General features: G+C 66.5%; 77 protein-coding genes (1 of these 77 only partly in view). 22 read left to right on the forward strand and 55 right to left on the reverse strand.

What is annotated here, in order from left to right:
* Positions 1–338, reverse strand: partial view of a patatin-like phospholipase family protein gene (locus IB259_RS10245; RefSeq protein WP_054452896.1) — the 5' end (the start) only. Its footprint begins 856 nt before the window's first position; only the first 338 of its 1,194 coding nucleotides appear in the window; it begins with the start codon at positions 336–338; its stop codon lies beyond the left edge, outside the window.
* A gap of 33 nt (positions 339–371) precedes the next feature.
* Entirely contained in the window at positions 372–962 is a 591-nt protein-coding gene (locus IB259_RS10250; protein WP_054452898.1) for a DUF4136 domain-containing protein, read from the reverse strand.
* A gap of 157 nt (positions 963–1,119) precedes the next feature.
* Between IB259_RS10250 and IB259_RS10255 the strand changes: the two genes are divergently transcribed.
* On the forward strand, positions 1,120–1,914 hold the full coding sequence (locus IB259_RS10255; protein WP_054452900.1) for a TOBE domain-containing protein: 795 nt from the start codon (positions 1,120–1,122) through the stop codon (positions 1,912–1,914).
* Between the two features lie 5 nt (positions 1,915–1,919).
* Here IB259_RS10255 and IB259_RS10260 read toward each other — a convergent pair whose 3' ends face one another.
* The 8 genes from IB259_RS10260 to IB259_RS10295 form a co-directional block, all read right to left on the reverse strand.
* Positions 1,920–2,606: an ATP-binding cassette domain-containing protein gene (locus IB259_RS10260; protein WP_088153547.1), complete on the reverse strand. Its 687-nt coding sequence runs from the start codon at positions 2,604–2,606 to the stop codon at positions 1,920–1,922.
* On the reverse strand, positions 2,603–3,289 hold the full coding sequence (modB, locus tag IB259_RS10265; protein WP_054452904.1) for a molybdate ABC transporter permease subunit: 687 nt from the start codon (positions 3,287–3,289) through the stop codon (positions 2,603–2,605). The genes IB259_RS10260 and modB overlap by 4 nt, the downstream gene beginning before the upstream one ends.
* Before the next feature lie 23 nt (positions 3,290–3,312).
* Positions 3,313–4,071, reverse strand: a complete 759-nt coding sequence (modA, locus tag IB259_RS10270) for a molybdate ABC transporter substrate-binding protein (protein WP_119449991.1) — start codon at positions 4,069–4,071, stop codon at positions 3,313–3,315.
* Positions 4,072–4,188: 117 nt separating this feature from the next.
* Complete coding sequence (speD, locus tag IB259_RS10275; protein WP_054452908.1) at positions 4,189–4,539, reverse strand: adenosylmethionine decarboxylase; 351 nt, start codon at positions 4,537–4,539, stop codon at positions 4,189–4,191.
* Positions 4,536–4,697, reverse strand: a complete 162-nt coding sequence (locus IB259_RS10280) for a hypothetical protein (protein WP_166738458.1) — start codon at positions 4,695–4,697, stop codon at positions 4,536–4,538. The genes speD and IB259_RS10280 overlap by 4 nt, the downstream gene beginning before the upstream one ends.
* 4 nt (positions 4,698–4,701) lie before the next feature.
* The gene (locus IB259_RS10285) at positions 4,702–6,171 is read right to left on the reverse strand and encodes a DUF4178 domain-containing protein (protein ID WP_119449992.1); all 1,470 of its coding nucleotides are present in this window, start codon (positions 6,169–6,171) and stop codon (positions 4,702–4,704) included.
* 6 nt (positions 6,172–6,177) lie between these two features.
* Entirely contained in the window at positions 6,178–7,206 is a 1,029-nt protein-coding gene (locus IB259_RS10290; protein ID WP_054452912.1) for an SPFH domain-containing protein, read from the reverse strand.
* A gap of 41 nt (positions 7,207–7,247) precedes the next feature.
* Positions 7,248–7,634 (reverse strand): DUF350 domain-containing protein, encoded by a 387-nt coding sequence (locus IB259_RS10295; protein ID WP_054452914.1) that lies wholly within the window; start codon positions 7,632–7,634, stop codon positions 7,248–7,250.
* Positions 7,635–7,723: 89 nt separating this feature from the next.
* On the opposite strand from IB259_RS10295, the gene IB259_RS10300 reads away from it, so the two are divergent.
* The 3 genes from IB259_RS10300 to IB259_RS10310 all read left to right on the forward strand — a co-directional run bounded on the left by IB259_RS10300 (position 7,724) and on the right by IB259_RS10310 (position 12,213).
* Positions 7,724–9,235, forward strand: coding sequence for a polyamine aminopropyltransferase (locus IB259_RS10300; protein ID WP_192328750.1), 1,512 nt, complete (start codon positions 7,724–7,726; stop codon positions 9,233–9,235).
* Entirely contained in the window at positions 9,235–10,869 is a 1,635-nt protein-coding gene (locus IB259_RS10305; protein ID WP_192328752.1) for an NAD(P)/FAD-dependent oxidoreductase, read from the forward strand. The genes IB259_RS10300 and IB259_RS10305 overlap by 1 nt, the downstream gene beginning before the upstream one ends.
* A 96-nt stretch (positions 10,870–10,965) precedes the next feature.
* Positions 10,966–12,213 carry an FAD-binding oxidoreductase gene (locus IB259_RS10310; protein ID WP_192328755.1) on the forward strand — a complete coding sequence of 416 codons (1,248 nt, stop codon included), beginning with the start codon at positions 10,966–10,968 and terminating at the stop codon, positions 12,211–12,213.
* Between the two features lie 48 nt (positions 12,214–12,261).
* Here the strand turns inward: IB259_RS10310 and IB259_RS10315 are convergent, their stop codons facing one another.
* The 3 genes from IB259_RS10315 to IB259_RS10325 form a co-directional block, all read right to left on the reverse strand.
* The gene (locus IB259_RS10315; protein ID WP_013395026.1) at positions 12,262–13,056 is read right to left on the reverse strand and encodes an ABC transporter ATP-binding protein; all 795 of its coding nucleotides are present in this window, start codon (positions 13,054–13,056) and stop codon (positions 12,262–12,264) included.
* A gap of 146 nt (positions 13,057–13,202) precedes the next feature.
* Positions 13,203–14,090: an ABC transporter permease gene (locus IB259_RS10320; RefSeq protein ID WP_054452922.1), complete on the reverse strand. Its 888-nt coding sequence runs from the start codon at positions 14,088–14,090 to the stop codon at positions 13,203–13,205.
* 418 nt (positions 14,091–14,508) lie between these two features.
* Positions 14,509–15,480, reverse strand: coding sequence for an ABC transporter substrate-binding protein (locus IB259_RS10325; RefSeq protein ID WP_054452924.1), 972 nt, complete (start codon positions 15,478–15,480; stop codon positions 14,509–14,511).
* 272 nt (positions 15,481–15,752) lie between these two features.
* Between IB259_RS10325 and IB259_RS10330 the strand changes: the two genes are divergently transcribed.
* On the forward strand, positions 15,753–16,709 hold the full coding sequence (locus IB259_RS10330) for an aldo/keto reductase (RefSeq protein ID WP_054452926.1): 957 nt from the start codon (positions 15,753–15,755) through the stop codon (positions 16,707–16,709).
* A gap of 42 nt (positions 16,710–16,751) precedes the next feature.
* Here IB259_RS10330 and IB259_RS10335 read toward each other — a convergent pair whose 3' ends face one another.
* From IB259_RS10335 to IB259_RS10385, 11 genes are all read right to left on the reverse strand, one after another.
* The gene (locus tag IB259_RS10335; protein WP_119449996.1) at positions 16,752–17,723 is read right to left on the reverse strand and encodes a tripartite tricarboxylate transporter substrate binding protein; all 972 of its coding nucleotides are present in this window, start codon (positions 17,721–17,723) and stop codon (positions 16,752–16,754) included.
* A gap of 192 nt (positions 17,724–17,915) precedes the next feature.
* Entirely contained in the window at positions 17,916–19,457 is a 1,542-nt protein-coding gene (locus IB259_RS10340; RefSeq protein ID WP_054452930.1) for a malonyl-CoA synthase, read from the reverse strand.
* Positions 19,458–19,462: 5 nt separating this feature from the next.
* On the reverse strand, positions 19,463–20,254 hold the full coding sequence (locus IB259_RS10345) for an enoyl-CoA hydratase/isomerase family protein (protein ID WP_119449998.1): 792 nt from the start codon (positions 20,252–20,254) through the stop codon (positions 19,463–19,465).
* 45 nt (positions 20,255–20,299) lie between these two features.
* Positions 20,300–21,616 carry a malonyl-CoA decarboxylase domain-containing protein gene (locus IB259_RS10350; protein ID WP_054452935.1) on the reverse strand — a complete coding sequence of 439 codons (1,317 nt, stop codon included), beginning with the start codon at positions 21,614–21,616 and terminating at the stop codon, positions 20,300–20,302.
* Positions 21,567–22,319 carry a GntR family transcriptional regulator gene (locus tag IB259_RS10355; RefSeq protein WP_088141612.1) on the reverse strand — a complete coding sequence of 251 codons (753 nt, stop codon included), beginning with the start codon at positions 22,317–22,319 and terminating at the stop codon, positions 21,567–21,569. The genes IB259_RS10350 and IB259_RS10355 overlap by 50 nt, the downstream gene beginning before the upstream one ends.
* A 167-nt stretch (positions 22,320–22,486) precedes the next feature.
* A complete protein-coding gene (locus IB259_RS10360; protein ID WP_059372341.1) occupies positions 22,487–23,257 on the reverse strand; it encodes a hypothetical protein in 771 nt (256 codons plus the stop codon).
* Positions 23,258–23,290: 33 nt separating this feature from the next.
* Positions 23,291–24,322, reverse strand: a complete 1,032-nt coding sequence (locus tag IB259_RS10365) for an acyl-CoA dehydrogenase family protein (RefSeq protein WP_192328758.1) — start codon at positions 24,320–24,322, stop codon at positions 23,291–23,293.
* A 5-nt stretch (positions 24,323–24,327) separates the two neighbouring features.
* Positions 24,328–25,515 carry an acyl-CoA dehydrogenase family protein gene (locus IB259_RS10370; RefSeq protein ID WP_192328761.1) on the reverse strand — a complete coding sequence of 396 codons (1,188 nt, stop codon included), beginning with the start codon at positions 25,513–25,515 and terminating at the stop codon, positions 24,328–24,330.
* A gap of 4 nt (positions 25,516–25,519) precedes the next feature.
* Positions 25,520–26,488 carry a tripartite tricarboxylate transporter substrate binding protein gene (locus IB259_RS10375; RefSeq protein WP_125473428.1) on the reverse strand — a complete coding sequence of 323 codons (969 nt, stop codon included), beginning with the start codon at positions 26,486–26,488 and terminating at the stop codon, positions 25,520–25,522.
* A gap of 29 nt (positions 26,489–26,517) precedes the next feature.
* The gene (locus IB259_RS10380) at positions 26,518–28,602 is read right to left on the reverse strand and encodes an acetate--CoA ligase family protein (RefSeq protein WP_192328764.1); all 2,085 of its coding nucleotides are present in this window, start codon (positions 28,600–28,602) and stop codon (positions 26,518–26,520) included.
* Positions 28,599–29,477 (reverse strand): enoyl-CoA hydratase, encoded by an 879-nt coding sequence (locus IB259_RS10385; RefSeq protein WP_225589271.1) that lies wholly within the window; start codon positions 29,475–29,477, stop codon positions 28,599–28,601. The genes IB259_RS10380 and IB259_RS10385 overlap by 4 nt, the downstream gene beginning before the upstream one ends.
* Before the next feature lie 112 nt (positions 29,478–29,589).
* On the opposite strand from IB259_RS10385, the gene IB259_RS10390 reads away from it, so the two are divergent.
* A complete protein-coding gene (locus IB259_RS10390) occupies positions 29,590–30,360 on the forward strand; it encodes an IclR family transcriptional regulator (RefSeq protein WP_119450004.1) in 771 nt (256 codons plus the stop codon).
* Between the two features lie 63 nt (positions 30,361–30,423).
* On the opposite strand, the gene bktB is transcribed toward IB259_RS10390, so the two are convergent.
* On the reverse strand, positions 30,424–31,605 hold the full coding sequence (gene bktB / locus IB259_RS10395) for a beta-ketothiolase BktB (protein ID WP_192328766.1): 1,182 nt from the start codon (positions 31,603–31,605) through the stop codon (positions 30,424–30,426).
* Positions 31,606–31,760: 155 nt separating this feature from the next.
* Between bktB and IB259_RS10400 the strand changes: the two genes are divergently transcribed.
* Together IB259_RS10400 and IB259_RS10405 are read left to right on the forward strand one after the other, a co-directional pair.
* Positions 31,761–32,666, forward strand: coding sequence for a LysR family transcriptional regulator (locus IB259_RS10400; RefSeq protein ID WP_054452953.1), 906 nt, complete (start codon positions 31,761–31,763; stop codon positions 32,664–32,666).
* Positions 32,667–32,747: 81 nt separating this feature from the next.
* The gene (locus IB259_RS10405) at positions 32,748–33,188 is read left to right on the forward strand and encodes a CBS domain-containing protein (protein ID WP_054452955.1); all 441 of its coding nucleotides are present in this window, start codon (positions 32,748–32,750) and stop codon (positions 33,186–33,188) included.
* Positions 33,189–33,218: 30 nt separating this feature from the next.
* On the opposite strand, the gene IB259_RS10410 is transcribed toward IB259_RS10405, so the two are convergent.
* Positions 33,219–33,983 (reverse strand): sulfite exporter TauE/SafE family protein, encoded by a 765-nt coding sequence (locus IB259_RS10410; RefSeq protein ID WP_054452957.1) that lies wholly within the window; start codon positions 33,981–33,983, stop codon positions 33,219–33,221.
* Positions 33,984–34,268: 285 nt separating this feature from the next.
* On the opposite strand from IB259_RS10410, the gene IB259_RS30985 reads away from it, so the two are divergent.
* From IB259_RS30985 to IB259_RS10430, 3 genes are all read left to right on the forward strand, one after another.
* Entirely contained in the window at positions 34,269–35,897 is a 1,629-nt protein-coding gene (locus IB259_RS30985; RefSeq protein WP_225596793.1) for an FxLYD domain-containing protein, read from the forward strand.
* Positions 35,898–36,038: 141 nt separating this feature from the next.
* On the forward strand, positions 36,039–38,630 hold the full coding sequence (gene acnB / locus IB259_RS10425; RefSeq protein WP_192328769.1) for a bifunctional aconitate hydratase 2/2-methylisocitrate dehydratase: 2,592 nt from the start codon (positions 36,039–36,041) through the stop codon (positions 38,628–38,630).
* A gap of 201 nt (positions 38,631–38,831) precedes the next feature.
* Positions 38,832–39,431: a hypothetical protein gene (locus tag IB259_RS10430; RefSeq protein ID WP_054452962.1), complete on the forward strand. Its 600-nt coding sequence runs from the start codon at positions 38,832–38,834 to the stop codon at positions 39,429–39,431.
* Between the two features lie 16 nt (positions 39,432–39,447).
* Here the strand turns inward: IB259_RS10430 and IB259_RS10435 are convergent, their stop codons facing one another.
* The 8 genes from IB259_RS10435 to IB259_RS10470 all read right to left on the reverse strand — a co-directional run bounded on the left by IB259_RS10435 (position 39,448) and on the right by IB259_RS10470 (position 49,339).
* Positions 39,448–41,652 carry a TonB-dependent siderophore receptor gene (locus IB259_RS10435; RefSeq protein WP_054452964.1) on the reverse strand — a complete coding sequence of 735 codons (2,205 nt, stop codon included), beginning with the start codon at positions 41,650–41,652 and terminating at the stop codon, positions 39,448–39,450.
* A gap of 252 nt (positions 41,653–41,904) precedes the next feature.
* A complete protein-coding gene (locus IB259_RS10440) occupies positions 41,905–43,413 on the reverse strand; it encodes a M81 family metallopeptidase (protein ID WP_192328772.1) in 1,509 nt (502 codons plus the stop codon).
* A complete protein-coding gene (locus IB259_RS10445) occupies positions 43,410–44,693 on the reverse strand; it encodes a Zn-dependent hydrolase (RefSeq protein WP_119450006.1) in 1,284 nt (427 codons plus the stop codon). The genes IB259_RS10440 and IB259_RS10445 overlap by 4 nt, the downstream gene beginning before the upstream one ends.
* 39 nt (positions 44,694–44,732) lie before the next feature.
* The gene (locus IB259_RS10450; RefSeq protein ID WP_054452969.1) at positions 44,733–45,431 is read right to left on the reverse strand and encodes an ABC transporter ATP-binding protein; all 699 of its coding nucleotides are present in this window, start codon (positions 45,429–45,431) and stop codon (positions 44,733–44,735) included.
* Positions 45,428–46,207, reverse strand: a complete 780-nt coding sequence (locus IB259_RS10455; RefSeq protein ID WP_192328775.1) for an ABC transporter ATP-binding protein — start codon at positions 46,205–46,207, stop codon at positions 45,428–45,430. The genes IB259_RS10450 and IB259_RS10455 overlap by 4 nt, the downstream gene beginning before the upstream one ends.
* On the reverse strand, positions 46,204–47,193 hold the full coding sequence (locus IB259_RS10460) for a branched-chain amino acid ABC transporter permease (protein ID WP_054452973.1): 990 nt from the start codon (positions 47,191–47,193) through the stop codon (positions 46,204–46,206). The genes IB259_RS10455 and IB259_RS10460 overlap by 4 nt, the downstream gene beginning before the upstream one ends.
* Positions 47,193–48,050 carry a branched-chain amino acid ABC transporter permease gene (locus IB259_RS10465; protein WP_054452975.1) on the reverse strand — a complete coding sequence of 286 codons (858 nt, stop codon included), beginning with the start codon at positions 48,048–48,050 and terminating at the stop codon, positions 47,193–47,195. The genes IB259_RS10460 and IB259_RS10465 overlap by 1 nt, the downstream gene beginning before the upstream one ends.
* Positions 48,051–48,139: 89 nt before the next feature.
* A complete protein-coding gene (locus IB259_RS10470; RefSeq protein ID WP_054452977.1) occupies positions 48,140–49,339 on the reverse strand; it encodes an ABC transporter substrate-binding protein in 1,200 nt (399 codons plus the stop codon).
* Positions 49,340–49,659: 320 nt separating this feature from the next.
* On the opposite strand from IB259_RS10470, the gene IB259_RS10475 reads away from it, so the two are divergent.
* Entirely contained in the window at positions 49,660–50,493 is an 834-nt protein-coding gene (locus tag IB259_RS10475) for a FadR/GntR family transcriptional regulator (RefSeq protein ID WP_054452979.1), read from the forward strand.
* 45 nt (positions 50,494–50,538) lie between these two features.
* Here IB259_RS10475 and IB259_RS10480 read toward each other — a convergent pair whose 3' ends face one another.
* The 3 genes from IB259_RS10480 to IB259_RS10490 are packed head-to-tail and all read right to left on the reverse strand — an operon-like array spanning position 50,539 to position 53,959.
* Positions 50,539–51,525: a tripartite tricarboxylate transporter substrate binding protein gene (locus IB259_RS10480; protein WP_192328778.1), complete on the reverse strand. Its 987-nt coding sequence runs from the start codon at positions 51,523–51,525 to the stop codon at positions 50,539–50,541.
* Positions 51,526–51,572: 47 nt separating this feature from the next.
* The gene (locus IB259_RS10485) at positions 51,573–53,075 is read right to left on the reverse strand and encodes an AMP-binding protein (RefSeq protein ID WP_054452983.1); all 1,503 of its coding nucleotides are present in this window, start codon (positions 53,073–53,075) and stop codon (positions 51,573–51,575) included.
* Positions 53,072–53,959 carry an SDR family oxidoreductase gene (locus tag IB259_RS10490; RefSeq protein ID WP_054453670.1) on the reverse strand — a complete coding sequence of 296 codons (888 nt, stop codon included), beginning with the start codon at positions 53,957–53,959 and terminating at the stop codon, positions 53,072–53,074. Before IB259_RS10490 ends, IB259_RS10485 begins: the two co-directional genes overlap by 4 nt.
* A gap of 148 nt (positions 53,960–54,107) precedes the next feature.
* Here IB259_RS10490 and IB259_RS10495 point away from each other — a divergent pair, with 148 nt between their 5' ends.
* Entirely contained in the window at positions 54,108–55,037 is a 930-nt protein-coding gene (locus IB259_RS10495) for a LysR family transcriptional regulator (protein ID WP_082400873.1), read from the forward strand.
* 268 nt (positions 55,038–55,305) lie between these two features.
* On the forward strand, positions 55,306–58,011 hold the full coding sequence (acnA, locus tag IB259_RS10500; protein ID WP_054452985.1) for an aconitate hydratase AcnA: 2,706 nt from the start codon (positions 55,306–55,308) through the stop codon (positions 58,009–58,011).
* Between the two features lie 91 nt (positions 58,012–58,102).
* On the opposite strand, the gene IB259_RS10505 is transcribed toward acnA, so the two are convergent.
* Positions 58,103–58,879, reverse strand: a complete 777-nt coding sequence (locus tag IB259_RS10505) for a class III extradiol ring-cleavage dioxygenase (RefSeq protein ID WP_192328781.1) — start codon at positions 58,877–58,879, stop codon at positions 58,103–58,105.
* A 209-nt stretch (positions 58,880–59,088) separates the two neighbouring features.
* Here IB259_RS10505 and IB259_RS10510 point away from each other — a divergent pair, with 209 nt between their 5' ends.
* The 6 genes from IB259_RS10510 (at position 59,089) to IB259_RS10535 (ending at position 63,466) form a co-directional block, all read left to right on the forward strand.
* On the forward strand, positions 59,089–60,291 hold the full coding sequence (locus IB259_RS10510; RefSeq protein WP_054452990.1) for a DUF2863 family protein: 1,203 nt from the start codon (positions 59,089–59,091) through the stop codon (positions 60,289–60,291).
* A 6-nt stretch (positions 60,292–60,297) separates the two neighbouring features.
* Complete coding sequence (earP, locus tag IB259_RS10515) at positions 60,298–61,410, forward strand: elongation factor P maturation arginine rhamnosyltransferase EarP (protein ID WP_192328784.1); 1,113 nt, start codon at positions 60,298–60,300, stop codon at positions 61,408–61,410.
* Positions 61,411–61,554: 144 nt separating this feature from the next.
* A complete protein-coding gene (gene efp, locus IB259_RS10520) occupies positions 61,555–62,115 on the forward strand; it encodes an elongation factor P (RefSeq protein WP_006225610.1) in 561 nt (186 codons plus the stop codon).
* 149 nt (positions 62,116–62,264) lie between these two features.
* Positions 62,265–62,567: a type II toxin-antitoxin system HigB family toxin gene (locus IB259_RS10525; protein WP_054452994.1), complete on the forward strand. Its 303-nt coding sequence runs from the start codon at positions 62,265–62,267 to the stop codon at positions 62,565–62,567.
* 2 nt (positions 62,568–62,569) lie between these two features.
* Positions 62,570–62,941, forward strand: a complete 372-nt coding sequence (locus IB259_RS10530) for a type II toxin-antitoxin system HigA family antitoxin (protein ID WP_346546232.1) — start codon at positions 62,570–62,572, stop codon at positions 62,939–62,941.
* A 96-nt stretch (positions 62,942–63,037) separates the two neighbouring features.
* Positions 63,038–63,466 (forward strand): VOC family protein, encoded by a 429-nt coding sequence (locus IB259_RS10535; protein WP_125471892.1) that lies wholly within the window; start codon positions 63,038–63,040, stop codon positions 63,464–63,466.
* A 52-nt stretch (positions 63,467–63,518) separates the two neighbouring features.
* On the opposite strand, the gene IB259_RS10540 is transcribed toward IB259_RS10535, so the two are convergent.
* The 17 genes from IB259_RS10540 to IB259_RS10620 form a co-directional block, all read right to left on the reverse strand.
* A complete protein-coding gene (locus IB259_RS10540; RefSeq protein ID WP_054452999.1) occupies positions 63,519–63,980 on the reverse strand; it encodes a DUF1178 family protein in 462 nt (153 codons plus the stop codon).
* Positions 63,981–64,120: 140 nt separating this feature from the next.
* Positions 64,121–64,825: a DUF2968 domain-containing protein gene (locus IB259_RS10545; RefSeq protein WP_054453001.1), complete on the reverse strand. Its 705-nt coding sequence runs from the start codon at positions 64,823–64,825 to the stop codon at positions 64,121–64,123.
* Positions 64,826–64,942: 117 nt separating this feature from the next.
* Positions 64,943–66,340: a sigma 54-interacting transcriptional regulator gene (locus IB259_RS10550; RefSeq protein WP_175163168.1), complete on the reverse strand. Its 1,398-nt coding sequence runs from the start codon at positions 66,338–66,340 to the stop codon at positions 64,943–64,945.
* Between the two features lie 49 nt (positions 66,341–66,389).
* A complete protein-coding gene (locus IB259_RS10555) occupies positions 66,390–68,432 on the reverse strand; it encodes a pilus assembly protein TadG-related protein (RefSeq protein WP_192328787.1) in 2,043 nt (680 codons plus the stop codon).
* 102 nt (positions 68,433–68,534) lie between these two features.
* Positions 68,535–68,972, reverse strand: a complete 438-nt coding sequence (locus IB259_RS10560; RefSeq protein ID WP_054453004.1) for a DUF3613 domain-containing protein — start codon at positions 68,970–68,972, stop codon at positions 68,535–68,537.
* 22 nt (positions 68,973–68,994) lie between these two features.
* The gene (locus tag IB259_RS10565; RefSeq protein WP_054453006.1) at positions 68,995–69,864 is read right to left on the reverse strand and encodes a tetratricopeptide repeat protein; all 870 of its coding nucleotides are present in this window, start codon (positions 69,862–69,864) and stop codon (positions 68,995–68,997) included.
* Positions 69,864–70,859, reverse strand: coding sequence for a type II secretion system F family protein (locus tag IB259_RS10570; protein WP_192328790.1), 996 nt, complete (start codon positions 70,857–70,859; stop codon positions 69,864–69,866). The genes IB259_RS10565 and IB259_RS10570 overlap by 1 nt, the downstream gene beginning before the upstream one ends.
* A 13-nt stretch (positions 70,860–70,872) precedes the next feature.
* Positions 70,873–71,796, reverse strand: a complete 924-nt coding sequence (locus tag IB259_RS10575; protein ID WP_192328793.1) for a type II secretion system F family protein — start codon at positions 71,794–71,796, stop codon at positions 70,873–70,875.
* Entirely contained in the window at positions 71,796–73,157 is a 1,362-nt protein-coding gene (locus tag IB259_RS10580) for a CpaF family protein (RefSeq protein ID WP_054453013.1), read from the reverse strand. The genes IB259_RS10575 and IB259_RS10580 overlap by 1 nt, the downstream gene beginning before the upstream one ends.
* Before the next feature lie 33 nt (positions 73,158–73,190).
* A complete protein-coding gene (locus IB259_RS10585) occupies positions 73,191–74,519 on the reverse strand; it encodes a pilus assembly protein CpaE (RefSeq protein ID WP_175164483.1) in 1,329 nt (442 codons plus the stop codon).
* Positions 74,516–75,877, reverse strand: a complete 1,362-nt coding sequence (locus IB259_RS10590; protein WP_125471893.1) for a type II and III secretion system protein family protein — start codon at positions 75,875–75,877, stop codon at positions 74,516–74,518. The genes IB259_RS10585 and IB259_RS10590 overlap by 4 nt, the downstream gene beginning before the upstream one ends.
* Positions 75,878–75,942: 65 nt before the next feature.
* Positions 75,943–76,902 carry a Flp pilus assembly protein CpaB gene (gene cpaB, locus IB259_RS10595; protein ID WP_054453017.1) on the reverse strand — a complete coding sequence of 320 codons (960 nt, stop codon included), beginning with the start codon at positions 76,900–76,902 and terminating at the stop codon, positions 75,943–75,945.
* Positions 76,899–77,378: a TadE/TadG family type IV pilus assembly protein gene (locus IB259_RS10600; protein ID WP_244958701.1), complete on the reverse strand. Its 480-nt coding sequence runs from the start codon at positions 77,376–77,378 to the stop codon at positions 76,899–76,901. The genes cpaB and IB259_RS10600 overlap by 4 nt, the downstream gene beginning before the upstream one ends.
* A gap of 13 nt (positions 77,379–77,391) precedes the next feature.
* Positions 77,392–77,853, reverse strand: a complete 462-nt coding sequence (locus IB259_RS10605) for a TadE/TadG family type IV pilus assembly protein (protein ID WP_082400878.1) — start codon at positions 77,851–77,853, stop codon at positions 77,392–77,394.
* Positions 77,799–78,320: a prepilin peptidase gene (locus IB259_RS10610; RefSeq protein WP_082400946.1), complete on the reverse strand. Its 522-nt coding sequence runs from the start codon at positions 78,318–78,320 to the stop codon at positions 77,799–77,801. Before IB259_RS10610 ends, IB259_RS10605 begins: the two co-directional genes overlap by 55 nt.
* 142 nt (positions 78,321–78,462) lie before the next feature.
* Positions 78,463–78,663: a Flp family type IVb pilin gene (locus tag IB259_RS10615; RefSeq protein ID WP_054453678.1), complete on the reverse strand. Its 201-nt coding sequence runs from the start codon at positions 78,661–78,663 to the stop codon at positions 78,463–78,465.
* A gap of 128 nt (positions 78,664–78,791) precedes the next feature.
* Positions 78,792–79,622, reverse strand: coding sequence for an MHYT domain-containing protein (locus tag IB259_RS10620; RefSeq protein ID WP_054453023.1), 831 nt, complete (start codon positions 79,620–79,622; stop codon positions 78,792–78,794).
* 608 nt (positions 79,623–80,230) lie between these two features.
* Here IB259_RS10620 and IB259_RS10625 point away from each other — a divergent pair.
* On the forward strand, positions 80,231–81,829 hold the full coding sequence (locus IB259_RS10625) for a ShlB/FhaC/HecB family hemolysin secretion/activation protein (protein ID WP_370126546.1): 1,599 nt from the start codon (positions 80,231–80,233) through the stop codon (positions 81,827–81,829).
* Positions 81,830–82,177: 348 nt separating this feature from the next.
* Positions 82,178–83,750 (forward strand): collagen-like triple helix repeat-containing protein (locus IB259_RS10630; RefSeq protein ID WP_192328798.1); only part of this gene is annotated, 1,573 nt, incomplete at its 3' end.

Below are 83,750 nucleotides of genomic sequence, written 5' to 3' on the forward strand. Positions count from 1 at the left end.
GGCGAACCAAAGCCGAACGGCAAGCCTTCGAACATGGGGCCAAGCGTCTCGCCCCAGGGTACCGAAGCGAAACCCGCAGGCCGGCAGATGGCTTCCCAGAAGCCGCGCAGGCGCTCCACGCGCTCGTCCTCGGGCGACCCCGCGATGATGGCCGCGTTGATCGACCCGATGGAAATGCCGGAAATCCAGTTGGGCCGGATACCCGCTTCGTGCAGCCCCTGGTACACCCCGGCCTGGTAGGCCCCCAGCGCCCCGCCGCCTTGCAGCACCAGGGCGACGACTTCATAGGGCGGCGTATCGCCGGTGTCTTGCTTCGGAGCCTTGCGGCGAGTACTCATGCGGCTTCCTCTAGGCAGGGCCGGCGGACCGCCCTACTTGCTTTTGTCCGGCAACTGCGGCGCAGCCACGCCGGCGCGGAACGGATACTTGGAGAAGATCTGCGCTACCACCTTGTCCGTGTTCTCGGGCGAGGCGCTGGCATCGGGCTGGACCTCGCCCACCGCCACGCCTTCCCACACCAGCTGCCTGCGGCGCGCGTCGACGAGGTCGATGTTCAAGGTGCCCTCAGTATATTGGTAGACGTCATCGCCCCAGCCGTAGCCGGGCCAGCCGCCATAGAAGCCGGCGCGATAGCCGTAGTACGGACCCATGGGCGGCGCGGCCGGAGTGACCTGCACCTTCTGCTGCAGCTTGGCGCTGAAGTTGACCAGCAGGTCGGGATTTGCTGCGCTATAGGTATAGCCGCGCATTTCCATCTGGCCGCGCGTGGCGTTCTTCAGGCGCTCGGTCAGCAAGGTGCTGTAGCCGGCCTTGTCGGTGCCCAACGGCGTCATGTACCCGAAGGTTCGGTACTGCGCGAAATTTGCCTGATGATCGTAGTCGCTCTTGACGTCAGGGCCAGTGGCGCAGGCCGCCAACAACGCCGTCATGGAACCCGCAGCCAGCAATTTGAACGCTTTCATGTCGTTTTCTCCGTGAGCCCGATGCCTGAACATAGTGCCGCGAAGCCTGCAAAATTTCAACAGAATCTCATTCGCATCGCGTCCGCCGTGAACCACGGCACAGCCCCCGTCCATTACACTTTCAGCTATCCCATACCCTGACCACGGCACGACAAAGATGTTGGAACTCGACGGCTCGATTTGGTTTCGCTCCGGCGCCCAGACCTGGGGCGGAAAAAACCGCATAGACCTGCTGGCGCAGATCGACGCCACGGGATCCATCACGGCCGCCGCGCGCGCCGTGGGCATGAGCTACAAGGGCGCATGGGACGCCATCGACGCCATGAACAATCTGGCGGGCGAGCCTTTGGTGATCAGGGCCGCCGGCGGCAAGGGCGGCGGCGGCACGCGCCTGACGGACCGCGCGCGCGGCCTGATCGGCACCTTCCGCGCCCTGGAAGCCGAACACCGCAAGTTCATGGAAAACCTGACCCGCGCTGGCGTGAACGCCAGTGGCGACATCGATCTCATGAGGCGTTTCATGCTCAAGACCAGCGCACGCAACAAACTGCTAGGCACCGTCATCCAGATCCGCGCCGGCGCCGTCAATGACGAAATCGTGCTGCGCATCGCGGGGGGCCTGACCATCACGGCCACCATCACCCGTGAAAGCACGCAGGAATTGGGGCTGGCGACCGGCAAGGAAGCCATCGCGCTGATCAAGGCGTCGTCCGTCATCGTGGGCGCGCCCGGCCCCGGCCTGCGCCTGTCGGCGCGTAATCAGCTGCCGGGCAAGATCACGGCATTGCGCCCGGGCGCCGTCAATAGCGAGATCCTGATCGGACTGGACGGCGGCATGACGCTGGCGGCCATCGTCACCAATGAAAGCGCGCAGGACCTGGGATTGGACGCAGGCGCCGACGCGGTGGCGATCTTCAAGGCTTCCAGCGTGATTCTGGGCGTGCTGGACTGAGCCGATCAGACGCCCACGTCTTCGTCGTGGCGTCGCACCCTGCCCTCGCGCACTTCGAACACCTCGTCGGCCAGCGCATCCACATCCGCCGGGTCGTGCGTGATCAGCAGCATCGGCACGTCCAGCTGGCGCTGCAAGGCATTCAGTTCCAGCCGCATCTTGCCGCGCAACTGCGAATCCAGCGCTGAAAAGGGCTCGTCCAGCAGCAGGATGTCGGGCCGCAGCATGAGGGCTCGAGCCAACGCCACCCGCTGCTTCTGGCCGCCGGATATCTCGCTGGGATAGCTGCCCACGATGGAACCCAGTTCGAACGCGTCCACCCAGCGCTGCGCCTCGGGCCCGACCTCGCGCCGGGGCGGGTTGCGCCAGCCGCGGCGCAGCCCGAAAGCGATGTTCTGCGCCACTGTCAGGTGGGGAAACAGGGCGTAGTCCTGGAACAGGTAGGCCACCCGGCGCGATTGCGCCGGCAGGTTGACGCCGGCGTCCGTGTCGAACAGCACGCGGCCGTTGATCTCGATGCGGCCCGCGTCAGGGCGCAGCAGGCCCGCCACCGCGCGCAGGGTCAGGCTCTTGCCCGCGCCCGAGGGGCCGAACAGCGCTATACGCTTGGCTGACGAATCGAATGCGACGTCCAGCGCGAAGCGCCGGTCGCCGGACACCATCTGCTTGCGCACCTGGATGCTGACGCTCATAGCGCGCTCCCGTTGCGCCGGCCGCTGCTGACGGGCACCAGCTTGCCGGCCAGCAGCAGGACCACCACGCAGGTCACCGAGGTGACCAGCACCAGCATGTTGGCCGTGGCGTCGTCGCCCGCCTGCACCGCCTCGTAGATGGCGACCGACAGAGTCTGTGTCCGTCCCGGCAGGTTGCCGGCGATCATCAGCGTGGCGCCGAATTCGCCCAGCGCCCGCGCGAAGGCCAGCAGCACCCCGGCGGCGATGCCGCGCGCGGCCAGCGGCAAGGTGACGCGGAAGAAGACCCCCGCTTCGCACACGCCCAACACGCGCGCCGCGCTTTCCAGTTGGCTATCAACGTTCTCGAAGGCGGCCCGGGCGGATTTGAACACCAGCGGAAAAGCCACCACCGAAGCCGCGATCACCGCGCCCTGCCAGGTGAAGACCAGTTCGATGCCCCAGCCCGCCAGCGTCTCGCCGATGATGCCGCGGCGCCCCAGGAGCACCAGCAGGTAGTAGCCGAGCACCGTGGGCGGCAACACCAGCGGCAAGGTCAACAGCGCGTCCAGCAGGTCGCGCCCCGGCCAGCGCCAGCGCGACAGGCCATAAGCCGCGGCGGTGCCCGCCACGGTCGCCAACAGCGTTGCCCAGCCCGCCACTTTCAGGGAAAGCAGCAGGGGCACCCAAACCGGATCACTCATCAATGCCTACGATTCAACGGATATCAGGGCTTCTGGAAGCCGTAGCGCGACAGTATCGCCTGACCTGCGGGAGACAGCACATAGGCAACGAAGCTTTCGGCTTCCTTGGCAGCGGCTTCACGGGTGGTGACGGCGATGGGATAAGTGACCGGCGTCTGCGAAGGCACGCGTACCGCGACCTTGACCTTGTCCGCCATGATGGCCGCGTCGGTCGCGAACACGAAGCCCGCATCGACCTCGCCGCGCGCCACGTAGTCCAGGCTCTGGCGCACGTTCTGGGCCAGCACGCTCTTGGCCTGCACCGCGCTCCAGAGGCCGGCCGTCTCCAGCGCGCCCTGCGTGTAGCGGCCCACCGGCACCGATGCCGGGTTGCCATAGGCGATGCGCTTGATGTCGTCGCGGGTCAGGTCCTTGAGCGCGGTGATGTTGGCCTTGCTGTCCGTCGGGACGATCAGCACCACCTGATTGGCGGCAAAGTCCACGCGGGAGGCCGGCTTGACGGCCTTTTCCTCGACCGCCTTGTCCATGGCCTTCTGGTCCGCCGAGGCGAACACATCGGCCGGCGCGCCCTTGACGATCTGCTGCAGCAGCACGTCGGACGCGCCGAAGTTCAGGATGACCTTGGTGCCGGCATGCTCTTTTTCGTAGCCTTGCGCGACTTCCTTGAAGGCGTTGGTCAGGCTGGCGGCGGCCGACACCACCAGGTCGCCGGCAGCGGCGTTGGCGCTCCATGCGGCGGCCAGCGCCAAGGACAGCGCCACGATCGGACGTTTGCGGAACATGTTCTTCTCCCGGGGAAATCGCTAAGTCGGTAACGAAATATATATAGGTATATAACGCTCGTCAATTTGGCTGCCCAGGGAGCATTGAGCAATATCAAGGAGTGGCGGGCGCGGGCTTCAGCCGCGCGCCACCGTGGTCGCGTGCACCGCCTCGGGCGCCAGCCGCGCCTGCAGGTGCTCCAGCGCCAGCTCGGGCCGCGCCGCGCCGCACATGAAGATGTCCAGCGCCGCGAACGCATGCTCGGGCCAGGTGTGGATGCTGATGTGGGATTCGCTCAGCAGGACCACGCCGGTCACGCCCGCGCCCTCGCCGAAATGATGGAAGTGCGCGCTCAGCACGTGCGCGCCCGCCGCCTGCGCCGCGGCGATCAGGTCGCGTTCCAGCGCTTGCGCGTCGGTCAGGCGATCCGCCGGCACGCCGCGGAAATCCGCCAGCACGTGGCGGCCGGGTGTGGCGTGCGGGGTCACTTGTGGGACCCGCCCGAGGACCAGCCCGATCCGCCCGAAGAACTGCTGCCCCAGCTGCTGCCGGAGCCGCCGCTGGACATGCGCGCACCGGGGGTGTTGAAGCCGGTGGCGAAAATCACCACCACGATGGCGTAGACGGTGTAAAAGAGCTTGCCCATCCTGTTATTCGTCCTTGCCAGATAATTTGTCCGCCACCGCCGCCGGAATCCACAGGAACGCCGCGCCGATCAGGATCGGGACGATGCCGCCACTGAAAATGGTGTCGATATTCAGGAAGGCCAGCACGATCATGGCCGTCCAGGCGAACTTGCGATAGCCCCCGGGCTTGCCGCTGAGCGGCATGGCCTTCTGCTTGGCAAGTTCAGGATCGCCGAACCATTCAGCCAACTGCGCCGGCGCCACCGGCCCCGAGGCGGACCAGCCCAATTCGGACTCGCTCAGTTCGCGGGTCAGCTTGAGGTTGCCGGCCTTGTAATCCGTGATCTTGGTGCTGTCGCCGACCTTGACGCGCCAGTTGAAGGCGCCCAGGGCCAGTTCCACGCGCGAGGTGTAGTCGTACAGCTTCTGATAAAGCTTGGAGCGCCAGCGCACGCTGCTGGCGTTGTTGTGGCTGGGCCAGGTGTCGCATACCTGCACCCGCTCCCAGCCCTCGTCGGTTTCCACCAGCCAGATGAAACCCTTTGCGGGATTGAACAGCAGGTATTCGATCCAGTCGGACGGTTCCTCGGGATCCGGATCGGCGCACTTCATCAGGCCGATGAGCGTATAGGACGCGCCATCGATCTTGGCCACCGCGCCCAGCGACAAGGTGGTCTTGATGGCTTTGACCTTGCGGGCCTTTTCGATGACTTCGGCCGTGGGCCCCGAGCAGTCGACCGCGGCGGCGCACGAGGGGCAGACCACTTGCGTGGCCATCGCGGCCACGAAGCTTATCGGGCCGCCGCAGTTGGGGCAGTCCAGCGCCTTGATCTGGCCGCGGAAACGGCCGGCGGTCTCCTCGACCTGCTCGTTGGTCCGCAGCGATGCCGCCTGCATCGCGGACAGGTCGAATGCCTTGCCGATGTACAGCTCGGGCTCGGGCCCGTCGGAAAAGTCCAGCGTCAGGAACGCGTCCAGGCAGCGGTAGTCGGCCACCTTGGCCAGCCAACCTTCGCCCGGCACGAAGGGCAACTCGCCTTGCGTGCCGCCCGCCTGGCAGGCGCGCACGTCGGCGGCCGTGAAGCGCTGGCCGTCCAGCTTCAGTTCATCGCCGGGCGCGATGTCGTCGAACGCCGGCATGCCCTGCGTAGACTTGACCTTGCGCCGCCGGGTCACGGCGTACTGGCCCGACGCGTCCGACAGCCAGCCGTCGGAACCGTCCTCGAACCACAGGTACCACTCGTTCCAGAAGCCGTCGTCGTAGCGCAGCTGGACGCGGCCGATCAGGTCGAAGCGCTTGCCTTCATAAGTGCCGGCCGCGCCCAGGCACAAGGGCGAGTAGTCCTCCAGGACCTCGGCCGCCTCGCCGATGCGCTTGACCGACTCGGCGTCCTTCAGCAAGGTGCTGCGGCAGGCGCCGCAGACCGCCATGACCGATGCCGCGGACGTGAACTTGACTGGGGCGCCGCACTGCGGACACAGAACCTGCTGCATGGAGCCTTAGCTGGTGAGTTTCTTCAGCACTTCGGCCTTGGCCGAATCGTAGTCCGCGGCCGTGATCAGGCCCTTGTCCAGCAGATCCTTGAGCTGCTGCAGCCGTTGCGCCGGATCCGCGCCCGCGGCGGCGGGCGCCTGCTGGGCGGGCTGCGGCGCGGCCTGCGGCTGCCCCTGGGCGCCTGCCAAGCCCGCGGCCATGGTCTGGCCCAGCGCCGCGCCGGCCGCCAGGCCCGCGCCGATGCCGGCGATGCCGCCTTCGTTCTGCGCGGCCATCGGTATGGCCGTGGCGGTCTGGTACTGGGTGAACTTGCCCAGGTCGCCGGCCATGCCCATGGAGATCCGCGTGTCCAGCGCCTTCTGCAGCTCTTCCGGCAGCGACACGTTCTCGACCGTGAAGTTGTCCAGCTTGACGCCGTAGCGGTCGAACACCGGCGCCAGCTGTTCAGCGATGCTTTGCGACATCAGCCCCTGGTTGCCGGCCATGTCCAGGAACGGCACCTTGGAGCCGCCCAGCGCCGTCGTCATCGCCGCGACCACCATGTTGCGCAGTTGCGCTTCCAGGTCGTCGACGGTGTATTCGTCGCGCGTGCCGCTGATCTCGCGGTAGAACTTGGCGGGATCGGAGATCTGATAGGAATACACGCCGAAAGCGCGCAGCCGCACCATGCCGAATTCGCTGTCGCGCAGCGTCACCGGCTGCGCCGTGCCCCAGCGCCGGCCCAGTTGCAGGCGCGTGCTGAAGAAGATCACATCCGACTTGAAGGGGGACTCGAACAGCTTGTCCCAGTTCTTCAGGTAGGTCAGGATCGGCAGCGTCTGCGTGGTCAGCTTGTACATGCCGGGGCCGAACACGTCGGCCACCTTGCCTTCGTTGACGAACACCGCCATCTGCGATTCGCGCACGGTCAGGCTGGCGCCGTACTGGATTTCGAAATCCTGCATGGGATGACGCCAGGCGAGCACGCCGTCGCGGTCCTCGTTCCATTGCAGGATGTCGATGAACTGTTTGCGGATGAATGAACCGAGACTCATGAGTCGTTCTCCTGTCAGATCGAGTGCGGCGCGAGGCCGCGTCAGGTCAGGCTGGCGGCGTTGACGATGCCCGCGGCGATGGAAATCGAGCCGATCAGCCCGCCCATGGCGATGTTGTTTTCTTCGATGGCCTCGTTCATGCCGCGCACGGTCTGGGACACGCCCACGTACACGACCAGCTGCACCAGCATGGCCACCAGGCCCCACAGCAGGAACATGGCATAGCTGGCATGGATCGCGATGCTGGAGCACAAGGTGAAGCTGAACCCGACCAGCGCGCCGCCATACGACAGCGCGGCGGCGATATTGCCTTCGCGGATCAGCTCGAATTCCTTGTAGCGCGTGACGGCCGTGTAGACCAAGGTGAAGACACCCAGCATGGCAAGCGCAGATGCCATGTAGATAAGATAGGTCACCACCGGATGCATTGCTTCTCCCATTGCCGCCCTCCTAATTGCGCGCAGTATATACGGCGCGTTCGATATACTGCGAACGCATTTTTCGTGTCGGACACCTCATGCGCGACCGCGTTCTCATCCTTTCGGTATTGATCGTCGCCTCCTGCGGTTTGGGCTATGAGCTCATCAGCAGCGCGCTGGCCAGCTATTTGCTGGGGGATTCGATACTGCAGTTCTCTTCCGTCATCGGCTGCTATCTCTTCGCCATGGGCATAGGTTCGTGGTTGTCAAAATATGTAAGAGACGAAGACGTTTTGAATCGCTTCATCGACGTGGAGCTGCTGGTCGCCCTGTTGGGCGGCGTCTCCGCCGCGGTGCTGTTCCTGGTCTTCGCCTGGCTTTCCGCGCCCTTCCGCGCTGCCCTGTATGTCGGCGTCTTCGTCATCGGCCTGATGGTCGGGATGGAGATTCCGCTGGTGATGCGAGTGTTCAATCAGCGCAAGGCCGAGTTCCGCGAAATCGTCAGCCGCGTGCTGACCTTCGACTACCTGGGCGCGCTGGCCGTGTCGCTGGTGTTTCCCCTGCTGCTCGCACCCAAGCTCGGATTGCTGCGCACCAGTTTCCTGTTCGGCATCATGAACGCCAGCGTGGCGCTGTGGACCACCTGGCTGTTCCGCGCGGAACTGCGCAGGCCCGGCGAAAAAGCCATCCGTGCTGGGGTGGTGATCGGGTTCCTGGGGATGGGCTTCATCTATTCCGGCAGCATGACGGCCTGGGCCGAGAAAGGCCTGTACGGCGACGACGTGGTGCACGCGGAAACCACGCAGTACCAGCGCCTGGTGGTCACGCGCTGGCACGACGACCTGCGCCTGTACATCAACGGCAACCTGCAGTTCTCGTCGCGCGACGAGCACCGCTATCACGAAGCGCTGGTGCACCCCGGCCTGCAAGCCCTGCCCTGGGCGCGCAATGTGCTGGTGCTGGGCGGCGGCGACGGCCTGGCGGTGCGCGAAATCCTCAAGTACAAGAATATCGAACATGTGACGCTGGTGGATCTGGATCCGGCCATGACCGGCCTGTTCTCCCGCTCCGAACCGCTGGTCAAGCTGAACCAGGGGTCGCTGAAGGATCCCCGGGTCACGGTGATCAATGACGACGCCGGCCGCTGGCTGGAAACCCACGCCGAGGTCTATGACTACATCGTGGTGGATTTTCCGGACCCGTCCAACTTCGGCCTGGGCCGCCTCTACTCGGTACCGGTCTATCACCTGATGGCGCGCCACCTGGCCGAGAACGGCTATATGGTGGTGCAGTCCACCTCGCCCTACTTCGCGCCGCGCTCATTCTGGAGCGTGGACGCCACCTTGAAGGAAGCCGGCCTGAACACCTGGCCGTACCATACCTACGTGCCGTCCTTTGGCGACTGGGGCTTCATTCTGGCCAGCAAGCGCCGCGACTACGAGCCGCCCGCCGCGATTACCGTGCCCACGCGCTACCTGGACCCGGTCACGACGCGCGAACTGTTCCACTTCCCTGCCGACATGCCCGCGCTGGCGATGCCTCCGAACCGTCTGAACGAGCAATCGCTCGTGCGCTACTTCGACGAGGACTGGCGCAAGGTCATCCGCTGATGCGGCGGCGCAGCTTCCTCTTGGGCGCGGCCACGGCCGCCGTCGCCGGCACCGCCGGGTACTACCGTTCGCGCATCGTCGAGACCACGCCAGAAATCCATTACCCGGGCATGCAGGCAGGCCATGCCTTGCGCAACGCAGCGGCCTGGCCGCACCCCTCCGCCAGCCGCCAGCGCGACGTCGTGATCCTGGGCTCGGGCGTGGCAGGCCTGTCCTGCGCCTGGAAGCTGGCGCGCGAAGGGCACACGGATTTCCTGGTGGTGCAGGGCCCCGAACTCGAAGGCAACGCGGCCGCCGGCCAGCGCGACGGCCTGGACTACCCCTTGGGCGCGCACTACCTGCCGCTGCCCTCGATGGCCTCCACGCACATACGCGAAATGCTGGCCGATTTCGGCATCATCGAGCGCGGCGCAAGTACCCCCCGACCCTACTACGACGAGACCGCGCTGGTGCACTCGCCCCAGGAGCGCCTGCTGCGCGGCGGCCATTGGGAAGAGAACCTGCTGCCCATGAGCGGGCTGCCGGAAGCGGACCTGGCGCAGCACCGCAAATTTCTTGCGCTGATCGATCGTCTGCACACGCAGACCGGCAACGACGGCCGCAAGGTCTTCAGCATTCCGCTCACGCTGTCGTCGCAGGACCCGGCCTGGCGCGCGCTGGACGCGATTACGTTCAAGCAATGGCTGGACCGCGAGGGCTATACCTCGCCCGCGCTGCACTGGTACCTGAACTATTGCTGCCGCGACGACTACGGCGCACAGTACGACGCGATTTCGGCCTGGGCGGGCCTGCACTACTTCGCCAGCCGCGACGGCCATGCCGAAAATGCCGGCGAAGGCGCGGTGCTGACCTGGCCTGGAGGCCTGTCGACGTTGATGCAGCGCATGCGCGACGCCATCACGAACAAGCTCGGCCATGCCGACTGGCTGGCCGCCGGCACGGCGGTCCGGGTACAGGAGACGCCTGCCGGCGCGCTGGTCACCTGCCTCGCCTCGTCTTCCAGCGCCTACACGGTGCAGGCGCGCCGCGCCGTGTGCGCGATGCCCTTGTTCGTGGCCCAGCGCATCCTGCCCGACATCCGCTCCTATGGCTACGATCCGGCGGTGCACGCGCCGCCGCATGCGCCCTGGATGGTGTCGAACTTCGTCATGGAAGGCTACCCGGCCGAAGCCCCGGGCGAACCGCTGTCCTGGGACAACGTCGTCTACCAGGGCAAGGCGCTGGGCTATGTCGTCTCCACGCACCAGCTGCTGCGCGTGGCCCGCACGCCGCGCTGCGTCTTCACGGCGTATCACGCGCTCAGCGGACAGACGCCCCAGGCCGCGCGCGAGTGGCTGACCCGCGCCAGTCCGGAAGAACTGCGGGCCGAGGCCGCGTCCGACCTGGTCGCGGCCTACGGCAAGGAGTTCTGGCGCCATGCGCGCCAGCTGGAAATCACGGTGCGCGGCCACGCCATGGCCTCGCCGCTATGCGGCTACCTGTCCAATCGGGGATTGGCCGCGCTGCGCGACGTGGACGGTCCGGTGCTGTTCGCGCACTCAGACCTTTCAGGCTATTCCGTATTCGAGGAGGCCTCGTGGTGGGGCGTGGCCGCGGCAGGACGGATCATGGGCCGGAAGCCGCCGCAGGCCTGAAGTTCGCGCGCCGCATTTTCTCCGGCCGCCTGCAATACAATTCCGCGAGCTTGCCGGGCATCACGGCACCTCCTGACCGGACTCAGATAAAAAGACATGGGAAAGCACGTCGTTGTCCTAGGCGCGGGTATCGTGGGCGTCTGCTGCGCCCTGGAACTGCAGCGCCGCGGCCTGTCCGTCACGCTGGTGGACCGGCAGGAGCCGGGCCTGGAAACCTCGCTGGGCAACGCCGGCGTGATCGCGCGCAGTTCGCTGATGCCGTTCAACCACCCCGGCTTGTGGCCGCAGTTGCCGCGGCTGCTGAAGAACGACACCGTGCAGTTCCGCTACAAGCTGAGCTATCTGGCGCGGAACCTGGGCTGGGCCGCCCGCTTCCTGCTCAACGCCCGGCCGGCGGTGTTCAGGCAGACCGTGGAGGCGCTGGATGGCCTGATCCGGCTTTCGGCGCCCGAGCACCTGCGGCTGCTGAACGAATCGGGCGCGGCGCACCGGCTGCGCGATACGGGTTGGGTTTTCCTGTACCGCTCGGAACAGGGCTGGAACAGCGGCGAACTGTCGCGCAAGACCTTTGCCCAGTACCAGGTGCCGACCCAGGTCTTGCAGCCCGCGGAACTCGCGGAGATCGAACCCGCGCTTGCGCCCATCTTCCACCGCGCCCTGTGGATCCAGGGCTCCTACTCTGTCGATGACCCGCACGAAGTGGTCGCGGCCTATGCCGCCCTGTTCCGGCGCTCGGGCGGCGCGTTCCAACGCCTGACCGCCAGCGCCATCCGCCGCGAGGGCCAGGGCTGGATCGTGCAAGGCGCGCAGGGGTCCGGGTCAGTAGCGGCGGATCGATTGGTGGTGGCGATGGGTCCCTGGTCGAAGGGCCTTTTGAAAACGGCGGGCATAGACCTGCCCATGGCGTTCGAGCGCGGCTACCACATGCATTACAGCGGCGCAGACGGCGCCAGCCTGACACGCCCGGTCTACGACACCGGCGGCGGCTACGTGCTGTCGCCCATGGCACGCGGGCTGCGCCTGACCACGGGAGTGGAACTGGACGCCTGCGAAGCGCCCGCCCGGCCGCTGCAGCTGGACCTGGCGGAGGCGCGGGCCCGCGAGGCGTTTCCGCTGGACCGGCGGCTGGACGCCGAGGCGTGGCTGGGGCGGCGTCCGACGCTGCCCGACAGCCGGCCGATGATAGGCGAAGCGCCGCGCCATCCCGGCCTGTGGCTGGCGCTGGGCCACCAGCACATCGGCTTCAGCACCGCGCCTGGCACGGCCAGGATACTGGGAGAACTGATGTGTGATGGCGGCGCTGCCTCGCGCCACGAGGCCTTCCGGCCGGGTCGGTTCATCTAGGGCGGCAGGAAGCCGCCGGCTGTGGTTCACACAACCGGCGCCTGGCGCTTACCCCAGCAACAGGGCGTCGTCCGAGATCTTCTCGCCGCGCACGCGCTCGAACATGGCCAGCAGATCCGGCACGTCCATGCCGCGGCGCTCGTCGCCCGACACATCCAGCACCACCTGCCCTTGATGCAGCATGACGGTGCGGTCGCCCACGTCCAGCGCCTGGCGCATGCTGTGGGTCACCATCATCGTGGTGAGCTGGCTTTCGGCCACGATGCGCGCGGTCAGCTGCAGCACGAAGTCCGCCGTGCGCGGGTCCAGCGCCGCGGTGTGCTCGTCCAGCAGCAGGATGCGCGAGGGCTGCAAGGCCGCCATCAACAGGCTGACCGCCTGGCGCTGACCGCCAGACAGCAGGCCGATGCGGTCGGTCAGGCGGTTTTCCAGGCCCAGGCCCAGCGTGGCCAGGCGCTCGCGAAAGCCCTCCTTCATGGAGGCCTTGACCGCGCGGCTGTAGCCGCGGCGCGCGCCGCGCATCTGCGCCAGCGCCATGTTCTCTTCGATGGTCAGGTCTTCGCAGGTGCCGGCCATAGGGTCCTGGAACACGCGGGCCACACGGCCCGCCCGCGCCCACACCGGCTGGCGCGTGACGTCGACGCCATTGATGTCGATGCGGCCGGAGTCGACCGGCAGGTCGCCCGACACTGCATTCAGGAAGGTGGACTTGCCGGCGCCATTGGAGCCGATGACGGTCACGAACTGGCCCGAGGGGATCTCCAGCGACAGGCCGCGCAAGGCGCGGGTTTCGATGGGCGTACCCGCGTTGAACGTGATCTTGAGGTCTTTTGCGGACAACATATTTCAGTACTCCATTGTGCAATCGCAGCACACAGGCCACATCAATTCCATACAGCCCGATCGGGGCCGCCGCGGAGCCGGCTTTGCCGGTCCGCGCGCGGCGCCCCCTTGAGGGGGAAGCGCCGCAGGCGCTTCGGGGGTGGGCCTCATCCTTTCTTGCCGACCAGGCGGCGCTTGAGCATGGGAATGACCAGGGCAAACGTGACCAGCACCGCAGTGACGAGGTTCAGGTCTTGCGCCTTCAGGCCGATGAAATCGCTGTTCAGCGCCAGGGCGATGAAGAAGCGGTAGACAATGGCGCCGATGATGACGGCCAGCGTGGCCAGCACCAGCTTGCGCGACGGCAGGATGCTTTCGCCCACGATCACCGCGGCCAGGCCGATCACGATGGTGCCGATGCCCATCGAAATGTCCGAACCGCCCTGGGTCTGCGCGAACAGCGCGCCCGCCAGCGCGACCAGCGCGTTGGACAGCGCCATTCCGCCCAGAATCATGCGGCCGGTGTTGACGCCCTGGGCGCGGGCCATGCGGCCGTTGGAACCGGTGGCGCGCACCGCCAGGCCGGTCTGCGTGGCGAAGAACCAGTCCAGCGCCAGTTTGGCCAGGATCACGATCACGATCAGGATCAACGGGCGGGCGACGTAGTCCGACAACCACTCAGGCTGCAGGATGGTGAATACGGTGGGTTCGGTGATCAGCGGGACATTGGGCTTGCCCATGATGCGCAGGTTGACCGAGTACAACGCGATCATCATCAGGATGCTGGCCAGCAGATCCATGATCTTGAGCTTGACGTTCAACCAGCCGGTGACCAGCCCGGCTGCGGCGCCAGCGATGGTGGCGATGACGGTGGCCATGAACGGGTCGGTGCCCGAGGCGATCAGCGTGGCACAGACCGCGCCGCCCAACGGGAAGCTGCCGTCAACGGTCAGGTCCGGGAAGCGCAACAGGCGGAACGAGATATACACGCCCAGAGCCACCAGGCTGAAGATCAGGCCGATCTCCAACGCACCTAACAACGAGAACAATGACATGGGTCAAATCCAATCAGTAAGAAGCGGGCATATTAAAAACTTGCACGAAGGCAAGAAACGAGCATATTAAAGAGTTGCCGCGTCGGATATCTTGCGTTTCGGGGTCAGTTTTACCCCAGCTTTCGCAAGAAACGTTTCCCTGCGAGGGATTTTCTCCGGTTTCCTGCCAAAGCCTTCCCGTGCCGGACGGCCGGGCCGCCAGCATGAGTCTGCAGGACCATTCAGGGAGCAAAAACGCCGGGCGGGCACAACGCCGTAAGGCGGGCCGCCGGCCATTCAAGACCAGCACATTGCGCCGGGCCGCGAGCATCTTGTGAATGCTGCCGCCCTGAAGACCATGGGGTAAGGCAAGACACCAGAACATAAAACAAGCCCCGCTCACGCCGGGTAGGCATGGCGGGGCGGGTACGGCTGATTATTACTTCACAACCACCGCGGCCGACTTGATGATCGCATCGGACAGGGTCACGCCCTGCTTGGCGGCAGCGCCCGGGTTCACGTAGAGCTCGAGCTTGGAGATGGTTTCCGAGGGAATGGCGCCGGGCTTCTCGCCCTTCAGGATGCGCACCACCACCTTGCCCGTCTGTACGCCCAGGTCGCGGTAGTTGATGCCCAGGGCGGCGATGCCGCCGCGCTTGACGCTGTCGGTGTCGGAAGCGATGAGGGGGATCTTGGCGTCGTTGCCGACCTTGACCAGCGACTCATAGGCCGACACGACGTTGTTGTCGGTGTTGGTGTAGATGACGTCGACCTTGCCGATCAGGCTGCGGGCGGCGGAAGCCACGTCCACCGAGCGCGGCGCTGCCGCTTCGACCAGGCTCATGCCAGACTTCGGCAGGATTTCCTGCAGCTTCTTCACGACCACGACCGAGTTGGCCTCGCCCGGGTTGTAGACGATGCCCACGCGCTTGGCGTTAGGCACGATTTTCTTGATCAGTTCGACCTGCTTGTCCAGGGCCAGCAGATCCGACACGCCGGTCACGTTCGTGCCCGAGGCGTCCATGCTGGCGACCAGTTGGGCAGCGACCGGATCGGTCACGGCGGAATACACCACCGGCACGTCCTTGGTGGCGGCGACGACGGCCTGTGCCGACGGCGTGGCGATCGCGACGATGGCGTCGGGCTTGTCGCCGACGAACTTGCGCGCGATCTGGGCGGCGGTGCCGTTGTTGCCCTGGGCGCTCTGGTATTGCCACTTCAGGTTCTTGCCCGGCTCGTAGCCGGCCTGCTTGAGGGCATCCTGCACCCCGTCACGCACGGCGTCCAGCGCCGGATGCTCGACGATGGCGGTGACCGCCACGGATTTCTGCTGCGCGGACACAGGCGCGGCGATAGCCATCGCCAGCGCCATGGCGCCAACCGTCAGAAAATGTTTTTTTCCGATCAGCATAGATAAGCTCCTTGAACCCTTGTTTTTGCTCATTATTACGGCGCCGCTGGCGGCTCCCCGCCGGCCGGACTAGCCATAAAGCCGTATAGTCTAACTTGCCGCCCACCCAAAGCGTTTCGGGGGAATCCCTGAAATGGTGCATGCCGCAACAGCATGCCCCGCAGCGGGGCGCAGCGGCGTCAATATACTGAAAAGCCCGGAATCGCAGCGGCCGGATCCGCAGAAACCGGACTTCTTTCGCGCCGCCAACCGCAGCATCCAGAGGCCTCACCATGATCAAACGCGCATTGGGCCGTTCCGGCCTGCAGATTCCTCCCCTCACCTTCGGCGGCAACGTCTTCGGCTGGACCGTGGACGAAGCCGGCACGTACTCGCTGCTGGACGCGCTGGTGGACGCCGGCCTGAACTTCATCGACACGGCGGACGTGTATTCGCGCTGGGTTCCAGGCAATCAGGGCGGCGAATCCGAGACCCTGATCGGCAAATGGCTGAAGCGCTCCGGCAAGCGCGACCGCGTGCTGATCGCCACCAAGGTCGGCATGGAAATGGGACCCGACGCCAAGGGCCTGGCGCCCGCCTACATCCGCCGTTCGCTGGAAGCCTCGCTGGCCCGGCTGCAGACGGACCACATCGACCTCTACCAGTCGCACCAGGACGACCCCGACACACCGCTGACCGACACCCTGGCCGAATACGCCAAGCACATCGAGTCCGGCAAGGTGCGCGCCATCGGCGCCTCCAACTACACCGCGGTGCGGCTGTCCGAAGCGCTGATCGCGAGCGAACGGCACAGCCTGCCGCGCTACGAGAGCATCCAACCGGAATACAACCTGTACCGCCGCGAACCCTTCGAGTCCGGGTTGCAAAGCCTGGTGAAGACGCAGCAGATGGGCACGATCAACTATTACGCCCTGGCCAGCGGATTCCTCAGCGGCAAGTACCGCAGCCCCGCGGACGCGGGCAAAAGCCCGCGCGGACGCAAGATCGTCGACACCTATCTCAACGACCGCGGCTACCGGATCCTGAAAGCGCTGGACGAAGTGTCCGAGGACGCCAACTGCACGCCCGCCCAGGCCGCGCTGGCCTGGCAGATCGCGCAACCCGGCATCACCTCGCCCATCGTCAGCGCGACCTCGCTCGAGCAACTGGACGAACTGGTCAAGGCGGCCAGCCTGGCGCTGACGCATGATCAGTTGGCCAAGCTGAGCCAGGCGAGTGAATGGCGGTGAGGGAGGGCGCGCGCCACGTGGCGCACGCCTGACTCGCGGCCATCAATCCAGCTTCACCCCCGAGTCCTTCACCACCTTGGCCCAACGCCCAACCTCGCTATCGACGAACTTGCCGAACTCGGCGCCGGTCAGGGTGGGCACGGCCGAGCCGTTGCCGGCCCAGGTTTCCTTGATCTTCGGCGCATTCAGGGCCTTGGTGATCTCGGCGCTCATCCGGTCCACCGCTTCCTTGGGCGTGCCAGCGGGCGCCCAGATCGCGTACCAGGTCGACACCACGTAGTTCGGTACGCCGGCCTCGGCGGCGGTGGGCACGTCGGGCAGCGATTGCGAGCGTTCGGTGGCAGCCACGGCCAGGGGCTTGATCGTGCCGGAGCGTATATGGCCGGCGGACGAACCCAGGCCGTCGAACGCCAGGTCCACCTGTCCGCCGATCAGGGCCGACAGCATGGGTCCGGCGCCCTGGTAGGGCACGTCCACCAGTTTGATGCCGGTCTGCATGGCGAACAGCTCGCCGGCCAGGTGATGCGTGCTGCCCTTGCCGGCAGTGCCGAAGTTGATTTCTCCGGGACGCTTCTTGGCGTAGTCGATCAATTCCTGCACCGTCTTCACCGGCAGCTTGGACGGATTGATGACGATGACCTGCGGCGGCTGGGCGACCAGCGCGACCGGCACGAAGTCCTTCTGGATGTCGTAGTTCAGGTTCTTGTACAGCGAGGGGGCCAGCGCATGGTGCGCGCCGCCCATGAAGAAGGTGTAGCCGTCAGGCCTGGCCTTGGCCGCGACGCCCGCGCCCACGGTTCCGCCCGCCCCGCCCTTATTGTCGATGACCACGGGCTGGCCCAGCTGCGTGGTCAGTTGCTGGGCCAGCGGACGGGCAAAGGTGTCCGTGCCGCCGCCTGCGGGGAACGGGACGATCAGCGTGATCGGGCGTTCGGGCCATTGTGCGGCGGCGACGCCGCCAAAGCCCAGGGCGGCCACGGCGAATACGGCCGCGGCGGTGGTGCGATATTTCATATTGTCTCCTCTTGCTGCAGCATGGGGACGGCGCGGTTATGTGCGTCTCGTCTCTTGAAGTTTTTGTATGGAATGGGCTGCTGGGACTTGCGGTTTTTTTGGGGGCGAGCGCTCCTGAAAGATGGCCTGCGCATCACACGCCGGGCCTGAAGAAAACCCGCTCCCCAGATCGGGGAGCGGTCGGCGCGTACGTCAGAGCGCCTTGTAGGTTTCGCGCAGCACGTTCTTCTGCACCTTGCCCATGGTGTTGCGCGGCAGTTCGCCGATGATGTGCACGCGCTTGGGCACCTTGAAATTGGCGATGCGCGATTTCAGCTCGGCCTGCATCGCGTCCGCGTCCAGCGCCGCGCCGTCCTTGGGCACCACCACGGCCACCACGGCCTCGCCGAAGTCTGCGTGCGGCACGCCGATGACCGCCGATTCGGCCACGCCGGGCATGTCGTCGATCAGCGTTTCGATCTCCTTGGGGTACACGTTGAAGCCGCCGGAAATGATCAGGTCCTTGCTGCGGCCCACGATGGACAGGTAGTCGGCGGGCACGTCGCGTCCCGCGGACTCGCCGCCCCAGCGGCCCACGTCGCCCGTCTTGAACCAGCCGTCGGCGGTGAATTCCTCGGCGGTCTTTTCCGGCATGCGCCAGTAGCCCGAGAACACGTTCGGCCCGCGCACCTGCACGTTGCCGATCTCGCCCGGCGCCAGCGCGATGCCGGCATCGTCGACCACGCGCACCTGCACTTGCGGCAAGGCACGACCCACGGTACCCGCCAGGCGTTCGCCCAGCTTGGCGTCATAGGGATTGGAGGTAAGCATGACCGTCTCGCTCATACCATAGCGTTCCAGGATGGCGTGGCCGCTGCGTTTCTGGAAGTCCGAGAATGTCTCGGCCAGCAAGGGCGCCGAGCCCGAGATGAAGAGTCGCATGTTGGCGCAGACGCTGCGGTCAAAGCGCGGGTCGGCCAGCAGACGCACGTAGTACGTCGGCACGCCCATCATCACGGTGCTCTGCGGCAGGTAGTGCAAGGCCTGGTCGACGTCGAGCTTGGGCAGCCAGATCATCCTGGCCCCTGCCAGCAAGGCGCCATGCGAGGCCACGAACAGGCCGTGCACATGGAAGATCGGCAGCATGTGCAGCAGCACGTCGTCCGGGCGCCAACCCCAATAGTCGTGCAGCACGCGGGCGTTGGCGGCGAGGTTGCCGTGCGACAGCATCGCGCCCTTGCTGCGCCCGGTGGTGCCGGACGTATACAGGATGGCGGCCAGATCGTCGGGCTTGCGCGCCACGGTCTTGAAAGTCTGCGGCAGGCCGCCCGCGGCATCCAGCAGCGTGCCGCTGCGGTCTTCATCCAGCGTGTACACGTGCGCGGTGCCCGCCTTGTCTGCCGCGCGCTGCACCCAGTCCAGGTTCTTGCTGGCGCAGACCACCACGGCCGGCTCGGCATTACCCAGGAAGTACTCGATTTCCGATTCGCGGTAGGCGGTATTCAGCGGAAGGTAGACCAGGCCGGCACGCAAGGTGGCCAGGTACAGCAGCAGCGCTTCAGGCGACTTTTCGACCTGCACCGCCACGCGCGAACCGGCCGGCAGATCCAGCGAGGTCAGCAGATTGGCCAGGCACGCGGTGGCGCGATCGATGTCGTCCCAGGTGTATTGCAAGTCGGGCGTTTCCAGCGCGACTTTGCTGCGGTCTTTGGGAAAGCCGCCTTGCAGGACAGCATATAGATTAGCGTTGCTCACCTTGTCTAGTCTCCGGAAAAGGAAGGGTCCACGCCGGCCAGAAAGGCGCGCACGCCCTCCTTGTGGTCCCGGCTGTCGGCGTACGAGAAATAATCCTGGTATTCGTCTTCGGTCAAGGCGCCGCCGGCGGCGAGCCTGCGCGACAGGCGCTTGTTGATGCGGGCGGCCAGCGGCGCGCCAGCCGCGATGCGCTCGGCGCTGCGTTTGGCCGCGTCGACCACCTGGTCGTCGGGAACGACGCGCGTCAGCAGGCCCAGCTCGCGGGCCTCGGCCGCGCCGAACACGCGGCCTTCCAGTAGGATGGCCAGGGTGGCGGCGCGTCCGACCAAGGCCAGCAGGCCGCTCATTTCGTCCGGCGCCATGGGAAATCCCAGGCGGTTGATCGGCACGCCGAAACGCGCGGATTCGCCCGCGATCCGCAGATCGCACTGGCTGGCGATCTCAAGCCCCCCGCCCACGCATACGCCTTCGATCTGCGCGACGACCGGATGCGGACACAGGGCGACCGCCTGCAAGGCAGGCGCCAGCACCTGGCGGTGGTAGCGCTGCACGCCGGCCATGTCGCCGCGCTGCGCGGGGAACTCGCGAATGTCGGCGCCGGCGGCGAAGTTGCCGCCCTCGCCGCGCACGATCACGCAGCGCACGGTATCGTCCTGCGCAATGCGCGTGAATACGTCCCGCAGTTCATGCCACATGCCCACGGTGATCGCGTTCAGGCGCCCCGGGTGCGATAGCGTCACCCGCGCCAGATCGCCCTCGCGTTCCAGCAGCACGCGGCCGGCCACGTTGTCCGTCATGTCTCCTGCCCTCTTTCTTATGTAGTTGCGCCGCGGGCGCGACGCCTATGCCACCCGCCCCACGCCGCGGCTGACCTGGGGCTTGCCCTCGCCCAGCCGGGCCAGGTTGTCGTCCAGCTCGTCGAGGTCGTAGAGGTAGTTCACCATCAAGCCGCAGGACTGCTTGAGTCCCTTGGGCGAGGTATCCGCGGCCCAATTGAGCCGTTCGATGCGCGCGCCATTGCCCAGGTGGAAACGCGCCACCGCGTCCACCGGCATGCCGTTCTTCATGGACTGCAGATAATTGGCTGTCAGGCGGAAACCCGCGCGCTTGACCACGTCGGCGGCCTTGCCCTGGGCCGCCTTGGCCAGGCGCGCAACCCAGCGCCGCCCGTCGGGCACGCCCTCGCGCTTGCGCGCCTTGGCGCGCACCTTGTCCTCGCGCACGATGGCCTCCACCGCCTCGGCGTCCAGCTTGCCCAGCCAGTCGGCGAAGCCCGGGATGGGCGACAGCGTGGCGAAGGACTTCAGCTTGGGCAGTTCATGCAGCAGCTGCTCCACCACGCGCTTGAGCAGGAAGTTGCCGAAGCTGATGCCCTTCAGGCCGGGTTGCGTGTTGGAGATGGAATAGAAGATGGCCCAGCGCGCCTTGTCCAGGTCCTGCGGCGGCAGCGTGCTGTCCAAAAGCACCTGCACGTTGTCGGCCATCTGGCTGGCGAAGGCGACTTCCACGAAGATGAGCGGCACGCCCGGCATCTGCGGATGGAAATAGGCGTAGCAGCGACGGTCCGGCGAAACGCGGCGGCGCAGGTCGTCCCAGGAGGTGATCTCGTGCACGGCTTCGTAAAGGATCAACTTTTCCAGTAGCGACGCAGGCGAATCCCAGGTCAGCGGCCGCAGTTCCAGCAGGCCCACGTCGAACCAGGCGGACAGCAGACCCTCGAGGTCCTTGTCCAGCATCTGAATGCCCGCCACCTGCTTGCGCCAGCGCAGCATGTCCGCGCGCAGCTCCACCAGGAAGCGCAGGCCCTGGGGCTGCGCATTGAAGCGCTTGAAGAGGCGCGCGCCCTCGCCGCCTTCGCCAGCGTAGCTGCCGCGCGCCTGCGCCAGCGCGGTCAGCATCAGCCGGCGGTCCTTGCCGTCCGCGGCGCTGTACTGCTCGCACCAGCGGCGGGCCAGCTTGTTGGCGGCCACGTCGGTCAGGCGCGCTTCGAACAAACGCCGGACTTCGGATTCGCTGGGCAGCCGGCCGCGTTCCCACAGCTTGCCCAGGCGGGACATCAGGCCCGCGCTTTCGGCGGCGGCCGCTTCATCGATGGCATCGGCCTCGGGCTCAGGCGTGCGTGCGCCGCGCGCGGGTGCGAGATTGGCGGGTGCGGACATGGGCGGGCTCCTCGATGACGATGGGATCGGACGGCGCCGCATCGGCGGCGTCCGCATGGCTCAATGCGCGCAGCGCTTCCAGCTGGCGCATCAGGTGGTTGTGCGCGAGCGCCTGCGCGGCCTCGCTGTCGTGCGCCTTGAGCGCTTCGAATATGGCCAGGTGCTCGGCGCAGGACTGCTGGATGCGGCCGGGCTGGGACAGGCTGCGGTGGCGCGACAGGCTCAGCACCTTGCGCAGATTGCCCACCATGTCCGACAGCCATTGGTTGCCGGCCAGGGCCTGCACCGCTTCGTGGATCAGGTAGTTGGTCTTGTAGTAGGCATCGATGCGGCCAGCCTGGGCATGGCCCGCCAGCGCCGCGTGCAGGGGTTCCAGCTCGGCCAGTTGGGCATCGCTGGCCTTGCGCGCGGCCTCGAAGGCGCAGCGCCCTTCCAGCATGGCCATCAGCGGGAAGATGTCTTCCAGGTCTTGCGCCGAGAGTTCATTGACGAAGCAGCCGCGGCGCGGCTCCAGCCGCACCAGCCCTTCGGTGGCCAGCACCTTGAGCGCCTCGCGCAAGGGGGTGCGGGAGATGCCCAGCTCGCCCGCCAGGCGCAGTTCGTCTATCCATTCGCCGTTGCGCAGGGAGCGCGCGTGGATCATGCCGCGCAGGCGATCCGCGACTTCCAGGTAGAGGGCTTGCCGGACGATGGGAAGGGTCATGGGTCAGCGGCCTGGACTGCACCGTAATTCATAATTATGAATAAGGCCATGATAGTGCTGGATGCGGGAAAAAGAAAACCCCTTGCTCCTCGGTAGCTACCCTAGGAATAAAAAGGGCCTCCGGCATCCGGAGGCCCGTCGATTCATCCCGAAAAATGGGGACAAAATCAGAAGTGCAGCACCCCATCGACCGCGTGGCGGGTCAGGGAGCGGGCCCAGCGGCGCGCCGGCAGGCCGTATTTGGCCTCCACCACCTCGGCGCGGGCCAACAGCTCGGCGGGAGTGACTTCCAGGCGCGGGCCGGAGAACGCCAGCACGATCTGGTTGCCCGCCTCGACCTCGGGCAGCAGCACGATGCGGTCGTCGAAGGCCTTGGACAGATTGTCGATGTTCTTGCCGAAGCTCTCGTGGCGGCCGAACAGGTTCACGGCCAGCACGCCGACCTCGCCCAGCACGCGGCGGCAGTCGCGATAGAACTTGACGCTGTCGCGCACCGGTCCCTCGGCCATGGCGTCGTACAAGTCCACCATCAGCACCGGGCAACGCCCCGCGTTGAGCGGATCGGCCACCCAGGCGCCGGCGTCGGCGTGTTCGACTTCGAGGCGGTTCGCGCCCGGCAGGCGGAAGAACATATGGCAGGCCGCCGTCACCCGCGGATTCCATTCCACCGCCAGCAAGGGGCTGCGCGTGTGCTTCACGCAGTAGCGCGCCAGCGAGCCGGCGCCCAGGCCCAGCATGCCGATGGCTTCGTCCTTGGGCGGCTCCAGGAACAGCAGCCAGGCCATCATCTGGGCGGTGTATTCGAGCACCAGCTCCGACGGGTTCTTGATGCGCATGGCGCCCTGGACCCAGACGGTGTTGAAGTGCAGATAGCGGACGCCGTCCACCTCGGACAGGGTCGGCTGGTCCAGCTCGGAAGGAAAGTTCGATTTATGCATGGCGGCGATTGTAGGTCGGACGCCGCCTCTGCGTCAGGCGGCCAGCCGGTCGTCCCCGCTCTCCCAGATGCGTTCCAGCAGTTCCGCGCGGGACGTTTCGGCTTGCAGGCCGGCCGCCAGCCGCAGCACCCGCTTCAGGTAAAGGTGCGCATCGCACTCCCAGGTGACGCCCAACGCGCCGTGGACCTGGATGGCGTTCTGCGCCGCGCGCCGGCCCGCCTCCACCGCAAGCAATGGCGCGAACAGGCTGTCGCGTTCCGCCGAAGCCGCGTCCGCGTCATGCGCCGCAACCGCTGCCACGCCCGCCAGCCTGGCGTCGTCCAAGGCCATCCAGTCTTCCGCCAGCCGATGCTTGATCGCCTGGTTGGCGCCGATGGCGCGGTCGAATTGCCGGCGTTCGCGTGCATGGGCCGCCGCCATGTCCAGCGCGACCGAGGCAGCGCCCAGCAGCTCAGCCGAACGCAACAGGCGCAGGCGCGTCCGCAGGCGCTCCCAGGTTCCCGCCTCGACCTCCAGATCGACGCTGTCCAGCAATTGCGGGCGGGTCACACGCGCCACCGGCATGGTGGGATCGAGCCGCGCCTCGCCGGATACGGGCGCCAGCGCCTCCAGGCGCAGGGCGGTGGCGCTCAAGCGCCGCACGGCCAGTGCACGCACGCCCTCGCCCGCGCCTTCGATGAAGACCGATCCGTCGGGACGCACGGCAGCGTCAGCAAAGTAGGTGTCGCCCGCCATCACGGCGGCAGCCCATCCCGCGGCCGGCCCCGCCGCGCACAGGGTCGGCAGTATCGCCATGTTGGCCGCCAGCGGCAGGCTCAACAGGTGCCGCCCGGCGGCTTCGGCCACGATCCAGGCTTCGCGCATGCCCAGCCCCAGCCCGTCCTGCGCGGCCGGCGCCAGCAACGCCGGCCAGCCCTGGGCGGCGATCTCGCGCCATTGCGCCAGGCGCGCTTCATAGGGTTTGCCGGCCGCGGCGCGTGCCGTGGCGGGCGGATGGCGGTCGGCCAGAAAGCGCCGGGCCGCGTCGTCCAGCATGCGCTGGTCTTCGGTCGGATGCAGATCCATGAGGTTCAAGCCTTGGGCAGGCCGAGCATCTGCTCGGCGATGATATTGCGCTGGATTTCGGAAGTGCCGGCCAATATGGTTTCGGCGCGCGACCACAGATAGGCATGCGTCAGTTCGGCGGCATGCGCGTCGCTCGCGTCGTCCGCCAGGCAGGCATCCTCGCCCAGCAGTTGCAGCGACAGTTCCAGCAGCCGCTGATGCGCTTCGCTCCAATGGATCTTGGTGGAAGACCCCTCGGGCCCCGGCGGATCGCCGCGCATCGCGCCGGCCAGCGCGCGCTGCGACTTCAACGCCAGCACATGGCTGTCGGCCGCGAGCCGCGCCCACTGATGGCGCACCGCCGCCGAGGACGCCGGAACGTGGCCGTAGGCGTCGGCGCGCAACGCCAGTTCGCGCACCTGGCGCAGTTCCTGCGCGAAGCGCACCAGCCGCGGAATGAAGTAGGTGCCGCGCTCGAAGCTGGCCGCGGCCATGGCGATCCTCCAGCCCTGGTTCGGCGCACCCAGCAGGCAGTCTTCAGGCACGAACACATCCTCGAAGAACACCTCGCAGAATTCGGCCTCGCCCGTGATCTGCCGGATCGGTTCGACCCGCACGCCCGGGCTGCGCATGTCCACCAGCAGGAAGCTCAGCCCCTTGTGCCTGGGCGCCTGCGCATCGGTGCGCGCCAGCACGAAGCACCATTGCGCGCGGTCGGCGAACGAGGTCCAGATCTTGTGGCCGTTCAAGCGATAGCCGCCCGGCGCCGCCTCCGCCCGCGTGCGCACCGACGCCAGGTCGGAGCCGGCGCCCGGTTCCGAATAGCCCTGGCACCAGACCTCGCGGTTCGACAGGATGCCGGGCAAAAAGCGGCGCTTCTGCGCCTCGGTGCCGAAATGCAGCAGCGTCGGCGCCAGGATGCCGTGCCCGATCAGGTTCACGCCCAGCGGCGCGCCGCAGCGCGCGTGCTCTTCGTGGAACACTGCCTGCCGCGACAGCGGCAGGGCGCGGCCCCCGTGCTCCTTGGGCCAGCCCAAACCGGACCAGCCGTTGGCGCACAGGGTGTCTTCCCACGCCCGCCGGAAATCGAGGCTGCGCGGCTCGGCCCCGCCCGGCCAATCCTTGACGAAACCCGCGTAGGCCGATGCCAGCCAGCCGCGCAGGTCCAGGCGGAACGTCTCGTCTTCCCGCGCGGCGCTTTCCAACTGCGTCATGCCATTACTCCAGGCGGATGTTCGAATCGCGCGCGACCTTGGCCCACGTGGTCACGTCCTGGCGGATGAAAGCGGCGAAAGTCTTGGGATCGCTGCCGATGATGTCCAGCCCCAGGCCGGTGAACTGCGCCTTGACGTCAGGCTGTTGCAGGATCTGCGCCAGGTTGCTGTAGATCTTGTCCACCACCGGCTGCGGCGTGCGCGCCGGCGCCACCAGGCCCAGCCAGGGCATGGCGGAATAGCCCGGCAGGCCCGAGGCCGCGACGGTCGGCAGATCCGGCACCGAGGCCGAGGGCTGGGCGGTAGTCACCGCCAACACGCGCAGCTTGCCGTCCTTCACGAAGGGGCCGGACGAGGCCCAGGCGTCGAACATGACCTGCAGGCGGCCCGCCACCAGATCGTTGAGCGCTGGCGCGCTGCCCTTGTACGGGATGTGCGTCATCTGCACGCCCGCCATGCTGTTGAAGAGTTCAGCTTCCAGATGGGTCGAGCTGCCGGTGCCGACCGAACCGTAGCTGACCTTGCCCGGATTCGCCTTCAGGTAGGCGATCAGCTCGCCCACGTTCTTGGCCGGCACCGAGGGATGCACTTCCAGCACGTGCACCACCGAGGCCACCTGGCTGATGGGCGCGAAGTCCTTGATCGGGTCGTAGTTCACCTTGGCGTAGATGCTGGGCGCGATGCCCAGCGACGAAGCCGCCATCAGCAAGGTATAGCCGTCGGGTTCGGCGCGCGACACGTAGTCGGACGCGATCATGGTGCCGCCGCCCGGCTTGTTTTCCACGATTACCGGCTGGCCCAGCTTGCCGCTGAGCTTTTCCGCCAGCAGGCGGCTCATGATGTCGGTCGCGCCTCCTGGCGAGAACGGCACCACGATGCGTATCGGACGGTTGGGATAGCTGTCCTGGGCCATGGCCGGACCCGTGACGCCGATGCAAGCCAGCGCGACGCCGGCCAATAGTTTCTTCATCATGCTTGTCTCCTCCTGGGATGGATTGCGCGCTAGGCGCTACGGGTTGCGGGCAGGATCAGCGCGTCCAGTACCGCAACGCCCTGTCCAGCCTCTTTGATCAGCAATGGATTGACTTCGATTTCCGCCACATGCGCGGGCGCGGCAAGCAAGGCATTGCCCACGGCCACGATGCTGCGGCACGCGGCCGCCACGTCGGCCTGGGGCTTGCCGCGATAACCGTCAAGCAGCGCGTAGGCCTTGAGCTCCTGCAGCATTTGCAGCGCAATGTCCTCGTCCACCGGCAGCAGGCGATGGCTGGTGTCCTGGTACAGCTCGGTCAGCACACCGCCCAGCCCCACGGTCAGCACCGGACCGAAGACGGGATCGCGCGTGGCGCCGACAATGATCTCGGCCACGCCGCGCTCCATCTTCTGCACCATCACGCCGTCGATCCGCGCCCCTGGCTGCGCCGCGGCCGCCGCCCGCGTCACCTCGCCGTACGCGCGGCGCACGGCGTCGTCGTCGGCCAGGTTCAGCGCCACGCCGCCCGCCTCGGTCTTGTGGGCGATGTCGGCGCTCAGTATCTTCAGGGCAACCGGATATCCGGCCTCCCGCGCCTGCGCGACGGCTTCATCCGCGTTCGCGGCCACGTTGGTCCGTGCTTGCGGCAGGCCGAAAGCAGCCACGTACCCGCGCGCATCCGCTTCATTGCAGGGCACAGCCGGCACCGCTGGCGCGTCCCGTTGCGGCGCCGCCGCGATGCGCTTGGCGCCGCGCGCCTCGCACCACAGCAGGTAAGGCGCCAGGGCCGCGACCGCGAGACCCAAGTCCTCGAACACGGCCACCTCGGCGTCGCGCAAGGCCGCGCGGCTCTGGGCCAGGCCGGTATCGATGGCGACGAACAGGCGCTTGTGCCGGCGCGACACGTCCGTCAGCGCGTCGGCCATGCGGTCCAGCATGTAGCCGGGCGCATACACGACGACCGCGTCGATCGCATCGGTGGTGGCCAGCGCTTCCAGCACGGTATGCACAAAGGCTGGATCGTTGACCACGTTGCCGGTCACGTCCACCGGATTGCCGACCATGCCGTAGTCGGGAATCCCGCCGCGCAGTACCGCCTGCAGGTCCGGCGGCAGATCGGGCAACTCCAGTCCTGCGCCGATGAACTTGTCCGCCAGGATGGCGCCCAGCGCGCCCGACATGGTCAGCACCGCGACGCGCTTGCCCGCCGAGCGGTGACGCAGCGTAGCCAGGCTGGCCAGATGCGCCATCTGCGCGAAATCGGTGGCCTCGATCACATTCAATTGGCGGAAGGCCGCCCCGTACACGCGCCGGTCCCCGGCCAGCGCCGAGGTATGCGACTGCACCGCCTGCGCGCCCTTGTCCGTGGTGCCGGCCTTCAGCGCGATCAGCAGCTTGCCCTGGCGCTCCAGTTCGCGGCAGGCGCGCTTGAAGCGCTCGCCATTGCGCAACTGTTCTATGTAGCCCAGGACGATTTCCGTCTGCGGGTCGGCCGCCAGGTACTCCAGGTATTGCGAGAAATCCAGGCAGGCTTCGTTGCCGGTGTTGATGAAATGCGAGAACGGCAGGTCCAGCCGGCGCGCGATCGCGTATACCGCCGCGCACACGTTGCCGCTTTGCGTCAGCAGGCTGACCTTGCCCGGCCCCGTCTGCGCCGGCGCGGTCTTGAAGACCGAGGCGAACGCCGTGTAGGCCTGCGTGTTCAGGTTGGCGAAGCCCATGCAGTTCGGACCGGCCACGGCCATGCCGCTTTCGGCCACGAAGGCCTCCAGCTCGTCCTGCAGGCGCGCGCCCTCGCCGCCCGCTTCGGCGAAGCCCGCGGCGTAGACGATGGCGGCGCGCACGCCCTTTGCGTGGCAGCGGCGCAGCATGGGCGTGACGTCCGCGGCCGCGATGGCCAGCACCGCCAGATCCACCGGTTCAGGCACGGACTCGATGTCCGGCCAGCAGCGGCGGCCGAAGACTTCCTGGTACTTCGGATTCACGGGATAGATGCCGCCCGCATAGCCGAAGCGCGTCAGCAGATCCAGCGGCATGCCGCCGATGCGCCCTGCGTCGGCGCTGGCGCCGATCATCGCGATGGAGCGCGGGTTGAGCAAGGGGTCCAGAGTCATGCTGCCTCACCCGTTTTGCCACCGGGCCGCCCCAAGGCAAAAGGCGCCCCCTCGGGGGGCAGCGCGCTTGCGTCGCGTGGGGCCATTTGCTTGTTGCGCTGGATGGCTTGCGCCAGGCCGCGTGCACGGACGGCCTGGAACTCCTCGCTCAGATGCGACAGCTGGTGCGTATCGAAATGCGCCGACAGAGCGGTGCGGAAACCCTGTGCGTCCGCGGTGCGGTTCAGCGAACGCTTGATGAGGCGCAGGCCGAAAGGCGGCGCCTGCGCGATGCGCTGCGCCAGCGCCAGGGTCGCGGCGTCCAGCTCGGCCTCGGGCACCACGCGGTTCACCATGCCGATGCGCAGCGCTTCCTGCGCGTCCACCTTTTCGCCGGTGTAGAGCATTTCCTTGGCCTTGCGCAGCCCCATGACCCAGGGATGGATCAGCACCTCGGTGGCGGCGGCCGCCAGCGTGTGGCCGACGGGATCCGAAAAATAGGCGGTGTCGGAGCACACCACCAGATCGCACATATTGGCGATCATGAAACCGCCCGCCACGCAGGCGCCCTGCACCTGCGCCACCGTCGGTTTGGGAAAGTCCCAGATGCGCATGCAATAGCCGTAGTAGCGGCGCGACTCGTAATCCCAGCGCTCCTCCACCGTGAAGTCGGCGCGTTTGGCCTGGGCTTCCTTCAGGTCATGGCCCGCGGAAAAGTGCGCGCCGCGCCCGGCCAACACCACGACCCGCACCGAGTCGTCCTGTTCTGCGCGCGTCAACGCGTCATCCAGTTCGTCCAGCATCTGCTGGCTTTGGGCATTGCGCGCGGATTCGCGCGCGAGGCTGATGCGGCATACCGAGTCGTGCCGCTCGACGGCCAGGGTGGCGTATTCCATGGTCTCCTCGTCCTTGTTCTGCCGCGCCTTGAGAGGCGGCGCGGTCGACTGGATTGAATTAACGCACCTGGAATCCTAAAATACAAAATATTCAATCAATATTTCCCACATTATGAACAACAGTGGATCCACTGGCGGTACCCAGAGCATGCGGCGCGCCCTCGGCCTGCTACGCGTACTGGCGCAGCACCAGGAAGACGGCATAGACCTGCAAGGCGTCATGGCCGAGGCCGGACTGGAACGCTCCACCGCGCACCGGCTGCTCAGTTGCCTGCTGGAAGAGCAATTCGCCGAGCGCGACGCCACAACCCGGCGCTACCGCCTGGGCGTGGATTCCATGCAACTGGGATTCGCGGCGCTGCGGCGCACGCCGCTCCTGGACGCGCTGCGTCCGTTTGCGCAGAAGCTCGCGCGCCTGTCGGGCGACACGGTGTTCCTGGTGATACGCCAGGGCGACTACGCCCTGTGCCTGCTGCGCGAGGCTGGCTCGTTCCCCGTCAAGGTATTCACCATCGACCAGGGGGAGCGGCGTCTTCTGGGCGTGGGCGCGGGCGGCCTGGCGCTGATGGCCACCCTGCCCGACGAGGAAATCGCCGCGCTGTACGCGCGGCACTCCGCCACTTACGCGCAGATCGGCGCATCCAGCGCTGCCCTGATGAAATCGGTCAGGCAGGCGCGCGCAGCGGGCTATTCGGAAATCGTAGACACCATCACGCCCGGCGTGTCGGGCGTGGGCGTGGCGTTCCGGGTGTCGGAACTGACCTGGGTGGCATTCAGCTTCGGCGCGATCAGCAGCCGGCTGGACGCGCCGCGGCGGGCGCAGATGGGCGCGCTGCTGCGCGCCGAGTGCCAGGCGTGGGCCCAGGACTACCTGGAAAAATAAAGCCCCCTCGCGCAGCGAGGGGGCAGTCTTGCGGCCGGGCGCCCAGAGGCGCCCCTAGGCGCTTCAGATCCGCTCGAAGATGGCGGCAATGCCCTGGCCGCCGCCGATGCACATGGTCACCAGCGCGTAGCGCCCGCCCACGCGCTGCAGTTCGTGCAGCGCCTTGACGGTGATGATCGCGCCGGTGGCCCCGATGGGGTGGCCCAGGCCGATGCCGCTGCCGTTGGGGTTCACCTTGGCCGGATCCAGCTTCAGTTCGCGCGACACCGCGCAGGCTTGCGCCGCGAACGCTTCGTTGGCTTCGATCACGTCCAGCTGATCCACCGTCAGGCCGGCGCGCTTGAGCGCGGCCTGCGTGGCCGGCACAGGACCGATGCCCATGATGTTGGGGTCCACGCCCGCGTGGGCATAGGCCACCAGGCGCGCCAGCGGCTTGACGCCCCGCTTGGCTGCGACCGAGGCGTTCATCAGCACCACGGCGCCCGCGCCATCGTTCAGGCCCGAGGCGTTGCCCGCCGTCACCGTGCCGTTTTCCTTCTGGAACACCGGCTTCAGGCCCGCAAGGTTTTCGGCCGTGACGTCGCGGCGCACATGCTCATCGGTGTCGAACACCACTTCGCCCTTGCGCGACTTCATGACCACCGGCACGATCTGGTCGCGGAAGTAGCCCGCGTCGATGGCGGCCGCGGCGCGGCGATGCGATTCCGCGGCCACGGCGTCCTGGTCCTGGCGGCTGATGCCGAACTTGGCCGCCACGTTCTCGGCGGTCACGCCCATGTGCATGCGGCCGAACGGATCCGACAGCGCGCCGGTCATCATGTCCAGCATCACGCTATCGCCCATGCGCGCGCCCCAGCGCTGCGCCGGCGCGATGTACGGCGCGCGGCTCATGCTTTCGGCGCCCGCGCCGATGGCGATTTCGGCATCGCCCAGCATGATGGTCTGCGCAGCCGACACGATGGCCTGCAAGCCCGAACCGCAAAGGCGGTTGACGTTGAAGGCGGGGGTTTCCTTGGCGATGCCGGCATTCATGGCCGCCACGCGCGACAGGTACATGTCGCGAGGTTCGGTGTTGATGACGTGGCCCAGGGCGACGTGGCCGACTTCGTCGCCCTTGACGGCGGCGCGTTCCAGCGCGGCCTTGATGACGGTTGCGCCCAGGTCGCACGGCGGCACGTCTTTCAGCGCGCCCCCGAAATCGCCGATGGCGGTGCGGACGGCGGACGCGACGATGACTTCATTCATGGTGTTTCCTCCTTGTAATGCGTTCCATCATACCGCCGCCGTCTTGTGCCCGGGGCTGGCGCGGCGTGAATGCCCGATACCGAAGGGATAGCACCAATACCCCTATCGATACGAACTTCATATCATCCATGCCCAATGCCATCTGGAGCGCCCGCATGGATTTCCGTCATCTGCAGCAGTTCCTGGTCCTGGCCGAAACGCTGAATTTCCACCGCGCTGCCGAAAAACTGCACATGTCGCAGCCGCCCCTGTCCGTCTCGATACGCAAGCTCGAAGAGATGGTGGGAGTGCCGCTGTTCCTGCGCGGACGCCAGGGCGTGAAACTCACCGAAGCCGGCCTGGCCGCGCTGGACGAGGCGCGCCGCGCCCTGTTCCATGCCGAACAGTTCCGGCAGGCGGCGCGCGCCGGCGCCGCGGGCGAAGGCGGCACCGTGCGCATCGGTTTCGTGGGCTCGGCCACGCACGGCGTGCTGCCGCGCATCCTGCCGCAGTTCCGGCAACGCTATCCCGGCGTCACCGTGGTGCTGCGCGAAGCCACCTCCATACGCATCATGCAGGAACTCGAGGAAGACACGCTGGAGATCGGCATCGTGCGCGTGCCGGTGGCGATGGGATCGAACGTGCGGCTCGCGCCGCTGACGACCGAGAACTTCGCGCTGGCCGTGCCCAAGACGCATCCGCTCGCGCGGCGCGGCCGCATCCGCCTGGCGGACCTGGCCGACGAGGCCTTCATCATGTACACCGCCACCGAGGCTGCCGGCCTGCGCATGGCCGCCATCAACGCCTGCCAGCTACGCGGCTTCACGCCCCGCATCACGCAGGAGGCGGTGCAGGTGCAGACGCTGCTCAGCCTGGTGGAAAGCGGCCTGGGCGTGGCCCTGGTACCAGCCGGCGGCAGGCGCCTGCCCGGCACCAACGTCGTCTACAAGACGCTGGCCGATTTTCCCGCGGATGCAACGATCGGCATTTCGCTGGCATGGAACCCCGCGACCGAACGCAGCGCCACGCGCAACCTGCGCGAAATGGCCAGCCAGGCGTTCCGGGACAAGAACGCGAAATAAGCGCGCCGCTTGCGGCAACACGGCCGCCAGGCTTAGGATGGAGCATGGGTTTTATCCTCACCAGCGATCCGGGAGCGCATCGTGAAGACAGTTGCTGAGATACTCAGGGAAAAAGCCAATCATTCCGTCGTGACGGTTTCACCCGACGCGTCGGTTTTCGAAGCCGTCAGAATCATGGCGGAACGCAGCATCGGCGCCGTGGTGGTGGTCCAGGGCGACGCGGTGCTGGGCATGCTGACCGAGCGCGACTACGCCCGCAAGATCGTGCTGCAGGACCGCTCCTCACGTACCACGAAGGTGCGCGACATCATGACCGATTCCGTCTACTACGTCAGCCGCGCGGACACGCGCGAACACTGTATGGCGATGATGACGGAACGCCACTTCCGTCATCTGCCTGTCATCGAGGACGGCAAGCTGGTCGGCCTGCTTTCCATCGGCGACCTGGTCAAGGACGTCATGAGCGAACAGAAGTTCATCATCCACGAACTCGAACGCTACATCACCGGCGAACGCGGCTGACGCCGCGCGGTCCATGCGACGGACTCGCGGCTAGCCCGCCGCGAGCGCCTTGAATGCCGGCACGATCAAACCCATGCCGGCCGCCAGCAACAGCACGAACACCATGCGCTTGACGGTCTTCATCGAGCCCGCCGTGCTGTAGCGGCGAGCCACCCAGGTGACGCCGATCACAACCGGCAACGCCAGCAGACTCAACCAGAACGACGAGGCCATGAAGGCCCCCTGCCCGGTCACGAGCGCCAGGCGCACGACCGCGTTAAGCGAAAACAGAATCAGCAGGCTGTTGCGGATGGCGGCCAGCGGCAGGGGCTGGCGGTACAGGTGATAGACCATGGGCGGACCCGCGCTGGAAAACAATCCGCCCAGCACGCCGGAAATCGCGCCGAAGAACACGAACGAACCGCGCGAGGACACATGCGCCAGCGGCTGCGCACGCGCGATCAACAGCACCGCGCAGCCCAGGATGGTGCAGCCCAAAAGCAGTTGCAGCAGCACGCCCATGGAGCCGCTGATCCAGGCCAGCGCCGCCACGCCCGCCCCCACGCCGACCAGGCTGCTGGCCATCGCGGGCCGCATCAGCGACCAGTTCACCTGCGGCTTGGCGCGTGCCAGCGTCACGGCCGCGTTCACCAGCGACAGCACGCTGACCACGTTGGCCACTTCGGACACGGAAGCCAGCTGGAACACGCCCGACAGGCCCAACAGCACCAGCCCGAAGGCGAAGCCCGTCATGGTCTGCGCATAGGTGGCGAGCGCCACGCAGGCGAGGAACAGCAAATATTGGGAAATGCTCATGCTAATGGGAGAGCCTGACCTGCCTCGGCTCTGCCCGGAGCGGCGCGTTGCGCGGCGCGGGAGCGGATCGACGGGGAACAGCGTTAGGGGTTTGGGATCGGGTTTTTTCCGCCGGCGATCATAGCACCGGGATGCGCCGACTCACATTTTGTCACAACTGGATGCGCTCGTGCACCATGACCGGCGCGCCCTGCCGCTATCCTTGCCGCCCTGTAAATCCCTTGCGCCTTGCTCCCGCCGCGCCATCCGCCGCGCCGTCTGGATACGGCGCGCACGGCTGCGAGAATGACGCCCAAACAGACCACGATCAACACGGTGACGCTGACCTGCTCGACCTGCGGCAGCGCCCAATTCACCAAGCTGGACACCAACGAATACCGCTGCAGCCATTGCCACGCGGTCACGCTGGTCGAAGACAACGTCGCCCAACGGCTGGAGAAGATCCTGCGCGGGATGCAGCAGCCGGCTCCCAAGCCGCAGCTCGGTCCGCGCGCCATCGCGGCGGTGGCAGTCGCCGTCGCCGCCGTAATCGCCGTGCCTTTGGTCGCCTCCATGATCGGGTCCAAACCGACCGTCACACGGCAGCCGCCTGCGCCGCCTCCCATCGACGCCTCGCTGGTCAAGCTGACGGACGTGCAGGAGATCCGGGTCCGCGACCGCACGCAGCTGGTCATGATCATGCGCAACGAGACGGGCAAGAAGATCGACGTGCCGCGCGTCACGGCTTCGTTCTTCCAGGGCGACCTGTCGCTGCCGTCGAACTCCGGCTCGGCGCCGGCGCGTTCGCTGCAGCCGGGCGAGTACACGCCTGTCATCATCTCCACGCCCAGCCAGGCCTACAGCCGCTATACGCTGCAGGTCTCGCAGCCGACGCTGGCGCGGGACAGGAACAACGACGTGGCCGCCAGCAAGGTGCAGCTAGTGCGCAACGACGGCGCCTACCGCCTGGTCGGCCTCTTGAAGAACAACGGCGCCAACGAGGCCAACAGCAGCCAGATCACGGTGATGCTGTACGGCGAGGACGGCAAGCTGATCGGCACCGGCAACGGCTACGGCGCCGCCAGCCCGCTGGCGCCGAACGCGCTGACCTCCTTTGACGTGCGCTGCGAGATGCTGACCGAGGGCCGGGTCGCCACCTACGACTACATGGTGCAAAGCGAGACCCACACCGCAGCGTCTGCCGCGTCCAAGGCGGAAACGCCCGCCAGCCGCATCGTGCGCGTCAGCCCGGCCGACCCGCGAATCATCGAGCACGTGCGCCTGACGACCGCGGAACTGCTGGATCCGGACTTCGCGCTGTTCGACGCCAGCGCGCTCAAGCTGTCCGCGCCGCGCCGCCTGCTCGACGAGATCGAGCGCCCGGTCCTGTACGCCGAACTGGTCAACACCAGCGACCAGTACGTCGTCCTGTCGCCGAAAGCCAACATTACGGTGTTCGACGGTTCCAACCGGCTGGACCTGCGCCAGAGCTGGAGCCTGCCGGCGCGCCTGTACCCCGGCGAGCGGGTGCCGGTGGCGTTGACCGGCCGCGTCGACCGCTATACCGAGGTCAAGACCGACTGGCTGCCCGCCAAGCGCGCCGCCCTGCCCGGCCCGCGCCCCAAGCTAGCGGTCACGGTCGAGAACACCGAGGCCCAGGTCGGCACCGGCACCCTGAACTTCACCCACCGCTTCCGCTACAAGTACGTGACCGTGCACGGCCGCGTGCGCAATGACAGCCAGGCCGAGGTCGAGAACGTCAAGGTCTGGATCAGCCTTTACGACGCCCAGGACAAGCTGACCGGCGCGGTTTTCCAGGAATTGCGGCTGCCCAAGCTCAAGCCGGAGGAAAGCGCGCCGTTCCAGGTCGACGTCAAGCAATACGGCGGCAACTTCGCCCGGGTGGGCGTGGTGTACGACGCCGGGCCGCGCTAGGGTGCCGTCCTGCGTCGCCCTTAAGCAACAGCTATGGGCCCAAGTCTTATATAAGATATAAGACATTTGCTTGCGTCCCCCTGTTCCCTCTACAATTCGGCGAACAACCCTTCTTCCAACCCGACTTTGAGCAGGCCTCACATGCTGGATAATTACCGCCAACACGTTGCCGAACGCGCGGCTCTGGGGATCCCCCCGCTGCCCCTTACGGCCAAACAAACCGCTGAACTGATCGAACTGCTCAAGAACCCGCCCGCTGGCGAGGAGCAGAACCTGGTCGACCTGCTGACCCACCGCGTGCCCGCCGGCGTGGACGACGCCGCCAAGGTCAAGGCTTCGTACCTGGCTGCCGTGGCGCTGGGCAAGGAAGCTTGTGCGCTGATCAGCCGCGCCAAGGCGACTGAACTGCTCGGCACCATGCTGGGCGGCTACAACATTGGCCCGCTGGTCGACCTGCTGGACGACGCTGAAATCGGCACCATCGCCGCCGATGCGCTGAAGAAGACCCTGTTGATGTTCGACGCCTTCCACGACGTGAAGGAAAAGGCGGACAAGGGCAACGCCAACGCCAAGTCCGTGATGCAAAGCTGGGCCGACGCCGAATGGTTCACCAGCCGTCCGGAACTGCCGCAGAGCCTGACCATCACCGTCTTCAAGGTGCCTGGCGAAACCAACACCGACGACCTGTCGCCGGCTCCCGACGCCACCACCCGCCCCGACATCCCGATGCACGCCCTGGCGATGCTGAAGAACAAGCGCGACGGCGCCGCGTTCGAACCGGAAGAAGACGGCAAGCGCGGTCCGGTCAAGTTCATCGAATCCCTGAAGGAAAAGGGCCACCTGGTCGCCTACGTCGGCGACGTGGTGGGTACGGGGTCGTCGCGCAAGTCGGCCACCAACTCGGTGCTGTGGTTCACCGGCGAAGACATCCCCTTCGTGCCGAACAAGCGTTTCGGCGGCGTGTGCCTGGGCAACAAGATCGCCCCGATCTTCTACAACACCATGGAAGACGCCGGCGCCCTGCCGATCGAACTCGACGTTTCCAAGATGGAAATGGGCGACGTGGTCGAACTGCGCCCCTATGAAGGCAAGGCATTGAAGAACGGCGAAGTCATCGCCGAATTCGAAGTGAAGTCCGACGTGCTGTTCGACGAAGTGCGCGCCGGCGGCCGCATTCCGCTGATCATCGGCCGCGGCCTGACCGCCAAGGCTCGCGAAGCGCTGGGCCTGCCGGCCTCGACGCTGTTCCGCCTGCCCAAGGACCCGGCCGACACCGGCCGCGGTTACACGCTGGCCCAGAAGATGGTCGGCCGCGCCTGCGGCCTGGCCGAAGGCAAGGGCATCCGCCCGGGCACCTACTGCGAACCGAAGATGACCTCGGTCGGCAGCCAGGACACCACCGGCCCCATGACCCGCGACGAGCTGAAGGACCTGGCCTGCCTGGGCTTCTCGGCCGACCTGGTGATGCAGTCGTTCTGCCACACCGCCGCCTACCCGAAGCCCGTGGACGTCAAGACGCACCACACGCTGCCGGAATTCATCAGCACCCGCGGCGGCGTCTCGCTGCGTCCGGGCGACGGCGTGATCCACTCGTGGCTCAACCGCATGCTGCTGCCCGACACCGTCGGCACCGGCGGCGACTCGCACACCCGCTTCCCCATCGGCATCTCGTTCCCGGCCGGCTCGGGCCTGGTCGCCTTTGCCGCCGCCACCGGCGTGATGCCGCTGGACATGCCGGAATCGGTGCTGGTCCGCTTCAAGGGCAAGCTGCAACCCGGCGTGACCCTGCGCGACCTGGTCAACGCGATCCCGCTGTACGCCATCAAGCAAGGCCTGTTGACGGTTGCCAAGCAAGGCAAGAAGAACATCTTCTCCGGCCGCATCCTGGAAATCGAAGGCCTGCCCGACCTGAAGGTCGAACAAGCCTTTGAACTGTCGGACGCTTCCGCCGAACGTTCGGCCGCCGGCTGCTCGGTGCGCCTGAACAAGGAACCGATCATCGAGTACATCAACAGCAACATCGTGATGCTGAAGTGGATGATCGCCAACGGTTACGAAGACGAGCGCACGCTGGGCCGCCGCATCAAGGCCATGGAAGCCTGGCTGGCCGACCCCAAGCTGCTGGAGCCGGACGCCGACGCCGAGTACGCCGCCGTGATCGAGATCGACCTGGCCGACGTGCACGAGCCCATCGTGGCCTGCCCGAACGACCCTGACGACGTGAAGACGCTGTCGGAAGTCGCTGGCGCCAAGATCGACGAAGTGTTCATCGGCAGCTGCATGACCAACATCGGCCACTTCCGCGCAGCCTCCAAGCTGCTGGAAGGCAAGCGCGACATCCCGGTCAAGCTGTGGGTCGCCCCCCCGACCAAGATGGACGCCACCCAGCTGACCGAGGAAGGCCACTACGGCGTGTTCGGCACCGCCGGCGCCCGCACGGAAATGCCGGGCTGCTCGCTGTGCATGGGCAACCAGGCACAGGTGCGCGAAGGCGCGACCGTCATGTCGACCAGCACCCGCAACTTCCCGAACCGCCTGGGCAAGAACACCAACGTGTACCTGGGTTCGGCCGAACTGGCCGCCATCTGCTCGAAGCTGGGCCGCATCCCGACCAAGGACGAGTACATGGCCGACATGGGCGTCATCAACAAGAGCGGCGACCAGATCTACCAGTACCTGAACTTCGACAAGATCGCGGACTACAAGGACGTGGCTGACGTCATCGAAGTCTAAGCATCGGGCAGCGCAGCCTGGCTGCATCGCCTGCAACACGGCCCCGGAGCAATCCGGGGCCGTTTTTCTTTGCCTGGCGCATGCGGCACAGGTCGGAGAATTTCAGGGACGGAACTTTTTTCGCGATACGTTTTCATACAATCGCGGTAACTTGTGACATCCGCCCCCAACCCTGCCCCGATCTCCGGAGGAAGACCGCCAATGACCCGGCTTTTGCTGCCGCCGCTGCTATTGCTGGCGCTTGCCGGCTGCGCCACCGCGCCGCCCTCGAATCCCGAGAACATCTGCGCCATCTTTCGCGAAAAGCCGGACTGGCACGATGCCGCCCTGAAGGTGCAGAAGAAATGGGGTGCGCCCGTGCCGGTGCCCATGGCCATGATGTACCAGGAGTCCTCCTTCAAGCATGACGCCGTGCCGCCGCGCTATTACTTCCTGGGCTTCATCCCCTGGGGACGCGTCAGTTCCGCCTACGGTTACGCCCAGGTCAAGGACGAGACCTGGGACGACTACAAGAAAGATGCCGGCGGCTGGGGCTCCAGCCGCGACGACTTCGCCGACGCGCTGGATTTCATGGGCTGGTACATGAACAAGACCCAGCGCATCAACGGCGTGTCCAAGTCCGACGCCTATGGCCAATACCTGAACTACCACGAAGGCTGGACCGGCTACCGCAACCGCAGCTACGACCGCAAGGCCTGGCTCAAGACCGTGTCGCAGAAAGTGCAGGCACGGGCCCAGAAGTTCGCCGCGCAGTACAAGAGCTGCGAGAGCGACCTCACGCGCGGCGGCTGGTTCTGGTGAACGCCGCCGCCTGAACTCAGAAGTCCATGCTCGCGCTGAGCGAGAAGGTGCGCGGTCCGCCCAGCACCAGATAGCCGTTGCCCGGATAACCGCCCACCGACGACCAGTAGTTGCGGTTGGCGATGTTGTCCACGCGGGCGCGCAGGGTCACGACGTGGCCGTCCACGTCCATCATGTAGCGCAGGCCCGCATCGAAGCGGGTCCAGCCCGGCACCTTGAGCGTGTTGGCGTCGTCCGCGTAGGACGAACCGGTATAGACCACGCGGCCATCCACCGCCAGGCCCGGCACGCCGGGGATGTCCCATTCCACGCCCATGTTCGCCTGGAAGCGCGGCACGCCGATTACGCGGTTGCCGTCGATGGACGGGTTGCCGGTGGAGCGCTGCGTGGCGTCCAGCCAAGTCAGGCCGCCCAACAGGCGCACGCTCTTGACGGGCTCGCCGTACATGGTGAGCTCCACGCCCTGATGGCGGTCCTTGCCGGACGTGGTCAGTTCGTTGCTGGCGTTGTACATGGCGCGCGGCTTGTCGGTCGAGAACAGCGCGAGTCCCGCGCCCAGTCCGTCGCCTTCATACTTCGCGCCGATTTCCTTCTGCTTGGAGACGAAGGGCGGCAGGCTCTGGCCGGCGTTGGGCACCGGCTTGCCGCCGGCATTGGCCGGGGCGGTCGGTCCCGCGACCAGCGCCTCGATGTAGTTCGCGTACAGCGAAACGCTGGGCGCGACCTTGACGACCAGGCCCGCGGCGGGCGAATTATGGCTGGCGTCGTAGGCGCCGTTTTCCTTGCCCGTGTTGTACGCGTAGTCGCGTTGCGACAAGCGCTGATGGCGGATGCCCGCCGTGAGCAGCACCTTGTCGTCCAGGAACGACAGCGTGTCGCCGATGGCGTAGCTGCTCAGGCGGGTGCGGCCTTGCAGTGCCGGATCGTCCAGGTCGTTGCCACGCAGCGCGGTGGCGCTGAATGGCGGCTTGTCATACGAAATCGGGTTGTAGATATTGGTGGGATACGTGTTCTGCCAGTCCATCACATAGGCATTTTTCTTCTTCAGGTCGAAGAAGGATGCCGACACGACGAACTCGTGGCCTACCGGCCCCGTGCGCAGTTTGCCGCGCAGGCCCAGTTCGCCCGTGTTCACGCTGTCTTCGCGGGTATTGTCGAAGCGGTAGAAGGTGCCCGCCCCCGTGCTGCCGTTGGTCAGCGTGACGTTGCCCAGCGAATTCGCTTCATCGCTGCGGCGCATGCCAAAGGCCGCGTAGGCGGTCAGCTTGTCGCTGAAATCATGTTCGCCGCGCACGGTGCCGAAGACGTCGCGCTCGTTCGAATACGACCAGGGCTGCGCATAGTTGGAGCTGGCGTCGGGCGCGTCGGGCACCTTGGTGACGCCGGCGCCCAGCGTCACGTTGGGACGCGCGCGCTTGAGCTTGTTCTCCTGCCAGCCGATATCGGCAGACAAACGGGTGTCGGCCGAACGCCAATCCAGGCCCAGCGATACCAGGCTGGTACGGGAATGTTCATCGTCGATACCGGTATCGCCGCTGCGCTGTGCGGCGTTGAGCCGGATGCCGGTGCTGTCGCCCGGGCCAAAGCGGCGAGCAATGTCGGTGGACAACTGGAACTGCCCGCCGCTGGACACGCCGGTGGTAACACGGGTCAGAGGTTCGTTCGGTGCGCGCTTGGGCACCAGGTTGATCACCCCGCCGATGCCGCCGCCGCCGGGCGCCGCGCCCGTCAGGAAGGTGGACGCGCCGCGCAGAACCTCCACGCGTTCGAACAGTTCGGTGGCGATGTATTGGCGCGGCAGCAGGCTGTAGAGGCCGTTGTAGGCCACGTCGTCCGAACCCAGGATGAAGCCGCGGATGAAGTACGACTCCTGGAAGTTGCCGAAGCCGCGCGCCACGCGCACGCCCGGGTCGTTCTGCAGCACGTCGCCCACGCTGCGGGCCTGCCGGTCCTGGATCAGTTCATTGGTGTAGCTGGTGATGCTGAATGGCGTGTCCATCAGGTCCTGCGTACCCAGCAAACCGACGCGGCCGCCCCGGGCGACCTGCCCGCCGGCAAAGGGTTCGGCCAGGCCGCCGGCCGAGGCATCGGCGCTGGCTTCGACCTTGATGGCGTCCATGGAAACGACGGAGCCGGCCTGATCGGACGCGGATTGGGCGTGGACAACGGGGAGATAGCACGGCAGCGCGGCGGCCATGCAGGCAAGAGTTCGGATTTTCATGTCGGGAAGTTCGCAGGCAGAGATCAAAATCCCGATGGGGTCACGCGCGCACTAAGAATTACGGATGCGTCTGGAATGTGCCGGAAGGCCAGGGCCTTGCCGGGCCGGCTGCACCAAAGGGGACTGGAATTGCTGAGCGCCCCATTCTACGGCAAACGGAATCATTCTCATTTATGTTACTTTTTGTTTGAGAATGTTCGTTGCCCGGGCGCCACAGCTGCCGCTTGTGGCGCCCTGCTCTTTCCGGCGGGTCTATCGGCCGCCCGCGCGAGGATCGTAGTCCGCCGCCGCCATGGGTTCCAGCGGGTACAGCGGCCGCGCGCGTCTGCGGAATTCGAACAGCGACCAGTCGGAGCTGGTCACGCCGGGGCTGTCACATTCGACCAGCGCCTGGGAGATCGGCACGAACACCGGGCGGCAGTACATGCGCGACTTCACCAGCACGTAACGGGCGCGGGACGGATCCAGTCCAAGACTCTGGAACACGCCCAGATCCCAGGGTTCGTGGGTCTGCTCGGTCAGCACCAGCTGCGCGGCGCCTATGTCCAGCACCGCGCTGCGGCCCATGCAGGCCAGTTGCCCGGTATAGGTCGGCCCGGTGATCAGGTACTCGCCATTGCTCAGCGCGCGCACGGTGCCGCGCAGCGTGACGGGCTGCGCCTCCCGGCCGATTTCGCCGATGGCGCGCTTGTTGCCTACCGGCAGCTCGACCGTGGCGCCGACGCCGGCGCGGGTCAATTCGGCCACCGCCTCGGGATCGCAGTACAGCCCCGCCTGTATGCCTTCCAGGCCCGCGTCCAGCGCGGCCATCAGCACGTCCAGGGTGTCGCAAGTGCCGCCGCTCATGCAATTGTCGCCATGGTCCAGCAGCAGCACCGGCTTGCTTGCGCCTTCGGCCAGGATCTTGGCGCGCGCCAGCGACTCGGCCAGTGGCTCGCTGTCATAGAAGAATCCGTCGCGCTGCTCCCAGATCAGGGAGGCGATCTCGCCCGCCACGCGCTCCGCCTCGGCGCGGTCGCCGTCGGCCACCACGACCACGCTGACGCAGGGATGCGGGATGTCGGCCAGGCCGAAGCCCGCCAGCACCGACACGCCCAGCGCCCCCGCGGCCTCTGCCTGGCGCGCCGCTACGACGGCGGCGCGCATGGCGCCTTCGGCCGTGTTGCTCCGCAGGGAATGCGACACCAGCGGCAACCGGCGCCACGCCATGACCGGCTTGCATCGGCCGTCGATGCCCGCAAACAGCAGCCTGCCGGCGTGTTCGCCGGTTTCGTACATGTCGATGTGGGGATAGGTCTTGAAGCTGACGATGACGTCGGCGTTGTCCATCATCTTCTGCGTGACGTTGCCGTGCAGATCCAGCGCCACGGCAACCGGCACGCCAGGCGCGGCGGCGCGCAGCCGTTCAAGCAGGTCGCCCTCGCCGTCATCGGTGGTCTCCACCGCCATGGCGCCATGCAGGTCCAGCAGGATGACGTCGCAGCCCGGCGCTGCGGCCACGATGCGGTCGCATAGCTCGGCATAGGCCTGGCCATCGACGCGGCCGCTGGGATAGGCGGTGGCCGACACGGGGGTGACCAGTTCGGCGCCGCGCGCTTCGGCCAGGTCGATGAACGCAGACATCGCGGTGCGCTTGCCCTTGTTCTCTTCATAGGCCGCCGCATCGTAGGCGGGGCCGCCGTTGCCGAAGGCGGACAGCGGCGTGGGAACCGGCGAGAAGGTGTTGGTCTCGTGGTTCAACCTCGCGATCAGCGCCTTCATTGCGCGCCCCCATCGGAAAACTGGATGCGCCCGCAGCAGCGCAGCATGGCGTGCAGCAGCACATTGCAGCCCGCCTCCAGGTGCTCGGGCTGCGCGTCCTCGATCTCGTTGTGGCTGATGCCGTCCTTGCACGGCACGAAGATCATGGCGGTGGGCGCCACCCGCGCCATGTAGACGGCGTCATGGCCCGCGCCGCTGATCACGTCCAGCGAATCCAGGCCCAGCGTGGCCGCGCCGTCGCGGATCGCCTGCACCAGGCGCGGCTCGAAGGGCTGCGGCGGGAAGTACACGACCTCCTTGCTGTCGACCTGGAAGCGGCCCGGCTCGGCCAGTTCCTCGCAGACGCGCGCAAACGCCGCGGCCATGCTGTCCAACGTGGCGTCGTCGGCGGCGCGCAGGTCTACGGTAAGCGCCACGCGGCCGGGAATCACGTTGCGCGAGTTCGGGAAGCTGTCGATGCAGCCAACCGTGCCGCGGCCATGCGGCGCATGCTCCAGCGCGATCCGGTTGACCTCAAGCACCAGCCTGGACGCGGCCAGCAAGGCGTCGCGGCGCAGTTCCATGGGCGTGGGCCCCGCATGCGCCTCCTGGCCGGTGATGGCGACGTCGTACCAGCGCTGCCCCAGGGCGCCCTGCACCGAACCGATGGTGATGCCGCGGTCCTCCAGGATGGGGCCTTGCTCGATGTGTGCCTCGAAGTAGGCGCCGACATCCCCGGGCCGCGCGGGTTCCGGACCGGCGTAGCCGATGGCGCGCAGCGCTTCATCCACGCTGACGCCGTCGCGGTCGCGCGCAGCCAGCGCGTGCTCCAGCGTGAAAGCGCCGGCGTACACGCCGGAACCCATCATCACGGGTACGAAGCGCGAGCCTTCCTCGTTGGTCCACACCACCACTTCCAGCGGCGCCTCGGTGGCAATGCCGCGTTCGTGCAGCGTGCGCAGGACCTCGATGCCTGCAAGCACCCCATAGTTGCCGTCGAATTTTCCGCCGGTGGGCTGGGTGTCGATATGGCTGCCGGTCATCACGGCGGGCAAGTCATCGCGCAGGCCGGGACGACGCATGAAGATGTTGCCGATGGCGTCCACGCGCACGCTGCAGCCCAGCTCACGAGCCCAGGCGCAGACCAGGTCGCGGCCCTGCCGGTCCAGGTCGCTCAGCGCCAGCCGGCACACGCCGCCCTTGTCGGTGGCGCCGATGCGGGCCAATTCCATCAGCGAATTCCAGAGGCGGCTGCCATCGATGCGGATGCCGCTGACGGCCTCCAATGTGTTCATTTCCATGGTGTTTCCCTTGCTTCGGTTGCGCGGCGCAGGCGGTCCCTAGACGCCCACGCCCAGGTATCGGTCCTTCACGTTTTCGTCCGCCATGAAGGCCGCGTTGCTGCCTTGGTAGACGATGGATCCCTGCTCGATGATGAAATGACGGTCGGCCAGCTGCGTGCAGACTTCCAGGTTCTGCTCCACCAGCAGGATGGTGACGCCGGCCTGCTTGATGGACTTGATCTGCGCCACGATCTCCTCGACGATCACCGGCGCCAGGCCTTCGACCGGCTCGTCCAGCATCAGCACGCGCGGATGGTTCATGAGCGCGCGCCCGATGGCCAGCATCTGCTGTTCGCCGCCGGACAACTGGCCGCCGCCGTTCCTGCGCCGCTCCTTCAGGCGGGGAAAGATGCGGTAGACGTCTTCCAGCTGCCAGGGCGAATCGCGGCGCATGCCCAGCTTGAGGTTTTCCTCGACCGTCAGCAGCTTGAAGATGCCGCGGTGCTCGGGCACCAGGCAGATCCCCATGGACGCGATCTTGTGCGCCGGCAGCCCGGCGATGTCGCGTCCGCCGTAGCGCACCGCGCCGCCCTTGGGCGCGATCACGCCGGCGATGGTCTTGAGCGTGGTCGACTTGCCCGCGCCGTTGCGCCCGAGCAGCGTGATCACCTCGCCCTGCGGCAGCTCGAGCGACACGCCTTGCAGAATATGGCTCTTGCCGTAATAGCTGTGTACGGCGTCGACATGCAGCATCATGCCCGGCCTCCCGTGATCATGTTGCCCAGGTACGCGGCGCGCACCCGCTCGTCGCTGCGGATCGCAGCAGGCGTGCCTTCGACCAGCACGCGGCCCTGCTGCATCACGGTGATCGTGTCGGAGATATCCATCACGATGTTCATGTTGTGCTCGATCAGCACCACCGTGTGATCGTCGCGCAGGCTGCGGATCAAGCGCTTCATCTCATCCAGGTCGTCCACCCCCATGCCCGAGGTGGGCTCGTCCAGGAAAATCGCGCGCGGCCGGGCGGCCAGCGCCATGCCCACTTCCAGGCGCCGCTGTTGGCCGTGCGACAGCGCGCCCGCCGCCACCTTGGCCAGCCGCGACAGGCCCAGCCGTTCCAGCGCCGCGTCGACGATCTCGCGCTGCGCCCGCGGGCCGGTGGGCGGATGCCAGCAGTCGAAGGCGCCGGCGCGATGCGCGCCCTGCGCCGCCAGCCGCAGGTTCTCCTGCACCGGCAGGTTGGCGAACAGGCTGGTGACCTGGAAAGAGCGCGCGATGCCGCGCTGCACCCGTTGATAATCGGCCTCCTGCGTCACGTCATGGCCGTCGAACACGATGCTGCCCTCGCTGGTGCGCAAGGTGCCCGTCAGCGTATGGAACAGTGTGGTCTTGCCCGCGCCGTTCGGGCCGATGACGGAGTGCACCGTGCGCGGCTGCACTTGCAGATCGACCCCATGCAGGGCCACGAACTTGCCGAAGCGCTTGACGATGCCCCTGGCCTGCAGCAGCGGCGCGGAATGTTGCGGATTCATGCGCGTCCCTCCTTGGCGGCCGGCTCGCCACCGGCAGGCTTGCGCCGCAGCGCCAGCCAGATGCGTTCTCCCAGCCCCCACAGCCCCTTCTGCATGAACAGGCTGACCGCGATCAGCAGGAAGCCCAGCAGCATCAGCCAGCGCGGCCACAAGGTGGAAAGCCAGTCCGCGAACAGCACGTAGAAAGCTGCCCCCAGCACTGAAGCGAACAGGTTGCCGGTGCCGCCGATGACCGTCATGACCAGGATCATCTCGCTGCTGTGGTATTCAATGCTGGACAGCGGCGCGATGCCGGTCATCATCGCCAGGAAGGCGCCCGCCAGCGCGGTGACGGCGCCCGAGATGGCGAAAGCCGCCAACTTGAAGAGGCGCACGTTGTAGCCCACCGCCATGGCGCGCGCCTCGTTGTCGCGGATCGCCAGCAGCGTGCGGCCGAACACCGAGTTGGTCACGCGCAGCAGCAGCCAGAATATCGCCAGGAAGCACACCGCCACGAAGGCGTAGAACTGCCAGGGCGTGGCCAGCGGCATGAGCTGCAGGCCCGCCACCGACAGCGCCGGACGCGGCACGTCCAGCAGGCCATTGTCGCCGCCGGTCAGGTCAGGCAGGCTGTACGCCAGGAAGTAGAACATCTGCGCGAAGGCCAGCGTCAGCATCACGAAGTAGGTGCCGCGCTGGCGGATGGCGAACCAGCCCACCAGCGTCGCGCCCAGCGCGCCCACCGCCATCGCCGCCAGCAACGCCAGCGGCATCGGCAGGCCGGTACGCGTCAACAGGATGCCGACGGCATAGCTGCCCAGGCCGAAGAAGATGCCCTGGCCGAACGACAACAGCCCGGTGAAACCCAGCAGCAGATTGCAGCCCAGCACCGCCAGCGCGTAGATCAGCACTTCCGTGGCCAGCGAGCCCGACTGCATGCACAGCGGCAACAGCAGCACCACGGCCAGCGCCAGCAGCAATTGGGCATGAGATTTCAAGCGCGTCATCATCCTCTCCCCATCAGGCCGTGGGGACGCAGCAGCAGCACCGCCGCCATCGCCACATAGATCATCAGCCGCGCGCCTTCCGGCCAGAGCGTGCTCATCACGCTCTGCACCACGCCGATCAGGAGGCCGCCGACCAGCGCGCCGAAGAAGCTGCCCATGCCGCCCACCACCACGATGACGAAGGCGATGCCCAGGGCCTCGATGCCCATGAAGGGTTCGACGCCGCGTATGGGCGCGGCCAACACCCCGGCCAGGGCGGCGGTCGCCGCGCCCAGCGCGAAGACCAGGCTGAACATGCGGAACACATTGATGCCCAGCATCGACACCATTTCGGTCGATTCGCTGCCCGCGCGCACCGCGCTGCCCAGCCGCGTGCCTTCCAGCACATACCAGAGCAGCAACGAGAAGACAGCGGTGAAGCCGATCACGAACAGACGGTACTTGGGATAGATGAAGCTGCCCCACATGACCACGCCCTGCAGGGCCGAGGGTGCGGCGACGTTGTCGCCTATCGGCCCCCAGATCACGATGACCAGTTCCTGCAGGACCAGCGCCAGGCCGACGGTGATCAGGATGTGGAATTCATGCGCCTGCGCGTAGACGTGGCGCAGCAGCACTTTCTCCACGACCCAGGCGCCGGCGCCCACCAACAGCGGCACGATGGCCAGCGCGAGCCAGAAATTCAGGCCCCATTGGATGGCCTGGAAACAGAAGTAGGCGCCCAGCAGATAGAACGCCCCGTGGGCGAAGTTCACGAAGCGCAACAGACCGAAGACGATGGACAGGCCGACTGCCAGAAGGAAGTACAGCATGCCTACCCCGATCCCATTGATGATCTGGAGGAGATAGACGTTCATGGGTATGCCCGATGGAGGTAACGGAAGGCCGCGGGGCGCGCGGCGGCCGCGGACGCGGCGCGCCCACGGCCGCCCGCCTCAGGGGCGGGCTACAGCTTGCAGCCGGTTTCCGCGGGCGGCAGGAAGGAACGGCCGCTATGCACGATCTCGGCGTAATCGTCCTTGTCCTTCATGTCCTTCTTGGCGCGGCCCTTGAGCAGGTAGTAGTTCTTCAGGACCTGGTGGTCTTCCTTGCGGATTTCCTCCTTGCCCGTCAGGCCCTCGTAGGCCATGCCCTCCATGACGGCGATCACCTTGGCCGGGTCGGCGCTGCCGGCCCGGGCGATGGCGTCCAGCATGATGCGGGTGCAGATGTAGGAGCCCGCCAGGCTGTAATTGGGATTGGCGCGCGTCTTGTCGCGGGACAGCTGTACCAGTTCCTTGTTGAGCGGCGAGTCGATGCCGTGCCAGTACTGCGCCCCGAAGTACACGCCTTCGCACAGGTCCGCGCCCAGGCCTTCGAACTGTTCCAGGCCCGAAGCCCAGGCCACCAGGATGGTGCAGTTCTGCTTCATGCCGAAGCTGACGGCCTGGCGCAGCGTGTCGGAGGACTGCGAGCCGAAGTTCAGGATCAGCAGCACGTCCGGCTTGGCGGCCATGGCGTTGGTGAGGTAGCCGCTGAATTCCTTCTCGGTCAGCGAGTGATAGCTGTTGCCCACATGCTCGATGCCCTTTTCCTTGAAGATCGCCTTGGCCGCGCTGAGCAGGCCGTCGCCGAACACGTATTGCGGCGTGATGGTGTACCAGCGCTTGGCGTTGGGCAGCTTTTCGAGCAAGGGACGCACGGTCTGCTCGATGGCGCCAAAGGTGGGCACGGACCAGCGGAAGGTGGCCCGGTTGCAGTCCTTGCCGGTGATTTCGTCCGCGCCCGCGGTGGTGATGAAGACGCCGCCGGCGCGCTCGACTTCCTTGCCCATGGCCAGCGCTTCGGACGACAGGATGCCGCCGGCGAAGAATTTGACGCCCTTCTGTTGCGAGACTTCCTGGACCTTGCGCACCGCCGTGGCCGGCTTGCCCTCGGTATCCAGCACGGTATAGGCCAGCGGCCGGTCCAGCGCGCGGCCATACTGCTCCAGCGCCAGTTTCATGCCCAGGTCGGCGTATTTGCCGTTGGCGGCAAAGGCGCCCGACATGGGCACCGGACACCCGAACTGGATGGCGTCGGCTTGCGCCAGCGCGGACCGGGCGGTCCAGAGTGATCCGGGCACGGCGCCAAGCGCGGCCAATTTCAGCAGGTTGCGGCGATTCAAGATGGTTCTCCCTGGCTGCCGCTGGCGGTGCCGCGGCATATTGACGATGTCGAGCGCGCACCATGCGCGTCCCCATTCCGACTCTGTCTGCTCCAAGCTCCCGTGCCAGGGCTGCCGCCGCGTGGGCGTATTCGCAAGTCCCGGCGCTCATGCCTATACTGCGACTACCATCCTATTTATCATGATAAATAGGATTATTATCATGATCAGTTTGGCGAGCCGGCTCTGTCAATAGCGGGCGCATCAGGTATAACCCGGGGTCCGCGCAGAACCCGCCCGGGGCATGCCCCGCGCACACCACGCAGCAACGGAGGAACGCAATGGCGTTCAACAGTCACGACCTACAAGCCGCGGGCGCGTCGAGTCCGCCCAAGCGCAGCGACCTGGTCGCCGAAGAGATCAAGCGGCTGATCACGGCCAAGAACCTGTTGCCGGGCGACAAGCTGCCGCGCGAAAGCGAGCTGCAAAGCATGTTCTCGGTCAGCAAAAGCACCATGCGCGAAGCGCTCAAGTCGCTGGAGGTGCAGGGGCTGGTCAAGGTCAGCACCGGACCGGGCGGCGGCGGCACCGTGGTCGAGGTGCCGCTGGACCGCACCTTCCAGCTGATGCAGAACTACCTGTTCTTCAAGGAAGTGCGGATCGAGGACATCTACCAGGTGCGCAAGCTGCTGGAGCCCGAGCTCGCGGCCAGCGCGGTGCCGTTCCTGACGGACGCGCATTTCGCTGCGCTGGAGGAGAACATCGCCTGCTGCGATCCGTCGGCCGAGCACGTCGATGACCCGCTGGCGCAGCGCCAGGAAGAAATCAATTTCCACGACATCTTCGCGGCGGCCTGCCCCAACCCGTTCCTGCGCTTCAGCTGCGAGATGACCAACGAAATGATCCGGCAGCTGACCGTGTTCGACAACGAGATGCCGCTATCCGAGCAGCAGCGTTTCGGCAGCGCCAATACGGGCTTTCACCGCAAGATCCTGGCTGCGGCGCGCGAGCGCGACGTGGAAAAGGTGCGCGACTTGATGAGCGAACACATGCAGGACGCGATGCGTTCGGTCAAGCGCATGCACGGCAAGCTCGAAGGCCGGTTGATCCTGGATTCAGAGATGTCGCGGCGCAATGTCACGCGCAAGGCGCGCCGCGGCGGCAAGAAGGCCTGACGGCGCCGACGGCCAGGCGGCGTGGGCCAGGCGGCCGTTGCCGCCTCAGTCCAGCTTGATGTGATTGGCTTCGATCACCGCGCCCCAGCGCTGGCGGTCTTCCTGCACGTAGGCATCGATTTCTGCCTGGCTGCGGGGCGCCTGGATCACCAGGCCCAGGGGTTCAAAACGGCCGCGGAATCCCGGATCCTTCAGCACCTTGTCCAGCGCCGCCTGCAAGCGCTGCGCTTCGGCCTGCGGCACGGCGCGCGGCACGGCCAGACCGAACCAGGTGGCGGCGCGGAATCCCGGAAAGCCGCTTTCCGCCACGGTCGGCACCTCCGGCAGCACGGCCAGCCGCTCGCTGGTCGTGACGGCCAGCGCCTTGATCTTGCGTTCCCGCACCAGCGGCAGCGAGGTGCTGATCACGTCCACCATGAGCTGCGTGTCATTGCCCATCAGCGAGGTCAGGGCCGGCGCGCTGCCGTTATACGGGATATGCGCCACGTCCATGCCCGTGCGCGATTTCAGCAGTTCGGTCGCCAACTGCAGCGGATTGCCTATGCCCACGGAGGCGTAGTTCAGTTTGCCGGGCCGGGCCTTGGCATAAGTGACGAACTCGGCCAGCGTGCCCGCTGGGACCTCGTTGTTCGCCACGACCACCAGCGGCAGCTCGGCAGCGATGCCGAACACGCGGAAGTCGCGCGCGGCGTCATAGGCGATGCGTTGATAAAGCATGGGATTGAGCACCATGCTGGCGTTGCTGGCGAGGAAAACCGTGTATCCGTCCGGCGCCGACCTGGCCACCTGGGTCGCCGCGACCATGGTATTGGCGCCGGGTTTGTTCTCCACCACCACGGGTTGCCCAAGGTCGCGCGACATGCCTTCGGCCAGCACCCGCGACAACTGGTCCGCGGAGCCGCCCGGCGTATAGGGCACGACCAGTTTGACCGGTTTGTCCGGAAATGCCGCCAGCGCGGCGGCCGGAGCCGCGAGCGCGACGATCGCCGCGGTCGCGATGCGACGCAGCCTGAGGTTCAGCCTGATTGCCATGCCTGTCTCCCTTGTGGGTTTTGTTGTTGCGGCGATGCGCCGCCCTGCTATACCTGGCGCTGCCTGCCCGCCCAGAATTCGGCGCGCAGCCGGCGCTTGGCGATCTTCCCGTTGTCGTCGCGCGGTAGTTCCGCGCGCAGTTGCAGTTCACGCGGCACCTTGTAGCGCGCGATCCGTTCACCCAGCCATAGCCTCAGCGCCTCGGGGTCGGGCGCGGCGCCCGCCGAGGGCTGCACCAGCGCCATCAGCCGCTCGCCATATTCGTCGTCGGGCACCCCGAACACCGCGCAATCCGCCACGCCCGGATACTGCATCAGCTGGTGCTCGACCTCGGCGGGATAGATGTTCACGCCGCCCGAGATCACCAGGTCCGATTCGCGGTCGCACACATAGAGATAGCCGTCCGCGTCCAGATAGCCCAGGTCGCCCAGACCGATGAGTCCGTCCTTCTCCACGTCGGCGCGGGCCTGCGGGTTGTTGCGATAGGTGAAGTCCGCGTAGGCCGGCTGGCGCACGTAGATCCGCCCGACCTGGCCCGCCGCGCAGGGCGATCCGTCTTCGCCATAGATCCTGACCTGCGCGCCGCCGATAGGCCGGCCGGCGCTACCGGGACGGGCGAGCGCTTCGTGCGAATCGATGACGGTGACCATGCCCGCCTCGCTCGACGCATAGGTTTCATGGATGACCGGTCCCAGCCATTCGATCATGGCGCGCTTGATTTCCGGCGCGCAGGGCGCGCCGGTCGAGGCCACGAAGCGCAGCGACGACAGGTCGTGCGCCGCGCGGGTGGCGGCGTCCAGCTTCAAGAGGCGCACGTACATGATGGGCACCAGATATACCGTATCGATGCGATGCGCCTCGATCAGGCGCAGGACTTCCACGGGATCGAACCTGTCCGTCAGCACGAAGGTCTCGCAGACCCGCAGGGCGACCTGCGCGAATACGCTGGGCGCACTGTGGTAGATCGGCGCGGGCAGCAGCGCGCGCGATCCCGGGCGCAGGCCGTAGGCCGCCTCCACCACCGCTTCGACCTGTTGCAGGTGGCGCCCCAGGTGTTCCAGCGGGAACGGCGCGCGCACCACGCCCTTGGGCCGGCCGGTGGTGCCCGAGGTATAGGCCATATGGCCGCGCGGCGCCACGCGCGGGCCGTCGTAGGGCTGTTGGCGGTCGCGCCAGGCGTCGTAGTCGGCATGCCCTGATTGCGCCGCGCCGGGACCGGCCAGCAGCACCGGCAGGCCGGCGGGCAGCGCATCGCGCAGCGGAAGCCACAGGTCGTCGTGCGCGACCAGCAGGCGGGCGCCGCTGTCTTCGATGAGGAATGCCACTTCCGCCGCGGTGAAATGCCAATTGATCGGGCAGTAGTAGCAGCCCAGCCGCTTGCAGGCCTGGATGATCTCCAGATAAGGCAGGCCGTTGCGCAATAGCACGGCGATCACGTCGCCTTCCCGCACGCCCATTGCCGCCAGCCCGGCGGCAACCTGTTCGCCGCGTGCGGCCAGCGCCGCGCCCGACAGGCGGTCGCCGCCCGCGTGGATGGTGCTGCCTGTCATGCGCCCCCCGTGCTGCGCTGCGCCTTGTCCTGCGCGGTGCGCGCTTCGATGGCCTGGCGCGCGGCGGCCCAGTCCGCGTCGCTCCATTCCGCGTACTGCTTGAAGTAAGCGCCGTTGGCCAGATAGTCGCCGCCGTCCAGCGCAATGGTCTGGCCGTTGATCCAGTCATAGCCCGGACTCAGCAGGAAGGCCGCCAGCTCGCCGATGTCATGTCCGGTGCCCAGGCGCCTCATCGGATTCTGCTGCGTCTGCGCGTCCGCGCCCGAGTCCTTGGGCCGCAGCCGCGCGCTGGCCCCTTCGGTCGGAATCACGCCCGGCGCGATGGCGTTCAGCCGGATGCCGTGGCGGCCCCATTCGATGGCCAGCGACTTGGTCATGGCGTCTATGCCGGCCTTGGACATGGCCGAGGGCACCACGAACGGCGAACCGGTCCAGACCCAGGTCACCACGATGGACAGCACCGCCCCGCCCGTGCCTTGCGCGATCCAGCGCTTGCCCACGGCCTGGGTCGTGTAGAAGGTGCCGCGGAACACGGTGTCGGCAATGGCGTTGAAGCCGCGCGGCGACAGTTTTTCAGTGGGGCTGATGAAATTGCCCGCGGCGTTGTTGATGAGGCCCGTCAGCGGACCGTGCCCGGTCCAGATGGCGTCGACGGCGGCGTCCACGGCCTCGGCATCCCGGATATCCACCGCCTGAACGTGGACCTCGGCGCCGTAACGTGCGCGCAGCCCGGCGGCGGCTTCTTCCAGCACGGCGGCGCGGCGTCCCCACAGGTGCAGCGCAGCGCCCAACGACGCCAGGCGCTCGGCCATGGCGTAGCCCAGGCCGGTGCCGCCCCCGGTGACGAGGATGCGCTCGCCGCGAAATAGATCGGCGCGGAACATGGTTTGCGGGGACATCCCGCCGGATGGGTTTTGGGGCATGGTCTGGTCTCCTTTGCGATGGTGGCCAGAATATCAACCGCCGCCACGCCGCGACAATCCCGCAGCTTGCGTAAACTATGTTTCCTCACAGTCAACAATAGGACTGCGCATGCCCGCCCTGCCCGCGCTGGACCTCAACCTGATACAGCTGTTCGTCACCATCGTCGACGCCGGCACCTTGAGCGAGGCGGCGGTGCGCCACGGCGTGACCCGTTCGCACGTAAGCCGCAATCTGCAGAAGCTGGAACGCGCCTTCGGCGCCCAGCTCATCCGCCGCAGCACCCGGCGGCTGGAACTGACGCAACAAGGCTCTGTGCTGTACGAGCACGGCGCGCGCATGGCGCACGAAGTCGAATCCGCCCGCCATGCGTTGCAGAAGCTCGGATCCGAGCCCGCGGGCCACGTCCGGCTGAGCATCCCCACCGGATTGGGGGAACTGGACCAATTGCGTCCGCTGCTGGTGAGCTTCGCCCTGCGCCATCCGTCGCTGACCTTGCGCGTGCTGTTCTCAAACCGGGTGAGCGACCTGATTTCGTCGGAAATCGACGTGGCATTGCGGGTCATGACGACCCCGCCGCAGGATTACGTGGCGCGCGCGCTGGGCGACGTCAAATGGGTGCTGTGCGCGGCGCCCTCCTATCTGCAGCAGTTCGGCCCGCCGGCTCATCCGCGCGATCTCGGCCGCCTGCACTTCCTGGGCCCGCCCGACCCCAGGCCCCAGGTCACGCTGCGGCTGCGGCGCAAGGACCAGCTGCATGAGGCCAAGCTCGCGCCGCGGCTGCAATCAGAGTACTTCCCGTTCCTGGCGCAAGCCGCGCGCGCCGGCGCGGGCGTCGCGCTGCTGCCGGCCTACGTGGTGCATGAGGACCTTGCCGCGGGCCGGCTGACGCCGGTGCTGCCCGCATACCAAGCCCTGGGGCCAGGCGACAAGTTGTTCATCCTGACCACGCCCAACCCTTATCCATCGACCGCCCAGCGCGCGGTCGTCGATTTCCTGCGCAGCGAGCTGACCGTGCTGCTCCGCGAATTCCTTGCGTAGACCCGCCTTCCCTCGAAGGGCCGCAACATCCGCGTAGGACTTTCTTGATAAAAGAGGCTTGCGACCCGCGCACGCCTCGGCCAGAGTATCGGTTTGGGCCAACGGCCGCCCGCCCCTGATCGCAGTAGGGGAACTTTGGCGGTTCGCTCAAGTCTTATATAAGATATAAGACATACGGCCGCGCAGGCGCCAGTCTCACATAGAATGACAAATGCGCAAAAACGCCAGAAAATGCCGGCTTCAACCGGGCAAAACCACGGAGTCCATCATGCCGCACAACACCCTAGACACCCTCAAGAATTTCAAGATCGGCAATAAATCCTGTCAGTACTATTCGCTGCCGGCGCTGGGCAAGTCCCTCGGCATCGACGTGCAGCGGCTCCCGGTTTCGATCCGCATCGTGCTGGAATCCGTGCTGCGCAACTGCGACGGCAAGAAGGTCACCGAAGAGCACGTCAAGCAGTTGGCGAACTGGCAGGCCAATGCCAAGCGCGAAGACGAAATTCCTTTCGTGGTGGCCCGCGTGGTGCTGCAGGACTTCACCGGCGTGCCGCTGCTCGCCGACATCGCCGCCATGCGTTCCGTGGCCGACAAGATGGGCAAGAGCCCCAAGAGCATCGAGCCGCTGGTGCCGGTGGACCTGGTGGTGGACCACTCGGTCATGATCGACTACTTCGGCACCAAGAATGCGCTGGACCTGAACATGAAGCTGGAATTCAAGCGCAACCAAGAGCGCTACCAGTTCATGAAGTGGGGCATGCAGGCGTTCGACACCTTCGGCGTCGTGCCTCCGGGCTTCGGCATCGTCCACCAGGTCAACCTGGAATATCTGGCGCGCGGCGTGCACCTGGACAAGAAGAACAACGTCTACTACCCGGATTCCCTGGTGGGCACCGACAGCCACACCACCATGATCAACGGCATCGGCGTGGTGGGCTGGGGCGTGGGCGGCATCGAAGCCGAGGCCGGCATGCTGGGCCAGCCCGTGTACTTCCTGACCCCCGACGTGGTCGGCGTGGAACTCAAGGGCAAGCTGCGCGGCGGCGTCACCGCCACCGACCTGGTGCTGACCATCACCGAAATGCTGCGCCGCGAGAAGGTGGTGGGCAAGTTCGTCGAATTCTGCGGCGAAGGCACCGCCAGCCTGTCGGTGGCCGAACGCGCCACCATCGGCAACATGGCGCCGGAGTACGGCGCCACCATGGGCTTCTTCCCGGTCGACGAGCGCACCATTGACTACTTCCGCGGCACCGGCCGCACCGAAGACGAAATCGCCGCCTTCGAGGCCTATTTCAAGGCCCAGAAGATGTTCGGCGTGCCCAAGGCAAAGGACATCAATTTCACCAAGCTGCTGACGCTGGACCTGTCCACGGTCGCGCCGTCGCTGGCGGGCCCGAAGCGTCCGCAGGACCGCATCGAGATCGGCAACGTCAAGAACACCTTCATCGACCTGTACTCCAAGCCGGTCGCTGAAAACGGCTTCAATCAGCCCGCCGAAAAGCTGGGCCAGACCTTCACCACCAGCGCTGGCACCCAGGTCAAGAACGGCGACGTCCTGATCGCCGCCATCACGTCCTGCACCAACACCTCCAACCCCAGCGTGCTGCTGGCGGCCGGCCTGCTGGCCAAGAAGGCCGTGGAAGCCGGCATGACGGTGCCCAAGCACATCAAGACCTCGCTGGCCCCCGGATCGCGCGTGGTCACCGAATACCTGACCAAGACGGGTCTCCTGCCCTACCTGGAAAAGCTGGGCTTCGACGTGGCCGCCTACGGCTGCACGACCTGCATCGGCAACGCCGGCGACCTGACCCCGGACCTGAACGAAGCCATCACCGGCAACGACCTGATCTGCTCGGCCGTGCTCTCGGGCAACCGCAACTTCGAGGCCCGCATCCACCCGAACATCAAGGCCAACTTCCTGGCCTCGCCCCCGCTGGTCGTGGCCTACGCCCTGGCCGGCACCGTCACGCGCGACCTGATGACCGAGCCCGTGGGCCGCGGCAAGAACGGCGACGTGTGGCTGGGCGACATCTGGCCGACCACCGAGGAAATCGAATCGCTGCTGAAGTACGCCCTGGATCCCAAGGCCTTCGAGGCCAACTACGGCCAGGTCAAGAGCAATCCCGGCCAACTCTGGGAGAACATCAAGGGCGTGACCGGCGACACGTACAACTGGCCTGATTCCACCTACATCGCCGAGCCGCCCTTCTTTGACGGCTTCGGCATGACGCCGGGCGCGATGCCGACGGTCAAGAACGCCCGTGCGCTGGGCGTGTTCGGCGACTCGGTCACCACCGACCACATCTCGCCGGCCGGCTCCATCAAGGAGACCTCGCCCGCGGGCAAGTGGCTGAAGGAAAACGGCGTCATGAAGGCCGACTTCAACAGCTACGGCTCACGCCGCGGCAACCACGAAATCATGATGCGCGGCACCTTCGCCAACGTGCGCATCAAGAACCTCATGATTCCGGCGCTGCCGGACGGCAGCCGCTTCGAGGGCGGCGACACCCTGTTCCAGCCCACCGGCGAACAGATGTCCATCTATGACGCAGCCATGAAGTACGTCGGCGCGGGCACCCCCACCGTGGTGTTCGGCGGCGAAGAGTACGGCACCGGCTCGTCGCGCGACTGGGCGGCCAAGGGCACCCAGCTGCTGGGCGTGAAGGCCGTGATCACCCGCAGCTTCGAACGCATCCACCGCAGCAACCTGGTCGGCATGGGCGTGCTGCCCCTGCAGTTCAAGGGCGCGGACAGCGTGCAGTCGCTGGGCATCACCGGCGAGGAAACCTACGACATTTCCGGTCTGGAAAACGGCATCAAGCCGATGCAGGACGTGACGCTGACGATCACCCGCAAGGACGGATCGAAGCAGGACGTCACGGTGCTGCTGCGCATCGACACCCCGATCGAGGTGGACTACTACCAGCACGGCGGCATCCTGCCCTTCGTGCTGCGCCAGCTGCTGGCTGCCTGATCTTCTGACAGGCAAGGCAATGGCCCGGGAACCGCGAGGTTCCCGGGCCATTTTCATTGCGGCCTGCGCGGCACCGCGGCCGCGCTTGGGATCAGTCCGCGAACTCGTAGGCATCCATCGCCAGCGCGCCGTACGAGATTTCGTCGGTCAGGCGCCGGAAACCGGCTCCGCCCGCACCCAGCGCCACGTACAAGGGCATCAGGTGGTCGTCGTGCGGATGGGCCTGCGCCGCGCCCGGCGCCTGGGCCTCCCAATCCAAGAGCGCCGGCAGGTCATGGCCGCCCAGCTTGTCCGCGTACCACTGCTGGAAAGCCGGCACGTAAGGCAGCGCGGGCGCGTCTTGCGGCATGCGCACGTGGCGCAGGTTATGCGTCAGCGAACCGGAGCCGATGACCAGGATGTCTTCGTCCCGCAGCCGGGCCAGCGCGCGGCCCAGTTCCAGTTGGCCAGCCGCGTCGCGCCCCATGTCCAGGGACAGTTGCACCACCGGCACGTCCGCTTCCGGATAGAGGTAGCGCAGTGGCACCCAGGCGCCATGGTCCAGCGGCCGTCGGGGGTCCAGGTCTGCAGCGATACCCGACTCGGCCAGCAGGGCCTGCACCCGCGCCGCCAACTCCGGCGAACCGGGGGCTGTGTACTGCAATTCATAGAGTTCCGGCGGAAAGCCGCCGAAATCGTGCCAGGCCACCTGGCGGTCGCGGGTGGACAGCGCCAGGCCCTCGCCCATCCAGTGCGGCGAGACCACCAGGATGCCCTTGGGCTTGCGGCCCTGCTCGGCGCTCCAGGCGGCGAGCGCCGGGCCGGTCAGTCCGGGTTCCACGGCGAGCATGGGGGATCCATGGGATACGAAAAGCGTAGGCCAACGCATGGCGGTGCCTCCTGATATTGAGTAGATGGCTAGATTTTCCGCCGATTCTTCTCAGCAATAAACCCCTTGGCTCGGCATTATCTGTTGCTTACTTAGCATCAATCACACCGTCGCGCCGTTGTTGCGCCCCGCCGCCGGAGGTGCGCGCCGCCGTCCGCGCCGGGCGTTAAACTACACAGTTGCACACTTACTGGACGCTCCCCGAAGTTATGGCCCGATCCCGCAGCCAATCCGCTCCCCGCCTCACCCGTGACGCCGCCAAACTGGTCGCGCTTGCCCAGGCGCTCAACCGCTCGGGCAGCCGCCTCGAAGACGTGTTCTGGGAGAACCAGCTTGGCGTAGCGATTCCGAAGCTGCTGAAGGCGGGGCAGGATGCCCCCCTGGAAGCGGCCCTGGACCACCTCGCCCAGAGCGACGTGGGCGCATACGAGATCCTGATCGAACAGGCCGAAACCCTGTCCGAATCGATGAAGATCGAGAAAAATGGCGTCCACTACGACATTTTGCTGGTCGTGGCCCCCATCGTCGCCTGGACCCGCTACGCCATTCCGACCGGCCCGATCGCCGCCGGCGCGCAACAGGCCCTGATGGCGCAATTGCATGGGCATGTCCTGTCCAGCAAGGCCCGCAGCTCGCTGATGCCGGTGCTGGTCAGTGTGGACCAGATGCCGCGCACCTTCTCCGAAACCTGGCAATGGCTGCAGCGCCTGGGCACCCAGGCGCTGGGCGCAGAAACCGCCAAGCCCGCCTTGAACACCGAGACCGAAACGGCCAACATGCTGGCCGATACGCGCTACATCGTGGCGGCCGTCGCGGTGCCCGAAGGCGAGCCGATCTTCCGCTGGCAGGAACAGCTGGGCGAAGCCGACGCCAGCCGCGATGCCTGCCAGGAACAATGGGCGGCGCAGGCCCAGCCGACCCTCGCCAATCTGCTGCCGGGCTGCGGTTTCGAAGCCCTGCTGCCCGACGCCTACTATGTCAGCAACCGTGAAGCCGACCGGCGCGTGCGCCCGCTGTCGCTGCGTGCAGCAGTCAGCTGGCTCGAGGGCGCGGTCAGCCTGGAAGCCTCACAGTTGCGCGCGGTGGTGGCCGGCTGCGGCGAAAGCCGCATCGACGAGTACCGCATCGGCTTCACCGCGCGCAGCAGCAACGACGTGTACTACGGCTGCGTCTGGCCGCTGTATGGGCGCGAGGAAGACCTGCCGGCTGACGAAGGCCAGCCCGACGTGGTGGACGAGATCGCCGCGCTGCTCAAGGAATACGGCGTTACCGAAGTGCGCCGCATCCCCGGCGTGCTGCCTCCCGAGTACTGTGAAGACTGCGGCGCGCCCTACTTCCCGAATCCGCTGGGCGAACTGGTGCACGCCGAACTGCCCGAGGACGCGGAAGCCTCGCCGGCCAAGTTCCACTAGGCGGCAATGCAAGCGGACATCTTCTGCCGGGTCGTCGACAACTATGGCGACATCGGCGTCTGCTGGCGGCTGGCGCGCCGGTTGGCGCATGGCCGCGGCTGGGATGTGCGCCTGTGGGTCGACGACCTGGCCAGCTTCGCCCGCATCCAGCCCGGGATCGCCACGGATAGCCCGCGCCAGCAACTGGCGGGCATCGACATCGTGCACTGGACCGAATCCCCGGATCCGGGGCTCGCCGCGCGCGATGTGGTGATCGAGGCATTCGCCTGCGATCCCCCCGAGGCATTCCTGGAGAGCATGCGGCGTGAGCATCCGGCCTGGGTCAACCTGGAATACCTGAGCGCCGAGTCCTGGGTGGAAAGCTGCCACGGCCTGCCCTCGCAGCGGCCGGACGGGCTGGTCAAGCACTTTTTCTTTCCCGGCTTCACCAGCGCCACCGGCGGACTGCTGCGCGAGCCGGGCCTGTCGGCGGAGCGCGACGCCCTGCAGGCATCGCCGCAAGACCAGGAAGCCTTCCTGCGGTCGCTGGGCGTGCCGCAGGACCTGCTGTTGCGCCGCCGCGACGGCGCGCGCGCCGTGTCCCTGTTTTGCTATCCGACGGCGCCGGTAACGGCGCTGGCCGAGGCTCTGGCGGCGGATCCGCGGCCCACCCTGCTGCTTGCCCCCGAAGGCGTGGCCCCCGGGCTGGAAGCCGCCTGCGCGGCGCCGGGCGCGCCGGCGGTGGCCCGGCTGCCCTTCGTGGCGCAGCCGGATTTCGACCGTCTGCTGTGGTGCTGCGACCTGAATTTCGTGCGGGGCGAGGATTCCTTCGTCCGCGCCGCCTGGGCCGCGCGCCCGCTGGTCTGGCAGATCTATCCCCAGGACGAAAACGTGCATCTGGAGAAACTGGAAGCGTGGCTGGCGCGCTATCCGGCCCCGGAAACCGCCCAGACGCTGATCCGGGCCTGGAACGAGCCGGAAACGGGCGCAACCGCTGCGGCGCTGTCTGCCGCCCTGGCGCCAGCCGCCTGGGGGGACTGGGCCGCCGCCGCGCGGGCCTGGGACGCAAGCCAGGCCGCGCTACCGGATCTTGCCGAAAATCTGGCTGATTTTTGCGCAGACTTGGCCAAGAAACGTTAGAATAGAGAGTTTTCCGAGCGCCCTGTATTTGTCGGGCCTCAACTATGACGCCTCCCGGGGTGTGCACGAAGCCGCTAGACGCTATAGCTGCGGCGGCTTTTTGCAAGCACGGCGAGTGCACCCATCACCCCCGGAGTTTTATCGATGAAAACCGCTCAGGAATTGCGAGTCGGCAACGTGGTCATGGTCGGCAAGGATCCCCTCGTGGTCCAGAAAGCCGAATACAACAAGTCGGGCCGTAACGCCGCTGTTGTGAAGCTGAAGTTCAAGAACCTGTTGACCGCCTCGGCCAGCGAATCGGTCTACAAGGCCGACGAAAAGTTCGAAGTCGTCCAGCTCGACCGCAAGGAGTGCACCTACTCCTACTTCGGCGACCCGATGTACGTCTTCATGGACGAAGAGTACAACCAGTACGAAATCGAAGCCGAGAGCATGGGCGACGCCCTGAACTACCTGGAAGAAGCGATGCCCGTGGAAGTGGTCTTCTACGACGGCCGCGCCATTTCGGTTGAACTGCCCACGACGCTCGTGCGCGAAATCACCTACACCGAACCCGCCGTGCGTGGCGATACCTCGGGCAAGGTGACCAAGCCCGCCAAGATCAACACCGGCTACGAACTGAACGTGCCGCTGTTCTGCGCCATCGGCGACAAGATCGAAATCGACACCCGCACGAACGAATACCGCAGCCGCGTCAACAACTGATCCGGCAAGCAGGCAAGAAAAAGCCAGACCTTCGGGTCTGGCTTTTTTATTGCCGTCTGCCTGACCAATCTTGCGGCCCTTGCTTGAAGGCATATAGCCGGCCCACATGGGACTTGCCCCCAGTCCCAAATTGGGACTAACATTGCGCTATGCGACTCATAGCCTTAAGCGCCCTCCGCCAGTTCTGGGAAAGGTACCCAGCGGCAGAACAACCCCTCAAGGCGTGGGTGGACGAGGCCAGCAAGGCGCAATGGAAGCAGCCTGCGGATATCAAGGCCCAGTATCGCCACGCCAGCATCCTGAAGAATCGGCGTGTGGTGTTCAACATCAAAGGCAATGATTTCCGCCTGATTGTGGCAATCGCATTCAACTTGAGCATCGTCTACGTGAAGTTCATCGGCACTCACGCGGAGTACGACAAGATTGACGCCGAAACCATGGAAATGGAATGAACATGGAAATCCGCCCCGTACATACCGAGGCCGATTACAAGTCGGCGCTCAAGGAAATCTCCCGGTTGATGGAGTCTGATCCTGAACTGGGCACACCTGACGGTGACCGCCTGGACGTGCTGGCCACCTTGGTGCAAGCGTATGAAATGAAGCACTATCCGGTCGATCTGCCAGACCCTGTCGAGGCCATTAAATTCCGGATGGAGCAAGGCGGCCTGACCCCTAAGGATCTGGAGCCTATGATCGGCAAGCGCAACCGTGTATACGAAGTGCTGAACCGCAAGCGCGGTTTGACATTGCCAATGATCTGGCGTTTGCACACCGAGCTCGGCATTCCCGCAGAAAGCCTTATTCGGCCACCGGCTCACGCCTAATAACTGAAACGCGCTCATTCATCGACGACTTCCTGACGAAGCGGACTGCTTGCGCTGACCGCGGCAACACTCTGCCGAAGCTGGAGAACTGCGACTGTGGAAATTCGCCGTGCAAAGCTGGTGCCCGAGTTGCTTGTCGCAGATATCGCGGCAAGTCTGCAATTCTGGGTTGGTCTCTGTGGATTCTCGATCATGTACAGCCGCGAGGAAGACGGCTTCGTATATTTGGACCTCGACGGAGCGCAAGTCATGCTCGTCGAACGGCGCGGCGACAACGGCTGGATCACAGGTCCGTTGAGCGTGCCGCTGGGCAGGGGAATCAATTTCGAAATCGATGTGCCCTCTGTGGAGCCCTTTCTTGCCGCGCTTGCTAACGCCAAATGGCCCCTGTTCCGGAATCCGGTAGAGCAGTGGTATCGGGGCAATGACGTTGAAATCGGCGTGCGCGAGTTCCTGGTTCAGGACCCTGATGGTTATCTGCTGCGCTTCTCGGCCAAGATCGGTGAACGCAGGCATACCACCTGACATTCCGTACGCCCGTTCCCCTGTCCGAATCGGCTAGGGGCGGCGCAGCGGGTCACTGCAGGCGCTCGTCGTCCAGGAAATCCGGCACCGCCATGACGTCGATGCCGTCCTCGGCCAGCGATTCGCGTTCTTCCGGCGTTGCCGTGCCGCGGATGGGACGGTCGTCGGCATCGCCTTCGTGGATGCGGCGCGCCTCTTCGGCGAAGCGCGGCCCGACGTTTTCGGTGTTGCGCAGCAAGGCGCGCACCTGGCGCATGACGACTGCCTGCAATGCGGCCATTTTTTCCGCGTCGGACGCGTTGGCCGGCAACGCCGGCGGCTGGGCGGCTGGCGCGTGCAGGTGGGCGACGTTCAGGCGCGGCGCGGACAGCCGCTTGGTGATGCTGGCCGAACCGCAAACCGGGCACGTGACCAAGCCACGCGCCTGCTGCGCGTCATAGTCTTCGTGCGAACCGAACCAGCCCTCGAAAATGTGGCTGTGTTCGCACTGGAGGTCGAAAACTTTAAGTGCCATGGCGTCTATATGGGGTGCAACTCCCAGAATACAAGAAAGCGCCCCAGGGCAGGCGCTTAGCCCCTGCGTGCGCAATGCCTATTCACGGCCGGCCAAGACAAAGCGGGCCCGCAGGCCCGCTACTCAGCCTGCCCTGCGGGTTACTTGCCGCGGTTCTGGGCCGCCGGGTTCCCCACTTGCGCCTGCTGCGCCTGCAAGGCGTCGATCTGGCGTTGCAGATCGCGCAATTGCTGGCGCACGTCCTTCTGCTGGTCAGCCAGCGCCGTGGCTTCCTGGCGCGACTGCTCCTGGCGGGCCGCGACCTGCTCTTCCTGCTGCAGGCGCACCGCGCGATCGGCCTGCAGGGTGCTCAGTTCGGCGCTGCGGCTGGCCAGCAGCTTCTCGGCGTGCGCGTATTCAGCCTGCATCTTGATGCGCTTGATATCCACTTCGGCCAGCTCGGCGGATTGGGCGACGAAGGCGCGGTAGGTGGCTTCGGCCTGCTTGTCCGACTTGCTCTTCACCACGCGCCAGAAATCCTTCTGCTGGAACAAGGCAACGTAATAGGTCAGGTCGTCCGGCTTGAACAGCAGGCTGGCGCCATAGGTGCCGTTATAGGCAGTACGCAGCTCCGACACCTGGCGGCTTTGGATCAGGCCTTGCAGCTCCGACAGCGTGGATGCCGGACGCGCGGCGGGCGGCGGCGCGGGGGGAGTCACGGGCGTGGAGGCCGCCTGCGTGTCCTCGACCTGTTTAACCGTGGCCCGGGGCGCTTCGGATTGTGCGCTGGCGCAAGCGGCCAGGCCGGACAGGGCCGTGCCCAACAGCGCCATGCGGGCGGCGCCACGGATGAATTGGACGTTCATGCCTTCCCCAAAAAAATCGTTGCGGAACTATAGCAATTTATTTCGGCCGGGACAGACTCGCTTACATGCGCCGGCTCCGCAACTGTCGCCCACTACGGGGCATTACCTATTGCGTGCTCACATCGTCGTCTCGGCGAGACCATCGGCGGGTTCTCCCTGGCCCGTCCCGAGTTGCAGCTTGCGCATTTTTTCCCACAACACCTTGCGGCTGATGCCCAAGGTGTGGGCGGTATCCTGACGGCGCCAGCCGTTGGCGTCCAGCGCCGCCAGCACGCGCTCGCGTTCTGCGCGCTCGGCATCGGTGAAGGCGGCGGGCTCGACCCTCGCGGCTGCCGAGGCTGGAGCAGAGTGCAGCGGCTCGGCCAATTGGTCGAAGATGCGTTCGATGCGCGGCGGGTCCCAGGCCTGGAGCTGCCGCCGCACGATCGCGACGCGCTCGGCCACGTTGGACAGTTCACGCACATTGCCCTCGTAGCGCGTGCGCGAGACGCGCTCCAGCAACCACTGCGGCGGTTCCTCCTCCACGCCCAGGCGTTGCAGCAAGGCGCGGAAGATCGCCGCCTTCTCCTGCGGGCCGCGCTGCTCCAGGTTGGGTATGCGCAGTTCGATCACCGCCAGCCGGTAATACAGGTCCGCGCGGAACTCGTCCTGCCCCACCAGCACGCGCAAATCCTTGTTGGTCGCGGCGACCAGGCGGAAGTCCACCGGCACTTCCACGGTCGAGCCCAGCCGCGTCACCGTGTTCTGCTCCAGGACGCGCAAGAGCTTGACCTGCTGGTACAGCGGCAGGTCGCCGATTTCGTCCAGGAACAGCGTGCCGCCGCTGGCCTGCTCGAAATACCCCTTGTGCGCGCCGATCGCGCCGGTGAACGCGCCCTTGGCATGGCCGAAGAAATGCGCCTCGAACAGGCCTTCCGGAATGGCGCCGCAGTTGACCGCCACGAAGGGCCCGTCGAACCAGGCGGCCTGCTCATGCAGCAGGCGCGCAATGCGTTCCTTGCCCACGCCGGTTTCACCATGGATCAGCACGTTGCTGCGGCAGTCTGCATACATGTCCACTTCCGCCAGCAGGTCCCGCATGGTCGCGGAGACGGCGATCAGCGGCTGCTCGCGCCGGGGCGCGGCGCGATTGAGTTGATTCAGCGTGCCCAGCAGCTCATACAACAGCTTGCGCAGGTCCGCGGTGGTGAAGGTCAGCGGCAGCGTGTAGGAGTATTCCGGCGGGTAGTAGCGCGGGTCGCGTCCGCGCGCTTCCGCGGCGACCCAGATGACCGGCAGGCCTTGGGCCGCCAGCCAGTCGTAGCCGCTGAAGCGCTTGTCGCCCATCACCGACACCGACACCAGGGCCACCGCAGGCCGCGCCAGGTCGCGGGGCGGCGGAAACGCGGTGCCGGCGTCCGCCCGCAGCAGCGACACGTCCATGCCCGCCAGGCAACGCTCGGCGCGGCTGGCAATGTCGGAGGTGCCTTCCCAGACGTACACGTCGAATTCTTCGCGCGCGAAATTCTGGCTCATCGCTTGGACCATGCGGGGATGGAAAGGACAGGGGTCAGAGGCTTCATCATCAATACACCAGGCGGGGTTTGCCGCAATCCACGGAAATCAGCGCTACGTCGGTCTGGCCCACGCTCAGGCCCAGCACATTAAGCAGTTGCTGCAACGCCACGGACAACGAACTCAGCAAGGGATCCAGCAGCACCATGACGACCGACAGCACGCCGCCCACCTGCCCGCTGCCGTTCAAGGCCAGCGCGCCGACGGCGTTGACGCGGCACTGCCGGATCGCGTCCGGCACCAGCGCCAGCGCGCAGGTCACGTCGCTGAGGGGGGCCAACAAGAGCGAGTTCAGGATGCCGCCAACCAGTTGCAGCGTGCCGCCCAACACCCCCGTCAAGCCACCCGTGGTCAGACGCGCCCCGAGCTGGTCCATCGCCGTCTTGGACCACTGCATGTCGTTGACGACCTTGGAGATGGTCTTGCCGGCGTTGTTCTTGTCTCCGCCCACCAACTGCGTCGCCAGCTCTGTGCGTTGCGTTTCGGTCAGCGGGGTGCCGGTGTTGAACAAATCCCCCAGGATGCCCCCGATCAGCGCGTCCGTCAGGTTGGAGGCCAGCTTGGACAGGTCCACGTTGGTGGCATTGACGGTGGCGGTGGCGTTGGGCGATGGCGGCGCAGTGAGCGTCACCGACACGGGCGCCGAGGAACTGAACACCGGCAGCGTGAACCGGGCGGTAAGCGGCAATATGCCCAGTACGTTCAAGACCTGATGCCGTCCTATGGCGCCGAATGCGCTGGGCTCGCAGCGGTTCGTGAGCGACTGGAAATTCGCGGCGCTCGGGTCGGTGGCTGACGCCATGCCGGGGAAGCGGCCCAGACAGACGCTGGCCGCAGCCGACGTCACATCGATCATCGCCTGGTTCTCGGCCAGCGGCGCTTCGCACAGCTTGCGCAGCGTACCTGTGGATTGCGCCACGTCGATGATGATGGGCAGATCCACCTTGGTATTCAGGGTGTTGGCCAGCAAGGGCCCGACCAGCGGGATGTTGCTGGTGTTGACGCGCAGATACACGCGTATGCCGGCGCTGATGGCTTGCGCGCCGACACCGCCCACGCCCACGGCAGGCGGCTCGACGATGCGCACCCGGGCGTCCAGGCCCAGCAGCGGCACGCTCAGCCCCAGATTGATCAGGTTGCTGCCGTTGGCGATGGCCAGTCCGGTTTCCAGGATGTTCAGCGCGTTGACCTGGGCCTGCAAGGCAGCGGTGGGGTCGCCGCCCACCACGTTCAGATTCAGCACGCCGCCATCGCCGAACAGCTTCACAGGCAGGTTTAGCGGCATCAAGTCCAACACCGTGTTGATGGCTTCGCTCAACAATCCGACATCGGCGTTGGCGGTTCTCTGCTTGTCGATGACGCTCAGCGTGGCGCGCAAGAGCTGACCCAGGGTCAGGTTGCTCAGCGCCGTCAATTGCTCGGGCGTGCCCACGCCCGCAGCCACCGACAGCGGCAGGCCCAGCGCCTCCAGCAGGCCGGCCGGCGTAATGCCGACATTGGCCAGGCCGGCGGCGTCCAGCACGTCCAGTTGCGTGGGCGACGCCCCCACCGTGGCCAGCAGCTGCGACAGCAGGCCGCCGCGTTCCAGGCGCAATAGCCGCGACCCCACTGTGAAGGTCGCCACGGGTTGGGTGTTGGTCGCCACCGCCGCCACCGACGCCGTGACGCCGCCCACGCCAGGGATAAGATTGGCCAGTTGCTTGCGCGCCGCTACCCGCACTGCGTTATAGGCCTGCCCGCCCGCCGCGTCGAAGACGTGCATGCCGGAGGGATCGGACCGCGTCGGATCCCACACCTTGCATTCCACCGTGAAATCGGCGGCCGTGAACGCATCCAGGATGTTCGGCACATTGGCCAGGGCGGAAGCGCGGCCAGCGGCGGCGGCCCGGGCGCAATCCGCGCTGGAGCCCAGGCTCAGCACCTGGACGGCCGACAGCGCCGCCAGGTCCGCCGCCTTCTGCATTTCGCGCTTCATGTAGAAGCCGTAGCCAAGCTGCAGCACGCCGAGCAACACCACCCCCACCAGCACCGCGAAGACGACGGCGACGGTCATGCTGCCGCGTTGCCGCGACGGCGAGGAAGGATGTGGACGGCCGGCTGACATGCTCTTGCGACTCCATACCCGCATGCGGCGGGGAATACCAACGCCCGGAACCTATTGGACGTTGGGAATTTCCACATTCCGGTCGAACCACACGGGAATGGGATGCTTGAAGCTCTCCAGATAGCGGTTCCAGGCGGCGGTAGACACCGGCCCCAGCACGGGCAAGGCATTGCCAGCGCGCCGCCCGTCGGCCTGCGCCGCCAGCAGCCCGCGCGTCACGTCGCCAAAGCCTTCTTGCGCCGCAGGCGCGGCGGCGGGCGCCTGCGGCAGCGGAGTCTGCACCTGCTGCACCACGGCCCGCTCCGGCATGGCGGACACAGGTTCCGGCGCCGACACGGCGGCAGGCGCCTGAGCGGACGGCGCGCTGCCCGCGGCGCCCGACATGCTGCCCGTCAACGGCGCATTGGATTGCGCCAGGACGGCCGCGGGCGCCTGCGCCGCAAGCGCGCAGGCCACGATGAACAAGGCGTGCTGGGTCGAATGGGACATGGCAGTCTTCCTCAAAACGGGGTTAGCGCACGATGGGTCCGTTACCCAAGCCGTCCATCAAGGGGCTCATCAACGGCATGACGGCCTGTTCGCCGCTGGACACCCGGGTGGCAGGCGCATAGGAAGCGCCCGCCGCCGGGGCCAGCTGGCCCCGGATCTCGGCGGCCAGGCGCAGCACCTGTCCGCGCGCCTCTTCATTCAGTTGCGCCCGCTCCATCAGGCGCTGCGCCTTGAGCGGATCGCCCTCGACCAGCAGCAACACCGCCAGGTTCGCCAGCACCTTGCCGCTTTCCGGCGTCAATTCGGCCGCCTGCCCCAGCGGCACGCGCGCGCCCGCCGGGTCGCCCGCGCGCAGGCGCGCATAGCCCAGGTCGCCCAGGATGCGCGCGTCCATGGGAGCCAGCTTGGCTGCCCGCGAAAAATAATCGGCTGCCTGGTCGAACTGCCCGCGCGAACCGGCGATCAGACCCAGGCCGTGCCAGCCCTCGGCCGCCTGGTCGGTGGCGGTAAGCGCGCGATAGGCCTGTTCGCTCAGCGCCGCCTGCCCGGTCTGGCGCAGCGCCTCGGCGCGCAGCACGGCCACGCGCGCGTCGTTGCCGTACTTCTGCTGATAGCCGTCGATGTACGCGAGCGACGCGAAATAGCGTTCCTGGCGTTGCGCCTCGACGATCATGGACAGCATCATCTCGGGTTCCTTGGGCCGGCTCTTGCTCTGGGCCTCGTCCTCCTTCTGCCGCAACAGCGCCTGCTCCTGCTGCTGTTGCTGGATCAGTTGCCAGGCGGATTCCGCGTTGTTGGTCTTGCATCCGCTCAACCCCGCGCCCGCCGCCAACACCGTGACGACAAGCACGCAGCGCCATGCGCGCGAGCTGCTTTCCGTTGCGCCGTTCATTACATCCCCCCCATGCGCGACAAACCGCGCAACACCGCGATGAACCCAGCCCCGCCCGTCACGATCAACAGCGCGGGCAATAGCGTCACGATCATGACCCCGGTCATCTTGACCGTGGTCTTGCCCACCTTCTCCTTCAGTTCCAGGCGCCGCTTGTCGCGCAGGCGTTCGCCGAAGCGGTTCAAGGGCTCCTGCACCGCGCCGCCGTGCTGGTCCACCTGCGCGATCAGGCGGCAGATGGCGGACAGGTCGTCGTTGTCGAAGCCCGTGGCCATCCTGGCCAGCGATTGTTCGCGCGTGCGGCCACGCACATAGAGCTCGGACGCCAGCCGCAATTCGAATGACAGCACCGGCAGCACCTGGCCGAACTCCTTGACCAGCACCTGCAGGCTCTGGTCGATCGACAGGCCCACGCCCTGCAACAGGCGCAGCAGGTCAATCAGCAAGGGCAACTCATCGGCCGCTTGCCTGCGACGGCGCGCCAGGCGCCGCTGCACGATCCATTTGGGCAGCATGTAGCCGACAGCGAAAGCCATGAAGGCCACGACGAAAGCCCCCAGCGGCATATCCGGAAGATGCTTGTGCCAGTCCAGCATGACCGCCGCCACGGGCAGCAGGATCGCCAGGCCAAGCCGGATCAGGACAAAGCGCGAACGCGCGGTGCCGGGGTTGGCATAGCCGGCCATGTCCACCAGCTTGCGGTCCTCGGCGGCCAGCAGCGCATCGGCCAGCCGGCCTTCGCTCAGGCGCTTGCCGAACGTGTCGGCCGCCCGCGCGGCCGCCGCCAGCCTGCCCTGCCCGCCTTCGCTGCGCGCGGCCGCCGACGCCCTCGCGCCGTCGCGCGCGGCCAGCGCCTGATCCACCACCTGGCGACTGCGGCCCTGGCTGCGCAGGCGCCGCGCCATGCCCAGGCCCAGCACCACCAGGCCAGCCGCCACCAGCATCAGCGCCATCGCCAGCACGGTGGAAGCATTCCAGGATTGCAGGATTTGCATGGCGCCCCTCCGGTCAAATGGCCTTGGCCATGCGATAGAGCCAATAGCAGCCGCCGATCTGCAGGCAGACCGCGGTCAGCAGCATCCTGAAGCCCTGCGGGTCCTGCCACAGGCCCATGAACAAGTTGTTGTTGGCGACGATGATGAAGCCCGCGATGCCCACCGGCAGCAAGGCCAGAATCCAGGCCGACAAGCGGACCTCGGCCGAACTGGCGGTCAGTTCATTTCGCGCCTGCGCCACGTCGCGCATGAAGGCCGCCATGCGTTCCAGCACCTGGTCGCTGCGGCCGCCGAAGCGCAGGGCCAGCGACACCACCGCCGCCACCATGTACAGCTCCTTCAACCCATACAGGCGCGACACGTGCGCCAGGGCCGCGTCGAGCTCCTTGGAGCGGCTAAGGCCGGCCGCCGTCTCCACCACTTCGCGCAAAGGTTCGTCGGCAGCGGCGGCGGCCGTCTGGAACGCGGCGCCCATGCTGTTGCCGATGGTGAGCAGGCGCACGATGTTGTCCAGGAACGCGGGCAGCTGCGAGATCATGCGCCGCTGGCGCTTGTCCGCCTTCAACCACAGCAGGAAGTAGGCGAACACTGCCAGCAGCAGCAGGGTCACCGCGCCGGAAAGCGCCCCCAGGAATGTCCATGCCAGCGCCGCGCCGACCACAACGGGAAGCGCGATGCGCACATACAAGCCGGCGCTTTGCCGCAGGCCGGCCAGGCGCAGCAAGCGGTCCCAACCGGAAAACCCGCTGCGGAACTCACGTGTGTTCTCAGCGAAAGGCGCGTCGGCGGCGGCCTCGTCGCGGCCCCGCTGCAGCTGGCTCTCCAGAAAGGCGGAACTGGCCGCCCGGCGGGCGCTGCGGTCGGCATGGCGCCACAGCAGCACCGCTCCTATGGCCAGCACCACGGCCAGGCTCGCAAGCGCCAGGGCTTCCTGCATCAGCGCCTCCTGCTCCAGAATCCGCCACCCCCGCCATCGCGGTCGTCCGGCGGGTTGTCGCTGGCGCGCGCCTCGTTGCGCAGCTTGGCCAGCTTGGGCGTGTGAGGATGAATGCCCAGCCAGTTCCAGCGATCTTTCTCCTCGCCATCCTGCGTTGCGTAGGATTCGTGGCGATAGAGTTCCTGGGTGGAGATCACGTTGTCGCCCATGCCCGTGATCTCGGTCACCGACAGCACGCGGCGCTTGCCGTTGGACAGGCGGCCGATCTGCACGATGAAGTCCAGCGCGCTGGCGATCTGCCTGCGCAGGCTGTCCTCGCTGCCCTGGAATCCGGCGAAGCCGGCCAGCATCTCGATCCGGTACAGGCATTCGCGCGGAGAGTTCGCATGGATGGTCGCCATGGATCCCTCGTGTCCGGTGTTCATGGCCTGCAGCATGTCCATGACCTCGGCGCCGCGCACTTCGCCCACCACCACGCGGTCCGGCCGCATGCGCAGGCTGTTGCGGATCAGCTCGCGGATGCTGACGGCGCCGCTGCCGTCAAAGCCGCCCTGACGCGACTCCAGCCGCACCACGTGGGGATGGTTGAGCGACAGTTCGGCGGTGTCCTCCACCGTCACCACGCGTTCCGTTTCCGGAATGAAGAACGCCAGCGCGTTCAGCAGCGAAGTCTTGCCCGAACTGGTGCCGCCGGACACCAGGATGTTGCAGCGGTTCTTCACGGCCTCGTTCAGCAGCCGGTAGATCTCTTCATCGAAGCTGCCCAAGGTCAGCAGGTCCGCCGGCTTGAGCGGGTCCTGGCGGAACTTGCGGATCGACACCATGGGGCCGTCGACCGCCAATGGTTCGATCACCACGTTCAGGCGGCCGCCGTCGGGCAGGCGCGCGTCCACCATGGGGCTGGACTCGTCGAGCCGCCGGCCGATCGGCGCCAGGATGCGGCGCACGATGCGCAGCACATGCTGATTGTCGGTGAAGCGCAGCGTCTCGCGGGCCAGCACGCCGCGGCGCGAGACGAAGACATTGTCATAGCCGTTGATCAGGATGTCCTCCACGGCCGGGTCCGCCAGCAGATCCTCCAGGGGGCCCAGGCCGGCCAGTTCCTTGGTCAGCGCTTCGGCAATGGCGCGCATTTCCCCTTCGTTGATCGGCACCCGGCGCAGGCGTACGAAGCTCGCGACCTCGATGTCCACGAATTCCTGGATCGCCGACCTGGCCCAGCGGCCGAACTCCGCACCCAGCTCCTCGATGCGGGACAGCAGGTGCTCGTACGCCGCCGTCTTCACTTCCTGGTAGCGGTCCGACGCCGAAAAGCCTTTGTCGCCATCGCCGCCGAACTCTATCGTCGCTGTCATGATCATGTCGGATCCCGTAGCCGTCCGTCTGTCTGTCCGTCAACCGACCACCATGCGGCGGTGCACGCCGGGCAGCCAGGTGGCCAGCCAGCCTGCCCGCCCGCCAGGCGAGTTCTCTTCGGCGCACAGGCGTTCCGCCAGCGCCTGCACCGCGCGCACGTAGACATCGCGTTCGGCCTCTTCGTGCAGCAGATGGCCCCGGTTCGTGCACACCATCAAGGGCAGTGTGCGGTCCGGCAGCGTGCCCACCAGTTCCAGCTGGAAGCGTTCGGCGATCTGCTGCGCCGTCATGCCGTAGCGTTCGTCATAGCGGTTGACGATCAGGCCCAGGCTGCGCCGGTCCACGTGCTGCTGCTCCAGCTCCTGCAGTACGCCGGCCAGCGACACCAGCGCGCCGACGCTCTGGTCGGTCACGATCCAGTTCAGCTGCGAGGCGCGCGCCAACCCCGACACGAATTCGGGATTGCTGAAACCGCCCGCATCGGCCACCACGACCGAGAAGTGCTGGCGCATGCGCTCGAACACCAGCAGCGAATCCGACTGCGACACGTCACGCATCTGGCCCAGGTCTCGCGGCAGCGACAGCACGCTCAAGCCATTGGCCGTATGCGCCATGGCCGATCCCAGCAGCGTCGAGTCGAGGCGGCGCAGGTTGCGGGCCGCCTCGGCGAAATCGAAGTCACCGCCGATATTCAGATAGAGCTGGCAATCGCCCACGGGCCAGCCCAGGTCCATCAGCGCCACGCGGCTGGACAAGGGCAGCGGTTCGCCGGAAGGCTTGGCCGCCTTGGCTCCCAAGGCAGCGGCGCGCTGGCCGTGCGCAAGCTTCAGGCGGTCCTGCACCATGCCCGCCAGATGCACGGCCAGGGTGCTGGCGCCCACGCCCGGACGCGCGCCCAGCAGCACGACGCTGCGGCGCGTGCCGTCCATGCGGCCATCGGACGGCCGGTCGAGCAGGCGCAGCACCACTTCCTTGATTTCCTGCGGCGCAACCGAGGGATCGACAAAATCGCTGACGCCTGCCCGCAAGGCGGCGATCGCCCCTTCCGGCTGGCTCAGGAAGCCCACCGCCACGCGCGGCAACGTCGGCGCAATGCGGGCCAGCAAGCGCGCCAGTTCGGCGGACTTGAACAGTTTGCCGGGCTCGTCGTCGCTCAGGGTGAAGTCCAGGAACACCACCTGCGGCGCGATCTCCGTCAGGCGCCGCGCCAGTTCCTCTATGCGCGGCGATTCCTGGGTCAGCATCCCCAGGTCGCCCAAAGCCTGTCCCAACTGCGCCGCAACCGCGTTGCCCTGGGAGCAGAACAGGAACCGCGTGCCGTTTTGCAGGCCCACCCATTCGCTGGCATGTGTCTTCATATTGCTCACCGTGAAAAGCCCGGCATCTGCTGGCCGCCCACCGGGCCGGTCAGGTAATAGCCCCAAGCGTTGAATGCCGTGTCCGTCTGTTCCTGCTTGGCTCCCGGCAGCGGCAGGGCCACGCCGCGCGCGATGGGGCGCACCAGGCGCGGCGTCACGACGATGACCAGCTCGGTGTCCTCCTGGGAGTAATCAACGCTGCGAAAGAACGCGCCGATGATGGGCAGGTCGCCCAGCATGGGCACCTTGTTGACCATGGCCTTGGTCTGGCGCGATACCAGGCCGCTGATCACGAAGCTTTCGCCATCGCCCAGTTCCACCGTGGTATCAGCGCGGCGCGTACGCAACGCGGGAATGATGGTGCTGGTGTCCGCGCTGGTATTGATGGCGATGCCGTTGGTGTAGTCGAGTTCGCTGGCCTCGGGCGCGACCTTCAGCGAGATGCGGTCGCGCGAGAGCACGGTCGGCGTGACGGTCAGGCCGATGCCGAAGGGCTTGAAGGTCACATTGACCGTGCCCAGGCCGCCGGCCTGCGGAATCGGCAGCTCGCCGCCGGCCAGGAAACTGGCGCTCTGCCCTGTCAGGGCCACCAGGGTCGGCTCGGCCAGGACGCGCGCCATGCCATTGGTCTGCAGCAGGCGCAGCCGCGCCGCAAAGTTGTTGGAGTCGTAGAACAGCGAGAAACCCGAAGCCAGCGCGCCGCCCAGACTGGCGGGCATCGTGGAGCTGCCGCCGCTCCAGGGGCCGTTGCTGGCCGTGAAGCTGATGCCGGCCGCCTTCATCACCGAGCGCGACACTTCCACGACCTTCACTTCCACCTGCACCACGCCGCCGGCGCCTGCGGTGGACATGTCCACCACATTCTTTTCCCCGCCCACGGCGGATGCTGCCATGGTGGCTGACGCGATCTGCCCCAGCTGCGATTCGGCGTGGCCCGACACCACGGCATGGCCGTCGGCGATGTCCACGTTGGCGCCGCCGCCCAGGCCGCGGCTCGCCAACGCGCCCTGCACGCTGCCGCCGACGCGGACGTTCCATATCTGCGGCGCCGCGTTGTTGCCGGTCCAGACCTGCAATTGCGTGGTGCCGGGCTTCTTGCCATAGAGCAGTACTGAGCCCGCGCGCTTGCCGGAAGCGGGCAATACCTTCACGTCCGCCACATCCGGGTCGCCGATGGCGATGCGCGTGGGCGCGCCGCCATCCAGCATGAGGGTCTGCTGTCCCTTCACCGCCATCGAGATGTCGCGGGCCGGCGCATTCGCGCCTGCCGCGGGCGCTGCGGTCTGTGCCAGGCCTAGGGCGCCATGCATCATCGCTGCCGCGCCCGACAGCAGGCAAATCATGGTGGTGCGCTGATGTTTCTTCATAGTGCTGGACCCGATGATGGAATAAGTCCGGCTGCGGCCAGCGCCTGGTCCGCCCGCAGCCCCGTTCAATAGCGCACGCGCTCGGATTTCTCTCCTCGGATGATTTCGACAGTCCTGCCGCCGCCGGAACCCTGGGGCCGGCCGGCGGCGCGGGCGGCGGGCGCCAGCGCCGCGGCCGTCGTGCCGTCCAGTTGCACCAGGCTCTCGCCGGCATAGGCGCGGTTCGGTCCCGTCAGCAGCGATTCGCGCTGCGCAGGGGTCAAGTCGGCCCGCACCGGCAGCACCGTGCCGCGCTGGGCGAACAACTGCGCGTCGGGCATGCTGTCATCGCCCACCGGGCGCAAAGCCAACTGCAGGCGCCCGGCGCGGCTGGCCAGCATCAGCTCGTTGACGCGATCGACCGGCACGGCCAGCACCGCGGTACGCGCCGGCTGGCCGGGACCGCCCTGTTGCAGCGCCGACTTTTCGTCCGGCCCTTCCACCGTCGCCTTGCCATACGCCAGCACGCGCACCTGCGACTGCAGCAGGCGGGCCTGGCCGACGGCCACTTCGGCGCTTTTCTCGATCATGAAGAACACGTCCACCATGTCGCCGGGAACGATGCGATTGCCGCCGCCGATCACTTCGTCCACCGCGATGGCGACCGCGCGTTCGCCCGGTTTGAGCTGGCGCGCCAGGCCCTGCGTCAACAGGCTGGGCACTATCGGATCGCCTGCGGCGATGTCGACCTTCGTCACCGCGCCCTCCAGCGGCGCGACGTCGGCAAACCCGCCGGACAGTGCAACCTGCCACTGCGCCACCGTCAGCATTCTTGCGCTGTCGATGCGCGAACCGGCCGGAATCGGCTCTCGCGCCACCACCACCGGATGGAGTTTGAGCGGTTCCGCCGGCGTCGCCGCGACAGGCGCAGGCGCCACGCTGGCCGGGGGACTCGCGGGCGCCGAGGCCAGCCGCCAGGCCACGAAGGCCAGCACCAGGCCCGCCACCAGCAACATGCCCGCGATGATCTTGCTCAGACTGCTCATGGTGTCCCCTGCGATATCTGCACGACGGCCTGCGAATGCAATCTGTTGGGTATCCAGTTCCGGTTCGTGCCCGGCAACGCCGTGATCAGCCCTCGCACGGTCTCCAATAGCGGCCAGGACTGCGTGTTGTAGGTCATGGCGACGGTGGCGCAATCGGCTGGCCTGCCGCCCGCCCCAGTCCATGCACACGGCGCGCGCGTGGTGCTGCACAGCACCGCCGAGCCGGCGGAAAAGGTGCCCATCGCCGCCAGGCAGGCCGCCGCAGGCACATCGGCCTGACCACTGAAGCGGGCGTAGACCGCGGCGCGCGCGCCGTCGGCCGCGGCGGCGGCCAACTGCTGCTGCATCCAGAACAGCGCGCCGAATCCGACCACGCCGCAGATGAAGAGCAGCAGCAAGGTGAGCGTCAGCGAAAACTCCAACGCCGCGATGCCGCGCTGGCGCTTGCGTGAAGTCTGGCCGGCAGGGAGTTGCACGCAGGCTCGCATCTCAGCCTCCCCCGCCCAGGGCATTGCCCAGATGCACCGTGGCGCGCGCACTCAGCACGCTGGAGGCCGGCATCAACGCCGCCTGCAGCAGCGGCACCGAGGGGATGAGCGGATGGGCCCCATAGGCGTAGGACACGGTGACTTCGATCTGGTCCTGCGCCAACGGCATGCCGCTGCAGGCGCCGCCGGCCGCGCTGCTGAGCGCGCCCGCGCTGCCGCAGACCGCCACCTGGACCGGCGCGGCGGACATCGTGCTGATCCACTCCGCCTGGTACAGCGCGGAATCGCGGCCGGCGTCGGCTCGCGCCGTCAGCGACGCGGAACCCGCCTGCCACTGCAAGACCTTGCGCGCGCCATCCTGCGCGGCCAAGGTCACGGAATGCTGCGCGGCGACCACCAGGGAATATGTCAGGATCCCGTAAAACACCAGGAAGAACACCACGAATACCAAGGCGAACTCCACGGAATAAGAACCGCGATGCCGGCGGCGAGGCCCAGATACGCGGCATAGGGGATCTGCCGCGCCCGGTTGCTCAGCGCCCAGACCCGGGACACCGCCAGATACAGCAAGCCATGCAGGCCGGCCAGCACGCTGGCCAGCGCCAGCGTCACCATCAGCGGCGCGAAGCCCAGCAGCAGTCCGAGCACGGCGATGGCCTTGATATCCCCTGCTCCCATGAGACGCCTGCGCCACAAGGGCAGGAATGGCGCCGCGACCAAAAAGCCGGCCAGCGCCATCCACCATCCCGACCATCGCGGCGGATAGGCCCAGCCAGGCGCCAGCAAGGCCGCCAGCAGCCATAGCAATTGGCCCGCAAGTCCCGCGATGATCAGCCGGTTGGGGACGCGGCGATAGCGCAGATCGGCGTGGATCAGCGCCAGAATCCAGCATGTGAACAACAGCCACCACAGCACTACCCCTGGATACAAGGCTAAGACCTTCTGAAAAAACGAATGCGACAACGGGCGCGCCGGATCGGCGCGGACTCCTTCAATCAAGTGATGCGATGTTGCGGGCACGCGCCGCGGCGGCAAGCGACTCACCGCCGCCACGGCGCGAACGGGTTGCGGCTCAGGTCGGAGGCGGGGTGGTGGTACCGGTCTTGGCGTTGTCCAGCTTGGTGCCAAGTTCCTCGAACATGCCCTTCAAGGACCCGGTAAACGCCCCCACTGCGACAATGAGGGCGACCGCCACCATTCCCGCGATCAGCCCGTACTCCAGGGCGGTGATGCCGTCTTCGTCATTCCAGAACTGCGCAAGTGTCGCTTTCATGTCGAGCTCCATGGGTCTCGATTGATGACTGGGGCCGTTCTTCAACATTCTTCAAGAAGCAGGGCCCCCTAAAGCCTGGAACTGCCTGCGCGCCGCCGTGATTCCCGCGGCGCGCGTCCAGGGTCCAGCTAACCCGGCCCTGGCGTGGCTCCGGGCAATCTGTCCGGAGCCGCGCCAGGTGCCGATTCAATGATCGAGTCGATGCGCTGCGCCGTGCGCGCGCGAAAGCGTTCGGAAGCGCGCTGCAAATGCCAACGCATGAGGAACAAGGTGACGATCGAGAGCGCGAAAGCGATGTATGGCAGCTTGGCGCCGCCGATATGCAGGCCGACGGCGTCATTCTGGGTCGTGCAGATGACGGCGCCGGCGGCCGCGCCGGTGTAGTGCATGCCGCAAACCGCGATGGCCATCAAAACGGCTGCGCCGATGCGCTGGCGTTCATTCTGGGTATTGAAGGCAAGCCACAAGGCCGCGGTAGCCGCGATGACGGCGATCAGCACCGACAAAACCACCAGCGGCAGGTTCCAGAGCAATACCGCCGGCATGCGCGCCGCGCTCATGCCGACATAATGCATGGAGGCCACGCCAAACCCTGCGGCACAGCCACCGACCAGGCATCGGAGAAAGCTGAAACGTTCGCGGCCGACATACCAGAACGCCCAGCCGGAAAATCCTGCGGCAACCACGAAACTGAGTATCGTCAGGCCGACCTGGTAACCCACTTCAAACGGCAGGTTCTGCGCCAGCATGCCGATGAAATGCATGCTCCAGATACCCACGCCGCCCATCGCCACCGCGCCGATGACGATATAGCCGATGCGGATTTCGCCGTCCTGGGTTTCTGCCCGAATACCGGCTGCGGCCAGCAGGGCCACATACGAACCCAAGGCGGCGATCAGGAACGAAAGCGCCACCAGACCGCCATTGAATGAAAGCGGAACGATATCGCCCGGGCTCATGAATGCCCCGCTTGTGGCGAGCCATGACGGCAATACGCGGCCGTCAGGCAGTTGCAGCAATTCTTGCGGTAATCCCCAGCCATCTTGACCTCCGGGCGGGCCACACATTTTGCGTATTTTTGATACGTATCTTTAGTTTATATATTGCCAAATCATACACATCAGGGTTTTCACTGAATTTCGCTATATTGCGACATAAGATGTGTAACGAACGCTCCTAAGTTTTCGAAAACATTATTAAATCCGGCTGAACGGCGGTTATCTTGGCCCGAAAATAGTTTCCGCAACGGAAGAATATTCCGAAATAATGTCGACGCGATGAGCCGAGGGAGGCGGAATTTGAAATTAATTGTCATTCTGCCGGGATTGCTGGCACCATATGCGCACCGGCAAATGCAACTTTTTCCTAACACTGTTGCAGCCCTTTTCCATCCGATACTCGATCGGGATCAGCTATCCGTTCAGAAGCGCCAGCGGAAATGAGAGACGAAAAAGGCAAGAGACGCATGTTTCCGGCGAGTCCGATTTGCCTCGCCCTCTTGTGCATATTGGCGGCCAGCTCTCAGGCCAGGGCGGAAGGCCCGCTACGCGGCAACCCGGTGGACGCCATGCCGCGGCTGGAGCGTCCGCCCTCGGCAACGCAACCCCCGCCCTACGTCCAGACCGCAACGCCGGAACAACTGGCCTTGCAGGCCCGGCTGGCTCAACGCATCGTGCCGCGCAATTTCGACGTCAGCGGCGTGCGCGCCATTCCATTCGAGGAAGTGTCCGGATTGCTCAGCCCTCTGGCTGGCAAGGAAATCAGCCTGGGCGAGCTGGTCCAGGAAGTCGACAAGATCACGCAGCTCTACCGCGACAAGGGCTTTCCGCTTTCCTTCGCACTGCTGCAGAACCAGACCTTCGCCAACGGGCTGGTGGTAGTGACAGTGGTCGAGGGCTACATCGCCAACGTGCGGATCGAAGGCGACATCGGCAATGCGCAGGACCGGCTTGAAGCGCTGGCCGCGCCGATGCAGGAAGAAAGGCCGCTCAAGCAGGCCACGCTGGAACGTCAGTTGAACCTGATGCGCACCGTGCCCGGCGTCAAGTTCACGCCCAGCCTGGATTTGCCGCGCCGCGCGGACGGCGCGACCGAACTGGTGCTGGCGGCCAGCCGCCAGCCCGTCAGCCTGACCGGCGGCATCGCAGACCTGGGCACCGGCATGCAGCCCATCGTGAACCTGGCGACCAACAGCCTGACGCCCCTGGGCGAGCAAGTGAAGCTGACAGCCTCGGTGCCCTTCAATACCGATGACGTGAAGTACGTGTCGGGTGAAATCCGCGTGCCGATTGGTGCGGACGGCCTGGCGATCAAGATCGACGGCTACCACTACGACGCCCGGCCCCAGGACGACGCGATCGAAATGCTGGGCTTCGAACGCCGCGTGAAGAACGACCGCATCGGGGTTGGCGTGAGCTATCCATTCCTGTTGAACAACACCCGATCGCTGACGGGAACGCTGGGCGTATACGCGGCCAATTCGAAGGACCGGTACGAGGCACACAGCACCGACCGGTGGCTGCAGCAGGATGCGCAGGTGCGTGCGGCGACCGCCGAAATGCGCTACATCCAGGTGTCCGAGACCAAGGCCACCGACGTCACGTTGAGCGTGGCCAAGGGGTTCGACGCGGCGGGGGCAAAGAAGGACATCGCGACCAACTACGGTTATTCCGCCACCCCGCTGCTGGACCTGGACTTCACCCGCTACAACCTCAACGCCAGGCAGACCTTCGTGCTGCCCGCCCAGATCGGCCTGGTTTTCTCGGGTGCGGCGCAGTACTCCAGCAATATCCTGCCGTCGTCCGAACAGATCTCGTACGGTAGCTGGCGTTACGCCATGGGCTATCCGCAGGGCGACCAGAGCGGCGACAAGGGCGTCGGCGTATCGGCGGAAATCAATCGCCGCTTCGGCGTGGGCTGGGAATACCTTTCCAGCGTGCAGCCCTACGCCCTGGTCGACTACGCACGCACTTGGTACAACAACAAGGACCTGCAGACTTTGAACCAGCGGCACCTGTCTTCCGTGGCTCTCGGCTTGCGCTTTACCGACGACAAATACTATCTGTTCGATTTCAACGTGGCCAAGCCGGTGGGATCGGCCACCGTGAACGACAACCGCGACGTGCGCTTCAACGCCAACTATTCGCTGTTTTACGACGCGTTCTAGCCGTCCTGAACAGCGCGCCCGACAAGCCGATGAACGCCCGCCATGACGGGCGTTTTTTCTTGGGTGACGCCACCGGCGTTACGTAACGCCCGCCGTAACGTTACGTCGAATGGGCGGCTTTCCGTAACATTCGCAGGCTCCTGGCGATCGCAAAAGTGAGGATTTTCCAGATTTAAGGAAAACCCTTAATCACCGCCATATCCCATTGATAATGAAGCGATTTATTTTCTCAGAATTTACCGAAGCAGGCGTCTTGAAGCGGGTCTGAAAAATCTTGGCATGGTTTGTGCATGAGGAAGCGTATCGGGTTGTTTCGACGCCTGACTCTTCCAACCAAAGGAGCTCGCCATGCATACCCATTCCGACACGCGCCGCCTGCAACGCGTCCTGACCGCCACCGTCCTTGCCACCGCGCTGGTAAGCGCCCTGGCCGCCTGCGGCGGTGGCGGCGGCGGAAAGAAAACCGCGGGCCTGCCCGGGACGGACATTCCGACCAATCCTGGCGGTGGCGGCCTGGATCCCGGCGGCGGTCTGAACCCCGGCGGCGGTACCAACCCTGGCGGCGGCACCGACCCGGGCGGTGGTACCAATCCCGGTGGCGGGACCAACCCCGGCGGCGGGACCAACCCCGGCGGCACTGACCCCGGAGGCGGCACCGATCCTGGCGGCGGCACCAACCCGCCGCGCGTGAGCGGCCTGCTGGAAACCACGTTGGGCAATACCGGCGCGGCGCTCGACAACACCCTGCCCCTCAATCTGGACACGACCTTGAGCGGCGTGGGCAAGGCGCTGGATCCCACGATCAAGCCGGTCGCCGACACCGTCGTCGGCCTGACCCAGCAGATCGGCGCGACTACCGGTCTGGGGCAGCCGGCCGACGGCATCGTCCGGCAGGTAGGCGGCCTGGTCAGCGACCTGGGCGGCAACGTCAAAGGCTCTGGACTGCCCGGGGGCCTGGGTGCCGGCGTGGGCGGCCTGGTGGATGGCCTGGGCAAGACCGTGGCCAGCACAGGCGGCCTGTTGAACGCGAATCCCAACAATCCGAATCCCCTGACGACCGTGCTGGGCAACGCCACCGGCGCGGTAGGCGCCTTGACCGGAGCGCTGTCGGGCCAGGGCGGCCTGTTGCAGCCCATCACCCAGGTGGTGGGCGGTGTGACCGGCGGGGTGCTTGGCGGCCCCACCACCCCGCTGCTCGAGCCCGCGCTGGGCAACGTCGGCAAGACGGTCGACAACGTGCTGCCGCTGGGCCTGCAGCCCGTGCTGGCCGGGGTGGGCGGCGCGCTCGATCCCACCGCCAGTCCGCTGGCCGGCAAGGTCACGGGCCTGACGCAGCAAGTGGGCGATGCAACCAAACTGGGCGCGCCAGTGGCCGGCCTGCTGACCAGTCTGGGTGGCACGGTCACGAATCTGGGCGGCGCGTTGCCGGGCGGCACGCCGGGCTTGAACGGCGTGCTGCAAGGACTTGGCGGCGCTGTCGCCAGCGCGGGCGGTTTGCTGCATGCCACGCCGGGCAACGCCAATCCGCTGGGTTCGACGCTGGCCAACGCCACGGGCGCGGTCGCCTCGCTCACCGGCGGTCTGGGCCTGGGCGGAGTAACGGGCGGCTTGACCGGCGGCGCCAACGGCACGGGTGGCCTGCTGGCGCCCGTGACGGGTCTGCTGGGTGGCGTAACCGGAGCCGTGGGCGGCGCGACTGGCGGCGCCAATGGTGGTCTGCTGGCTCCGGTGACAGGCCTGCTCGGCGGCGTGACCGGCGCCGTCGGCGGTACGGCCGGCGGTGCGGCGGGAGGCGCTGCTGGCGGCGGATTGCTGGGCGGACTGGTCGGCGGATTGACCGGAGCCGGCGGCGCCGCGGCGGGCGCAGGCGCGGGCGCCGCGGCCGGCACGAACGGCGGCGGCCTGCTGGGCGGATTGGTGG

Origin of the sequence: Achromobacter sp. ACM04 (assembly GCF_014851465.1) — a bacterium.
In the GTDB taxonomy this organism is placed as follows: Bacteria; Pseudomonadota; Gammaproteobacteria; order Burkholderiales; family Burkholderiaceae_B; genus Achromobacter; species Achromobacter aegrifaciens.

Coding starts and splice junctions, on each gene's coding strand:
- IB259_RS10250 (WP_054452898.1), bottom strand. CDS start 962: ATGAAAGCGTTCAAATTGCTGGCTGCGGGTTCCATGACGGCGTTGTTG.
- IB259_RS10255 (WP_054452900.1), top strand. CDS start 1,120: ATGTTGGAACTCGACGGCTCGATTTGGTTTCGCTCCGGCGCCCAGACC.
- IB259_RS10260 (WP_088153547.1), bottom strand. CDS start 2,606: ATGAGCGTCAGCATCCAGGTGCGCAAGCAGATGGTGTCCGGCGACCGG.
- modB (WP_054452904.1), bottom strand. CDS start 3,289: ATGAGTGATCCGGTTTGGGTGCCCCTGCTGCTTTCCCTGAAAGTGGCG.
- modA (WP_119449991.1), bottom strand. CDS start 4,071: ATGTTCCGCAAACGTCCGATCGTGGCGCTGTCCTTGGCGCTGGCCGCC.
- IB259_RS10280 (WP_166738458.1), bottom strand. CDS start 4,697: ATGGGCAAGCTCTTTTACACCGTCTACGCCATCGTGGTGGTGATTTTC.
- IB259_RS10285 (WP_119449992.1), bottom strand. CDS start 6,171: ATGCAGCAGGTTCTGTGTCCGCAGTGCGGCGCCCCAGTCAAGTTCACG.
- IB259_RS10290 (WP_054452912.1), bottom strand. CDS start 7,206: ATGAGTCTCGGTTCATTCATCCGCAAACAGTTCATCGACATCCTGCAA.
- IB259_RS10295 (WP_054452914.1), bottom strand. CDS start 7,634: ATGCATCCGGTGGTGACCTATCTTATCTACATGGCATCTGCGCTTGCC.
- IB259_RS10300 (WP_192328750.1), top strand. CDS start 7,724: ATGCGCGACCGCGTTCTCATCCTTTCGGTATTGATCGTCGCCTCCTGC.
- IB259_RS10305 (WP_192328752.1), top strand. CDS start 9,235: ATGCGGCGGCGCAGCTTCCTCTTGGGCGCGGCCACGGCCGCCGTCGCC.
- IB259_RS10310 (WP_192328755.1), top strand. CDS start 10,966: ATGGGAAAGCACGTCGTTGTCCTAGGCGCGGGTATCGTGGGCGTCTGC.
- IB259_RS10315 (WP_013395026.1), bottom strand. CDS start 13,056: ATGTTGTCCGCAAAAGACCTCAAGATCACGTTCAACGCGGGTACGCCC.
- IB259_RS10320 (WP_054452922.1), bottom strand. CDS start 14,090: ATGTCATTGTTCTCGTTGTTAGGTGCGTTGGAGATCGGCCTGATCTTC.
- IB259_RS10325 (WP_054452924.1), bottom strand. CDS start 15,480: ATGCTGATCGGAAAAAAACATTTTCTGACGGTTGGCGCCATGGCGCTG.
- IB259_RS10330 (WP_054452926.1), top strand. CDS start 15,753: ATGATCAAACGCGCATTGGGCCGTTCCGGCCTGCAGATTCCTCCCCTC.
- IB259_RS10335 (WP_119449996.1), bottom strand. CDS start 17,723: ATGAAATATCGCACCACCGCCGCGGCCGTATTCGCCGTGGCCGCCCTG.
- IB259_RS10345 (WP_119449998.1), bottom strand. CDS start 20,254: ATGACGGACAACGTGGCCGGCCGCGTGCTGCTGGAACGCGAGGGCGAT.
- IB259_RS10350 (WP_054452935.1), bottom strand. CDS start 21,616: ATGTCCGCACCCGCCAATCTCGCACCCGCGCGCGGCGCACGCACGCCT.
- IB259_RS10355 (WP_088141612.1), bottom strand. CDS start 22,319: ATGACCCTTCCCATCGTCCGGCAAGCCCTCTACCTGGAAGTCGCGGAT.
- IB259_RS10360 (WP_059372341.1), bottom strand. CDS start 23,257: ATGCATAAATCGAACTTTCCTTCCGAGCTGGACCAGCCGACCCTGTCC.
- IB259_RS10365 (WP_192328758.1), bottom strand. CDS start 24,322: ATGGATCTGCATCCGACCGAAGACCAGCGCATGCTGGACGACGCGGCC.
- IB259_RS10370 (WP_192328761.1), bottom strand. CDS start 25,515: ATGACGCAGTTGGAAAGCGCCGCGCGGGAAGACGAGACGTTCCGCCTG.
- IB259_RS10375 (WP_125473428.1), bottom strand. CDS start 26,488: ATGATGAAGAAACTATTGGCCGGCGTCGCGCTGGCTTGCATCGGCGTC.
- IB259_RS10380 (WP_192328764.1), bottom strand. CDS start 28,602: ATGACTCTGGACCCCTTGCTCAACCCGCGCTCCATCGCGATGATCGGC.
- IB259_RS10385 (WP_225589271.1), bottom strand. CDS start 29,477: ATGGAATACGCCACCCTGGCCGTCGAGCGGCACGACTCGGTATGCCGC.
- IB259_RS10390 (WP_119450004.1), top strand. CDS start 29,590: ATGAACAACAGTGGATCCACTGGCGGTACCCAGAGCATGCGGCGCGCC.
- bktB (WP_192328766.1), bottom strand. CDS start 31,605: ATGAATGAAGTCATCGTCGCGTCCGCCGTCCGCACCGCCATCGGCGAT.
- IB259_RS10400 (WP_054452953.1), top strand. CDS start 31,761: ATGGATTTCCGTCATCTGCAGCAGTTCCTGGTCCTGGCCGAAACGCTG.
- IB259_RS10410 (WP_054452957.1), bottom strand. CDS start 33,983: ATGAGCATTTCCCAATATTTGCTGTTCCTCGCCTGCGTGGCGCTCGCC.
- IB259_RS30985 (WP_225596793.1), top strand. CDS start 34,269: ATGACGCCCAAACAGACCACGATCAACACGGTGACGCTGACCTGCTCG.
- acnB (WP_192328769.1), top strand. CDS start 36,039: ATGCTGGATAATTACCGCCAACACGTTGCCGAACGCGCGGCTCTGGGG.
- IB259_RS10430 (WP_054452962.1), top strand. CDS start 38,832: ATGACCCGGCTTTTGCTGCCGCCGCTGCTATTGCTGGCGCTTGCCGGC.
- IB259_RS10435 (WP_054452964.1), bottom strand. CDS start 41,652: ATGAAAATCCGAACTCTTGCCTGCATGGCCGCCGCGCTGCCGTGCTAT.
- IB259_RS10440 (WP_192328772.1), bottom strand. CDS start 43,413: ATGAAGGCGCTGATCGCGAGGTTGAACCACGAGACCAACACCTTCTCG.
- IB259_RS10445 (WP_119450006.1), bottom strand. CDS start 44,693: ATGGAAATGAACACATTGGAGGCCGTCAGCGGCATCCGCATCGATGGC.
- IB259_RS10450 (WP_054452969.1), bottom strand. CDS start 45,431: ATGATGCTGCATGTCGACGCCGTACACAGCTATTACGGCAAGAGCCAT.
- IB259_RS10455 (WP_192328775.1), bottom strand. CDS start 46,207: ATGAATCCGCAACATTCCGCGCCGCTGCTGCAGGCCAGGGGCATCGTC.
- IB259_RS10460 (WP_054452973.1), bottom strand. CDS start 47,193: ATGACGCGCTTGAAATCTCATGCCCAATTGCTGCTGGCGCTGGCCGTG.
- IB259_RS10465 (WP_054452975.1), bottom strand. CDS start 48,050: ATGAACGTCTATCTCCTCCAGATCATCAATGGGATCGGGGTAGGCATG.
- IB259_RS10475 (WP_054452979.1), top strand. CDS start 49,660: ATGGCGTTCAACAGTCACGACCTACAAGCCGCGGGCGCGTCGAGTCCG.
- IB259_RS10480 (WP_192328778.1), bottom strand. CDS start 51,525: ATGGCAATCAGGCTGAACCTCAGGCTGCGTCGCATCGCGACCGCGGCG.
- IB259_RS10485 (WP_054452983.1), bottom strand. CDS start 53,075: ATGACAGGCAGCACCATCCACGCGGGCGGCGACCGCCTGTCGGGCGCG.
- IB259_RS10490 (WP_054453670.1), bottom strand. CDS start 53,959: ATGTTCCGCGCCGATCTATTTCGCGGCGAGCGCATCCTCGTCACCGGG.
- IB259_RS10495 (WP_082400873.1), top strand. CDS start 54,108: ATGCCCGCCCTGCCCGCGCTGGACCTCAACCTGATACAGCTGTTCGTC.
- acnA (WP_054452985.1), top strand. CDS start 55,306: ATGCCGCACAACACCCTAGACACCCTCAAGAATTTCAAGATCGGCAAT.
- IB259_RS10505 (WP_192328781.1), bottom strand. CDS start 58,879: ATGCGTTGGCCTACGCTTTTCGTATCCCATGGATCCCCCATGCTCGCC.
- IB259_RS10510 (WP_054452990.1), top strand. CDS start 59,089: ATGGCCCGATCCCGCAGCCAATCCGCTCCCCGCCTCACCCGTGACGCC.
- earP (WP_192328784.1), top strand. CDS start 60,298: ATGCAAGCGGACATCTTCTGCCGGGTCGTCGACAACTATGGCGACATC.
- efp (WP_006225610.1), top strand. CDS start 61,555: ATGAAAACCGCTCAGGAATTGCGAGTCGGCAACGTGGTCATGGTCGGC.
- IB259_RS10525 (WP_054452994.1), top strand. CDS start 62,265: ATGCGACTCATAGCCTTAAGCGCCCTCCGCCAGTTCTGGGAAAGGTAC.
- IB259_RS10530 (WP_346546232.1), top strand. CDS start 62,570: ATGGAAATCCGCCCCGTACATACCGAGGCCGATTACAAGTCGGCGCTC.
- IB259_RS10540 (WP_054452999.1), bottom strand. CDS start 63,980: ATGGCACTTAAAGTTTTCGACCTCCAGTGCGAACACAGCCACATTTTC.
- IB259_RS10545 (WP_054453001.1), bottom strand. CDS start 64,825: ATGAACGTCCAATTCATCCGTGGCGCCGCCCGCATGGCGCTGTTGGGC.
- IB259_RS10550 (WP_175163168.1), bottom strand. CDS start 66,340: ATGAGCCAGAATTTCGCGCGCGAAGAATTCGACGTGTACGTCTGGGAA.
- IB259_RS10555 (WP_192328787.1), bottom strand. CDS start 68,432: ATGACCGTCGCCGTCGTCTTCGCGGTGCTGGTGGGGGTGGTGTTGCTC.
- IB259_RS10560 (WP_054453004.1), bottom strand. CDS start 68,972: ATGTCCCATTCGACCCAGCACGCCTTGTTCATCGTGGCCTGCGCGCTT.
- IB259_RS10565 (WP_054453006.1), bottom strand. CDS start 69,864: ATGAACGGCGCAACGGAAAGCAGCTCGCGCGCATGGCGCTGCGTGCTT.
- IB259_RS10570 (WP_192328790.1), bottom strand. CDS start 70,859: ATGCAAATCCTGCAATCCTGGAATGCTTCCACCGTGCTGGCGATGGCG.
- IB259_RS10575 (WP_192328793.1), bottom strand. CDS start 71,796: ATGCAGGAAGCCCTGGCGCTTGCGAGCCTGGCCGTGGTGCTGGCCATA.
- IB259_RS10580 (WP_054453013.1), bottom strand. CDS start 73,157: ATGATCATGACAGCGACGATAGAGTTCGGCGGCGATGGCGACAAAGGC.
- IB259_RS10590 (WP_125471893.1), bottom strand. CDS start 75,877: ATGAAGAAACATCAGCGCACCACCATGATTTGCCTGCTGTCGGGCGCG.
- cpaB (WP_054453017.1), bottom strand. CDS start 76,902: ATGAGCAGTCTGAGCAAGATCATCGCGGGCATGTTGCTGGTGGCGGGC.
- IB259_RS10615 (WP_054453678.1), bottom strand. CDS start 78,663: ATGAAAGCGACACTTGCGCAGTTCTGGAATGACGAAGACGGCATCACC.
- IB259_RS10620 (WP_054453023.1), bottom strand. CDS start 79,622: ATGAGCCCGGGCGATATCGTTCCGCTTTCATTCAATGGCGGTCTGGTG.
- IB259_RS10625 (WP_370126546.1), top strand. CDS start 80,231: ATGCCGCGGCTGGAGCGTCCGCCCTCGGCAACGCAACCCCCGCCCTAC.